Below are 115,343 nucleotides of genomic sequence, written 5' to 3' on the forward strand. Positions count from 1 at the left end.
ATGTATTGCGGCAATTGTCCTGCCATGAAATGAATTTTTCACACACAAAATTCTATTTTTTTGAGGCTTTCCAATTGAATAGAAATATCTTCTAGCGCATTTTATAGCTGCTTCTGTGGCTTCCGCTCCTGAGTTTTGAAACATTACATAATCAGCAAATGTTTTTTTAGCTAATTTTTTTGCCAATAACTCTCCTTCAGGAATTATAAATGCATTAGAAACATGCCAAACTTTTTTGGCTTGATTATTTAATGTTTGTATTAATTTTGAATTCGCATGACCTAAAGAGTTAACTGCAATACCCTGAACAAAATCTAAATACTTTTTTCCATCTTTAGAAAACAAGTAAGAACCTTTTCCTTTAATAAATGAAATTTTTTTTCTGTTATAATTTTTTACTAAATTGCTCATAAATTAATTTTAAAATTATCTTATATACAATTTTTGATTGTATTTAATATTGTTAATAACTTTAACAAATACCTTGTTCATTTTTATTATATGTCTTTATATGGTGTGTATATATAAATTTTATACCATATATAGAACATGAGCTGGACGACAGAAAAAGTTGAAAAATTAAAAGAATTGTGGGGAAAAGGTAATACTGCAAGTCAAATTGCTGAAATCATTGGTGGCGTAAGTCGTAATGCAGTAATTGGTAAAGCTCATAGACTAAATCTTTCAGCAAAAATTAAAACAAAAAACTCTGTTAACTCGTCATTTAAAAATAATTTAATTCCCGATAATGCGGGCCAAAAAAGAAACAGAAGAAGCAAATTCAAAAGCTTAATAATTGAAAAAGACTTTGAACCAGAAAACCCAAAACACTTAGAAGAACTCACAGAAACTTCATGTAAATGGCCAATTGGTCATCCTGATGAAAAAGATTTTTATTTTTGCGGCAGGACTTCTTTAAAAGATTTTTCTTATTGTAAACTTCATCTTTTATATGCTTACCAACCTAAAGGTAAAAAAGAAGAATTTATTAATAAAGAAGAAGAAGTACCAGAATTTATAGAGAAAAAAGTTCAAAATAGTTAAAACTTTTATTCACTGCTCTCATATTTTTCTGTAGAAAATTGACCACCATCTCTCCACATATAGCAGTATTTTTTAACTTCTTCTGAAAACAATTTTTTACTTGGCACTCCAATACTTGAGTTAGTGTCATAACTTCCTGAACTTATATTATCAAAATTTAATAAGTTAAGTTGATCTCTAGTTAGTAATGGCTTTGGTAAAATTTCCATCGCACTTGCAATAATTTTTGCAAAGAAAAGAGGCATTGGTATCAATAATCTTTTTTTATCAATTAAGTTCATTAAAGTTTGAACTAATTCTTTAAATGTCAATGTTTCTGGACCAACACATTGGACTATTTTAGAATTTATTTCTTTTTCTATAGAATGCTGAATTATATCGGTTAAGTCCGAACAGTGAATTGGCATGAATTTTGTCGCCCCATTGTAATAAATTGGAAAAATAGGCAGTCTATTTATTAGTGTCATAAATAGAGTAGTAAAATTATCATCAACTGAATAAACTATCGAAGGCCTTAGTATTAAAGCTCTTGGAAAATTTTCTTTAATTTTTTTTTCTCCTTCAACTTTACTTTTTGCATATACAGATGTTTCTGCCTCATCAATACCAAGAGCAGAAACATGAATAAATTGTTCAAGATTATGTAAGTTTGCTAGCTTTGATAAAACAGCTGGAAAATTTGTATGAATATTTTTAAAAGTATTATTCTTTCCTGACTCGTAAAGAATGCCTACAAGGTTTATACAAATATCTGCTTTTTGAAAAAGTTTATTTAAAACCTCTTCGTCAAAAGGATTAGCTTCCACAATATCAATATATCCAGCATTAGCTTGGGTTTTAACAAAATTTCCTTTTTGATGTAAATTACGAGTAACAACAGTTACTTTATAATTATTTTTAACTAATTTTCTGATTAAACTAGTTCCAATTTGGCCTGTACCGCCAAAAATTAGACAATTTTTTGCTTTCATATATATATCTGACTATGAATATTGATATTAAACTTCACAAGAACGATTTACCAGATGATTTAGATTTAAGCAATGCATTAGGAAATTCTATCTCAATTGATGGTGAGTTTATGGGTTTAGATGTCAGAAGAGATCCTTTATGTTTGTTGCAAATATCGACTGGAAATATGGATGCGCATATTGTCCAGCTAGATAGAAAGACTTATCACGCACCAAATCTTTCAAAAATCCTCTCAAATAATGATATCAAAAAAATTTTTCACTATGGTCGAGCAGATTTGGCTCACATTAAATACTATTTAAAACTAGATATTAAAAATATTTTAGACACTAAAATTGCTTCACGATTAGCTAGATCCTATTCAGATAATCATTCATTAAAAACTCTTATTAAAGAATTTTGTAATGTTGATGTAAGTAAACAGTTCCAAAGTTCAGATTTTGGCGGAGAGTTAAGTTCAGCACAATTAAAGTATTGTGCAAATGATGTAATTTATCTTCACAAAATACATAATGATTTGGAAACAATTTTAAAAAGAGAAAATAGAATTGACCTATACGAAAAATGTTTAAATTTTTTGAATACTAGAGTTGAATTAGATTTAGCAAATTTTAAGGATGATATATGGTCTCATTAAAAAACAAGCAGAATATATATGTTGCTAAAAAAGTTATTGATTTAGAGATAGAGGCTTTAAAAAGATTAAAAAATAAAATTAATTCATCTTTCAATGATGCAGTTGAAGCAATAGTAAATTGTAAATCTAAAGTAGTATTATCAGGGGTGGGTAAAAGTGGCTTAATTGCCTCAAAAATTGCAGCAACTTTATCATCAGTTGGTACTCCTTCATTTTATCTATCTGCAAGCGACTCCTCTCATGGGGATCTAGGAAGTTTATCAAAAAAAGATGTTCTAATACTTATAAGTTACTCAGGAAAGACTAACGAATTAAAAAATATAATTCAGTACGCAAATAGAAATAAGATCTTGCTCATTGGAATTATGTCAAAAAAAGATTCACTTTTATACAAAGCGTCAGATATAAAATTACTTACACCAGAAGTTAATGAGGCTGGCGGAATTGTTCCAACCTCTAGTACAACAACACAGCTTGCACTTGGTGATGCTCTTGCTATTTCATCAATGAAAATTAAAAAATTTAGTAATTTAGATTTTAAGAAAGTACATCCTGCAGGCAATCTTGGTGCTCAATTGAAGACTGTAGAGGATTTAATGGTAACAGGATCTAAAATTCCTTTTGTTAACGAAAAAACAAGAATGTCTGTTGCACTAAAAATTTTATCCCAAAAAAAACTTGGATTTCTTGTGGTCAGAAATAATAAAAACAAAACATTAGGAATAATTACTGATGGTCAAATCAGGAGAATTAATCAATCTAGTAAAGATATAAAATTTCTTATGACAAAGGAAGTAATGACAAAAAATCCTCTAGGGGTTGATAAAGACTCTTTAGCCGCTAAAGCTCTTTCTATAATGAATAATAAAAAGATCACATCATTATGTGTTTATGATAAAAAAAATAAAACTAAAACTATTGGGGTTATTCATATTCATATGATTTTAAACTCTAATATAACTTGATGAATAAAAAAGTATATTTAGTTTTTTTCATAATTTTTCTAATCTCATCATTTTTTTATTTTCAAAATAAACAAACTAAAGAAAATGAACTAACTACTGAACAAGATAATAGTGAGGAATATGTACCTAATTTAATTCAAGGTGTAAGTTATGAATCTACTGATGAAAAAGGTAATGTATATCAAATTAATGCTGAAACAGGCGAGATAGATACGGAAGAAAGCAATATAATTTTTTTAAAAAAAGTAAAAGCTGTTGTTCAATTAGAAAATTCTGAAAAAATCAAAATTACTTCTGATTTTGGTAAATATAACATTGATAATTTCGATACAATTTTTAGCAAAAATGTGAAAATAGAGTATTTAGACAACATCATTAATGGACAATACGTTGACTTTTCTATTGTACAAAATTATATGCAAATCTCAAAAAATGTTACATATACTAGCAAAGAAAATAAATTAAATGCTGACGTTGTTGAGATAGAATTAGATACAAAAAATACGAAGATATTTATGTATGAAGACAAAGATCAGGTTAATTTAAAAAAGATAAATTAAATGGCAGTAATAAAAAAATTTAGAATAAAATCCTACAAAAAATCTAACAGTATTATTGAATTTCAAAACATCTCTTTATCCTATGGAAATAGATTAATTTTAGATGAAATAAATTTTAAAATAAACCAAGGACAAATTTTTGGAATGTTAGGTCCCAACGGAGTTGGAAAATCTACAATATTTAATTTAATTACTGGTCTCGTAAGTCCTAGCCACGGTAAAATTTTAATTAATAAAGAAGATGTAACTAAATATCCAATCTATCTTAGAACTAAAAAATTTAAAGTTGGGTATGTGCCGCAATATGGAGGTTATTTTGGAGACTTAACTCTTCATGATAACCTTAAAGCAATAGCTGAAATAGTCATTGATGATAAAAGAAAAATCAATGACAAAGTGAATTATCTTATAAGCAGATTTGAATTACAAAATATTAAAGACGTAAAAGCAAAGTTTTTGTCAGGTGGTCAGAAAAAGAAACTTGTTATAGCTTTATCTTTATTAAGTGATCCAAAAGTACTTTTATTGGATGAATGTTTTGCTGCTCTCGATGTAATGACAATAAAAATGCTTCAAGAAATAATTGTGAGTTTACAACGAGAGGAACAAATAACTATTTGTATATGTGATCACCAAGCAAGAGATCTTTTAGCATGTGTAGACGTTGCTATAATTTTAAGTAATTGTAAAATTGTAGCTCAGAATACACCATCAAATTTAATAAAAGATATAAATGCTAAAAATGCTTATTTTGGAGAGTCTTTCAAAATAAACTAATCAAAGAAATAATTTTGATAATGTCTAATTACTTATTTTTTAAAAAGAAAATAAAACCATTTAATAAAACGATATCAATAAGTGGTGACAAAAGTTTAAGTATAAGATGGGTTCTTTTTTCATCTTTAGCAAATGGTGTATCGACTGCAAAAAACTTATTACTTTCTGAAGATGTAAAAGCTGCGTTAAAAGCGATTAAAGGATTAGGAATAAAATACAAACAACAAAATGGTTTGTATAAAATTTTTGGTGAAGGGCTTAACGGATATAATACTAAAAAAAAAATTACCATTAATGCTTTTAATTCAGGGACACTTGGAAGATTAATAATGGGTTTATTAATCGATGCAGAAAAAGAAATTAAAATAATTGGAGACAAAAGTTTATCTAAAAGAGATTTTAAAAGAATATCAGATCCACTTTCAAAATTTGGTTCATCATTCAATCTTAAAAATAAAAAAAATTTACCTTTAATTATTAGAGGTTCTAAAATTCTTAAACCAATAAATTATAATGAAACTAGAGGTTCAGCTCAGTGCAAGAGTGCTGTCATATTTGCTGGTTTAAAAACAAATGGCATCACTAAAATTAAAGCTAAAAAATCTCGAAATCATACTGAGCTACTTTGCAAACACCTAAAGCTTCCCGTAAAGGTAACTGAAAAAAATAATTTCGATTATATTGAGGTAAAAAAAGCGAAACAAATAAAACCATTAAATTATAATATTCCTTCAGATATAAGTTCTGCAGCTTTCTTCATTACCTTAACAGTTTTATCCGAAAATTCTAAGTTGATCATAAAGAATGTAAATATTAACCCAACGAGAACGGGAATTATTAAAATATTAAAAATGATGGGAGTAAAAATTATTTTTAAAAATGTCAAAAATTATAAAGGTGAAAAAATTGCAGATATAGTAGTAAAAAGTTGTAAAAATCTTAAAGCAATCAATTGCCCATCCTCATTAAATAGTGGAGCAATTGATGAGTTTTTATTAATTTTCTTAATTGCTGCGAGAGCTAAAGGCGTTTCTTATTTTAAAGATCTTTCTGAACTAAACCAAAAAGAAAGTCCACGATTAGACTGGGGAAATAAAATTTTAAATTTAATGGGGGTTAAAACAATACTAAAAAACAATTCAATTAAGATTTTTGGTAATCCAAACCTAAATGTTAATAAAAATATTATAATTAAAGATTACCTGAAAGATCATAGAATATTCATGAGTTCAGTAATTGCTTCTCTTACTTTTGGAGGAAATTGGAAAATTTATGATCCAGACTCTATTAAAACTTCATTTCCTCAATTTAATAAAATAATTAAAAGCTTAAACTAAATATGAAAAGAAAAAATATAATCAAAATTGCTATAGACTCCCCTGCTGCAGCTGGTGCGGGCACTGTAGCAAAAACAATTTCAAAACATTATAATTTATTATATTTGGATACAGGAAAAATTTACCGTCTTATCGCTTTATATAAAACAAAAAATCCTAAGAAGTTTTCTTTAAGTTTTTTAAAAACAAAAATAAAAAAATTAAGTTTAAAAGATTTGGGTAGCAAATTTCTTTTATCTGATAAGATTGGAACAGAGGCCTCTATTGTGGCTAAAGATAAAAGAATTAGAAAACTGGTACATAATTTTCAAAAAGAAATAGCTTATAACCCACCGAAAAAGTTTGATGGATCATGTTTGGATGGAAGAGATATTACTTACAATATTGTTCCAGATGCAGAATTTAAGTTTTTCATAACTGCAAATGTTAAAACTAGAGCTTTACGAAGATTCAAAGAATTAAAAGGTTTAAAAAGCAATATTACTTTTAATGAAGTACTTAAAAGTATCCAAAAACGTGATAAAAACGACTATAATCGTAAAGTTTCACCTCTTAAGAAAACTAAAGATTCAGTATTGATAAACACCACAAATTTATCTAAAAGGTCGTGTTTTTTAAAAATTAAAAAAATTATAGACAAGGAACTTAAAAATTAATGGAAATATATAAAGACCTATCAAGCACAGCCTCACAAGAATTCGAAAAATTATTAAATACCCAGCTTTCAAAAAACAAAATAGAAGAAGGAAAAATTGTAGAAGGTAAGATTAACAAAATTACTGAAAAGTTTGTTTTCTTATTTATTGATGGATTAAAAAGTGAGCCAGTACTAGACATTAATGAGCTAAAAAGTTTAGGTCTTGCAGATAAAATTAAAATTGATGAAACTATCCCAGTATTACTTGAAAAATTAGAAGATAAAAATGGTGAAGTTATCGTTTCAGCAAGCAAAGCAAGAAAAATTAAAGGATGGGATATTTTAGTTAAAGCTTATGAGAACAATGAACCTATCATGGGCAAAATTACATCTAAGTGCAAAGGTGGATGTATAGTTGAACATATAGATACTGGTTCCTTAATGTTTTTACCAGGCTCTCAAATTTCAGATAAACCATTAAAAGATATTTCTCATTTAATGAACGAGCCTCAGAAATTTGCACTGATTAAATTAGATAAAACAAGAGGTAATGCTTGTGTATCTAGAAGAGAAATTATTTCTTCATTCAAAAAAGAAGATAAAGCAAAAATCATTGAAAAATTTAATGTGGGTGACATTATCAAAGGTGCAGAAGTAAAAGGCTATAGCTCGTTTGGATGTTTCTTTAATGTTAATAATGAAATTGATGTATTAGTTCACTTACAAGAAATCTCATATTCAAGAATTAACCATCCTGATGAAATTTTTAATATTGGTGAAAAACATGACCTTAAAGTTATTTCGATTGATAAAGAAAAATTACAAATTGGATGTTCTGTAAAACAATTATTACCAGATCCATTTGAAAATATTGAAAACTACAAGATTGGTAGTCAGTACAAAGTTAAAGTGGTTAAGCTTATGGACTTTGGTGCTTTCTGTGAATTACAACCAGGTTTAACAACTTTACTTCATACAAGTGAATTAAGCTGGACTAAAAAAAATGTCTCTGCCAAAAAAATGTTCAAAATTGGTGATGAGATAAATTGTGTAATTACTGAAATAGATTTAGAGAAAAGAAGAATTGCTATTTCTCATAGACTTACAACTGACAATCCCTACGAACAATTTGAGAAAAATCACCCAGTTGGTTCTGAAGTAGAAGGAACAGTAAGTTCTAAAAACGAATATTCTATATTTGTAAAAATTAAAGATTTAGATATTGATGCTTTTTTACACTGTAATGATTTAACTTACTTAAATAATGGTGAAGAAGAATTAGCAAAATATAAAAAAGAAGACCCAATTAAAGTAAAAGTTTTAGAAATAAAACCTGCTGAACAAAAAATTAGAGTTGGATTAAAACAAACACAAGCAGACCCATTTGATTGGTTCAATGATAAAAAAGAGAACGATATCATCACTGTAAAAATTATTTCAACAGACAACAAAGGTTTAACAGTAAGACCAGATGGTTGTGAGATGGATTTCATTATCAAAAAATCACAAATTGCAATTAATGCAGCTGATGCAAGAACATCTAGATTTACTGGTGGTGAAAAAGTTGATGTAGCTATTCAAGAACTAGATATGAAAAAAAGAAAAGCTACTTTAAGCATGAGATTATTAGAAGAAATTGAGAGAAAAGAAGCTTTAGATAAATATGGATCAGAAGGTTCTGGTAAGAACTTACCTTTCTCATCTTTATCTGAAGATTTAAAGAAAAAAGAAAAAGAATAAATTTAAATAGTAACTTTGGCTATTGTAAAATCTAAACTTGTAAAAGATCTAGCAAAAAATTATCCAAACTTTCCTAAAAAAGATTTAGAAAAATTAGTTAACATTCTTCTTAATGAAATTAAAAATTCGTTAAAAAAAGGCGAAAGAGTAGAATTAAGAGGATTTGGGGTTTTTTATACAAATACCCAAAAACAATCTATCAGACGTAATCCTAAAACTGGAGAAAAGGTTTCTGTGCCAGAAAAAAAAACTATTCAATGGAAAATGTCTAAAGAAATGTTTAAAAAACTTAATGATGAATAAGAAAATATTTGTGGCTTGTGATACAACAAGCACAGTAAAAGCTAAAGAAATAATCAGAAAAACAAAAACTTCAAAATTAAAAATTGGCTATAAATTTGGATTAGAGTTTTTAAATTCAAAAAATGGAAGAAATTTTATAAGCAAAATTAAAAATCAAACTATTTTCATAGATACTAAACTACATGATATTCCAAATACATGTGCATCAGCAGTAAAAGCTTTAAAAGATTTAAATATAAACTATCTAACAATGCACATAAGTTCTGGTTTAGAGGCACTTAAGGCAACAAAAAAAGTTACAGGAAAAATAAAACTTATTGGAGTAACTATTTTAACTTCATTGGATAATAAATCTTTAAAAGAAATTGGCTTTAATAAGGATGTTAAAAATTTAGTTTTACAACAAGCAAAACTTGCACAAAGAGCTAAATTAGATGCCCTAGTTTGTTCTGCTCAAGAAGTAAAAATTGTTAAAAAAGTTTTTAAAAAAGAAATCATAACACCAGGAATAAGATTTAACACAAATAGCAATGACCAGAAAAGAACATTAACTCCAAAACAAGCATATAAAAATGGAAGTAACTGGCTGGTGATTGGGCGACCTATCACCAAAGGTAATATAAAAAAGAATATTCAAAACCTCATCGATCATTTAGAAAAATGATACAAAATTGTAAAATTTGTGGAGTTAAAGACTCGCAAACTCTAAAGTATATCACTAATCATAAGTACCCTCCTAAGATGATTGGTTTTATTTGTAATTGGCCAAAATCAAAAAGATTTGTCTCTGATGATCAATTAAAAGAATTGTTAAAAATTGATAAAAGGGGAACATCATATGTGGCTGTTTTAGTTAACCCTAATGATGACACATTAGAAAAAGTTAAAGACCTGCCCTTTGACTATTATCAGCTCTATGATTGTGAGCCTCAAAAAATTAGAGCAATTAAAGAAAAATATAATAAAAAAATTATATCTGTTGTGACGGTTGAGGAAGAAAAAGATGTTTTAAAATATAAAGATTTTGAAGATATTTCAGACGTAATACTTTTTGACTCAAAAGGCTATCATAATTCAGTATCTTTTGATCACAACTATCTAGATAAGGTAAATACAAAACTATCTTTAATGATTGCAGGTAATATAAAAATAGAAGATGTGCCAAATTTAAAAGATAAAAACTTTTGTATAGATATGAGTGGAGGACTTGAGACAGAGGGTATCAAAGATACAAATAAAATTGATAAGTTTCTAAATTCAGTACATAATCTAAATTCTTAAAAAAATAATATGAGCAAAAATTCTTTAAAAACGGGTCCAGACGAACTTGGTTATTATGGTGAAGGTGAAAATGCTATGGGAGGTATTGCAGTTGGAGAAACTTTAATGCCTGCTCTTCATGAATTAAGCCAAGGATTTGAAGAAGCTATAAAAGATCAAGATTTTTTAGATGAATATGCCTACCATTGTAAACATTATATTGGTAGACCCTCGCCTCTTTATTATGCTGAAAACCTAACAAAACATATTGGTGGTGCAAAAATATTATTTAAACAAGAACATTTAAATCATACTGGAAGTCACAAAATTAATAACTCTCTATTTCAAGTTTTATTAGCAAAAAGAATGGGTAAAAAATATTTGTTATGTGAAAGTGGAGCTGGCCAACACTTTTCTGCTACAGCTGCTGTTGCTGCTAAATTTGGATTACCTTTAGTTGGAATTATGGGAGATGTGGATGTTCAAAGAGTTAATCAAAATATTATCAAAGCAAAACACTACGGTGCGAAGTTAAAGGCTGTGCCAGGCACTTTAAAAGAAGCAATTACTGAAGCTATTAAAACTTGGACAACTGATCCAGACAGTGCTTATATTTGTGGCTCAGTTGTATCAGCTCATCCTTTTCCAAAAATAGTTGCTTTCGCACAGAGTATAATTGGTAGAGAAATAAGAGAACAATCAATGGAGCAAGAAAAGAAAATTCCAGATATGATAATTGGTTGTGTAGGAGGTGGATCTAATTTTGCTGGGGCAATTTATGAATTTTTAGATGATAAAAATGTAGAAAAAGTTGGAGTAGAAGCTGCTGAAACTGCTGCCCTATCACATGGAACACCAGGAATTATGCAAGGTATGAAGACATATTTATTACAGTCTAATGATGGTGCAAAATCTCTAGGTGGAAATAGTTTAGGTGCAGGTATTCAATATTTTGGTGTTGGACCTTTACATAGTTATTTACATGATCAAAAAGCCGTAACCTATACATCAGCAACAGATGAAGAAATTTTAAATGCATATAAAACAATTGCAAAATATGAAGGAATATCTTCAGCATTAGAACCTATGGCAGGTGCTGCTTACTTACTTAAAATTGCAAAAGATAAACCAAAAGATTACCTAATTTGTCTATCTTTATGTGGTAGAGGTGAGAAAGATTTAGATACTATTGAAAAACACGTAGGAAAAGACTTTGAGTAAGAGATTAGAAAATATTTTTCAATCATCTTCACCAAAAACTAAATTGGTTAGTTATTTTGTTGGCTGCTATCCTGATCCAGATACAAGTTTTGAATTAATTAAACAAGCAATAGATAATGGTGTTTCAATTCTAGAAATTGGTTACTGTACATCAGAGGCATCTGCTGAAGGACCTATTATAAAAAAAGCTCATGATCATGTTTTAGAAAATAATTTTACCTTAAAAGATACAATTAAACTTGTAAAAAAAATTAGAGATTATAATTCTGAAGTGGGTATAGTTTTAATGGGCTATATTGCAAATTTATATAAATACCCTATTCCAACTTTTGTAGATGATATTAAAAAAGCTGGTGCAGATGCAGTGCTAGTAGTTGATGCGCCTCATGAATTAAAAGAAGAAAATATTTTAAGAGAAAACTTAAATAAAAATGAATTGTCTTTAATCAAACTTGTAGCACCCACTACAGATGAACAAAGGCTTAAAGATATAATAAAAATCTCATCAGGATTTCTATATCAAGTAACAGTCACTGGAACAACTGGTCAAAAATCTGCTGATGAAAGTACTGTAAAAAACTTTATTGATAAAATTAAAGCAATTTCAAATATTCCTGTTTGTACTGGTTTTGGGATTAAAACTCCTGGAGATGCAAAAAAAATGGCTAACACCGGGCCATCTGGGGTTATTGTGGGATCTGCCTTTGTGAAATATATTCAAGATAATTTGGAAGACAAAAATTTACCACAAAATTTAGGTAAATTAATAAACAGTTTTGTAAAGGAATTATAACTTGGTTAATTGGATAAATAAAATAATAGAGGCGGGAAAAAATATTAAAAAATCCCTCCACAAAAGAGCTTCTAAAGAAGATATCGCTAATAGTGATTGGATGTCTTGTTGTAAGGGACCAAGACTTAAAGTTGATTTTGAAAATAATATGTGGGTTTGTCCTGATTGCAATAGACATCATAGAATAAAACCTAAACAAAGATTTGATTATTTATTCGGAAAAGATAATTATAAAATTTTTAAAACACCCATTCCTAACGATGATCCACTAAACTGGACAGATTCTAAGTCTTATAAAGATAGATTAAAAAGTGCTAGAAAAAAGACTGGTATGGATTGTGGAATGATGGTGGTAACTGGCACAATAAATGATATTAAAATTACAGCCGTAGCTTCTGATTTTGATTTTTTAGGAGCATCAATGGCAGCTGCTGAAGGTGAAGCTTTTTTATACGGTATTCAGCACGCAATAGAAAATAGAACACCTTTTTTATGTATAAGTGCTGGTGGTGGAATGAGAATGATGGAGAGTTTAATTTCACTTTCTCAAATGACAAGAACCACACTTGCAATCAATGAATTAAAGAAAAACAGTTTGCCTTATCTAGTATGTATCACAGATCCAACTGCAGGGGGTATTACAGCTTCATATGCAATGTTAGGTGATTTACATATTGCAGAACCAGGAGCATTAATTGCTTTTGCAGGTGCAAGGGTAATTCAAGGAACTGTTAAAGAACAATTACCTGAAGGATTTCAAAAAAGTGAATATGTACAAAAAACTGGTTTCGTTGATTTAATTGTAGATAGAAAAGATTTAAAAGAAAAATTAGGAATTTTATTATCAATATTATTAAAAAAGAATTCTGATATAAGTTCTGAAGAAAATGAAACTTCAGAAGATAGTCAATCGCTTACAAAAGCTGCATCCTAAAGAAATAGATCTAAGTTTAGATCGAATAAAAAATCTTTGTAAAAAATTAGACAATCCTCAAGATAAAATTAAAGCTATTTCAGTAGTTGGAACTAATGGTAAAAATTCTACTATTCAAGCCTGTTTTGCAATTTTAAAGGCCGCAAATATTAATTGTAATGTCTACACCAGTCCTCATATTCAAAAAATTAATGAACGATTTGTTTATAATAATAAAGAATTAACTGACGATGAATTAGCCTCATTGTTTGAAATTGTTGAAGAAGCAAATTCTAATGAGCCTATTACTTTTTTTGAAATACTAACTGCTTGTTATTTTTATCAAGCAGCAAAATATCCTGATAATATTAATTTAATAGAAACAGGATTATTTCACAGATTTGATGCTACAAATATTTTGAGTAATAATTTAGCAAGCATTGTTACTTCTATCTCGCTTGATCATCTTGATTGGCTTCCAAAAGATCAGCAAAATATAGGGAAGATAATATTTGAAAAAACTTCAGCTCTCTTAAATTCTAATATTATTGTTGCAAAACAAAGAGATATTAAAACAACGGAATGTATCAAAAATACTATCGCTAAAAATCAATCAAATAAGTATTTTTTCAATGAAGATTTTAGTTTTTCAGAAGGAGAAAATGGATTTTTTTATTATGAAGATAAATTTGGTGCTTTAAAACTACCAGCTCCTAATGTACTTGGTCAGTTTCAATTAGAAAATATTTCATCTGCAATAGCAACTTTAAGAGTATTAGATTTTGAAATTAAAGATGAGCAGATAAAACAAGGTATCACTGACATCAAAAGCATTGCAAGACTACAAGAAATTAAATCAGGAAAACTCAAAGATTTGGTTAAAAATAATACACTTTTAGTGGATGGTAGTCACAATGAAGATGGTTCAATTGTGCTTAACAATTATCTAAATAGTCTTAATTGTAGAAAGCATTTGATAATTGGAATGATGGCCAATAAAGAGCACGAAAAATATATCAGTTACTTCAAAGATATTACTTCTTTAACTACAATTGATATTCCTAATCAACCTAATTCTATAAAAGGTGCAGAGCTTAAAGAAAAATTCAAAAGCATAAAAAATACTAACTATTCAGATAGTATTGAAAACGCCCTAAAAAGTATAAGCCCTGAACAAGGTGATCTTATATTGATAACAGGATCTTTGTATTTAGCAGGTGAAGTTTTAAATCAAAATTAAATATTTTTATCTAAAAATTCTTTCATAGCACCTTCAGGCACACCACCAACTTTTCTATCAACTTCTACACCTTTTTTGTAGACGATAACAGTTGGAACTCCTCTAATACCCGCTGCACTTCCTGTGTTGATACCACCATCTTCGATATCGGCATAATAAAAACCAGCTTTATCTTTATACTCATCAGCTAGTTTATCCATCACAGGCTTTAATGCCTTACATGGTCCACACCATGCAGCACTAAACTGAATTACAGATACATCTTCATTTTTAATTTTATTTTCAAAATCTTCGTCTTTAAAATCTATAAGCATAATTGAGATATAGTTAATTGAATTAATTATTCAACCATCAAAAAAATTTAATTTTATTTAATTAACACTCTTAGTTTCTTCACTATCGTTTATTTCTGTAATTCTATCATCCACAGGTGTAGTTTTTTCGATAGTTTTTGTGGCATTAAGACCATGGTCTTGCTTAAGTTTTTCGATTCTTTTCTCTAAACTAGATTTTCCAGCCCAAGCATTATTAATAACTTGCTGTAAATTTGTACCATGCGAATTGTAAGTACTTATCGTCTTCTTTAAATGACCTTTGAGAACTGCAAATTTATCATAAAGGTTTTTAGCAGTTTCAGTAATTTCTTTAACACCCTCAATTTGTTTTTCTTTAGCCTTAATAGTTTCAATAATACTAATAACAGCCAATATATTTCCAGGGCCAACTAATAGAACGTTTTTCATATAAGCGTATTCGTATAAATCTGTATAACACTCTAAAGCTGAAAGGTAAGCTGCCTCATGACACATGAACATTACAACTTTTGGAAAAACATTTTTCTTTAAGTTTTTGATGTAATCTTTTTTAGATAATTTATCGATATGAGATTTAACTGCATCTGCATGTTTCTTTAACTGTCGATCTCTTTCTTGAGGATCATTTTTTTCAGTTACAAACTTTTTCCAATTATCTAATGAAACTTTAGAGTCACAAATTAAGTAACTGTTATCTGTTAAATTAATCATTATATCTGGATTAGTTGAAGCTGAACTATCACTATCTAAATCATACACTTCTTCTTTTTTTTGCTTGGTATAATTAATGCCATCTTTAAACCCGTGCATTTGTAATAATTGCTCTAAAAACTTTTCACCAAAGTTTCCTTGGAATTTAGAGTTACCTGTAAGTTTATCTATAAATTCTTGTTGATCTTTTAAAAACTTTTTATATTCACCAACATCTCCGGTAACAGCTGTTTTAAATTGATCTACTTGTTTTAAAGTTGAAAGTTGTTCTTTACTTCTATCTTTTTCACTCTCAAGACTATCTTTTACTGTGTCATAATTAGATTTTACGCTCTCTAATTCTTTTTCTAACAATGCTTTTTGATGATGAGCTTCTACGATCTCTTTATCTTTTGCATCTAATTCTTGTTGTTTATCATCATTATTTATTGATGGTTTTAAAACCTTAAAATAATAAACGATTGCTCCTACTAAAGTGATTAAAGCACCTAAAGATATGTAAGCTATTTGTTCAATCATAACTGATTCTAATTCATTAATTTTATACTTTAAGAGATATTTATCAAATTATGCATCAGAATATTTTTGCTCTAAATTCATTACATAATCATTAATTCCATCTAAGAATTTCAGTTTTTCATCAACTGTTTTAAAAGCAAACATTTTATCTTCATTTTCTCTTATCTCATCACACTCTGAGTAAAATGCAGAAACCGTCCACCATTTCTCTTTGTTGGTACTTAAAATTCTAGATGCTATTTTTCTCTTAATTTTTCTATGTATATCTTTAGGTAAAATTTCAGGTGCTTCGTTATAAATTAAAGTATGACCAAAAGTAACTAATCTATCATCAGTAAATTTATCTAACATTGCAAACTTTCCTTTCCAATCAGACTCGTGAAACTTTTGAAAAAGTTTTGCATCATTATTTAATTTATCAAATCCTCCTGAATAAATTGTTTCTTCAGGCTCAAGATCTACTTGTGATGAAGTTTCTGCTTTCTCATCAGCTGCTTCTTTTAAAACACGACAGATATCTTGAGAAAACTTTTCATTAGTCTTCATTAATTCTGCCCTTTTATTTAATAAATTGGGATCGATCTTTTTGTATGGATCAACTTTCATTGCATAACTTTTATCTAAAATTATTGGTGCTTTGTTGGCTTTAATAGTTTTGTAAAATCTTGGAGATTTTTTCATCGCCTTTTTTAAATCTTGATAATTTAACTTTTGAAGCTCCTCTATATTTTCAGATAAATTTACTGCCTGGCACCATTTATATGATGGGTGCATAAACGAATTTGGATGCAAAGGCGCAACTAAAAACAAATAGTTTTTACCAAAATAATTCTCATTAATTGAAAACATTTTTTCTTGTTGCATCATGTTTTCAACAACTACTTTTGTGCTGGTATTTAAATATTCTCTCCAAAGCTCTGGTTGTTTTTCTTTAATTAATCCAAGCACTTTTACAGTAAGCTCTGTATCGAATAATGCTGAGTGAGCTCCAGATGATTCAAATCCATTTAGTCTAGCTAAAGACTCTAATTTCATCGATTTATTACCTTTATCGTTAAGTTCTGTTTTTAGAATATTTTCATCAATTGCAAATGCCGCTTTAACTATATTTAAAGCATCATGTCTTGAATTACCGTCTTGGTTTGTAAGATATGGTTTTTTTAAACATTTAAAAAATTCTTTTCTTAAAACTTCATCATCAAAGTTAATACTTGAGTATCCAAGAAAAGTGGCTGGAGACCATTCTCTAAATTTTTTATCAACTTGAACCAACATTTCATAATGGCTCAAATTACCTTTAGTAATTAAATCTACATTTGATTTATTAATACATAGAGCTGTAGCAGAAGGAACCCTATCTTGAGGCATTCTACATCGAACAGAAAATCTATCTTTTTCTTTAAAGTCATCATCTAATAAAATTGCACCAAGCTCGATGATTGTTGCCCAATCAGTTTGTGCTGAATCTGTTTCAATATCCCAAATTACGTAACTCAGCTTGCTCTCCTTTGAGCATAATATTGCTCAACTTTTTGTAAAAACTTATCTTGATACATTTTTAATTTATCTCCATCGACAATGAACCTCTGAAATACAATATCTTTAGTACAAAGCAATATCACAGCTTGATTTATATTCGTGTTATAAACAACATTGTGAGCTAAAGAATAAGCTGCACATTGCAAATAATAATCTTCAATCCATTCTTCTTTCTTAGGCTTGTTACTTTGTTTGAAATCTATAATGGTTTCTTTTTTCTCATACACACCAATGCAATCGGCTGCTCCTGCAAATTTACCAGGATAATATAAAGTTGCTTCACATCCCCAAATTTCATCTAATTTGTTTCTCAAACCGTTTTCAATAATTTGATCAGCCATTAATCTTTCCCTGGTATTATCTCCTAATAAATCTAGATTTAATTTACCAAGTAAAAACTTTTCTAAATAGTCATGCATAGAGCTTCCTCTATTAGTTGCTTCTTTAGATATTAATTCTGCTTGTTTGTGCCCAACTCTATCTTTCCAAGCTTGTAGAGATGCTTTTTTCTCTTCACTTTGAGTTTCGTTTAAAATTGTTGTGACACTTGGAAGTTTCTCATTATTTACATCATAAAGTCTCATTCCATTATAAAGAGCACGAACAGAGCTTGGGTAATTAAATTTTGCGTTAAACTTCATATCTTTTGATTATTTCATATATCTTATATTTTCAATCATAATACCGATATTTTTTCTCTTTTCTCCAAACCTGTGAAGAACCAAGTCTATTTCTATTTATAGGTTCATTAGGATCAACCCACCGTATATATTTTCTCTCACGTTCATAAGTTTCACGGTTGTATCTAATACGCTCTTGTTCTTTTCTCTCCTTTTCTTTTTTAATTCTAAGAGCTTCTTCTTTTTCTTGTCTCTCCTTTGCTTCCTCCTCCATCTGTTTCTCTAATTCCTCTTTACTTAATTTTGATTGAGGAGGCACATAAGCATTTACAGGTGCAATAGGATAATTGGTTTTCTGATATTTCTTAGGAAGAGGTCTATTAATCATTGAATAATAAACCTCTGGATTTTCAGATTTAATTTTATGTCCCCACTTTGCTAAAAAACTATCTGTTTCCTGCTTTATTAGGGAATTAAAATTTGGGTTCGTTTTGCCAAAACTCCTTTTTCTAGAATTTGACCTTTTAGACTGGGATCCTATAACTTTTTTCATTATAGAACCTCCTGATTTTGCTCTCTTTTAAGTTCATAAAGAAGCTTAAAATATTTAGATAACAATTTGTCCTCTATGGTGTTTAGTTTCAATAAAGAGCTACCTTGACCACAGTCTCTTGCAAAACCTAAACCGTATTTCCGTACGATTGTATTAGAAGATAAAACTACATCTTTAGTATCTGATCCTTCAACTGATGATGCAATTTTTTCTTTATATTCATCAGCTTCATATTCCAACATTTCATGATTTAAAATACCTGCTTCAATGACTGGAATACGTCTTAATCTAATTGCTATATCAATTAACTTAGAGACAATTATCTCCTGATGCATACCACAAGGTTTTAATTCATCAGTTAATCTTGTTTTAATCACATTCAGATCATTAATATTCTCACCAATTACAACAAACTTTTCAGCATTAAGCCCATGTTTGATTGCATTTTGACTAGATTTAATTTTACCTAAATTAGTTTTAGGTCCAGTTGATTTCTTAGCATTAGCTCTGTTAGCTAATATTTTCTTAATAGATGCCATATTGGGGCTCCTTCAATTTTAAGCACAGAAAAACTCTATGCAGGGTTTAGTATTTAGTGATTTAAAGGCTCACCTTTTGAAGGCTTTATTTAAGGCCGCATAGCATTTGCTAAGAACTTTTTATTAACATAAAAATAAAATAAAAAAACTGAACATTTATAGAACAAGACAATATTCTTAAATTTTTTGTTAAAAGTATTAACAACCAAATTGTTTGCATGCTCCACAATTAGAGCAAATGATCCAACCACAAGCACTGCATTCAAAATCATATTTATTATCAACTGTATCATGACAAGACCAACAAACACTTTCTCTTCTTTTTATTGCTTTAATTATTGTACTGGGTTTTGACCCTTTTTGTTTTAAAAAATTGTTATGAATTGTTTCTATATATTTCTTATGAAAATCATGTCTTTTTTTATTAAGAAATTCTTTAAGAAATTTAGTTCCTTCTTCTTCACTTGTTTTTCTTTTGTCATTATCTAAATTTTCTAAATAATTTATAACAAATATATAATTTGGTTCCCCCCAATTAGATTTTTTTTCTTTATATATAGTCCAGTCGATACATCTTACAAAATAAAAATTGTCTCCAGATTTATGGTTTGCTTTATTGGGGTGAAGCAATCTATCAAGTATTACCCAACCACGTGTTTGATGATAACCAATCCATAAAAATTTTTCACGATTGGATTCATGAAAAATTTCCATTATTTTTTATGTATTCTTGTTTGGTTATTTATTTGTTCTCCATAATTTTTAATTTTTTGAAGCTCTTCTTCTTGTTCTCTCTTTTTTTTTTGTAATGAATAAAAAATTGGCATTGCAACCGAAAGGCTTACAATAATAATTGTTAATATAATTTGCCAAGTATCCATTGATTAAATTGCACCCATCATCATTGCTCCACCAGCAACTCCTCCCATTGCTGCTAAAGTTTTTCCGTGTTCTTTAATTTGTTTTCTAAACCAATTATATATTTCTGATACTTCTATTTTATTTAATTGCTTCTTTACAACTATTAAAACTACTAAACCGATAATAATTCCTAATAATGGGCTGGCAAATAAACTTGCTGTCATTATAAATGAACCCATTCCCAAGAGACCTTTAATTGTTCCTTCTTTAAATGCTTTTTTGTTTTTATTTTTTGTAAATGATTTAGCCCAAGAAACTATAGACACTATTAATAAAATCGGATTTGCTCCAACGGCACCTGCAAGTATCAAAGATGATGCTAGATTTGCAAATTCTTCTTTCTCGTTTTTTTTCCAACCAAAAATTAAAGCAACCACACCCAAGGTTGCACCAAAGATTTCTGATAAATTCACACTTTGAATATCTAGAAGCCAACTTTTTTTAACAGCAAATTTTTCGCTCATATGTGCTGCAAATTTATCAAAAGCTTCTTTGTTATCTATATTATACAATGGAATTCCCATTGGGGTTTGAAGATCTTTAAATAAAGATAAAAAGTAGTTTTTAAATTCTTCTAAATCAGTATCATTAGGTAATGTTTCTTTAACTTTTTCCCACATTTGAATTGGCGTGTGGCTGCCATCAAAATGACGGTGAGTGAAGCCACCAATATTTGTCTCATTATAAAACTTATCAATTTGTTCATCATAGACAGTTGCTTTATCATCAATTATTTTTGATAAAGATTTCTCAACTTTTTTTCCAAATGGAACCGAAAATAAGCCAGCTATACCTAATGCAGCTTTTCTTAATCTCTTTATAAAATACATCACAAAAATATACCACCACACCCACACTGTGTACAGATTTGAAATAATTACTTATTCTTATGATCGTTATATAGTTTTTTAGATATTGATTTAAATAATAATTCTTTAAGTGATTTATTTATTTCTGGTTGTTGTATTTTTTCATAAAAATCATGATCATCATTTACTATTTTAGTAATTTCACTATCAAAAAATTTATCAAACATGTATTTTTTATCATCAGATGAGTTGTTAGCAAAAAAATAATTTTTAAATTTTTCATTGCTACTCAATTTTTTTGATATCATTTTCATTTTTACAATATGTTCATCACTAAAATCTGTAGTAAATCTCTCATTAATTATAGGTATAATTTCTGATAATAAATTTTCTTCATTTTCAACTATTAAAGTTTTATCTTTAGGTTTAATTGGATCAATTTCAGCATCTTCATTGTTTAATTTGATTTCTCCACTAGAAATTTTTGATATTCTAAAATAATCAAGATCAACAAATTCAGATAAGTCTGGAAGTGCTTCTTTTCTATTAATTGGAAATTTCTTAATTAAATATATTAAAAAAATATAAAGTTTATGTAAATTTATATCTTTAAATGAAATTATCTCATTTAGAAAACTGTAAAAATCAACATATGATTTTGACTTTGTTTTAAAATCTTCTTGTTCTTCTTTGGATAGATTGTTCAAGCTCTCAATAAAAAAATCTAATTTACTGCTTATTAATTCTTGTGGTTTTTTTTCATCATAAACGATGTCTAAAAAGTCATCTATATTCTCTTGACTGAATAGATTAAATCCTTGAATATTTGATCTTAAATCATAAAGTACATTTGGATCTATATCTCCTGTTAACTTGGTTTGTTTGAAATATTTTTGAAAAGCAACCTTCACATCATCTTCCTCATTTTTAAAGTCTAAAACAAAAGTATCTATTTTTCCTTGAATGGTCCTATTTAGACGAGAAAGAGTTTGTACCATTTGAAGATCATGCATTTTTTTATCTACATACATAGTTTGAAGTAATGGTTCATCAAAACCAGTTTGAAATTTATTATTAACTATTAAAATTTTATTATCTGGTGCTTTAAATTTTTCTTCAGTATAGCTATCAGAGAAACCATTTAATGAAGACTCGGTATAAATTGTGTTTGTATCTTTATCGGTTATTTTTCCTGTAAAGGCTACTAATGTTTTAAATTTTAGATTATTAGATTTTATTTGTTTATCAAATTCTATCTTATATTTTACACAATGTTCTCTTGAAGAAGCAACAACCATTGCCTTTGCATATCCATTTATTTTATTAATTGTATGATTATTAAAATGATCTAACATTCTTTCGGTTTTATCTTTAATTGAGTAAGAGTGGAGATCAACGTAACTTATTAACTTTTTAATTATTCTTGATTTTTCAAATCTTACATCATTTGAAACATTCTCATTAAGTTTAAAATACCTTTTATAAGTTGTATAATTTTTTAACACATTCAAAGTGAATTTTTCTTTAATACTCTGATCCATTGAATATAAATCAAAAACTTCTGGTATATTATCAATATTAGATCTACCAAATTTTTGGATTGTTCTAGCTGTAGGTGTTCCAGAAAATCCAAAAAAAGAAATATTTCCTCTTTTTTGGATTGAATTGATATGATCTAAAATTTTACTTTCTAAATCAAAATCATCAGCCTCTTGAGTTTTATTTTCTGATAAACTAATTCTTAAGTCTGTATGACTTTTACCAAATTGTGAAGAATGTATTTCATCAATGATTACAGCAAATTTTTTATTTTTTAAATCCTTATTAATTTGTTTTGAAAAATTTTTAAGTAGATGGGGAAATTTTTGAACTGTAGTTACAATAATATCTTTACCTCCAGATAAATATTCATATAGTTTTTTATTATCGGTGCTTTTATTCACAACGCCTGGTCTAGAGTCTATTTGCTGAAGAGTGCTGTTTATCTGTTTGTCTAAAATTTTTCTATCAGTAACAACTATTACGGAATCGAAAATTCTAGCAGTTGCATTATTGTCTTGGAATAAAGTTATCAGTAAATGTGACAACCAACCAATTGATAATGATTTTCCACTTCCCGTAGAATGTTGGATCAAATAATCATGGCCCACACCTTCTTTTAAAATTGCCTCTTTAAGCTTTCTTACAGCTCTTAGTTGATGATATCTAGGGAATATCAGAGAAGTTGTTGTTTTTTTTACTAATTTATTTTTTTTGAAATCTATTAAATTTTTTTCTTCAGTATTGAGATGAATAAAGTTGTTTATCAAATCTAAAATAGAGTCTTTCGTTAAAATATCTTCCCAGAGATATGAAGTTTTATGTCCATTTTTATTTACTGGATTTTCGAAATCTTTATTAAATGGTATAAAATAAGAATCCTTGCCTTTTAGATTTGTGCACATTGAAACTTTTTCAGTACCAACAGCAAAATGAACTAAACACCTTTTAAATTGAAGGAGTGGTTCGTTTAAATTTCTTTTTGAATACTGTATTTCAGCATCAATGTTATCCTGACCTGTAATTTTATTCTTAAGTTCAATTGTTAAAATTGGAATACCATTAATAAACAAAACTAAATCTATTGATAAATCTGAATTAAATGGTGAAAAATATAGTTGTCTAATTAACTTGAAAGAATTTTTAAGATATTTCTGTTTATGGGTTTCATTCATGCCACTATTAGGTTTGAAATATAAAAGTTTAAAATCACAACCCTTATCACTAAACCCATTCTTTAAAACATCAATTAAACCTCTTCTGATAATTTGATTATTTAACCTCTCACAAATTCTTTCTTCAGGATTTATTGAATACTGATTACAATAATCATCCCAGCTATCTTTTTGAGTTTTTTGAATAAAATGAACAAATTCATTCAATAAAATACATCTTTCAGTATCATAAATTGATTTGTCAGCTTTGTATGCTTTAGATAATGAAATCATAGAATTATTATCTTTCAAATAATCTTCTATGTGTGACTCTAAATCAGTTTCTGTATAATTTCTCAATTTAAAATACTTTTTCCTGTTAAATAATTTACTGCATAGTTTTCAATTAACTTATCAATTTTTTTTCTTTTAACGATCTCTTTCTCCAGTAAAGAATCAATCTGATTTAATTTTATTTCGATTTTATTTGAGATTTTTAATTGAGTTTCTAAAGAAATATTAGGAATAAAATAATTCTTAATCTTTTCAGCACTTAAAGCTTCTTTACCAGCACTCTCCATAAAAAATTTAGTTTGTTCTTTACCCCAATGAGACATAAGAAAATAATTTAAAAATTTTGAATTTAAATTTTTTTTTGGTCTAAGTAATGCTATGTGTTGATTAATATTAAATTCTTCGTTATCAGTAATTTCACAACATCTTCCAATAGAAGCTCCAGTCATGTTCAATAGGACATCTCCTAATAAAACTTTTGAATTTTTCATTTTTTGATGTGTTTCTTGATTTATATGAACTACATCTTTTAACTTTAAATATCCATCAAACACATTTTGTTCTCTTAAAAATTTAACACCTTCATTCACATATATATTTCCACCTCCTTTTGGTGTTTGACCACCATTAACTTTACTCACTAAATATTTTATTTTTGTTATATTTTTTTGTAATGCAATTTCATTAATAAATTCTATTCCATAAGAAGTTTTGGGCATTGGGTACTCTTTAAAAATTTCATTATTGATAATTGTATTTTTTAATGAACTTAAATAACTAATTTTTTTTTTAGATAAATTAATTAACTTATTAAACTCATTTAATTTGGATTTTAAAAATTTAGATATTTTGGTTTGTTCATCATAGGGTGGAACAAGTACCTTAAAATTTTTAATTTCTGTTTCATATATATGACAAATAGTAGTACATTTTGCGAATTTTGAGAACTCTGTCCTGCTCACATAAGTAATGAATAAAGAAAAATAGTCTAAATCAATATTATTAATTTCATTTCTTGGTGTATATATTATTACGTCACCGCCAATGACAACTCCTTCTCTTTTTAAGCTTTTACAATTAGATAAGTCTTCACCTATTGTAGTTGTTGATGATGGAGATATAAGATGTCCTTTACCAGACAGAGCACTTCCATTCTGATTTGTTTTAGATAAATTTTCAACAATATCTACTTGATACTTATACTTTGTATAAATTTCACCGTAATGAACACAATCATATAATCCGTCCTTAATTAATAGAGATTTTGATAAACCATTTCCCTTTGAAAATTTAAATATTTCCCTAATTTTTTTGATTGACCAACTTTTAGGTTTTTTTTTTATCCAAAATGAATTGTTATAATCGTTATCCAAGTATTTTTCTTGTTGTTTCATTTATTTCCTTGTCAATTTTCATTATGTCATTGAGCACTTCTTTTGATTCTTGTGGTTCTACGTAATTATAAAAATATTTATTAAAAGTTATTTCACAGCCTATTTTCATTTTTTTTTTATCTAAAGAACCTGTTGGAATATATTTTTTTATTTCTCTCTCAAAATAATCGTCAACATTTACACCGTATGGAATTCGCTCATATTCACTTGTTATCTTTTGTTTACCATTTTTGTCTAATATTGGTTTACCATTTTCTATTAATGGATAATCAACTTTGATCCTGGTATATAAAAAATCACTTTTATTTATAATCTTTGAAAAGTCATTTTCTTTTTGTGTCAGATAAATATTTAAAATTTCATTCTTATTTTTTTCAGAAATTAAATTTGTTTTTTTATTTAATGATCTTCCTAATTTTTCGTAAAAATTTGTTGCATTGATTAATTGAACTTTATTTATTCTATCTTTTTCTTTTTTATTGTTTAAGATCCAAATATATGTATGAATATTTGTATCAAAAAACATATCAGGAGGTAGTTTAATAACTGCTTCTAGGAGATCCTTATCAATTAAGGATTTTCTAAAATCAGAGATATTTTTACTACTTTCACTAGGTTCATCTGTAAATAAAGGAGATCCATTAGTTATCACTCCAATTCTGCTTCCTTTAGGTTCCATTTTTGAAATAAGTTTCATTATAAATAATGTTTGTGAGTCTCTCACAGGAGGCAGTCCATTTTGATATGGTCCGTCAATATCATTTAAATCATTTTGAAATTCTATTTTGTTTTTTTCAGTGCCCCAGTGTTTTCCAAAAGGTGGATTTGATATCATGTAATAAAATTTTGAGTCTTTAAATCCATCATTAGAAAGGGTTGAGCCTTGAATTATTTCATCAGGATCCTCATCTAGAATTAAAAAATCTGACTGGCAAATTGAGTGAGTTTCTTTTGTTATTTCTTGTCCTGACAATCTAAGCTTCATATTTTTTGGTAAATTTTTTTTTGCCCAATCTCTACTGATTGTTAGCATCCCTCCTGTTCCACAACATGGATCGTATATGCTTCTAACTAAATTATTTTTATTAAGTTTATCTTTTTCTGGCTCTAGTATTAATTCTACCAATAACTTAATTACGTCTCTTGGTGTGTAATATTCACCACTTGAAGTATTGGTGTCTTCTGAAAATTTGTTTAAAATTTCCTCATAAACTAGACCCATAGAATGATTGTCAATATTATCAGGAGATAAGTTTATATCTTTTTTAGTAAACTCTTGAATAAATTCCAAAAGAACATTTTCTTGATCCAAATGTTCAACCAATTCATTTACTTTAAAGTTTTCAAATATTTTCTGTACATTTTCACTATAACCCAAAAGATAATCATTAAAATTATCCTTAAGCATTTTTGAATCTTGGGATAATTTTTTTAGGTCAAATTTAGATACGTTAAAAAACTTTCTTGGACTAATTTCTATTAAAATAACTTTTGATGGATCTTTTACTCCTTTTTTTTTTAAGTTATTCCATTTCTCGATAATTTCCTCTTTGTCTTTCTCTAAAACAAAATCAAATCTCCTCATAACAATGAAGGGAAGTATATATTTTCCTACTTCATTTTTTTTAACAATATCTCTAATAACTCTATCTACGCTATTCCAGACTAAACTTGATATTTGATTGTAAAAATCGCTCATTTAATTCTAGATTTTCTATTTTCTTTCCATTCTATTGCTTCCTTTGAAGAAAGTTTTTTTGTTGATGCTGTTTGTCTTATGTAAACTGTTTCATCTAGAAATGCTGTTTTTTGGTTAGGTAATTGATCACATGTAATTATTGCAATATTTTTGTTATCTTTTGTAATAAATCTTGGATGTATAAAATTTTCTAAAAGACCATCACCAATTTTATTATTTATTTGATCTTTTAAAAATCTTTGCCATTCATCTATATTTTTAAATTTATCCTCTTCGAGTCCAACAATTTTTTTATCATCAGAAATACCAATTAACAAATTTCCACCTTTCGTATTTAAAAAACCAACAATTGTCTTTAACACATCGTGAACCATTCGATCATCTTTCTGTTTTGTTGCTAAATTCATCCTCAATGTTGATTTAAATTCATGAGTTATAGACTCATCTTTTTTAATTAATTCTTCATCAACAACATGATGATTTAAACTATTCTCAAGATATTTTAATATTATAGAAGCAGTATTAAAGCCTGCATCATAAATTTGTTGATATCTTATCTTTTCATCATTTTCGTCCTCAGCTCCTTCATAAACATAAGTAAAATTATTACCAATTCCCATGTATGCATTAGTGTACTCACTAAGAGTAATGTTTTTAGATACTAATAAAATTGGAACAATGACTGACATATTTCCAAGCGAAGCACGTAAAGCGCTAACAGCGCCTTTTTCTTCATTGGAAAAATTTTGGAATATACTGGTTAATTCTTTTTTAATCTCAGACTTTTTATAATCTTCGTCTGGAATTAATTCTCCTACTCCATGATCAAGACCTTCGCTCATATTACTATAATATGCACCCCAAGCATAACTAGACATTTTTAGAAAATTTTCTTTTCCAACAATTTCGATAATTTTATTTTGAACAGGTGTGAGCAATCCTAATTGTTGAGTTTCAAAAGGTGGGCCGTTTGATGTCGTAATTAAACATTGATCATATTTAAATAGAAGATTAGATAGATCATCTAGATAATTTTTACTATTCTCACCTTCTATTAAATATTTTTGATCTGAATAAATTGCATAAGCACAAAATTTACCGTTAAAATCTATTGTATTATCCTCTTTAACTGAAAATTCAGCGCATCTTTCAAAATCTTTAAATATATACTCAACAAAAGATTTAAATTTACTTTTAACTTCAATTTTTCCTTGAGCTATAAATATTGGATTATCACCATAAAAAAGCACATATTCATCATTAATTTTTTTAATATCAAAGCTCGACATAATTCTATTCTGTTATGTTTTTTAATTTATTTTTAAATGTATGATAAAATTTTTCTAAATGCTCAATTGACCATTCTATGTAAAAGTTCCATTCAGACTCATTTTCTAAAACTGAATCATTTCTATCTAATTTGATTCTTGATGCTGACCTTCCGGGTAATGGCTGCCAGCTTAGTTTTTTACCAATTTCTTTTTCTATATCATCTTTATCTTTTTCTAGACCTTCAAAAATACTTTGGTCTTTAATTATATAAACCTCAATACCCAAAACGTCTTCTTTTGAGTTAAAGGTCATTGATAAATGAACTCCTGATTTACCAATAGAGAAAGTGTGCCAATGTTTCGGAGAAGGTTTTTGCACTCTTAAAGGACTATCTTGTTTTGATTTAATCGCTTCATTTAAAGCTGACCAAAACTTTAATTGAAGAACTTTTGTTTCACCCACTTCATCATGTGCTAATTTAGAGGCAGCTGATGAAATACTTCTAGACCAATTATTTGGTTTACTTACAACATTGAATACTGGTGCAACTTTTGAGTCGCCAATTTTGAATAATTCAACTTTAATTCCAAAAAAATTATATTGAGTATCAGTGATTTTATTTAGCCAGTCTAAAGTAGCTCTATGCTCCTCAGTAAATTCAGAAGCAACCCAAATAATTGTTACTGCGTCAAGACCTGTTGCATAAGTTAATAGCTGGCCAAGATGTTTATGATCTGTTCTTTCAAGTTGATTTTCAACTAAAACCCAATTATTTGTAGCTATATCTTTGCACAAAATATCTGCTCTAAAAGGGCCAACATCTTTTTCTTCAGCTTCAACAACAAGATCCATATCAATTGCTGAACCAAGTAGTTCGATATTTTCCTCTCTCGCTAACCATGGAGTAAAATGAGTATCTTCTTTTTCCCAAATCTCTCTAAGATCTACTTTTTCAAGTTTTCCTAATTTGTCTTTTGACATAAATAAAGTTTAACAAATCCTAAACGTTGACTCAATTATTCAATTTTTATCTATTTTTCAAAAGTTTCACCATTTTAGATTTGTTTTCTTTGAATTGAATATTTTTTCTAGCGTTTGCACCTGATGGATGAGGAAAGCCTTTCAAAAAGCATTTTAAATTCAGATTATATTTTTTTTCTAAATAGTCGATTGTTGATGAAACTGTATTTCCCAAGGGAATAATGATTGTATTTTTAAATTGCTTAAGTTCTTTGAGAAAATTTTTTTCTATAAAGCTCATTAATAATTCTTTTTTTTGAATATTGGCACCAGGATAATTCTTGCCTTTGTCAAAAACAGGGTATTTCACTAAAGATGTTGTGTGTAAATATTCATTATCTTTGTCAAATAAGCTTTTTGATGATTTAATTTTCAAAATCTTATTTATCTTTAATTCGTCTAAATATTTTATTAACCCAATTCTCATACTTCCTTTGAAACTTGAGTAATCTTTAACTTTTTTGAGAGATCCACCTTTATTAATTATTTCAAAGCTTTGTAACATTTGTTGAAAACCAGGTGTTATACCAACAATCATTATTTTTGCTTTTTGATTAACATAATCAAAAGGAGCATAATAAATTTCAATATTCTTATCCTTTTCAATAAGAAAATCTTTATTGACTATTGTTTTATGATTTATTTTGTTAAGTGAAATTATTTTTTTAATAAAATTATTCATACAAATTTTTTGCTCTTCATATTATTAAATTATATTGAATAATAATATTACTTAGATAAATTAATTTCATGGATATAATTTTATTATTTAAGATTACAGTTGTAATAGGTCTGCTTGTGGGTGCTTATGCGGTACTGAGAAATCTTGATATTGTTAAAATTATCTTAGTCTATTTTAAAGACTTAATACTTCGTAAGTAATTTAGCTAATCTATTAATATCTTTGTTTTTATTTGATGATTTCGAAACCATCATGCAAAGCTCAGATTTTAAAATATAACCATCATTTATAATTCTAAGATTATTAGCCTTAAGAGTGGCACCAGTACTTGTTATGTCAGTAATGATCTCAGATGAATCTGTAAATGGAGCAACTTCTGTACTTCCATGAGATTTTACTAATGAAAATTGAGTAACACCTTTATTGTAGAAAAACTCTCTTGTTAGTCTTGGATACTTTGTTGATACTCTTAATCTTTTTTTTTTCTTTTCTTTAAATTCAAAAGCAATTTCTTCTAAATCAGCCATTGAAAATACATCTAACCAATTTTGAGGAACAGCAACTACTAATGTTGCTTGTCCAAATGGATATTTCTTTTCAACCTTGATTTTATTTTGAACAGTTATTTCACTTTCTTTCAATAAATCAAAACCTGAAAAACCAAGATCTAATGACTTATCAGCAAGTCTTTCAATTATTTCTCTAGCATGTAAGTAAATGATTTGAATATTTTTTTTACCTTTAACAGAACCAAATAAATCCCTATCACCTCTTTCTGAGATTAATCTTAATTTATTTTTTTTAAAGATATGTAAAACATCTTTTCTCAATCTTCCTTTGCTTGGGATTCCTATTTTAATTATCTGGCTCATAGATTAATAGCTGCTCCCACTGCATTAACTTTTTTGCTTGAACCAAGATCTGAAATTAAACTGTCGTATCTGCCACCTGAGATTAATTGAACTTGTTTTGAATTAATCTTTACATCAATTCTAAAAACCATTCCTGTGTAGTACTCAAGTTGTCTGCCAAACGATGATGAAAATACTACATTTAATTTTGAAATTTTATTTGATGAAAGAGGAAAATATCTTTGGTCAACTGCAAGATTAATTCTATTTTTTTTAAAAAATTTATTTAATTGATCAGCTGCTTTATTAATTGGGCATTTAATCTTTAAAAATTCCTTAATTATTTTTGATACCTTTTTGCCTTCACTAGCTTTTCTAGGATTTTTAATTTTTTCATCAAATCTTTTTAGAATTTCTCCATATGATCTTCCTGCAACTAAAGCATTTGGATCCTTTTTTAGTAAGTTCAAATAAAGTTTTTTATCTAGATCAACTACAGTTGGATCTATATCGGCATTAGTCTCTAATCTTTTTAATAGATCATTAAAATAATCCTCTCTCCAAAAGTGTCTAATTAATCTTAATTTCCAACGTGATGGAATTTCAAGTTTATCTATAAGTAATTTAAATATTTCAACATTACCAATGGTTAAAGTTCCAGATGAAAATTTAATATTTTTTAATGATTTAAGAGATGTATTAATGATCTCTTTATCATCATTTTTTTCATCCTTTGATCCTAATATTTCAAATCCTATTTGATCTCTAATAATAGATTTTTTCTTATCGTCATTTTTTCTATAAGCCTGACCACTGTAGAAAATTTTTTGTTTACCTTTTAAATTATTGTCTAAATACCTTAAGCAAGATGCAATAGTTAGATCTGGTCTTAAACAAAGTTCAGTGCCATCTTGATCATGAAATGAGAAAATAAACTTTCTAAAATTTTCACCAGATCTTTGCACAATATGATCTGCTTCAATTACCGAAGGTAAATTGATATATTTATATCCTTTAGACTTTACTGATCTAAGGATATTTTCAGATAAATTTTTTGACTTCATCGATTAGTTCTTTTCTTGAAATAGTTTTGTTATTTTCGCCTTTAGTGCCTTGAAGATCTTTAATAGTTACAGTGTTATCTTTAAATTCATTTTCACCACAAATAATTGCTAGCAATAGTTCTCTTTTATTTGCATAAGTAAGCTGTTTGCCTAAGTTCTTTTTGGTATCTAAAAACACTTCAGCATTAATGTTATTAGTTCTTAATTCATCTACTAATTCATAATAATTTTTCAAATATTTTTGATCCATAACACATACAAGGACAGGTTTTTGCTCTTTAATTTTAATCTGATCTAGTTGCGTTAAGGCAAACAACAATCTATCTACACCAAAGCTAATACCGGTACCCGGTATATCTACACCTTTAAATCTTGAGATAAGTTTTGCATATGCTCCACCTGAGCAAATACTTCCAATATCTACTTCTTTGCCCTTATTGTTTGTTACTTTGAAATTTAAATTAGTTTCAACAATAAACCCATCATAATAAGCAAGGCCTCGAACAATTGTAAAATTGGTCTGAACTTGATCTTTGGCATTACCAAAGCCAATTACTTCAAAGAAATCTTCTAATTCTTTAATTCCTTCTTGAGATAATTCATTTGTTAATTTTTGCTTTAATTCTTTTAAATCTTTGATTTTTAAAAAATCTAATATTTGTTTAACTTGATCATCATTTAAATCAGCGCCTTTAGTAATTGCTCCTGATATATCTTTTCTTTCTTTTTTTAATAATGCTTCAACACCCGTTAAACCAAATCCTGGTTTATCTAATTTATCAATGGCTCTGATAACTTTTAATTGTTTTTCCTCAGATATATTAAGTTCATTTATTAAGCCTTGAACTATCTTTCTATTACTTACATTGATTGTAAATTGCTCTTTATTTAATCCGCAGTCTAGTAAAGTATTAGTAATTAGATTGCAAAGTTCTGCATTTGCTTGAGCAGGATTTATGTTTCCAATAATATCAAAATCTGCCTGCATAAATTCTCGGTATCTACCATTACCTGGTTTTTCATTTCTAAAGACATTTTGAATTGCATATCTTTTATACACAGATGGAAGTTCTTGATTATTTTGTGCTACAAATCTAGCTAATGGGCTTGATAGGTCGTACCTTAGAGTAATACTTTTATCACCATCTTTAAAACTAAATACATCAGACATAGGATTAGCCTCGTCTTCTGCTAAAAACGATCCGATATTTTCACTGATTTCAAAAGAGGGTGTCTCTAATGGTTCAGCGCCAAATTTAATAAAATTATTCTCAATCTCTTTTAAAAGTTGTTTTTTTAAGACTAACTTTTTATCCCAACGATCTTCAAATCCAGACGGTAGCGAAGGATTGAGTTTTTTTTCTTTTTCCATTTTAGTGGTACTTTGGGTAGGTTACGCTCCTACGACTTCGGATCCACAAACCGACGTGATACTATTTCACCACCAAAGCTTATGTTTATAGTTTTATATTATTTTTTAGTGAATTTAAAATTATTTTATGTTTGAAAATAGCTAGCCTTAGCCAGCATGATTGATATGTCTATGCGTAGCTCTGTTAGTTTCAATTACTAAAGCTAGTTTAATCATGGACAACTTCTAGAATAAATTAGGATTATTACAAGTAAAAAAAAAGGGAGTTTGCTTTCGCAAACCCCCTTTATAAATTTTGTAAAATTTATTAGCCTTCTTGTTTTACCAAGTTAACTGCGCTTGGGCCTTTTGGACCATCTTCTAAAGTAAACTCAAGTGAGTCTCCTTCATTTAAAAATCTCAAACCAGCATCTTTTACTGCACTAGCATGAACAAAGGCATCTTTTTCACCATCTTCTCTTTCGATGAAACCATAACCTTTTTTACCGTTAAACCACTTAACTTTACCTTTTAATGTACTCATTTTATTTCTTAGTCCTATTGTTATTTATAAAGGCGTGAAATTAGTTTTTTTAATAGGAATAGCAAGTAGAAATTAAAAAACTTTTGGTGGTGGCTGAGGAAGGATTCGCACCTCCGACACAAGCCTTTTCAGGGCTCTGCTCTACTCCTGAGCTACTCAGCCTTAAGTTATCCTCTAAAGATTATTCTACCTTTAGTAAGATCGTAAGGTGTCATTTCAACCGTAACATTATCGCCTTGTAAAACTCTAATTCTATTCTTTCTAAGTTTTCCAGCTGTATGTGCAGTTACGATATGTCCATTTTCTAATTGAACTCTGAACATGGCGTTTGGTAACAAATCGGTTACCTTACCTTTGAATTCAAGTAGATCTTGTTTTGACAAATTTATTTTCTCCTAATTCTTTTTATGATTGATTGAGCGTGTCCTTCCAATCTCTCATAATTTGCAAGTGTTATAGCTGATGGCCCAAGACTTTCAATACCCTTTTTTGATAAGTTTATATAAGAGATTTTTTTAACAAACTCTGAAACACTTAAGCCACTTGAGTATTTACTAGTCATGTTAGTAGGTAAAACATGATTTGTACCTGGCACACCATAATCAGTCATTGCCATAACAGCATATTTTCCAAGACAAATTGAACCTGCATTTTTAATTTTTGGAACAAGCGATTTATAATTTTTAGTATTTAATTCTAAGTGCTCTGGTCCAATTTTATTAATTATTTCAACTACTTTTGTATCTGAGTTTACGTACATGAATATTCCATTTGCCATTAAGCTTTTGTTGGCAATTGAAGATCTAGGAATTTCTTTTAATTGTTTTTGTAATTCCTCTTTTGTTTGTTTTAATACATTTAGATCTTTAGAAATTAGAATGCATTGAGCTAATGGATCGTGTTCTGCTTGACCTAACAGATCACTTGCAAGCCATTCTGGATTAGAACTTTTATCTGCAACTACTAAAACTTCTGAAGGTCCCGCGGTCATAGCTTCAATACCAATATCACCAAATACTTCTTTTTTAGCTGCAGCTACGTAAGAATTACCGGGTCCAACAATTTTATTCACTGGTTTAATTTTTTTTGTTCCATAAGCAGCTGCTGCAATTGCTGATGGGCCACCGATTGAATAGATTTCTTTAATTTTACATTTTTTAGCAGCATACAAAACTGCAGGGTTTTGTTTGCCTTTGTACCCTGGATTAATCATTACAATTCTTTTAACACCAGCAACTATTGCAGGAATAGCATTCATAAGCACACTTGATGGATAAGAAGCTGTTGATCCTGGGACATATATTGCAACAGATTCTAAAGGAACATATTTATAATCAACTTTGTTTTTGTATTTATCTGTGTAGGAAATATTTTTAAATTTTTGTAATGAGTGAAATTTATAAATTCTATTATAAGCAGCGTCTATTGCTTGTTTTACTTTTTTTTCTAAAGATTTAATTGAATTATTTATTTGCTTAGGTGTTGGAACTATTACTGTATTTTTATTAAATCTCTTCTCATATTTAAGAAGGGCTTTATCACCATTTCTTTTAACATCTTTGATAATGTTAGTTACAGATACAGTACTAGACTGAAGTTTTTTACGTCTTTGACTTAGTAAATTTTCTAATGCTTTGTCAAAGTTTTTGCTTTTAATTGATAACTCTTTCATTACTAAATTTCGTTTTGATCTTCTAATCTTACTTCTATTGTTTCAGCAGAAAGAGATATATGAGCATTATTCTTAAATATCAAATCAATCTCATATTCTTCTTTATTTTTAAGATAATTTATAGCGATTAATTCTAAAGGTAACTCTGGATTTTTTTGATCAATATTTTTTGATTTTACGCTACTTACAAAATCAAATTTGCAAATACTATTTACTTTTTTACTATCTTCTCCTGCTTCAACTTTATTTCTCTCAATTGATAAAAGAAAAACCTTATTTTCTTTAAGGTATTTAATATTATCAACATTTGTTGTAGCTCCCATACAGCACGCAGAAATCATCTGCAAACCTTCGTTATCTACAGCTATTATTTTGGCTAAATATTTTTTATCGCTCATTTTACTCTTTTAATTTTAACTCCAATTTTTTTCAATTTATTCTCAATATTTTCATATCCTCTATCTAAATGATAAATTCTATTAATTATAGATTTACCATTTGCAACGATTGCAGCTAATACAAGTGCAACTGAAGCTCTTAGATCACTCGACATTAATTCCGCACCAATAAAATTAGTTTTACCCTCAATAATTGCTTTATTATTTTTGATATTAATTTTAGCACCTAATCTTTGTAATTCTGCAACGTGCATAAATCTATTTTCAAAGATACTTTCTGTAATTGAACTCACGCCATTAGCTCTACATAACAGAACCATAAATTGCGCCTGTAAATCTGTCGGAAAACTTGGGTACTCTTTAGTTTTAATATTTTTTATAGGTTTAATTTTTTCTGGTCCTTTAATAAAAATTTTATTTTCAGTCGTTCTGATTTTAGCACCAGTTTTTTTTAATAAATTTAGTTCAGTACTAATAATTTTTGGATTTAAATTTTGAATTTCTAAATCTCCTTTAGATATGGCAGCAGCAACACAAAATGTGCCTGTTTCTATTCTGTCAGCCATAACTGAATATTCAGTTTGATTAAGAGATTTTACTCCTACTATTTCACAAGTTCTCCCCTTCCACTTTATATTAGCACCAGCTGATTTTAAAAAATCAGTTAGATCTTTTATTTCAGGTTCTATTGCACAATTTTTTAATATAGTTTTGCCATTAGCTAAGCATGCAGCAATAATTGAATTTTCAGTTGCACCAACGCTTATGTTAGAAAAGTTTATTGTCGTCCCTTTTAATTTACCTTTAGATTTTGCATGAATATAACCTTTTTTTATTTCATAATTCATTCCTAATTTTTTTAATGCTGCTAGATGATAATTAACAGGACGTGCTCCTATCAAACATCCGCCTGGAAGCGATGTAATAGAATTTTGAAACTTTGATACTAATGGTCCTAATACTAAAATTGAACCTCTCATTGTCTTAACTAAAGAGTAACTAGCAAAAGTTTTCATATTATTTTTGTTTTGAATTTTTGCTGTCTTTTTATCTTTTGATAAGCTTATTTTTGAACCTAAAGATTTTAAGAGATTTAACATAGTATCTATGTCTCTTACTCTTGGTAAATTTTTTATAATAACTGTTTTATCAAATAAAAGTGTTGCAGCTAAAATTGGTAATGAAGCATTTTTTGATCCGGAAATTGAGACCTTGCCCTTGAGTTTACAAGGACCTTCTATCAAAAATTTATCCATGAGTTATTTTATTTTTGCAACTTGAATAGTTGTCTGTCCCTGATATTTGCCGTTCTTTGATTTATAAGTTGTCTCTGGTTGTGTTTCAGATTTAAAAAATAAAAACTGAGCAATTCCTTCATTAGAATAAATCTTAGCAGGATTAGGTGTTGTATTTGATAACTCAATTACAATATTGCCTTCAAATTCATTTTCGATTGGGGTTACGTTACAAATAATACCTGTTCTAGCATAAGTGCTTTTACCAACACATATACACAAAACATCTTTTGGAATTCTAAAATACTCAACTGTTTTTGCTAAAACAAATGAGTTGGGAGGAATAATGCAATGTGGTCCTTTTCTCTCAATAAAATTGTCATCAGAAAAGTTTTTTGGATCAACTAATGAGTTATTTACGTTAGTAAAAATTCTATACTCATCAGAAATTCTTACATCATATCCCATACTACTTAAACCATAAGAGATTTTACCTTCTGACACTTGATGATCTAAAAAAGGCTCTATCATGTTGTGTTCTTTACACATTTTTTTGATCCAAGAATCAGGTTGAATAGACATTATTTTGATTTCTTCTTAGTTTTTTTTTGAAATAGTTTTCTTTTTTTTAAATTTTTTTTTAGAGCTAAACTTAAACGCTCATTTTTATCTTTAGTGTTCATTCCTTGTCAGGATTTGTTAAAAAGTCTAAAGATATTGGTTTGTTAGGATCTAACGCTTTTGCTTTTGGTTCTTCTGTTGTTTTCGGGCCCTCTTTAGCAAGTCTTTTGGCTTTTTTTTCAGCAAGCTTTCTTTCACGCTTAGCTTGCTTTTCCATTAACTTGTTTCCTTTAGTAGATTTATAATCGTAATGAATGCCCATAAAAATTTCCTCCGGTAGATATAAAACAATTTTCAAAAAAAATTAAGGCAATAATTTGTAAAAAATGCTTTATATACAGCGAATTACAAAAACTTTTTAACGCCCCTATAGTTAAATGGCATAACGTGTCCATGGTAAGGATAAATTTCAAGTTCGATTCTTGGTGGGGGCACCACTATTTCTTGTAGAAAATTTTTCTAATTATAATTGTAATTATTACTAAAATAAAAAATCCAATTAATGGCATGTAAATATCAGGAGAGAAAATCAAATCTATTAAACTTGGTGCCTCTTCATTTTGATCAATGATTTTTTCTAGTCCACTACCAAGTGATACCCATATAAAAACTTGAGGAATTAAACCAATAAAAGTTGCTATAAAAAAATTAGAAGTTTTGACGTTAAAAATGCAAGGTAAAACATTTGATATAGCAAAAGGAATTCCACCCACAAACCTATAAATAAGTAAAAAATTGAATTCAGATTTTTTAAATTTTTCCTCTAAATTTTGAAATTTATTTAAAAATTTTTCTTTAATTGTTTCTTTAAAAAAATAATTAGCAAACAAATAAAGGCCAGTAGCTCCTATAGTCATGCCTATCACAACCAATATGCTACCTAACCATTTACCAAATATAAATCCAGCTAATAAAGTTATTGGAGAGCCAAATCCGCCAGCTAAAACCCAAATAATTGTAAAAATTAAAAATAATAGTCCTAAAATAAATAGATTTGTTTGTCTTAATTCAAAAAAATAATCTCTATTATTTTTTAAAAAATCATAACTGGTAATTTCTTGAAGTGTAAATTTTGAAAATATAAAATACAGAAATAACAAAACTGCTGAAACATAGAATAAAGCTATAAAAATTTTGATTTTTTTTGTTTTTTCCATGAATATTAATAATAAATTTTAAATCTTCTAATTGCTATTTATATATTTAGTTAATATAAAGGGCCAAATTTTAAGAAAAATTTAACCTATTTATTCATATGAAAAGAACTTGGCAGCCAAAGAAAAAGAAAAGACTAAAGAAACATGGTTTTCGTTCAAAGATGAAAACTAAAGGTGGTCAAAAACTTTTAAAGAGAAGAAGAGCTAGAGGAAGAAAGAATCTTACAGTTTCTTCAACAGTTAAAAGAAAAAAGAAATAAATCTAATTAATGAAAAGCAAAATTCTTGCTCTTTCTAAAAATGAAGATTTCAAATCACTTTTAAAGAAAAGAAAAGTATCCAATAAATTTGTAACTATTTTTTTTGGAAAACTTTTAGGAAAAAATCCAAAAAATTTGAACATCAGCTTTGTTACTAAAAGAAAAATTGGTAACGCAGTAAAAAGGAATAAAATTAAGAGAAGACTTAGAAATATTACTAATGAGGCAGTCAAAAAAGTATCAATAAACTTTGATTATTCATTTCTTGTTATTGCTAAGCCAACTATGCTAAATAACGACTACTTAAATATAAAAGAAACTCTATTTAAAGATTTTGAAAGAATTAAATAATGAATGTTTTTACTAAAGGTTTAGTTGGTTTAATTAAAGGCTATAAATATTTAGTAAGCCCTTTATTAGGTCCTTCTTGTAGATATTTGCCAACTTGCTCTGAATACAGCATTGAAGCTTTAAAAACTTATGGTTTTTTTAAAGGTTCATTTTTAAGTTTAAAGAGAATTTTGTCATGCCATCCAATTAAATTTTTAGGTGGTGGTGAAGGATTTGATCCAGTTAATAAAAAATTAAAGGTTAAAAAATAATGGACCAAAAAAACGTCGTAGCAGCTATTTCTTTATCCGCAGCAGTAATAATTCTTTATTCATTATTTTTTGCACCAGAACCTCCTCAAAGAAATCAAAATTTAGCTGAAAAAAATAAATTAGAACAAAATTCAGATGCACCAAGTTTAGATCAAGAAGAAAAAGTAGTTGAAGTTTCAAGAACTGAAGCGATTGAGCAAAATGAAAGAATTAAATTTGAAAATGAAAATATCATTGGATCTATTTCACTTAAAGGTGCAACTATCGATGATTTAACATTCAAAAATTACGATACCACTCTAAAAAGTAACATAAATGTTACATTGTTAAATCCTAGAAATATTAAAGATGGATACTTTGTAGAAAGCGGATTTGTAACTACTGACAAAAATATTGATATTCCAAATTCAGATTCTATTTGGGAAGTAAAAGGAAATAAGCAATTAACTGAACAAAGTCCTGTTAGATTAACTTGGACAAATGATCAGGGAATTACTTTTGAAAAAGAAATATCTATAGACGATAAGTTTCTATTTACAATTAATCAAAAAGTAATCAATTCTACTGATAAAAAATACGATTTTTATTCTTACGGGCAAATCATAAGAAATAAAATTCCTGAAGGGTTAACAGATTTTTATATTCTTCACGAAGGTTTGCTAGCATCTCTAGATGGTGAATTAATTGAAGAGGACTATGACGACATTGAAGAAGAAAAATTTTCAATGAATGCCACAAAAGGCTGGTTTGGAATTGGTGATAAATATTGGATTAGTTCAATAGTGCCACCAAGAAATAAAGAGTTTAAAACTACTTTTGATTATAAAAACAAATTCAGAGCCAACTATATATCTACTGAACCAATAGAACTTGGAAGCAACTCTTCTATAAGTGAACAAATGCAAGTAATTGTTGCAGCAAAAAGAGTTGATACAATAGACGGATATGCTGCTGACTTAAACATTGATAAATTTGATTTAGTAATCGATTGGGGTTTTCTTTATTTCATAACTAAACCTTTATTTTATGCAATTGATTATTTTTTTGATTTAATGGGTAATTATGGATTAGCTATTATAGCTGTTACTTTCTGTATTCGTTTAGCATTCTTCCCGTTAGCTAATTTCTCTTTCAGAAGTATGGCAAAAATGAAAGCCTTAACTCCTGAAATGACACGTCTTAAAGAGTTACACAAAGATGACAAAATGAAATTACAACAAGAGATGATGGCACTTTATAAAAAAGAAAAAGTAAATCCTATGTCTGGTTGTTTGCCAATCATGATACAAATTCCAGTATTCTTTGCCTTATATAAAGTTTTATTTGTAACTATTGAAATGCGTCAAATGCCATTTTATGGATGGATCCAAGATTTATCGGAAAGAGATCCAACATCGTTGTTTAATTTGTTTGGATTATTACCTTATGACGTTCCGTCATTCCTAGTGATTGGTGCATGGCCTGTTGCTATGGGTGTTTCAATGTGGGTACAGCAAAAACTAAATCCTGCACCAACAGATCCAATGCAGGCAAAAATATTCGCATTCTTTCCACTTTTTCTAACGGTAATTTTAGCACCATTCCCAGCTGGACTAGTAATCTATTGGACAGTTAATAACGTACTGACAATGGCTCAACAACTTTTCATAATGAAGAGAACTACAGTAAAAACTACTACTTAGATGCTCTCATTAAGCGACGCTGAATTAAATTCAATAATACCAAAATCTGGACCTTCTTCTGAGCAAGTTAGAAAATATCTAGAAAAATATAATGATGAATATATCGTCATTAAGTGTGGTGGCAGTGTCTTAACAGATAGTAAATTATATGACATTTTAATTAATGATATATCAACTTTAAGAAAGCTAGGCTTTTATCCAGTTATTGTTCATGGTGGTGGAAAAAAAATTACTGCAAAACTTAATGAGAATAATATTGAATCTAAATTTATTAATGGACTTAGAGTTACTGATTTAGATACTATTAAAATTGTTGAAGAAGTGTTGTCTGAATTTAACCATGAGATAGTTCAATCTTTAATTAAAACTGGAATTGATGCGCAACAGTTTACCTCAAAGGAAAATTCAATAATTGAAGCGACAAAAGAAAATGAAGAACTTGGTTATGTAGGTTTACCGTCTAAAATTACCACTTCTTCTATAGAGGCTTCAATTAAATCTGACAAAATACCAGTTATTGCACCTCTTGGTAAAGGTAATGACGGTAATGTCTATAACATTAATGCCGATACAGCCGCTGGTTCAATTGCAAAATCTTTAAATGCAAGAAGATTATTAATACTAAGTGATGTCGAAGGTGTTTTGGATAATGAAAAAAAACTAATCAGTGAAATAAACTCAACTGTATCTGAGGAACTGATAAAAAAAGAAATTATAACTGGTGGCATGATACCAAAGATAAAAAATTGCTTAGATGTTGCTTCAAATGGTGTAAAAGGAGTGTGTATTATTGATGGAAGAAAACCGCATTCAATTTTATTTGAACTTTTATCTGACCAAGGATCTGGAACATTAATTAGAAAATGAAAGAATTAAAAAACATAAAGAATATCCTTTTTGACTGCGATGGTGTTTTATATCAAGACCTTGAAGCAGTGTTTGGTCAAGTTAGTAAAAAAATGACTGAATATATATCTAATAAACTTAATGTTGATTTGATAAAGGCAAAAGAATTGCAGACTAATTATTTTCATAAATACAACACAAGTTTAAATGGCTTAATGATACATCATGATATTGATCCTAAAGAATTTTTAGATTTTGTTCATGATATTGATTTATCTTTTTTAGAAAAAGATACAGCTTTAAGATATGAGCTAGAAAACCTTAATTTAAGAAAATTTGTTTTTACAAATGGAAGTCATGACCACGTAAAACATATTACTACAACATTAGGTATAGAAGATCAGTTTGAAGGCGTATTTGATATTGTAGATGCAGAATACCACCCAAAACCTGAAGCAAAAGCATTTGATCTTATGGTTGAAAAATTCAAAATAGATCCAAAAGAAACTTTATATATCGAAGATATCGCAAAAAACTTATCGATTGGAAAAGAAAGAGGAACTATTACTGCTTGGTTAATTAACGATGAAGAATGGGGGAAAAAAGAATCCAATAAAGAATACATTGATTATAAAATTGAAAATCTTACTTTATTTTTAAAAGAAATAAGGTTATTAAAAAACTCATAAATTATGTCTTTAGAAAAAATTATAAATGATGCTTGGGAAAATAAAGATCAGGTAAATCAAAACTCTGATCAGAGTTTAAAAGATGCAATAAATCAAGTAATTAAAGATCTAGATAGTGGTAAATCAAGAGTTGCCGAAAAAATCAATGGTGAGTGGGTAACTCATCAGCATCTAAAAAAAGCAATAATGTTAAGTTTTAGAATCCATGGTATGGAAACTTTAGATGGTCCTTACTCTGCTTGGAGAGATAAAGCACACTTGTTAAAAGGTAAAACTGCAGGGTGGTCTAATGATGATTTTGAAAAAGCAGGATTTAGAATGGTGCCAAATACAGCAATGAGAAAAGGATCTTACGTTGCTAAGAACGTAGTATTAATGCCAAGTTACGTTAACATTGGCGCTTATATTGATGAAGGAACAATGATGGACACTTTCAGTAGAGCTGGAAGCTGTTGTCAGATTGGAAAAAATTGTCATATCTCAGCTGGAACAGGTGTTGGAGGAGTACTAGAACCTGCACAAGCTTTACCAACAATTATTGAGGATAATGTTTTTTTAGGAGCAATGTCTGAAGTTGTGGAAGGTGTTATTGTAGGTGAAGGGTCTGTTTTAAGTATGGGAATGTACATAGGACAATCAACAAAAATTGTTAACAGAAAAACTGGTGAGATAACTTATGGTAAAATACCTCCATACTCTGTTGTTGTCCCTGGTTCATTACCAGACAAAAATAATCCAGCTGCACCCTCTTTATATTGTGCGGTAATCATCAAACAAGTTGATGAAAAAACTAGATCAAAGACTTCAGTAAACGATCTTCTAAGAGAATAGTAATGAAAACAATTAATGAACTTCAGTTAGCTAAAGAGCTAATTAAGTTCCCGTCTATAACTCCGACTGATGCGGGTGTAATGGGTCATTTGGAAAAAAAGCTTAAGTCATTGGGCTTTAAAACTAAAGTTTTAACATTTGCAGAAAAAAATACAAAACCTGTAAAAAACTTGTACGCAAGATTAGGAACGAAAGGTCCTAACTTATGTTTTGCTGGTCATTTAGATGTTGTGCCTCCAGGAAATATTAAGGATTGGACAATCAAACCTTTTAAACCTGCAATTAAAAAAGGTCATTTGATTGGAAGAGGTGCAAACGATATGAAAAGTTCGATTGCAGCTTTTGTTTCTGCTGTCAGCAAATATATATCTGAAAATAAACCTAATGGTTCAATTAGCTTATTAATCACAGGTGATGAGGAAGGTGTTGCAATTAACGGTACAAAAAAAGTTGTTGAGTATTTAAAGAAGAAAAAAGAAAAAATTGATTTTTGTATCGTTGGTGAGCCAACTAATCCAAGTAAATTAGGTGAGATGATTAAAATCGGAAGACGTGGCAGTATGAATGGTAAGCTGACGATTAATGGTGTTCAAGGTCATGTTGCATATCCACATAGAGCAAAAAATCCGGTAACAACACTAATTAAAATTTTCAATGAATTTAAAAAAATTAAATTAGACAAAGGAACTAAAGATTTTCAACCTTCAAATTTAGAAATAACTAGAATTAATATCGATAACAATGCTGATAATGTAATTCCTGCATTAGCTTCAGGAACTTTTAATGTAAGATTTAATAATAAGCATTCATCAAATTCAATTAAGACTAAATTAAATAAAATCATCAAAAAAGTTACCTCAAAGGATAAAGTAAAGTTTGAAATGAATTATAGAGTTTCAGGTGAAGCTTTTTTATCTAAACCAAATTCTACTACCTATATGGTTAGGGATGTAATTAAAAAAATTACAAAAATTAATCCAAAACTATCAACAACCGGTGGTACTTCTGATGCTAGATTTATTAGAAAAATTAGTCCTTGTTTAGAATTTGGATTAGTAGGAAAAACTATGCACAAAATTGATGAAGCTGTTTCACTCACTGACTTAAAAAAGCTTACACAAATTTATCAAAATATACTTAAGAAGTATTTCAATTGAAAACTGGGCTAATAACGACAAATACTTATCAAGATCATGATACTGGCAATGGTCATCCTGAAAAAGTAGATAGAGTTTCTATTGTCATAGAAAACTTTAAAAAAATAAATGATAAAAATCTAATTTGGCAAACGCCTCAAAAATTTGATCATCAGCTTTTAAAGACAACTCATTCCTCAAATTATATTGATTTCGTTAACAATTCTTTTCCAGCAAAAGGTTTGGATTTTTTAGATGGGGATACAATTGTTTCACCAGGAAGTAAGGATGCAACAGTTGATGCAGTTGGTTCAATTATAACAGCCATAGATGGTGTAATTGAAAAAAAATACAAAAATGCTTTTTGCGCAGTAAGACCTCCTGGACATCATGCAGAGAAAGAAAAAGCAATGGGTTTTTGTATTTACAACAACGTGGCTGTAGGAGCTACTTATTTGATAGAAAAATTTAAGTATAAAAAAATAGCAATAATTGACTTTGATGTTCATCATGGAAATGGAACTCAAGATATATTTTATGATAATGAAAAAGTTCTATATATATCTACTCATCAATTTCCATATTATCCAGGATCAGGTTCTGAAATAGAAAAAGGCAAACATAACAATATTTTTAATGTCCCTTTAGAGGCCGGGACAACTTCTGAGCAATACTTAAATGCATACGAACATGTTTTGAAAAAACTCAAAGAATTTAAACCAGATTTTATACTTTGCTCAGCTGGTTTTGATGCCCACAAAGATGATCCCCTCGCACAATTAAAATTGGAAACAGAAGATTTTTATAAAATTACTCAAAGAACCTTACAACTTGCAAAAGAATATTGTGATGGAAAAGTAGTTTCAATTTTAGAGGGTGGTTACGATCTTAATGCCTTAAAAGATTCCACTAAAAGACATGTTGATGCTTTGATAGAATTTAATTGATAAATTTGAATTTCATAATAAAGAAGCTTTAAAATGAAACTTTATAAAATTAAAAAATCAGACATTGATAAAAAAGGTAGAGGTCTTTATGCAACTAGAGATATTAAGGCTGGAACTAAGATAATTAATTATAACGGTAAACTAATCACAAAAAAACAAACTGAAGAGTCTGATAAATACGACAATAGTAAACCAATATACTTATTCACTATTAATAAAAAATATGACTTAGATGGAGATTTCCCGTGGAACACTGCAAGATTGATTAATCACTCGTGTGATAATAATTGTGACTATGATGGTAAGGGTCTCAAAATTTGGGTTAAATCAATAAGAGATATTAAAAAGGGTGAAGAATTTACATGTGATTATGGATTTGGCTATGATGAAAATTACAAACAATTTCCATGTAAGTGTAAATCTAAAAACTGTTGTGGTTACATATTAAGAGCAGAGTCTAGATGGAGAGTAAATAAAAAATTTGCAATGAGTAATAAAAAAAATCTAATAAAAAACTCTCTCAAGAAATAATCCAGCTGCGGGCGCAGGTGGAGCACACATTCTTCTATTCTTAGATTTTATAACTTTGGCAAATTGATCTAACGACCACTTTTTTTCACCAAGATATTTTAAGCAACCTACCATTGATCTTACTTGTTGCTGTAAAAAAGATTGTGATTGAAATTTAATAATTATTCTATCTTTTTTTGAGGTAACCGTAGCTTTTTCCATTGTTCTAATTGGACTTTTTGCATTGCAACTTGATGCTCTGAAAGTTGAAAAATCTCTTTTACCTAATAATTTAACAGCACCTTTCTTCATCAATTTAATATCTAATTCTTTTCTTACATACCAAGATCTATTTTTTTCAATCATAGGCATTCCTGGTCTATTGATTATGATATACTTATAAAGCCTCTTTTTAGCAGAAAATCTTGCATGGAATTTTTGTGGTTTTTTTATGCATTTAAGCAATGTCACCCCATAGGGATTTACAAAAAAATTAATAGAATTTACAAATTTTCTAATATCTTTTATTTCGGTATGACAATCAAAATGAGCAGATTGTTCAATAGCATGTACACCAGAGTCTGTTCGACCTGATCCATAAACTTTTATCTTTTCTTTTAAAATTTTAGATAATTCTTTTTGAATTAATCCTTGAACGGTATTCCCTTTTTTTTGAATTTGCCAACCTTTGAAACTTGTACCTACATATTCGATTAGAATTTGGTATCTAATCATTCGACAGAATTATTCCTTTTTTAATTCTAGATCCGAGCATAAATTCATTTATGGATTGCACTCTTTTACCCTGTCTTTGAATTTCTAGGATTTTTAAAGATTTATTATCACCACAAATTACCTCTAATTCATCAGATGTAACTTCACCTACTTTACCAACAGCGCTGCCAATCTTTGCTTTTAAAATTTTATAACGCTCACCAGCATAATTGAACCAAGCACCTGGAACAGGGTATAAACCATTAACTTTTCCAATTATTTGATCAGAACTATCATTCCAATTAATTCGACCTTCTGATTTTTCAATCTTTGGAGCATAAGTTGCACCACTATGATTTTGTTCTACAAAATTAGCCTTATCATCAAGAACGTCATCTATTTCATCTAATATCTTTTCCGCAGCTAAAAAGGATAATTTTTCAGATACCTCCTCAGTGTTTTCTCCATTGAGCTCTATCTTATACTGATTAGAAACTCCTCCCGCGTCTAGTTCTTCACTGATTTTCATCATGCTAATTCCTGTTTCTTTTTCTAAATTCATTATTGATCTTTGTATGGGGGCTGCTCCTCGCCATTTTGGTAATAAAGATGCATGTATATTTATGAACCCTTTTTTTGTTAAATCTAAAATTCTCTTAGGAATAATTTGGCCATAGGCAACAACAACTGCCAAATCAGCTTGTAAATTTTTTATATATTCAAATTCTTCATCATTATCTTTTAAAGTTTCGGGCGCCCTGTATTCAATATTAAGAGTTTCTGCGATTCCTTGAACAGGAGATTTGTTTACCTTTTGCCCTCTTTTAGATCTTTGTGGTGGTTGAGTGTAAACACAAGTTACAGGATATCCATTTTGATAAAGAGATTTTAATATGGGGACAGCAAACATTGGTGTTCCCATGAAAATTATTCTTTTTGGCATTTAATTATAAAACAGCAGCGTTTGATTTTAATTTAGATAATTTTTTTAAAATCATTGATTTTTTTAATTTAGATAAATAATCAATAAAAAGCACTCCCTCTAAGTGATCCATCTCATGTTGAATGCAAGTTGCTAACAAACCTTCAGCACTAATAATTTTCTTTTCGCCATTATAATCTAAAAATTCTATATCACATTTACTTGGTCTTTCTATTTCGGCAAATTGATTTGGTACTGACAGACATCCCTCTTCGTAAATTGATTTAATTGGATTTTTATTTTTTATTATTGGATTGACAAAATATCTTGGTTCTTTTTTGTTTTCATCTTTACTGATGTCCATAACTATAATTCTTTTTGGAACTCCTATTTGAATAGCAGCCAGACCTATACCATTTGCTGCATACATTGTTTCCAACATATCATCCATAAGTGTTTGTTCATCTTTACCAACACTATCTACTGGTTGCGATATTTGTCGTAAAATCTTATTTGGCTCTGTCAAAATTGTTCTTACAGTCATAAAATTATTTTAGTCTAATTTTTAAACTTTTAAAGGTAGAACTTTAAGAAGTATTTTATTTCTAATTGGATCAATATCTAATTTATTTAAAGTGCTTATTATGAAGTAGATAGTATCATCATCTATCTCTTCTAAATTATCTTGACCAATAACTTGAGCTAATCTCAATAATGCGCCACCTATATCTTCTTTGATGATCATATTTTGAATATCTGTGGGTATTTCCTTATCATCATTTATTTCATACAAATTGTCATATTTTTCTGAAACTTTTATTCCATCAGATTTCAATGCTTCTAAGAAAATTATATCTTTTTTTGAAAAGAAGTATTTTTTGTTTTTTTTGATTTTTTTAAGGAAATTCTCAACATCTTTTTCAATTTCATTAGTTTTATACTCGTTCTCAAAATAATTTATTAATTTTGATTGATGTAAAACTTTATTATTTATTTTAACACTTAGGTCCTCAATTTTTACGTTTTTGTTAGTGTTAGCACTATAAAAAGTAGTGAAATTAGAAGGCACTTCATCTTCATCAATTTGAGCTAAAAATTTATCTAGCTCCTTATCAAACGCATTAGCAATGTTTTCTTCTGTTAAAGAATCTTTTAAGAGTTTCAAAAGTTCTAATTTTTTTTCCACATCAGTTGTTAACAATATTCCTTGATAAACAAGTGCTCTACCTTCTTGTTTTGGTAAAAGTTTATAAGAATCTTTAATTGTTAATAGTTGGTTAATGTTAAATTGAAATTTTTTATATATCTCAAATAATTCTGTCTCTAAATAATTTTGATTATGAGTAGCATTTTCAATGACTGAAATTTTTTCTAAATCAGCAATATCAATTTTATCAGCATTTACTAAAAGATTAGCCGCAGATAAATAACTCCAAATCATTCTTGGTGTAGTTTCGTTAGGCTCGAACTCAAAATTTGGATTAGTTCTATGTGCTAAATGAAAATCTAAGATTGTATTCTCTGATACGGTTTCTTGACCCTCTTCAGATAAGCCTAACAAAAAATTTATTTTTGTTTCAAAATAATCATCTTTAAAACCAAGCTCTTTTCTTAAATCATAAATAAGTTGAGCCTGCTCTGATTGACCTGAATTTATTAGACAATATAGTTTAAATTTAAATAAATAATCATCTTCTGGAGCAGCTTGTGTCTTTTCAAAAATTTCACATGCTTTTTCTAAATCAGTTTTTGAAAGATGTGCATTTATTAAGTGAGTTACTAATTCTGGATTTTCATTAAGTAATTCATTTCTAATTAAATAATTTTCAATTAAATCTAAATTAGAATTTTTGATCAACCAGTTTGATTTTAATTTTGCAAATTCTTCAGATGAAATATTTTTATTTGGGTAATTTGCATTAGTTAACAATGAAATTTCAATTAAGTTATTTGCATCTTTCGATAAGTTAATTTTATCTAAACTTGCAAATATTTCTTTTAACTCTTTACCATTAGAGTTACGCCACATTTGCATAGTAAGACCATTTTCTGCTGGATCATATAAACCGATTATCTTTATCTCATTAGATTTTAAATCCTGTTCTTCTAAGATCTCGCTTTCAATCTTGAGACTATCTGTACTAAGTATTTGCTGCTCAGTAATTTGCTCCTCTTGTTCTACAATCTCATTGTTACTTTCTAAGTTTTCTTGAGACACATCATTTTGAGATTTATCGATATTCCATATATCAACTGGTTCGTCTTGAGAATTGGCATTAAGTGAAATTAAAAAAAATAGTATTAAAAAAATACCACTTTTCTTATTTAACAATTTTGAAATTTTCATTAGGAATTATTTTTTCAATTGTTTTTTTTGGTGATGGAAAATCTATTTCACTCAACAAGTAAACAGCACCCAGAATGATTAGTATAACTATAGATAACTTTATTAAGATGCTTACAATATTAAAGTTAGCTGATCTTGTTTTTTTTTGTAATAACATATATCCTAAGAATTATTTTCAAAATAAGACATATTTGTGTTTTTTCAATAAATAAACTTAATGAAATCTTATAAAAATATTGTTTTTTTAGGCATGATGGGATCAGGAAAATCAACCATAGGTAAATTGGTTTCAAAAAAATTAAACTTAAATTTTTTTGATATAGACAATGAAATTGAAAACAAAACGAAAATGAAAATTAAAGATATCTTTGAAAAAAAAGGGGAAACTTTTTTTAGAAAGTTAGAGGAAAAAATGTCAATATCAATTTTGTCAAAAAATAAGGGCGTTGTTTCACTTGGTGGCGGTGCATTTCTGAATAAAAACATCCAAAAAGAAATTTTGGAAAATCATTTATCTGTCTGGTTAAAGTGGGATGATACAACTTTGATAAAAAGGATAAAAAATAGCAAAAAAAGACCAATTGCATCAAAACTTAATGATGAAGAGTTAAAAAAACTTATTAAAGATAGGTCAAAAGATTACTCTAAGGCAGATTTGAAAATTAAATGTGATAATTTAACTAAAGATGAAATTTTACACAAACTGATTAAACTTAATGAAAAAATTTAGATTATTAATAAAAACCCCTACAAAAAACTACCCTATTCTTATAGGTAATAATATTACAAATAATTTAAAAGCAACTTTAAATCAAAACAAAATTACTATTAATAAGTGTCTTTTTTTTATTGATAAAAACTTAAACAAACAAAAATTAAAAGAAATTATTCAGCCATTTAAAAATAACTCAAAAATTATTTATTTTAATCCAAGCGAGAAAAGTAAAAATTTTAAAACTGTAATTCAAACTTTAGATATTTTACAAAAAACAGACTTTAATAGAAATGATTATTTAATAGCAATTGGCGGTGGAATAACAGGTGATACAGGTGGATTTGTTGCAAGTTTATTCAAACGAGGAATGAAGTTTATAAATATTCCAACAACATTACTTGCCCAAGTAGATTCATCAGTTGGAGGAAAAACTGGTGTTAATACAGCTTACGGGAAAAACTTAGTAGGTAGTTTTTATCAGCCAGAAATAGTAATTAGTGATACTAGTTTTTTAAGATCATTACCGAAAAGAGAATTAATTTGTGGATATGGTGAAATATTGAAACATTCAATTATTCAAAACAAATCATTTTTTAAATTTCTCGACAGTAAAGCTAACTTAATATTTAGGTTAAAATCACCATTTATTGAAAAAGCAATATTAGAAAGTTGTAAAATAAAACAAAATGTCGTGCAGAAAGATGAGAGAGAAAATGGTGTAAGAAAAATTTTAAATTTTGGGCATACTTTTGCGCATGCATATGAAGCTTCTCTAAATTACTCAAAAAAACTTAATCATGGAGAGGCCGTTTTACTTGGCATGATTTCAGCATTGAATTTTAGCAAGCAATTAAAAATTCTTAAAAAAAATGATTATGATTTAATTCTTAACCATTACTCTAAGATGAATTTACCTAGCAATATAAAACAATATTTTAAAAAAAGAGATATAAATAAATTAATTAGATTTATGCAAAATGACAAAAAAAATATGTCTAAAGATATTAATTTAATTTTGTTAAACTCAATTGGTAAAGTAAATCATAAAAATAAATTTAAAGTCGATAAATTAAAAAATTTTTTTAATAAAGAATTAAATAATTAAAATTTGAAGAGAATGAATAAACTTTTTCATTTCTTCATCTAAAGTTTTATAAATTAATTTATTGCTCTCAATTTTTGAATACTGCTTAAGTTGCTCAGACTTTATTGTAAGCTTAATATGAAATTTGGAGCCATCATTGCCTTTATGATTTTTGTGTAAGAAGCTTTTATCTTCAATTTTTAAATCTTCACATTGTATTTCAACTAAAATTTTTTCTTTTATTATTGAAATTAAATTATTTATATCCATAACATTACTTATATCATGAAAAACATTTGTGACTGGAATAATTGTAAAGAAATTGGAGCCTACAAAGCTCCTGTAGAAAAAGACAATAGCAGAAAATATCGTTTGCTTTGTCTAGAGCATGTAAAAGAGTTTAATAAAAATTGGAATTATTTTTCAGGTATGAATGATGATCAGATAATGGATTTTTTAAAATCAGATATGACATGGCATAAACCTACTCAAAATTTCAGTTCGTCAGATAATTTCTTCAAAGTTTTATGGAATGACACTCTCAAAGATGAAATGGATAAAGATAAATTTAAAAGTGATTATAATCATATGAGTAAGTTCAAATTTGATCATAAAGACATAAAAGCTTTTAGCGTCCTAGGTGTTTCGGTGGGATTAAAATGGCAGAAAATACAGGAAAAATTCAAATCACTTGTCAAAAAATTTCACCCTGATATTAATGCGGGCAATAAAAAGTACGAGGAAAAACTTAAATTAATAACGTTAGCTTATACTCAGCTAAAAAACACTTATAAGGAAAAAATTGACACCTAATTTGAACATAAAACCTGACATCAAATTATCATTAAAAAATACGTTTGGTATCGACTCTGATATGGAGGTTGATGCTTTTTCAGAAAAAACTGAATACGTTCCAGAAATAGATAAAAGTTATAAGTTTGATAAAGACACTACTTTAGCTTTAATTTCAGGTTTTGCTTTTAATAAACGGGTTTTAGTTCAAGGATATCATGGCACAGGTAAATCAACTCACATAGAACAAATTGCAGCCAGATTAAATTGGCCTTGTGTTAGAGTTAACCTTGATAGTCATGTTAGTAGAATAGATTTAATCGGAAAAGATGCGATTGTGTTAAAAGATGGTAAACAAGTTACTCAATTTAACGAGGGTATATTACCTTGGTCTATACAAAACCCTGTTGCTTTAGTCTTTGATGAATATGATGCTGGAAGACCTGACGTTATGTTTGTAATTCAAAGAGTTCTAGAGGCAGAGGGAAATTTCACACTATTAGATAAAAACAAAGTTATTAAACAAAACAAATTCTTTAGATTATTTGCAACTTCTAACACCGTAGGTCTTGGTGATACAACAGGATTATATCACGGTACACAGCAAATAAATCAAGGGCAAATGGATAGATGGAATATTGTAACAACTTTAAACTATTTAAGTTTAGAACGTGAGCTGGATATCGTTCTTGCTAAGAATAAAAATTTAAATAACGCTAAAGGAAAAGAAAAAGTTTCTAATATGATTAAAGTTGCATCATTAACTAGAAAAGGATTTATCGCTGGAGATATTTCAACAGTAATGAGCCCAAGAACAGTATTGCATTGGGCTGAAAATGCAGAAATTTTTAAAGATACAGGTTATGCATTTAGAGTTACTTTTTTAAATAAATGTGATGAGTTAGAAAAGAATACTATTGCTGAATATTATCAAAGATGCTTTGGAGAAGAGTTGCCTGAGTCTTTGTTAAATATTCAAATTTAAATGAGCAATAAAGAAAATTCTCTTAAAGAAAAACTTAAACAAGCTCTTTCATCAACTGTAAGGGTTATTTCGGATGATTTAGAGTTAAATAATAAATTTGATAAAAATAAAAGTTCAAAGAAATTTGATTTTTTTGAAATTGATAATCTTTCTGGACCAAGAGATTTTGTTAGATTAAGAGCAGAATCAGATTCAACCGCACTTAAAAAGAAATTTTCAGACGATATAGTTTTTAAAAAAAATTTACCATCTAACTCCTCGTGCAAATCACTTTATACAATTGCTGAAAAAATAAGATATGAACAGCTTGGGTATAAAATGCTTAAAGGTATAGAAAAAAACCTCAATCAAAATTATGAACAAGTAATAAATCTTAAAAGAAAAGATCAGCTAAAAACTAAAGAAGATGTTTCTGTGGCAGAAGCATTTGAGCTTTATATGCTCAAACACTTTCATAATATTAAGCTTAACTCTTTAACAAGTAGAATGTTGGATTTTTGGGAAAAAGATTTTGATGAATCTGTAAAAGACCACTTACATTTTCTAAAAGAAAACCTTGAAGATCAGAATGTTTATTCGTCTAAATTTTCAGAAATTTTACAGAACATGGACATATTTGATACAGAAGAAAATGAAGAACAAAAAGAGGAAAATAATGATGATGGACAAGATAATCCATCAAACGAAAATGAGGAATCTGACAGTGAAGACAAACAAGAACAAAGTAAAGATGAAGAAACTGAAACAAGTTTAGATTCAGATTATGATATCGATGAATATAAGATGGATGAACAACTTGTTGATACTGATTCTGATAAAGAAAGCTCTGAACAAGTAATTCAAAAATCAAATTTAAAGAATTTAAATTTAGAATACAAAGTTTTTACAAATCAATTCGATGAAGTAGTTAAAGCTGAAAACTTGGAAAATGCTGAAGAATCTGCAAAACTAAGACGAACACTTGATCAGCAGTTAATAGGCTTTCAGGATGTCATAACCAAGCTTGCAAACAAATTACAAAGACAACTTTTGGCTAAACAAAATCGAGCTTGGGATTTCGATTTAGAAGAAGGACTTTTAGATAGTTCAAAATTACCAAGGATAATAATGGATCCTTACAACTCTTTATCTTTTAAAAAGGAAAAAGATCAAGAATTTAAGGATACGATAGTAACTTTATTAATTGATAACTCTGGTTCAATGAGAGGAAGACCTATAACTATTGCAGCAATATGTGCAGATATATTGTCAAGAACTCTGGAAAGATGTTCTGTAAAAGTTGAGATACTAGGTTTTACCACAAAAAATTGGAAAGGTGGAAAGAGTAGAGAGCTTTGGAACAAACAAGAAAAACCAAAAACACCAGGAAGATTAAATGATTTAAGACATATCATTTATAAAGGTGGCGATACACATTGGCGACAAGCAAAAAATAATCTTGGGTTAATGCTTAAAGAAGGCTTGCTTAAAGAAAATATTGATGGGGAAGCTATTCAATGGGCATTTAATAGAATAAGAAAAAGAAAAGAAGAACGTAAAATTTTAATGGTTATTTCAGATGGTGCGCCAGTTGATGATTCTACTTTGTCAGTTAACTCAGGTGACTTTCTGGAAAAACATTTAAAGAAAATGGTAAAATTCATTGAAGAAAAATCCGATATTGAAATATTAGCAATAGGAATAGGGCATGATGTTTCTAGATATTATAACAAAGCAATTAAAATTACTGATGTTAATGAGTTGGGAGATGTGATGGTTTCTCAGCTAAGTACATTATTTGAAACCAAAAAAAAATTTCATTAAATATTAAATAGTTCTCTATTTTTCCATTTAATTAAAACTTCAGCTCCAGGTCGAGTTTTAGAATTTCTACAAATAATTTTTGCAAAATTTTTTTCTAAAAGCGTTTTTCCAATAAATATTCCTAAGCCCAATCCTGCTTTATCTTTGTTTTCTACATTTGATGTTTTTAAATATGGCTCTCCAATTTTTGGCAAAACATCTTTTGGATACCCATTACCGTCATCCTCAATTGTTATTTCAGTCATTCGACTATCACTTTTTAAATTTATAAATACTGTATCTTTAGAAAATTTATACGCATTACCAATAAAATTTTTCAATCCATAAACTATTTCAATAGATTTTGAAATTTTTTTAGGATCAGAATCTTGATCAAAATTAAATACAAATTTTCTATCTCCAACTTCCTCAAAGCTTTTGGTAATATCTGACAAATAATCTCTCATACTCAAGTCATCATCAATAAATTCTACTTCTTCTGATGGATTAATACTTAGTTTTTTAAGAATCTCTTCACATCGTTGTATTTGGCTTGAGAGTAATTCAATATCTTTACTTATTTCTTTATCATTTTTTAATTGTTTAGATAATTCTTGTGAAATTAGCTTTATCGTAGATAAAGGTGTTCCTAATGAATGGGCAGCGGCAGCGGCTTGACCCCCTAAAGATAATAGTTCATGCTCTTTAGCCATAACTTCCTCCATACGATTAAGAGCTTCCTTTCTAATTCTTGAGTCTTTTACAAATGAAAGTGCAAAATAATTAAGAAAAACTAATGCAATAATTAGCGCCATAGGTATTGCAAAATATACATATTGGTTGAGATTATTATCGTAATTTAATGGCGAGGGTAAAGGCTGATAATTAAAAGTTAAAAAAACAATTATTATTGATGTAATTACAACAATACTTAAATTTATTCTAAATCCTAAATTGGCAGCAGAAAAAACACTTGGTATTAGCAAAAAAATTATAAAAGGATTTGTAATACCGCCTGTTAAATAAACAAGTGTGCTTAACTGAATTGTATCAATCATTAGAAAAACAAATGAGCTTTGTTCTGATATTTGAACTTTTTTATATATGAGCTCTAGGTATAAATTGCTTAAAATTCCAATAAAAATTATTGAAAAACAAGCAAAATAATTAAATTCAAATTCTAAGACAAAATAAACTAAACTAATTGAAATTAACTGACCAATAATACCTATCCATCTTAAAAAAACATAAGTGGATTTTTTTAATGTAAAGTACTTTGAAGTTTCAAAAAAATTATTCACTAAATATCAAGATTTTTCACATTAATCGCATTTGATGTGATAAAATCTTTTCTTAGAGCAACATCATTACCCATTAGCGTATGGATCAAACTCTGATCTTTTTTGGTGTCTTTAGAGTATTGGACTTGTAATAAATTTCTTGTTTCTGGGTTTAAAGTAGTATTCCAAAGTTCTTCTGGATTCATTTCTCCTAGTCCTTTGAATCTTTGGATGCTCATTTTTGATTTTTCCTCATCAATAGCTTTAAGAAAATCTTTTGAACCTTTTTTTAATTTTTTAAGCTCTTTGCTATTATTTATAATGTAATTTTCTAACTCATTTTCATCTTTAATGTATATTCCTTTAGTCCCTTTATTTATTTTAAATAAAGGAGGTTGAGCTAAATATATATTTCCATTTTCAATTAACTTATTGAATGGTTTGTTATTAAAAAAAGTTAGTAGAAGTGCTCTAATGTGAGATCCATCAACATCAGCATCGGTCATAATAATTATTTTTCCATATCTCAAATCTTTAATATCTATCTCTTGAGATTTTGGATCTAATCCCAGAGCATTTATCAAAGTTAAAATTTCATTTGAGGAAATCATTTTTGATAAAGCTTTAGTTCTCTGATCAGTTCCATTGCCATTTTTTTTTGAATTTACTTCTTCTACATATGTATTTAAAATTTTTCCTCTTAAAGGTAGCACTGCTTGATTTGATCTGTTTCTACCTTGCTTTGCTGAGCCACCGGCTGAGTCTCCCTCAACTATAAAAAGTTCTGTTCCATCTTGTTTTCCTATTTGGCAATCTGCTAACTTTCCTGGTAAGCCACTCAATTCAAGAGCACCTTTTCGTCTTACATTCTCTCTGGCTTTTCTAGCTACATCTCTAGCTAGTGCCGCTTGAATTACTTTTGCTAAAATAATTTTAGCTACTGACGGATTTTGATCAAACCAAATTGATAGTTTTTCATTAACAATTGTCTCTACAATCATTCTTACTTCTGAAGAGACAAGTTTATCTTTTGTTTGTGAAGAAAACTTTGGATCTGGAATTTTTGCTGACAAAACACATGTCAAACCTTCTTTGATATCATCGCCTGAAATTGCTAATTTATTCTTTTTTAATAAGTTATGTTCATTTGCATACTTATTAACAACTCTTGTTAATGCGCTTCTAAATCCTAATAAGTGTGTTCCACCATCTTTTTGAAAAATATTGTTGGTATAAGGGTATACATCTTCAGAATAACTAGCATTCCATTTGAGAGAACATTCAATCTCTATATTTCCCTTTTTTCCTTCGATATATATGGGTTTTTTGAATAGTTCGTTACCATTTTTGTTTTCAAGTTTTTCTCTTTTTTCATCAAGAAAATCTACGAATTCTAAAACTCCACCATCAAATTTAAAATCGTTCTTCTTCTCTTTTTTTTGAGTAGCATCAGTAAAAATGATTTTTATTCCTTTATTTAAAAAGGCAAGTTCTCTCATTCTTTTGATTAAAATATTTCCACTAAATTTAATTGATGAAAATATATCCTTTGATGGAAGAAAAGTAATTTGTGTTCCTGTGTCTTTCGATTTACCTGTTGTTTTTAAAGGTGCTTCAGCTTCACCATTTTTAAATTTTATAAAGTGTTTTTTCCCATCTCTATGAATTTCTAATTCTAATTTTTCTGACAAAGCATTTACTACTGACACCCCAACACCATGCAATCCACCTGAAACTTTATAAGAATCGTGATCAAATTTACCTCCAGCATGTAGTTGTGTCATAATAACTTCTGCGGCTGATTTTTTTTCACCTCTGTGCATATCAACTGGAATTCCTCTACCATCATCTTTAACCGTAACAGTTCCATTTGAATTAAGTGTCACCTCAATCTTTTTACAATGTCCGGCTAAAGCTTCATCAATTGAGTTGTCAACAACCTCATAGACCATATGATGCAAACCAGTGCCATCATCGGTGTCACCAATATACATCCCGGGTCTTTTTCTTACAGCTTCAAGACCTTTTAGAACTTTAATAGAGTCTGCTTGATAGTTATTTTTGTTTGTCATTTTTTTTTATGGAAAACAAATTTATATCATTTTTATTTAAAATATGTTTTTTATTTCAAATTTATTTAAAGATTTAACGTTAAATTATTGTTGTATATCAATAGTTATTTAATGGCGGAGAGAGCGGGATTCGAACCCGCGAAAGGGTTGCCCCTTTACACGCTTTCCAAGCGTGCGCCTTCAACCACTCGGCCACCTCTCCAAATTATTTTTCTTTATTAATTTTTAAAACACCTATGAATGCTTCTTGAGGAATTTCTACTCTTCCAAATTGTTTAGATCTGGCCTTACCTTTTTTCTGTTTTTCTAATAACTTTCTTTTTCTGTCTGTTGCGCCACCACCATGAATTTTTGTCAAAACATCCTTTTTAAATCCTTTTATTGTTTCTCTAGCAATTATTTTTCCACCAATTGCTGCTTGTACTGGTATCATAAAATTGTGTCTTGGAATTAAGTCTTTAAGTTTTTCACAAACTTCTCTTCCTGTTCTTTGCGCAAAATCCTTGTGGATCATCATTGCTAAAGCATCTACTGGTTCTCCATTTACCAGAATACCTAATTTTACAAGATCACCTTCTCTGTGTCCTATAATTTCGTAATCAAAACTTGCATAACCGCTTGTCATTGATTTAATTCTGTCATTAAAATCAAAAACGACTTCATTTAAAGGAAGTTCGTAAGATAATACCGCTCTATTTCCTGAATAACTAAGATTAGTTTGAATTCCTCTTTTATCTTGGCAAAGTTTAATTATTGATCCTAAATATTCATCTGGTGTAATTACTGTGGCTTTTATCCAAGGTTCCTCTATTGATTTTATAAGTGTTGGATCAGGTAAGCTCGATGGATTTTGTAAATCAATAACATCTCCACTATTTAAATAAACTTTATAAACAACTCCAGGGGTAGTAGTTAATAAATTTACGTCAAATTCTCTTTCTAATCTCTCGGTTATTATTTCAAGGTGTAATAATCCTAGAAAACCACACCTAAAACCTAATCCTAACGCTGACGAAGATTCTGCTTCAAATGAAAAACTAGCGTCATTTAATTGTAGCTTAGCTAAACCATCTTTTAACTTTTGATATTCAGAACTGTCCACTGGAAATAGACCACAAAATACTACGGGTTTACTTGGTTTAAATCCTGGTAAAGGCTCAACATCAGGTTTTGAGGAATCGCATATTGTATCTCCTACTTTGGTTTCAGATAAAACTTTTATACCTGTAATTATAAAACCTATTTCTCCAGCTTGGAGCTCATCTAAATCTTTTGGTTTTGGAGTAAACACTCCAACTTTTTCAACTATATACTCTCTATTTGTTGAAACCATTTTAATCTTCATATTTTTTTTTATTCTTCCATTGATTACTCTTATAAGAATTACTACTCCTAAATAAGTATCGTACCAACTATCAACTAGTAGACATTTGAGATCTTCATTAAGATCACCTTTTGGACAGGGCAATTTATTTACTATTTGTTCTAAAATTAACTCTACACCTTCGCCTGTCTTCCCTGAACAAGGAACAGCATCGTCTGTTTCGATACCAATCACATCTTCAATTTGTTTTTTTGATCGATCTAAGTCTGATGCGGGCAAATCAATTTTGTTTAAAACTGGAATAATTTCGTGATCTATATCTAATGCTTGATATACATTAGCTAAAGTTTGTGCTTCTACTCCCTGCGTGCTATCAACAATTAGAATTGATCCCTCACATGCATAAAGTGATCTACTTACTTCATAACTGAAATCAACATGGCCTGGAGTATCAATAATATTTAAAATATAATTTTTTCCATCTTTTGCTTTATAATTTAATTTTACAGTTTGAGCTTTAATTGTAATTCCTCTTTCTCTCTCTATATCCATAGAGTCAAGAACTTGCGCTTTCATCTCTCTTTCTGTTAATCCTCCGCAGATATGGATTATTCTATCTGCAATAGTTGATTTACCGTGATCTATATGTGCAATTATTGCGAAATTTCTTATATGATCGATTGTGCTCATTAAAATTAGGATCTTATTTTAGCACCAGTTTTTTCTTCAACAGATTTGATGATTAAATTATTTAAATCCTCAAGATCTTTATCTTTTAAAGTTTTTTCATCTGACTGAATTGTAACATTTAGCGCTATGGATTTTTTATCTTGTGGAATGTTATCGCCTTCGTAGAGATCAAAAATTTTTACTGCTTGGATTAATTTTTTATCTACATTAGAAATTACTTTGATCAAATCTTGAGCATCTACTTTTTTATCAATAATGAATGCAAAATCTCTTTCCGATTTCTGAAAATCAGAAACAGAATATTTTGATTTTTGATCATTTAATGTCTTTTTAGGTTGTTTTAGATTCTCTAAGAAAATCTCAAAACCAACCAAAACATTGGTTTTCATATCGATACTTTTAATAATACTAGGATGTAGTTCACCAAAGTACGCTGCTACATTTTCTTTACCAGCATTTAAGAATAGTCTTCCAGATTTACCTGGATGATAATAATTAGGAGTCTTATCATCTATTGCAAACTTTTCTGGATTGTACCCTGCCTCAGATAAGGTTTGTATAACATCTCTTTTAATATCAAAAACGTCAATATCTCTCTCTTTTTCTATCCAAGATAATCTAGATTTTTTTCCTGTACTAATTCCACAAACTACAGTGATCTGATCACCTGGATTTTTTCCTGTAAATACCGGTCCTATTTCAAATAAAGAAATATCTTTATGACCTCTGTCTATATTCTTATTTAAATACATTGTTAAATTAGAATAAATAGAATTTCTCAAGACACCTAAATCTGAACTAATAGGGTTTACAATTTTGATCTCTTCATTTTCACCTTTGAATAAATTGTTAAATTTAGCGTCAGTAAAAGACCATGTAACAACCTCATAATATCCTTTTGACGCCACAGCTCTTTGGATAAAGTGAAATAACTTTTGGGTTTTATTTAGTGTTGGTTTTAATCTAGCTTTTTCAGGTTCAATTGTTTTTATTTTATCATAGCCTTTAATTCTTGCTAATTCTTCAACAACATCAATTGGCTGTAAAATATCTGGTCGCCATGATGGTACTTGTAGTTTTAATAATTTTTTATTTTTTCTAATTTTAAATCCAAGATTTTTCAAAATACTGGCTACTTCAGAGCTTGATATTTTCAGTCCCATAATTTTCTCAAATATCTTTTGATCAAAATTAATTTCAGTTGTTTTAAAATTTTGATTTTTTTGAATTTCTACTTTGCCAATCTCACCACCACAAATTTCTTGAATAAGATTTGCAGATCTAATCAATCCTTCTTCTATTGATAAGGGATCAATGCCTCTTTCAAATCGAAACTTAGCATCAGAGTCTATATTTAATTTTTTTGCAGTTTTTCTTGTAACTGTTGGATTAAAATAAGCAGACTCTATCAAAACATTTTTAGTATCCATCTGTGTTCCAGATCTTATTCCACCCATAATACCACCTAGTGCCAATGGACCCTTGCTATCACTAATAACACACATATTTTCGTCTAACTCATAAATCTTATTATCTAAAGCATCAAACTTTTCGCCTTTTTTAGAATTTCTGACTATTAGTTCTTTTTCAATTTTATCAGCATCAAAAACATGAAGTGGTCTATTATTATCAAACATCATATAATTTGTAATATCTACAATTGCTGATATTGGTTTTTGGCCGATTGAAATTAATTTTTGTTTTAACCACTCAGGACTTTCAGTATTTTTCACGTTTGTTATTAGGCAACTTCCAAAGACTGAGCATGCTTGATTTTTTTCTTTTTTTAAAGTGATCTTAATTTTTCGTTTACTTGTAGATTTTAATTTTTTAAATTTTGTATCTTTGAGTTTTCCAAAACCTGATGCAGCCAAATCTCTTGCTATACCTCTAACACCCAAACAATCTGGTCTATTAGGTGTAATTGATAAATCAATTAAGTTTGAGCTTGGTTTCTCAAAGTAATTTTTTCCAATTTTTTTTTTATATTTTGATGCTGGTAATTCAGTAATTCCTTCACTTTCATCAGATAAATTCAATTCTGACTCTGAGCAAAGCATACCATAAGATATGACACCTCTTATCTTAGCAACTACCAATTTTAATCCACTTTTGGGTATTACCGCACCAGGAGGTGCATAAATTGTCAACAAACCTTCTCTTGCATTTGGAGCTCCACAAACAACTTTTTTAATCTCTTTCTCTCCAACATCTACATCACACACTTTTAGCCTGTCAGCATCAGGGTGTTTTTCTGTTTTTAGTATTTTGGCAACTTTAAATAAATCTTGTCCTTCCGATATACTTTCAACACTTTCTACTTCTAAACCAACGTTAGTTAATTGTTCTAATAATTTTTCTTCGGTATGACTTGTCTTTAAATGATCTTTTAACCAATCATAAGTTATTTTCATCGACTCAATCCCCTGTAATTTGTTGGAACATCTAATGGATCAAAACCAAAATGATTGAGCCATCTGTAATCACATTCAAAGAACGCTCTTAGGTCATTTATTCCGTATTTAAGCATTGCAAGTCTGTCAATTCCTATCCCAAAAGCATACCCTTGGTATTTATCTGGATCCACTTTGACATTTTTTAAAACGTTTGGATGAACCATTCCACAGCCTAGAATTTCTAACCATTGATCTCCTTCCCCAATAATTATCTTACCTTCTTTAATTTCGTAACCTATATCCACCTCAGCAGATGGTTCTGTAAATGGAAAGTGGCTTGGTCTAAATCTCATCTTAATTTTATCTACTTCAAAAAACTCTTTAATAAAATAATTTAGACATCCCTTTAAGTGTCCCATATTAATATCTTTATCTATGTGTAAACCTTCAACTTGATGAAACATTGGTGCATGTGTCTGATCACTATCAGATCTATACGTTCTACCCGGTGCAATTATTTTAAACGGTGGTTTGTCTTTAAGCATTGTTCTGATTTGTACAGGGGAAGTGTGAGTTCTTAATAATATTTCTTTTTTCTCATCAAGATAAAATGTATCATGCATATCTCTTGCTGGATGATAATCAGGTGTATTAAGTGCTGTAAAATTATTATATTCATTCTCAATATCAGGACCTTCCTCAACGCTAAATCCTATTTCAGAAAATATAGATGATATTTCATCTATTGTTTGTGATACTGGGTGTATCTTGCCTTTGGTAATTGGTCTCTCTGGTAAAGTAATATCTACTTTTTCATTTTCTAATTTCTCATTAATTTTTTTTAATTCTAATTCTTGAAGTTTTTCAGAAATAGTTTTTTGTAGCTCATCTTTAATTTTGTTCAGTTCAGACGCAAATTGTTTTCTTTCGTTTTCGTTAAGTGAACCTAAAGTTTTAAACTGAGATGAGATAAGCCCATTTTTTCCAAACAAATCTGATTTTATTTGATTAATCTGATCTGAGCTTAAATTTTCTTTTAGCTTAGATTTATATTCAGCATGAATATTTTTTAAGTCTGACATAATCTTAGATTATTTCCTTAAGAAATAAAAACAATAGAGAAGATTAATTTAAAGCTGATTGTGCTTTATGAACGATAGTTTTAAATGCTTCTGGACTGTCATAAGCAATCTCTGCAAGAATTTTTCTATCTATTGTAATTCCACACTTACTAAGGCCATTAATAAATTTAGAGTAAGTTAAACCTTCAGCTCTCACACCAGCATTAATTCTTTGTATCCATAAAGATTTGAAATCTCTTTTCTTATTTCTTCTATCTCTGTATGCATACTGCATAGCTTTTTCCATTGCTTGTTTAGCAACTCTAATAGTATTTTTTCTTCTGCCCCATTGACCTTTGACAGCTTTTAAAACTTTTTTGTGTTTTGCTTTACTAGTTACACCTCTTTTTACTCTGGCCATTTTATCCTCTTAAACTGTAAGGCATATACGATTTAACTATTTTACCATCTTGTTTTGATAGTGTTGTAGTGCCTCTTAATTTTCTAATTTGCGAATTTGTTCTTTTAATCATGCCATGTCGTTTTCCTGCTTGAGCTGAAATTACTTTGCCTTTCGCAGAAATTTTAAATCTTTTTTTAGCTGAGCTTTTTGTCTTTAATTTTGGCATAATTTTGCGGTGTTATACAAAGAATGATAAATTTTTACAACAAGAATATACCCCTAATTATAAGGGTTGAATTACCATAATCATTTGTTTTCCGTCAAACTTAGGGTTTAATTCTACCTTGCCTATCTCTTTCATATCTTCTTTGATTTTATTCATTAACTCATTTCCTAAGTGAGAGTGTTGCAATTCTCTACCTTTAAATCTAATTGTAAATTTTACCTTATCTCCTTTAGCAATAAATTTTTTTGCGTTTTTAACTTTAAATTCATAGTCGTGCGTTTCTGTAACTGGTCTCATCTTAATTTCTTTAAGAGATATTATTTTTTGTTTCTTTTTTGCCAGGTTAGCTTTTTTTTGAGCATCATATTTAAATTTACCCATATCCATTATTTTACATACTGGTGGAGTTGCTTTTGCAGCTATTTCAATTAAGTCTAATCCTTGATTTCTAGCCATTGAGATGGCTTCACTAGTATTTAACACACCTAAATTTTCACCATCGCTGTTAATGACCTGTACCTCAGGAGAAGATATTCTGTTATTTGATCTTGGACCTCGGTCTTTAGTTCTTCTTTGAAAATAGTTTTGTTTGAAATCTGCCACTTAGTTTGATGATGCTTTATTTAAAGCAGAATAAGTTTTTATAAAAGAATTTAATTCCATATTTTCTTGTTTATTAGTATCCAATCTTCTAATCGTTACTGAATTAGAGTCAACTTCTTTTTTCCCACAAATTAATAAAAGAGGTATTTTTGCTAATGAATGATCTCTAACTTTATAATTCAAATTATGTTTCTTAAGATCTGTAGCAGAAGATATTCCAGCTTTCTTTAACTGTTCTGAAACTTTAATTGCGTAGTCATCAAATTCTTCTGAAATTGGAATAACAACTGTTTGTAATGGAGAGATCCAAAAAGGAAACTTTCCAGCGTAATGTTCAATAAGAATTCCGATAAATCTTTCAAGTGAACCAAATAATGCTCTGTGCAACATAACTGGAACTTTTTTTGCTCCATCTTTATCAACATAAGATGCTCCTAATCTGTCAGGTAAATTTAAATCGACCTGTAGAGTTCCACATTGCCAGTCTCTACCAATGGCATCTCGCAGAACAAATTCAATTTTTGGACCATAAAAAGCACCTTCACCTTTATTAATGCTATATTCAAGTTTTGAAGCTTTGACAGCATCTAACAGAGATGCTTCTGCTTTATCCCAAACATCATCACTGCCAACTCTTACTTCAGGTCTATCTGCATATTTTAATATTACATTTTCAAAACCTAACTCTTTATAAATATCTAATATAAGGTTTGTTACTGTTAGACATTCACTTGCAATCTGATCTTCTGAACAAAAAATATGCGCATCATCTTGTGTGAAAGCTCTTACTCTTAACAATCCATGTAATGCACCTGAAGGTTCGTATCTATGAACTTTTCCAAACTCACTTATTCTTAAAGGTAAGTCTCTATAACTTTTTAAACCTTGGTTAAATACTTGAATATGACCAGGACAATTCATGGGTTTTATTGCAAATACTTTTTCATCAGGAGTTTCTGATGTGTACATATTCTCACCGTATTTTTCCCAGTGACCAGATTTTTCCCATAATAATCTGTCTAAAATTTCAGGTGTATTTACTTCCTTATATCCTGCTTCTTCCTGTCTTCTTCTCATATAATTAATAAGTTTTTGAAATAAAGCCCAACCTTTTTCATGCCAAAAAACTGAACCCGGGCTCTCTTCCCTGAAATGAAATAAATCCATCTCTTTTCCAAGTTTTCTATGGTCTCTTTTCTCTGCCTCTTCTAATCTTTTTAAATAATTATCTAAATCTTTCTGACTTGCCCAGCTAGTACCATAAATTCTTTGTAACATTTCATTATTAGAGTCACCTCTCCAATAAGCTCCTGAGACTTTCATTAGCTTAAAATATTTTCCAATTTTACCTGTAGAAGATAAATGAGGCCCTCTACATAAATCATGCCAATCACCATGAAAATAAATTGAAACTTCTTCGCCTTCAGGAATGCTTTCTATCAATTCAGCCTTATAAATTTCACCTTTTTCTTTAAAATGCTTAATAGCTTTATTTCTATCCCATACTTCTCTTTTAGTAATTTCATCTCTATCAACAATTTCTTTCATCTTGCTTTCAATTTTTACAAGATCATCTTCTGTAAAAGGTTCTTTTCTTGCAAAGTCATAATAAAAACCATTTTCAATAACAGGTCCTATTGTAACTTGTGTGCCTGGAAACAATTCTTGAACAGCCATTGCTGCTATGTGTGCTGTATCATGTCTTATAGTTTCTAATCCTTCTTCATCTTTTGAAGTATGGATTTTTACTGAACAATCTTTATCAATAGGAAAATCTAAATCTTTTAATTCTCCATCAACGCTAATTATCATTGCTTGTTTAGCTAAAGATTTACTAATTTTTTCAGCAATTTCTAAACCTGTTACATTGTCTGGAAAACTTAAGCTATTTCCATCTGGTAGAGTTATATTGGGCATTTAGTAAAATAATTTTTTGTATTCTGAATAAGTAGAAAAACACATTTTTTCAACATTAAATTTGTTTATAACGTTTTTTCTACCCTCAATGCCAATTGATTTCAATGTAGTTTCGTCAGTATTTAAAATTTTCATAATCTTTTGACTTAAAGAATTTACATCACCTGAGTTAAATAAAAATCCAGTTTTCTCATCAATAACTGTTTCATTGGATCCGCCAATATTGCTAGCTATTACAATTTTTTCCATAGATTGTGCTTCAACAGCCACTCTACCAAAAGCTTCTGGTTCAATGGAGGATGAAATTACTATGTCAGATACTTTGTAAGCTAAAGCCATATCATCACAATGTTTGATAAATTTAATTTGATCAGTAAGGTTATAATTCTCACATAGTTTTAATAATTTTTTTTTATATTGATCCCGTCCTTGATCGCTACCTAAAATGATTGCATAGAACGCTTGATAACCTAGTTCGATATTTATTTTATTAATAGCTTCTATAAATAACTCTTGGCCTTTCCAAGAAGTTAATCTTCCAGGTAATAGAATTATTTTTTTTTCTTTTTTTATAATACCCCATGATTTAATCAGCTGATCTTCCTCTGATTCTAATTTTGTAGTTGGATCAAAATAGTCAACATTAATGCCTCTAAAAATTACTAATAATCTATTTTTCAAATTTAAATATTTTGAATAATTATCTTGAATATGTTTAAAAATAAAATTTGAACCTGCAATTGTAAGATCTGATCTTAACATTATTGAATTGTAAAATTTTTTAATATCACTTTTAAAATTATAAGTTCCGTGAAAAGTTGTTACATACTTACGATTTGTAATTTTTGTAGCCAACAAGCATGACCATGCTGGTGCTCTACTTCTAGCATGTACAACTGAAATCTTAAAAAAAACAATTAAAAAAATTAAAATTATAGAATTAAATAATATGATTAATGGATTTTTACTATGAACTGGAAGTTTAATTAATTTTACTTTCTTTTTATCAATGAACTTTGTTAAGGGGCCACCACTTGTAACAATAAATGATCCACAATTTTTTTCAGGAAGATAGTGAGCAATATCATAGCATCCAGTTTCAGCACCGCCATAACCTAATTTGGGTATCACTTGTAAAACATTAATTTTTGATGTCATTTTAATTATTATAATATAAGACCATTATCATACAAATAATTATGACTACATTTAGTTTTTGCAAAACTTCAAGAAACATAAAAATTAGATATATAAAAAATTATTCAAAGAATGATTTGTATATTGTTTTTTTGCATGGCTTCATGTCTGATTTAGAGGGAAAAAAACCAAAGGTATTTTTAAATTTTGCTAAAAAACATAAATTGGGTTTTTTAGCCTTAGAATATTCAGGTCATGGTAAATCAAGTGGTAAATTTGTTGAAGGAAATATTTCTAAATGGAGTTCTCAAACAAAATTATTAATTCAAAAAATTGTAAAGAAAAAAAAGGTAATTTTAATTGGGTCAAGCATGGGTGCCTGGATTTCTTTGAACCAGTTTAAATATTTTAAAAGTCAAATCCAAGGCTTTATAGGCATAGGCTCTGCTCCTGAATTTTTAGAAAATTTAATGTGGAAAAAATTTACTAAAAAAATTAAAGATGAAATCATAACTAAAAAAATTAGTTTCATTAAACATGGAAAATATGAATATCCAATAACACTTCAATTAATTAAAGATGGAAAAAAAAATAAAGTTTTAAATAAAAAAATTAATTCGAATATCAAAGTTACAATGATACACGGCAGTAAAGATGAATCAGTTCCTGTTGTTTATTCAAAAAAAGTTTTAAAGATCTTCCAAAAAGCACAGAAAAAATTAATTGTTGTAAAAAGTGGTGATCACAGTTTGTCTAGTCCAAAAAATCTGAAAATAATAAAGAATGAAATCAGTTTAATGATTTAACTTACTGCTTTGGTCGATGGTTTAAGTGTAATAGTGTTTTTCAGCTTATCTAACATCTCTTTTGGACAAACTTGGATAAAGTTATTTATTTCTTCATTAAAGTTGTCTAAAATTTTTTTCGATAAATTTGAATTTGTTTCTAAATAATGCTTTTGAACTAGAGACTTTAAAAATTCTTTCCAATAATCAGTTTCTACATTTTGCCAAATTATACTCTCTGGATTAGCTTTATTCTCAAATTGTTTATCAATATCGTAAATAAATGCCATACCCCCTGTCATCCCAGCACCAAAATTATCTCCAACATTTCCTAAAATAACAACTGTTCCACCAGTCATATATTCACATCCATTGGAGTCACAGCCTTCAATCACAGCTGTTGCACCTGAGTTTCTAACTGCAAATCTTTCTCCTGCTTGACCTGCTGCAAATAATTTTCCGGATGTTGCGCCATACAAAACTGTGTTTCCAATTATTGTATTTTCATTAGAAATCAAATTACTCTCCTCTGGAAGTTTTATTGAAACAGTTGCTCCTGATAAGCCTTTACCAACATAATCATTTGCATCTCCTTCCAATACCAACTTTAATCCTTTTGAAGAAAAGGCGCCAAAAGATTGACCAGCAGACCCTTTAAAATTTAAAGTTAAAAATTCTTCATCAAGATTTTCATATCCAAACTTAGAATATAAATGATGAGAAATTCTTGTTCCAACAGCTCTGTTTGTATTTTTAATTGTAAAGACTTGATCTACTTTTTCTTTAGCATCTAATTTTTTTTCTATCAGAGGCCATATTACTTGATCTAAAGTATCTGGAACTTCATTTATTTCTTGAGACTCACAATATCTTTTATTTTCACCAGAATCTGCCTGAACAAATAAAGGATTCAAATCTAAGTCATCAAGATTTGGTGAGGCTTTACTTACCTGCATTAACAAATCAGTTCTTCCAATTATTTCATTTAAAGATTTAAAACCAAGTTCAGCCAAAATTTCTCTTACTTCTGTTGCTATAAAAGTAAATAGGTTAACAACTTTGTCTGGTGTACCAGTAAATTTTTCTCTTAATTTTTCATCTTGAGTACAAACACCTACAGGACACGTATTTGAATGACATTGTCTTACCATAATACAACCCATTGCAACTAATGCTGTCGTGGCAACACCGTATTCTTCTGCACCCATCATTGCAGCCATAACAACATCTCTACCTGTTTTTATTCCTCCGTCTGTTCTCAAAGTAACTTTGTGTCTTAAATTATTTAATGTCAGCACTTGGTTTGCTTCTGTTAAACCCATTTCCCATGGTATACCCACATACTTTACGCTTGTTTGTGGAGTAGCTCCTGTGCCACCATTATGACCAGATATTAAAATAATATCTGCTTTTGCTTTAGCTACACCTGCTGCAATTGTGCCAACTCCTGATGAAGCAACTAGCTTAACACCAATTCTTGCTTTTGGATTAATTTGTTTCAAATCATAAATAAGCTGAGCCAAATCCTCTATTGAATAAATGTCATGATGTGGGGGTGGGGAAATTAATGTAACACCTGGTGTTGAGTGTCTTAATTTTGCTATTTCATCTGTAACTTTAAAACCAGGTAATTGACCTCCTTCTCCTGGCTTTGCGCCTTGTGCAATCTTAATTTCTATTTCATTACAGTTGTTAAGATAATTGACTGTAACTCCAAATCTGGCTGATGCTATTTGTTTAACTCTTGAGTTTGCACTATCACCATTTTCAAGTACTTTAAATCTTTCCGCATCTTCACCACCTTCACCACTGCATGAAGCACCTTTAATCCTGTTCATGCCCATAGCTAAAGTTTCATGAGCTTCTTTTGATAAAGCGCCATGAGACATGCTTCCACTACCAAATCTTTTCAAAATATTTTCTATTGGTTCAACCTCTGATATTTCAATCTTGGGACCTAATTTCTTTTTTCTAAAATCAATCAAATCTCTTAAATTAATAGGAGGTAAATTATAAATCCCCTCTGCATATCTTTTATAAGCTTCGTATGATTTTGTACCCACAGCACTCTGCAACAAGTGTATCAATTTTCCTTGATATTGGTGTATTTCACCATTCTTACGATATCTGTAAATACCTCCAATGGGTAAAATATTTTCTGAGCTCTCAAAAGCTTCCTTATGAATATGTCTTACTTTTTTCTCAATACCAGTTAACCCAATTCCTGAAATTTTAGAAACTACGCCTGGAAAATAATCTGAAACTATCGTTCTACTTAATCCTACTGTTTCAAAATTACACCCACCCCTGTAAGAGCTTAAAACTGAAATCCCCATCTTCGACATTATTTTTAAAAGACCGGCATTAACTGACTTAATGTATCTTTCTATGCATTCATCAAAGCTGAACTGGCCAAATAGTTTTTTTTCATGTCTTTGAAACAAACTATCGAAAGCTAAATAAGGGTTTATTGTTGTCGCTCCTACACCAATTAATGTTGCAAAAGAATGTGTGTCTAGCGCTTCTCCAGTCTGCACATTAATAGATACATATCCTCTTAACTTTTTACCAATTAAAAAACTATTAATTGCACCAACACTTAATAACATTGGCATAGGAAGTCTTGTTTTAGACATTTCTTTATCACTCAAAATTAATTGAGTAACACCTCGTCGTACTGCTATTTCTGACTCTTTTTGAATTCTAATTATAGCATCTGATAAATTTTCATTTTCAGCAAAAGTACAATCAATGACTTTTGAATTTTTACCAAAAAAATTTATGAACTTTTCTAATTGAGAATTAGATAATATTGGTGAGTTTAAAACATAAATATTTTCTTTGGTTAAAGTGTCAAAATCTAGAATATTACCCAAATTTCCAAAACGAGTTTTTAAACTCATTACTTTATTTTCTCTTAATGAATCAATTGGTGGGTTGGTTACTTGACTAAAATTTTGTCTAAAAAAATGATACAACGGTCTATAATTGTCAGATAAAACTGCAAGTGGAGTATCATCACCCATTGAGCCAGTTGCTTCTTTTGCATCTTCAGCCATTGGATGTAAAATAAGCTCTATGTCCTCCAATGTGATACCAAAAGCATGCTGTCTCTTTCTTAATTCTTGACCACTAAAATAATTTTTTTCATTTGCGATAGTCAACTTGTCATCTAAATCAACTATTTGAGAATTAAAATGTTTATATTCTTTTGCTAAATAATCTTTGATTTGTTCATTTGAAAATACTTTACCTTTTTCAATTCTTACTCCAATAATTTCTCCAGGTCCTAATCTTCCTTTTTCTAAAATTCTTTTTTCATTTAGCTCAATCATCCCAGTTTCTGAACCTGCAAATAAAAGTTTATCTTTAGTGATTGCATATCTAAGAGGTCTTAATCCATTTCTATCATTAGCAGCAATGACCCATTCATTATCTGTAGCAGCAATTGCTGCAGGACCATCCCAAGGCTCCATTGTACTGTTTAAAAAATTAAATAATTGTTGATGATTTTTTGGAAGTGTCTTACTTTTTTTTGACCAAGCATCTGGAACTAACATTAGTTTTGCTAGCGGTGCAGGTTGTCCTGATATATTCAATAATTCGAATACATTGTCTAAAGCAGCTGAGTCAGATGTACCTTGTTGTATTACAGGTTTTAAGTTTTCAATATCCTCAAAAAGTGGACTGTTCATTTCTTGTTCATGAACTTTCATCCAGTTCTTGTTGCCTCTAAATGTATTAATCTCACCATTGTGGGCAACAGCTCTAAAAGGTTGAGCTAAATTCCAGCTTGGTGCAGTATTTGTTGAAAACCTCTGATGGAATATTGCATAACGAGATATAAATCTTTTGTCTTTTAAGTCTAAATAAAAGTCAGATATTGCTTCAGCTAAAAACATGCCCTTATAAATGATTGATTTTGAGCTTAAAGAACAAATATAAAAATTATTTAAAGATTGTTTAATAGCCTCATTTTCAATTTTTCTTCTTGTTTCATAAATTTTTCTCTCAAGCTCTTTATTAAGAAGGCTCTCATCGTTTGATCTAAATAATACCTGAATTATTTCAGGCATAGTCATTAATGCTTTTTCCCCTAAAACCTTAGGATTTACTGGAACTTGTCGCCAACCATAAATGCTAAAATTATTTTTAGTTAGTTCACTTTCAACAATTGTTTTGCAAGCTTCTTGTGAACCATAATCATTTCTAGGTAGGAAAATCATACCTACACCAATTTCTGAATTTTCATACTCGTGGCCTGTAACTTCAATCTTTTCTATAAAAAAATCTTTTGGTATTTCCACATGAATTCCTGCACCATCACCTGTTTTTCCATCTGCATCCACTGCACCTCGATGCCATACTGCTTTTAAAGCCTCAATACCATATTCGACTACTTGTCTCGACTTCTTTCCCTCTGTTGAAGCAATTACACCAACACCACATGCATCGTGCTCCATGTCATCAGAGTAAACATTATTTTCTTTTAATAATCTTTTATTTTTTAAATACTGGTCCATTAAGCAACTTTGCTATTTTTGATTATTTTTGATTGTAAATATTTCTTTATAGATAAAGAAGCATCTCTGCCGTCTTTGATAGCCCAAACAACTAATGATGCACCTCTTACAATATCTCCAGCTGCAAAAACTCCATCTAAGTTTGTTTGTAATGTATCAAAGTCAGCTTTTATTGTTCCCCATTGTGTAACTTTCAAATTTGGGTTTCCAAATAAATTTGGTAAATCTTCTGGGTCAAACCCCAAAGATTTTATCACCATGTCTGCATTAATTTCGTATTGTGAGCCATCTTTGATTTTTGGTTTCCTCCTACCTGTTTCATCAGGTTCACCTAATTCGATTTTATCTACTAAGATTTTTTCAACTTTATTTTTCCCTTTAAATTCTTTTGGCGAGGAAAGCCAAACAAACTCAACTCCTTCTTCCTCAGCATTTGCAACTTCTCTAGCTGATCCAGGCATGTTTTCTTTGTCTCTTCTATAGAGGCATTTTACAGATTTAGCTTTTTGACGAATAGATGTTCTTACACAATCCATAGCAGTGTCTCCACCCCCAATTACAACAATATCTTTTCCTTCAGCATTAAGTATTCCTTTATCAAATAACTCTACTTTATCGCCAAGTCCTTTTTTATTTGAAGCAGTCAAAAATTCCATTGCTGGAAAAATATTATCTAAATCACTCCCTGGTATATTTATTTCTCTAGCTTTGTATACGCCTGTTGCAATTAATAATGCATCGTGTTTTTTTCTAAGCTGATCAAGAGTCTGGTCTTTACCAACCTCAAAATTAAGTTTAAATTTAATGCCACTTTCCTTGAGGAGATTTGTTCTTCTCTCAACAACAAACTTTTCTAATTTGAAATTGGGTATACCGTAAATTAATAATCCACCTGGTCTGTCGTATCTGTCATATATTGTAATTTGATATCCATCTTTTCTTAATTGTTCTGCTGCTGCTAATCCTGCAGGTCCTGCTCCGATAATACCTACACTTTGTTTTTTTTCATTTACCACTTCAATTGGTTTAACCCATCCCTGTTCCCATGCGTTGTCTGTGATGTATTTTTCCATTGAACCAATCGTAACAGTGCCATGACCAGATTGTTCTATAACGCAATTTCCTTCACATAATCTGTCTTGTGGACAAATTCTTCCACAAACTTCAGGCATATTATTTGTGCTTTGAGATAATTGATATGCCTCTTGCAATCTTCCTTCTGCAGTTAATTTTAGCCAATCTGGAATATTATTACTTAAGGGGCAGTGAACTTGACAAAAAGGAACTCCACATTGTGAACATCTGCTAGATTGTAATTTTGCTTTTTCAAATATGAATTCGTCATAAATTTCATTAAAATCTTTTTTTCGAGTGTCTACTTCTCTTTTAGGTGGTGTTTGTTGACCTATTTTTGTGAATTTTAACATTTTTTCTGACATAAATATTTCCTAAATGGCGCAACATATACATATGTTTTGTAATATAAAGCATAATATAGGACAATAATACTGTCTTAATTACACCAAATATTTAAGCATATAAACAAAAATTTAATTTATGCATATCTCTTATGCTTAAATTGAATTGTTTATTTTTAATTTTTATAAGGTACGGAAACAATTCTAATGTTGGAAAATATAATTGAAATATTTATTCTCTCAGTAATTCAAGGAGTTTCGGAATTTTTACCAATAAGTTCATCTTCTCATTTAATTATAATCTCTACTTTATTTGAGTTTAAATCCAGTTCGTTATTAATTGATATTAGTCTTCATTTAGGATCTTTGTTTGCAATTATTTTTTTTTATAGAACAGACATATTTAACTTTCAAAATAGTAAAAAATTTATTTCATTGATAGTTTTGGGATCATTACCGTTAATAATAGTTGGATTTATTTTATACATCACCGACTTAATTAATATTTTTCGTGATGTAAAAATTATTGCTTGGTCGACAATTATATTTGCTATCTTATTATTTTTTGCTGATAGAGCTAAATTTGAGTTATCAATTGAAAAAAATCTTTCTTTGAAATCTATTTGCATCATTGGATTATTCCAAATACTTTCTTTAATACCTGGAGTAAGTAGAGCAGGTATAGTTATAACGGGAGCTAGATTTTTGAAGTTTAATAGAACAGACTCCGCTAAGATATCATTCTTATTATCTATACCTGCATTATGTGGCGCTAGTGTTTTAGGTTTAAATGATATATTAAAACAAGATACTGAGCTTAACTATCTGGCTATACTAGCCATAATATTTTCTTTTCTGTTTTCTTTTATTACAGTTAAATTTTTTTTAGAATTTATAAAAAAATTTACTATGAATATTTTTGTTATTTATAGAATTCTCTTAGGTCTTTTTCTCTTGTTTTTGGTTTATTAATGGAACCAATTGTGAAATTAAAACTCCACAAAGAATAAAAGCACATCCTAAGATGTTATTTATTTCTAAAACTTGACTTAACAATATCCATGCTGCAATTGTTGCAAAAACTCCTTCTAAAGAAAAAATTATTGCAGCAGGGGCTGGAGAAATATTTCTTTGTGCATATATTTGTAAAACAAACGCAAATCCTCCTGATAAAACTCCCGCATATAAAATTGGTATAATTTCCTTTAAAATGTTTTCTAAGATAAACTCTTCATACACAGCCCCAACTATAAAGGATAATATTGCTACTATTAATGTTTGAGCCGCTCCTAATGTTAATGGCAGGTTAAACTTTTTTATAAATATATCTGTATAAATTATATGGAAACTCCAAAATAGAGCTCCCAAAATAACTAAACTATCTCCTAATCTCACAGTTGCATCAAAAAAATTGGTAAGTAAATATCCACCTAATAAACAAAGACATACAGATGGCCAAACACTCCAATGTATCTTTTTTTTTCTAAACAAAAAAACAATAATTGGAACTAACGGAACATAAAAAATTGTAAAAAAGGCTGCATTTGCAACGTCTGTATATAAAAGAGCAACTTGCTGTAAAGCTGAACCAAAAAATAATGAAAACCCGATTATTATTGTTAATCTTGAAAACAACCTGTTATCTTTTTTAAATTCTAAACTATATTTTTTAACCTCAAATAAAAAAACTAAAGGTAATATCGCTAAAAAACCTACAAAGAATCTAACCGCATTAAAGGTAAATGGACCGATATCATCCATACCAGTATCTTGTGCAATAAATGTAGTGCCCCAAATAAAAGTACAAAGCAAAGCGCTTAGCAAAGAAATAGTTTTTGACATCTAAACAGCTAGTTTATAAGCAAAATTCCTGCCAAGATTTTCTTTTAATTTGTTATTAAATCTTGCTGCTTCAGCTCCATCTATAATTCTATGATCGTAAGATAAAGATATAGGCAAAATTGTTCTTATTTGAAATTTGCCATTGAGATATCTTTGTTTTTTTTCTGCTTTACCTACTCCTAAAATAGCCACTTCTGGATAATTGATTATTGGTGTAAAAAAAGTTCCACCTATTCCGCCAAGACTTGTAATTGTCATTGATCCCCCAAATAATTCTTTTTTATCTATTTTTAAATTTTTACATAAATCACTTAATTCTTTAAGTTCTTTCGCTATTCGACTTATATTTTTAATATCTGCATTTCTTAATTTAGGGACCATCAATCCATGCTTAGTATCAACTGCAATTCCTATATGATAATAATTTTTTAAAGTCATTTTCCCACTTTCAATTTCATCAATAGAAGAATTAAAACTTGGAAATTTTTTCAGAGTAGCCGTGAGTGCTTTAACTATAAAAGCTAAAGGAGTAATTTTCTTTTTTTCTCCTGTATAAATGTCTGTCAATGAACTTCTAAAGTTTTCTAGTTCAGTGATATCTGCTTCATCATGATTTGTTACGTGAGGAATATTAGACCATGAATTCATCAAATAAGTTGAAGCTAATTTTTTTACTCTTGGAATATCCTTTTTTTCTACTGATCCAAATTCACGATGTTCAAATTCCAATTCTATTTTTTTATGAGCTGGTTTTTCTTGAACAAGATTCTTTCCACCAAGTGATACAAATTTTTTTATATCTGCTTCATCAACACGTCCTTTTAATTGACTGCCTTTTACAGAGTTAATATCGACACCTAACTCTCTTGCAAACTTTCTAGTCTTTGGAGATGCTAAAACAACTCCTTCATTATAGTTAATTTCTATTCTTTGATTTTCTGGATTTTCTTTATTAATTTTTTTAACTTCCTTTTTGTTTTCATTATTATCTATCAAGTTTTTATTTTCTTCATTTTTAGTTGAACTAACAGTTTCGATTTCTAAGATTTTATCTCCCTCAGAAACTTTATCTCCAACTTTAATAAAAAGTTTTAAAATTTTTCCATTTTCAGTGCTTGGTATTTCAACACTTGATTTATCACTTTCAATTGTAATTAGAGGATCATTTTTTTTTATACTTTCACCTTCTTTAATTAACACTTCTATGACCTCGACATCTTTAAAATCTCCAATGTTAGGAACTTTTAGATCAATTTTTGACATATATTATAATTTAGTTGGAATTTTTTTATCTGGATTAATATTATATTTTTTAATTGCTTCTGAAGCATACTTTGATGCAATCAATTGTTCTTTGGCTAAAACACTTAAACCATAAGCAACTATATGTTCTTTGTCTACTTCAAAAAAATTTCTTAAATTTTTCCTTGTGTCACTTCTTCCAAACCCATCTGTACCTAAAGAATAAAAACTTTTATTTACATAAGGTCTTATTTGATCTGTATTAGCTCTCATATAATCAGATGCAGCTAATATAGGACCTTCTGTTTTTCCTAAACATTTTTCAACATAAGATTTTTTTGGAGTTTTGTCTGGGTTAAGTAAATTATATCTCTCTACTTCCATACCATCTTTTCTAAGCTCATTAAAACTAGTTACACTCCATATCTCGCTATCTATTTTATATTCTTTTTGCAAAATCTCTGCACCTGCAATCATTTCTCTTAATATTGAGCCAGACCCAAGGAGCTGAAGCTTAGTTTTTTTATTTTTGCTAAATTCTTTTATTTTATACATTCCTTTAAGAATTCCATCTTCACAGTTTTTATCGTTTGGCATAGCTGGATGAGGATAGTTTTCATTCATTGTTGTTATGTAATAGAAAACATTTTCTTTATTCTCATGCATTCTTCTTAAACCTTCTCTGAAAATTACTGCTAGTTCATAATGAAATGTAGGATCGTATGATATACAATTTGGTATTGTTGATGCCATTAAATGACTATGACCATCTTGGTGTTGTAAACCTTCGCCAGCTAATGTTGTTCTACCAGCAGTAGCTCCAATTAAAAATCCTCTAGATTGACTATCTGCACCAGCCCAAGCTAGATCTCCAATTCTTTGAAAGCCAAACATAGAATAAAATAGATATATAGGTATCATTTCAATATCATGATTGGTGTAAGATGTGCCTGCTGCAATCCAAGACGACATTGCTCCAGCTTCATTAATTCCTTCCTCTAAAACTTGACCACTTTTATCTTCTCTATAAGAACTTAATTGTGCTGAATCCTCAGGTTCATATTTTTGTCCTTCATGTGCATAAATTCCAATTTTCTGAAAAAATCCTTCCATACCAAATGTTCTTGCCTCATCTGGTATTATTGGAACTAATCTTGGAGCCACATTTTTATCTCTTAATAAATTTGTGAACATTCTTACAAGAGCCATTGTTGTAGACATTTCTTTTTCACCTGTAGAGCTCTTCATATTGTCAAATATATTTTTTGGTGGTGCTTTTATGAGTTTAGCAAAACTTGTTCTCTCAGGTATATAGCCACCTAATTGTTTTCTTCTTTCTTTAATATATTTGATTTCTGGAGAACTTTCTGAAGGTTTGTAATATTCAATATTTCTTACTTGTTCATCCGTTAAAGGTACGTCAAAACGATCTCTGTAATACATTAAATCATCGATATCTAATTTTTTGGTTTGGTGTGTGGTGTTTACACTTTCACCAGATTTACCCATCCCATAACCTTTAATGGTTTTTGTAATAATAACTGTTGGTTTACCGTTACTCTTCATGGCTTTTTCATAAGCGGCATATACTTTATGAGGATCATGTCCTCCTCTATTTAACCTCCAAATGTCTTTATCTGACATGCTAGATACTAGATCTAAAGTTTCAGGATATTTTCCAAAAAATTTCTCTCTAACATAAGCCCCATCTCTAGCTTTCATTGCTTGATACTCGCCATCAACGGTTTCATTCATTGCTTTAACTAGATGACCTGTCTTGTCATTGTTTAACAATTGATCCCAATAAGAACCCCAGATAACTTTAATTACGTTCCATCCAGCCCCTCTAAAGATTCCTTCTAATTCTTGAATAATTTTACCATTTCCTCTAACAGGACCATCCAATCTTTGAAGATTGCAATTTACAACAAAAATCAAATTATCTAAATTTTCCCTCGAAGCAAGACCAATAGCACCTAGAGACTCTGGTTCATCCATTTCACCATCTCCTAAAAACGCCCAAACTTTTCTTCCTTCATCTTTAATCAATCCACGATTTATTAAATATTTCATAAATCGTGCTTGATAAATTGCCATCATAGGACCTAAACCCATTGAAACAGTTGGGAACTGCCAAAAGTTAGGCATTAACCATGGATGAGGATATGAAGACAATCCTCCAGGTTTTACTTCTTGTCTGAAAGAGTCCAATTGTTTTTCATTTAATCTACCTTCTAAAAAAGCTCTAGCATACATACCTGGTGCGCTATGTCCTTGAAAATAAACTAGATCACCACCAAAATTTTCATTTTTTGCTCTCCAAAAATGATTCATTCCAACATCATACAATGTTGCAGCTGAAGCAAACGTACCGATATGCCCACCTAACTCAGGGAATTTTTTATTCGCCCTTACAACCATTGCGGCTGCATTCCACCTAATAAAAGATCTAATTCTTCTTTCTATATTTTGATCTCCATTGGATTTAACTTCTTCATCTGCAGGTATCGTGTTTATATATGGAGTATTCTGAGTATATGGAATATTAGCGCCTTCCATATAAGCTTTATTGATTAATTCTTTAATTAGGTAATGAGCTCTTTGATTGCCTTGATTTTGAATTACTGCTGATAGAGATTCTATCCAATCTTGAGTTTCTAATGGGTCAGTATCGTTATCACTAAAAATTTGTACAATTTCTCTTTTATTATTTTTGATCTCACTAATTTTTTCATCGTTAAAATTTTTTTCTTGCGTGATTACTTTTTCAGCCTCAGCAATTAAACTTTCTGTGTTTTTTGGAATATCATCTTTCTTTGTTTTTTTATTTTCTGAAGAAGTAATTGTTAACAATAAATCGCCTTTAGAAACTTTATCACCTACCTTCACTTCAATTGTCTCTATTTTGCCATTTAATGTGGATGGGATTTCAACACTAGATTTATCACTCTCTATCGTCACGATAGGATCATTTTCTTTAATTTGATCTCCTTCATTCACAAGAAGCTCTATAACTTCTACATTTTCAAAATCGCCTATATCTGGGACTAATAATTTTTCACTCATTTAGAAAATCTTATACACTGTAAATTTTAATTATGGCTAAATATAACATAATATGTTCATTTTTATGACATTCTTTACACTGATATTAAAAGTAATGATAAAAAAAATTATAAAAATGTTTACAAGCTCTAATTTAAATAATTTAGATGCAAATAAATGGATTCAGCGGATTTTATTGTCACAGAAATTTAAGTATAAGTATTAAAATTCTTAGTTTTTATCTGTTCTTTCAATACACATTGCAATACCCATTCCACCTCCAATACAAAGTGAGGCACATCCTTTTTTTAAATTTCTTCTACTCATTTCATAAAGTAAGGTTACAACTATTCTGGCCCCTGAAGCACCAATAGGATGTCCTAACGCGATTGCACCTCCATTTACATTGACTTTATTATAGTCAATTTTTAACTCTTTAATTACTGCTAAACTTTGTGCAGCAAAAGCCTCATTAATTTCAAATAAATCTACATCATGAATATTCCAATTTGCTTTTTTCACTGCTTTATTTATCGCTTCGATAGGTCCGACTCCCATAATTGAAGGATCAACACCTACAGAACTCCAAGAAATAATTTTTCCTAATATTTCTAGATTTTTTAATTTAGCAATTTCTTTAGTTGTCAATATGACTGCAGCAGCGCCATCATTTATACCAGACGAATTTCCAGGTGTAACACTTCCATCTTCCTTGAATACAGTTTTTAGTTTTTTTAGATCTTCGATGTTAAGGTTTGGTCTTGGATGTTCGTCTTTGTTAAGAATAACTTTACCTTTTTTATCAATCACACTAACTATTTGATCATCAAATTTTCCTGTTTCAATTGCTTCTTTAGTTTTATGTTGGGATTTTAACGCAAATTCATCTTGTTGTTCTCTTGAGATATTAAATTTTTCTGCAACATTTTCTGCGGTAATGCCCATATGGTAGTTATGAAATGCATCCATTAATCCATCATTAATCATTGTGTCACTTAATTTTGTTTCATCAAATATTTTATCATCCCTATAAAAAATTGAATGTGGCGCTCTAGACATATTTTCTTGTCCACCAGCAATTACAATTTTAGAATCATTTAACATAATTGACTGATATCCAGATACTATTGCTCTTAAACCCGAACCACAGACCTGATTAATGATATGGGCAGGTTTTGAAATTGGTATACCTGCATTCACTGACGCTTGTCTTGCAGAATTTTGACCCTGACCAGCTGTTAAAACTTGACCCATAATTACTTCATCAATTTCTTCAACATTTAGATTAGATTGATTAATTAAATTCTTAATCACTACTGTTCCAAGTTTATCTGCACTTAGATTCTTTAATGATCCTTTATATGTTCCAATTGGGGTACGTAATGCTTTAACAATTACAATTTCATGCATCAATTTGAACTTATTTTCTAATAGTTTTAATATTAAATTACATTATAAACAAAATATATTAATTAAAAGAAGGAATTTAAAAGCGCCTGTAGCTCAATTGGATAGAGCGCTTGGCTACGGACCAGGAGGTTCTGGGTTCGACTCCTAGCAGGCGCACCAAAAACATTATGTTTGATTGGTTGTTAAAGTCATCACTACAAAACTCAGTGATATATTTTTTTGCAATTATTTTTTTAATTTTATTGTTACTAACTTTTATACTTTAAAAATATGTCAAAAGATTTTGAACAAATCAGCACTAAGCCTGGGTTTATGAAACATAATGGCGGTGTTTTATTTCGTAATATTTCTGAAAATAAATATGAATTTAAATCAATCATAAACGAAAATCATTTAAATATAGCAGGAATAACACATGGTGGGTATATAGCGGCTTTAATTGATGCTGGAGCTGGTACGGCTGCTCACAGAGTTTCAGGTAATGCTCCTTGTGTAACAATTTCTTTAGAATTAAAATACATTGGTGCATCAAAAGTAGGTGATGAAATTATAGGTACAGTTAATATTTTAAAAAAAACTAAAACTCTAGTTTTTTTAAACTGTGAAATAAAGTCAGCAGAAAATACTATCGCTTCAGCAAGTGGTGTTTGGAAAATATTAAAAATAAAACCTTCTGACTTAGGTCCTGGTGGCTAATTTCTTTTAAAATACTGATAAATCAAAATTGGAAAAGATATAATTGATCCAATAATCATAGTTTTAAGACCTGGCGCTACAAAAAATAATGAACCAAATCCTATAATCCATTTTTCATATGAGTTGAGGTTTTTTAAGAAATATCCAGTAAAAGCTATACCTAATAAAGCTATACCTAATAATACTCCCACCAAAGTAATGATAAGTTCATTTATCTCAAAATCATTTGAAATTAATAACAAAGAAGGTGAATAAACAAAAACAAATGGAACTAAAGCTTTAGCAATTCCTAGTCTAAAAGCTGTGTTACCTGTTTGAAAAGGATTTGATTTTGCAATTCCAGATGCAGCGTATGCAGCTAATGCAACAGGTGGTGTAATATCAGCTAAAACTCCATAATAAAATACAAAGAAATGTGCAACAAGTGGTTCAATATTAAGTTGAGATAAAGCAGGAGCAGCTACTGCAACCAGAATAATATAAGTTGCTGTGGTTGGTATACCAGCACCCATAATGATACATGAAATTGCAATTAATAATAATGAAAAAAAAAGTTTTAATTGTTCAAAAGTGAAATATGAAATTGGCCAAATATTAGAAAAAAAATTACCAATGTCACCTGCTGTTTGAAGAACTACAAAACCCAATCTAAACCCAACACCAGTCAATGTAACTACACCAACAATTATTCCAACACAAGTTGCGGCTGCACCAACAGCTAAAGTATTTTTAGCACCAGCTGATAAGCAATTCCATAAATCATTGAGATTTAATTTATTATTAGGTTTAATAAATCCAATTACCACACAAGAAATAATTCCATAAATTGCTGCAAAGTCTGGAGTCCTTCCAACTAAAATAAAATAAACTAAAATTATTAATGGAATTATTGATAACCAATTATCTTTTAAAACTTTTAAAAAATTTGGAAGTTCATCATTATTGAGCCCTCTTAATCCTAATTTTTTTGCTTCTAAATGAACCATAATAAAAATACCAAAATAATGTAATAAAGCAGGTATTAAAGCGGCAGCTAAAATATCTTTCAGCGGTATCTCTAAATATTCAACCATTATAAATGCTGCTGCACCCAAAATTGGTGGAGTGATCTGTCCACCTGTGGATGATGCTGCTTCAACAGCACCTGAAAAGTGAGATGGATATCCAACTTTTTTCATCGCAGGAATAGTTAGCGATCCTGTAGTAACAGTGTTTGCAATTGATGAACCTGAAATTGTTCCCATAAATGCAGAAGAAAAAATTGCAACTTTTGCGGGGCCACCTGAGAATTTTCCAGCAATCAACATTGCTAAATCAATAAATAATTTCCCTAAACCAACTCTAGTTGCAAGGACCCCAAATAAAATAAAAAGAAAAACATATTGAGCCATTACACCTACAGCAATCCCATATACACCTTGATTAGTAATATAAATGTGATTAACAAAACCCAACCAACTGGTACCACCATGTTTTAAAGCGCCAGGAGCATAAGGACCAAAGATTGCGAACAGTATAAAGATTATTGCTATTAGAGGTAATGTAAATCCTACGGATCTTCTTGTGGCTTCCAAAGTGAGAACAATAAGTACAGTTCCCATAAGAACATCTATTTGTTCAGGATTTCCAACTCTTTGAGCTAAAATTTCTGATGGCAGCAATGGTAAATATAAAGCAGATGCAACTGCTAAAATTGCAAAAACAATATCTAATATTGGGATATTTTGAATTTGAAAAAATTTTTTTTTATTTAAACTTTTTTTCCAACTAAAAAGTAGGAAAACTAAACCAATTACAAAAGAAATATGAATGCCTCTATGCAATACTTCCCGAACTAGTCCAAAACCAGATGCCCAAAAATGATAAATGGACATAGAAACAAGTAATGAAATAATTATTAAGTTAAACTTTGGGCCTATTTCTCTAAATGATAGTTGAGGATCGTATTTTTTTTCAATTTCCTCTAATTCTTTTAAAGTTGAAATTTTGTTTTCCATATAAAAAACCCTGAGTTTTTTCAAACTCAGGGTTTAATATTAATTAACTTATTTTAATAAGCCAGCTTCCTTATAGAACTTTTCAGCTCCTGGGTGTAATGGTACTCCAACGCCAGATAAAGCAGTGTCTGGTGTAATTGTTTTTCCTTTTGCATGACCTACATCCATTAGTTTTCTTGACTCTTTATTCCAAAGAGCTTTTGTAATGTTATAAATCAAAGTTTCATCTTCTTTAGCAGATGTAAACCACTGTGCCCCTACGGCAACAGTGCTTGTTGTATTAACATTTTCATATGTACCTGCTGGAATATCACTTTGTGAAAAGAAACCATATTTATCAGTTAATTTTTTTGCACCAGCACCATCAATTGGAACTAATTTAATTGCTACAGATGATGCTAACTCAACAATTGCTCCTGTTGGAAATCCTGCAACAACAAATATTGCGTCAACTTTTTTGTTTCTTAAAGCATCAGTAGCTGCGTTACCTTTTAAAGCCTCGGCTTTAACGTCTTTTTCGGACATTCCATTAGCTTCTAAAATAAGTAAGGCATCAACATATGTTCCTGATCCCGGTTCATCTAAAGAAACTCTTTTACCTTTTAGATCTTTTACAGAATTTATTCCACTATCTTTCAAAGTAACTAAATGAATATGTTCTTCAAATAAAGCTGCGATTGTTCTTAAATCTTTGGCAGGTTCTTTTCCTTCCATTGTTCCAGTGCCTGTATAAGCCCAATAAGCTACATCTGATTGAGCAAAACCAGAATTTCTCAATCCAGATATAATGGCATTTACGTTATCTACTGAACCTCTTGAAGAAACGGCTGAAGCAATCAATCCATCAACTCCACAACTTCCGCCTTTGCCACATTCTCTTGATCCAGGAGGTTTAGAAATTGCATTTGCAATCATTCCTCCAACTGGATAGTACGTGTATGCAGTTCCCCCAGTTCCAATTGTAAAGAAAGTTAAATCATTCGATATAGCTTTTCCAACAAAAGATCCTGATAGCAATAAAACTACTGCAAATGTTTTAAATAAATTTTTAAACATAAATCTCCTTATTAGTTATTTATTTTTTTAATTATTCTACAGTTTCAAAAAAGTTAATGTAAAAAAATATCAAATGAGAACATTTAACACAATGATTCGGCCATGTTTTAGTCTATTTTTGTTCTTTTGGACTAACTATATCTAGTACCCAAAAAAATTAGTATACCAAAGATAGAAAATGAAAAAAAATAAAATCACTGCTGTTTTAGGTCCCACCAATACTGGCAAAACCCATTTGGCCATTGAAACAATGCTATCTTTTGAGAGTGGTATGATTGGATTTCCTCTTAGACTACTAGCGAGAGAAGTTTATGAAAAAGTAATTAAGAAAACTAGCTTAGATAAAGTTGCTTTAATAACTGGTGAAGAAAAAATAATTCCTCCAGATGCAAAATATTTTTTATGTACTGTGGAATCTATGCCCATTGATAAACAGCTTGATTTTGTTGGTGTTGATGAAATTCAAACGTGTGCTGACCACGAAAGAGGTCACATATTTACAGATCGTTTGTTGAATATGAGGGGTGAAAAACTCACAATGCTAATGGGTTCAAACACAATTAAAAGTATTATTGCAAAATTAGATGATGATATAGAGTTTATTAATAGAGAAAGATTATCAAAATTAACCTACGCCGGTCATAAGAAAATTTCAAGAATCAATAGAAAAACTGCGATTATAGCATTCTCTGCAGAAGAAGTTTATGCCATAGCTGAGCTTATTAGAAGACAAAAGGGTGGGGCTGCAATTGTAATGGGTTCGTTAAGTCCAAAAACAAGAAATGCTCAAGTCGAGTTATACCAATCAGGAGACGTAGACTTTCTTGTTGCAACTGATGCAATAGGCATGGGTATTAATATGGATTTAGATTATGTGTATTTTTCTAATTTAAAAAAGTTTGATGGAAGAAAATTAAGGAAACTTAATCTTTCTGAAATAGGTCAAATAGCAGGAAGAGCAGGTAGATACTTAAATAATGGAAGCTTTGGTATAACTGGAGATTGTAAAGAAATAGGTGCTGAAGAAGTAGATTTAATTGAAAATCATAAATTTGAAGAAATTAAGATGTTATTTTGGAGAAATTCTAACTTAAATTTTAATAGTCCTTATTCATTATTAAAATCATTAGAACAAAAACCTTATCATGATTGGTTAAAAAAAATTCATGAATGTGAAGATGAAAAAGCATTAAAGTTTTTTTTAAAAGATAAAAATCTTGAAAATATAAACATGAACCAAAATACTTTAAGTTTATTGTGGGAGTGTTGCCAAATACCTGATTTTGTAAAAAAAACATATGGGAACCACTACGAAGTTATCAGTAAAGTTTTTGGTTTTCTGAGTGGGAAAAATGGAAAAATTCCTGACGATTATATGAGGATTCAGCTAATGAAATTGGATAAATTAGAAGGAAATGTAGATTCTTTATCAAATAGAATTGCAAATGTAAGAACTTGGTCTTATGTTTCGAATAAAAATAATTGGATAGATAATCAAGATTATTGGATTGAAAAAACTAAAAATTTAGAAGACAAGTTATCAGATAGATTGCATGAGGAACTTACAAAAACATTTATTGATAAAAGAGCTAGTGTTTTAGCAAGAGGTTTAAGGCAAGATATGGAATTCAAAACAGAAATATTACAAAACAATGATGTAAAAATTGATGATCATTATATCGGTAAAATTAATGGTTTAAAACTTGAGCTTGATCTAAAACAAGGAGCTTTAGAAACAGATATAAAATCATTAAAAAAAGCAGCAAGACAATCAGTTGGCCCAGAGCTTGAAAAAAGAATCGACACGATAATTGAAACAAAACTAATTGAACTTAATGATGATTTTAAAATTTATTGGAATAAGTTTCCTATTGCTAAAATCAACACGGGCAAAGACTATCTTAGTCCAAATTTGGATGTCATTGCAGATGAAATATTAGAACAAAAACAAAAACAAAAGCTAAGTGATTTTCTAAAAAAATGGTTAGATGAAAAAATTAATTTCGAGCTTAAAAGTTTAATAGATCTAAAAAGTATAAATCAAAAAAACTCATCTGTTAAAGCGCTAGCATATCAATTGTATGAAAATAACGGTGTATTAAAAAGAGATCAGGTATCGGAATATTTAAAATCTTTAGGCCAAGAAGAAAGAAAAATATTAAGAGAGATAGGTGTAAAATTTGGAAGATATCACGTGTATCTTTTTAGATTAATTAAACCTGAGGCAGTTAAATTAAGAACATTGCTATGGAAAAACTATCATCAAAAATATTTTAATCTTAAACCACCTACTTTTGGATTAAATTTTATTGAAGATAAAAATAAAAGAAATCAAAATTTTATGTTGTTATGTGGATTTGAAAAGTTTGATAACTCCTATGTCAGAATAGATATTTTAGAACGGCTATTCATGCTAATTATAAATACTGATACAGATCAAGATAAAGAAATTAAATTGGTTCCTGAAATGTTGAATTTGTTAGGTTGTAATAAAGAAAACTTTGTTAATCTTATAAAAAAAATGAATTATAAAATTATAGAAAAAGAAAATGATACTTATTTTAAATATAATCCAATGAAAAAAAGAAAGAATATTAATAAAAAAGTTATAACAAAAGAAAATCCATTTAATATTCTTAAAAATTTGAATTTAAATAACTAATGTTTTTTAAAAAAGAAGATAAAAAAGAAGACTTTCCTTTAAGTAAAATTGGCTCTTTATTGATTCATGCTGCAAAAATTGATGAAAATTATTCAAGTGAAGAAGAGGAAATTATAAAAAAAACACTAATTTCATTGGGTGCAGAACCTAAGAGCATAGAGCAATTAATTAAAATCAGTATAGAGAATGAAGAAAAATCAAATCAAATATTAGAGTTTACGAAAGAAGTTAAAAATTTATCTGATGATTATAAAACTAAAATAATAGAAGCTTTATGGAGAATAATTTACTCAAATAAAAATGCTGACATTTATGAAACTAATTTAATGAGAAGACTTACTGGACTTTTATATATTGACAGTAAGATCATGGGCGATATTAAAGAAAAAATTAAAAAGGAATATTCATAAATGACCTACATCGTTAATGACAAATGTATCAAATGTAAGCTAATGGATTGTGTAGAAGTTTGCCCAGTTGACTGTTTTTACGAAGGCAAGAATATGCTTGTAATTAAGCCTGATGAGTGTATAGATTGTGGCGTTTGCGAACCAGAATGTCCGGTTGATGCGATAACAGCAGATACTGAACCAGGTAGCGAAAAATGGTTAGAAATTAATAAACAGTATTCTGAAATCTGGCCTAATATTAGTGAAAAAAAAGATCCACCATCGGATCACGAAAAATTTAAAGATGTAAAAGACAAATATGAAAAATATTTTAAAGAAAATCTTGAATAAAAAAAAAGCTAAAAAAGTAGTAAAAAAAGCAAAACCAAAACCTAAAACTAAAGCAAAAAAAGTTGTAACAAAAAAAGTAACAAAAGCAAAAAAAGTAGCTAAGGTAAGTCCTAAAAAATCCTCTAAAAAGACAGAAGAAAAAATTGAAAACAAATCTTCAGATGGTTTAAGAATTTCTAAATCTAATGAGATTAAACCTGAGATTAAAAAAGTAAAAAAACAAGAAACTGAAAAAAGAGAATATAAAGTTAAAGATTATGTTGTTTATCCAAAACATGGTGTTGGTCAAATCACAGAATTCAAAAAAATAAGTATAGGTGGAATTGACGTTGAAACTTATGTAATAAAGTTTGAGAAAGATAAAGCAAATGGAATGGTGCCAGTAAATAAGCAGTTTCATCTAAGACCATTAGCGACAATTAACCAAGTAAATAAATGTATTTCTATTTTAAAAAGTAAGCCAAAAATTAAAAGATCTATGTGGAGTAGAAGAGCTCAAGAATATGAAGCAAAAATTTCCTCTGGAAAAATCTACGAGCTTGCTGAAGTTGTGAGAGATTTAAATAAAGGTGATGATTTAATGGTTGATCAATCTTATTCGGAAAGACAATTATTTGAAAAAGCTTACGAAAGAATGCAATCAGAGTTTCAAATAATTTTAAACTTATCTGTAGAAGATACTCAAAAAAAATTAGATAAAGCCCTTAAGAGAAACACTGGTGTTCAACCAAAACCAGAGACATCAACAGAAAATAAAAGTTCTACGGTAAAAATGCCAATAGAAGAACCTATTGGTGATGAAGACGACCCAATAGAAGACTAAAAAAAAACGCCTCTCACACGTAAATCGTTATGAGAAGCGTTTTTGTTTAAGAATACTAAGAGACTATCTTCTTCTTTTTTTAGCCTTCTTCTTAGCTTTTTTCTTAGCTTTTTTCTTAGTTTTCTTTGCCGCTTTTTTTCTTTTCTTAGGCATCTTTAGCTCCCTTTTTTAATTAACGAATCATAATGATTCGCTCTTAACTTATTTTTATTTTTTTATAACACCTATGTCAATTGTTTAATTAAAACCAAAATTTTAAAAAAATTTTTTTTATTTTATAAAATTTTTTTTATTTTTTTTTTTTTTAAAAAAGTAAGTGTTTATGCGATTAATAACTAATTTTTTAATAAAGTTTTTCTAATTCTTCTTTATATTTTTTTATTATTTTGAATCTTTTTAATTTTAATGTTGGTGTCATCGTTTCATTTTCAATTGTAAATTGTTCTTTAATTATTAAAAATTTTTTAATCATTTCAACTTTAGATAAATTTTTATTTATAATTTCAATTTCTTTTTGGACTAGCTCATTGTTTATTTGATCATCAAATTCTTTATTTATTACAAGTAATGCAACCAGATATGGTTTTCCATCTCCATAAACTAATGCTTGCTCTATAAAATTAATTTTTATTAAATCGTTTTCGATTTTTATTGGAGAAATGTTGTCACCTCCTGGTGAAATTAAGATATCTTTTTTTCTATCTGTAATTTTTAAAAATCCGTTTTCAATAACTCCAATATCTCCTGTGTATAACCATCCATCTTTTAAGACTTCTTTGGTCTCTACATCTTTATTCCAATATCCTTGCATTACATTTTCCCCTTTAACAAGAATTTCTCCATCATCTTCAATTTTTACCTCATTTCCTGGAAATGGTGGACCTACTGTTTCAATTCTAATATCATTTATTGGGTTACAGCTTACAACAGGTGAGGTTTCAGTAAGACCATAACCCTGTAAAGTTGGTAATCCTATAGAATTTAAAAATAAACCGACTTCTTTATCTAAAGCACCACCTCCAGATATAAATGCCTTGAGAGAACCACCAAATTGTTTTTTTATTTTTTTTCTTACTAATATATCACAAAAAAAATTTTGTATTTTTTCTATAAAATTCAAATTTTTCTCTACTAATTTTTTCCTACCAAGATCAATGGTTAGATTAATTATATTTTTTTTAAAACCTTCTGCTTTATTGAAAGTTGAGTTAATTTTTTGATATAGATTTTGATAAAATCTTGGAACAGCTGTCATTATTTCAGGACTACAGTCTCCCATATTTTTTATTAATTTATCAATACTCTCCGCATAAAATACTTTTGCACTAACAGCCATTTGAACAAATTGAACTGTATGCTCATATGAATGCGATAATGGTAACCAAGTTAAAAAATGAGGTTTGTTGGAAACAAATTCTTTTAGTAAAATATAGGCTCCCTCACAATTATTTAATATTCCACCATGACTTAGCATTACTCCTTTGGGATCACCTTGTGTTCCAGAAGTATAGATTATACATGCAGTATCTCCTCTTTTTATATCTAAATTAAAAAAATTATGCTCAGATACTTTATTATCCGAAAGTATCGAATTAATATTTTCTATTTTAATTTCTTCATCATTAACTTCATCAAATGAAATTACTTTTTTAATAAAATTTTTATTTTTAATTACATTCCTTATTTTCTTAAATAGTTCATTGTTGGAAATTAAAATTACTGATGGTTGGCAGTCTTGAATAATATATTCATAATCTCTTTCTGTATATGTTGTATAGGATGGCACTGTTACCCCTTTGGACAGCATTATAGACAAATCAGATATCATCCATTCTGGTCTATTTTCAGAAATTAATAAGCACCTGTCTCCAGGTTTTACTATTGATGAGATATTCGATGAAAGTTTAATTACTGATTGAAAAGTTTGTTCCCATGTAAAAGTTTCATTTCGTTTAAGAGATGTTAGAAAAATATCTTGCTTATTGCTTAACTGATATTGTGTATAAAATAATTCTAAAAGATTATTTAATTTATTAATATTCATAATTTATGGTGGGCGAAGAGAGAATCGAACTCTCACTTCTTGCGAAACACGATTTTGAGTCGTGCGCGTCTACCAGTTCCGCCATTCGCCCTTTAAAAGTAAATTAAAATGTTTAAATAGTATAAGAACTAAACTTAATTTAAAACAAAAAAACAATGCTTAATGCTTTATATAAAAAATGCTTAGAACTAGCTGCACACAAAAGTTCTAAGTTTTTTTTAGGTATTGTTTCTTTTGTTGAGAGTTCTTTTTTTCCTATACCGCCAGACGTTATGATTATTCCTATGGTATTTGCTAAAAAGAAAGAATTTATAAAAATTTTTCTAATAGCAACAATTTTTTCAGTACTTGGTGGAATATTTGGTTATTTTTTAGGCTCTTTCTTTTTTGATTTTGCTTCTGAAATTATAAGTATTTATGGCTATGAAGATAAAATTCTTAAAATTAAAAATGATTTAAATGAAGGAACTGGTTTTTATGCTTGGTTTGGAATTTTATTTTTAGCTGGTTTTACACCATTACCCTACAAGGTATTCACTATTGCAAGTGGACTTGTTGGATTTAATTTATTAATATTTATTATTGTTAGTATCATTTCTAGAGGTTTAAGATTTTTTATAATTTCCTTTCTATCCTATAAGTTTGGTTATTTATTCACCGAATTTATGAATAAACACGGTTCCAAATGGTTTACTATTATAGGTGTTGTTTTGGTTTTTATATTCGCAGTTGTAATATACATTTTAAAACATACATCTTAGGCAAATGAACCAAAAAATTTATAATGCTATTTTAGCTATTTCATTAATAGCCTTAAGTTCGGCCTTTTTTATTGAATATATTTTAGGTCATCAGCCTTGTAATTTGTGTATCTTAGAGAGAGTCCCTTATGCTTTAAGTGCTTTAATTATATTGAGTTATTACAAATTAAACTTTAAAGAAGCTAATCTCATTAAGATTCTAATAATTATTTTTGTCTCTGGTAGTATTTTATCTATTTATCATTTTGGGATAGAGCAAGGGCTTATTGAAGAGTCATTTGTATGTAGTGCTTCAGATAATGTATCACTTAATAAAGAACAATTACTAAAAGAATTACAAAAAATGACTATTAGCTGTAAAAATGTTACTTTTCGTATACTAGGTCTGTCATTAACTACGTATAATATATTATTATCTGTAATTATTTCTGCTATTTTATTAAGAATTTATGTCAAACAAAAATAAAACTGATCAAAAAAAACTGACTGAATTTATAAGAGTAGATCATGCTGGCGAAAGAGGAGCTGTTAAAATTTATGAAGGTCAATTATTAGCTCTTAACACTATTATCAAAAACGAAAGTTTAAAAAAAACAATAGAAGAAATGAGAGTTCATGAAAAAGAGCACTGTGAATTTTTTGAAAAAGAAATTAAAAAAAGAAACATTAAACCTACAAAATTATTACCCTTATGGGATCTATTGGGTGTAGGGTTGGGTTTTGGTTCTACAATAATTGGTAAAAAAGCTGCTATGTTATGCACTGCCTCAGTTGAAGAAGTTATAGATAAACACTATTTAGATCAAATTAATCAATTAGGGTCTGATGAAAAAGAACTTAAAAATAAAATAAAAAAATTTAGAGATGATGAATTACATCATAAAGATATAGCTTATGAAAAAGGAGCTACAAAAAAAGGACTGTATTCTCTTATGGATAAAATAATTAAAACTGGATCAAAAATAGCAATTAATATTTCAGAAAAAATTTAATTTTCTAATTCAACGTCCCAATATAAATAGTCCATCCAGCTTTTATGAAGAAAGTTTGGTGGAAAGTTTTTTCCATTTTTATGAAGATCTTCTGTTGAGGGCCTATAAGGATGTTGGTTTAATTTCATACCAGAAAATTTTAAGAGTTTACCACCTTTTTTTACATTACATGATGAGCATGCTGTAACAACGTTATCCCAATTTGTTTCTCCACCTTTCGATCTTGGAAGTAAGTGGTCGAATGTTAATTCATCTTTGCTCCCGCAATATTGGCAAGAAAATTTATCTCTTAAAAAAACATTGAATCTTGTAAAACTTGGCTTTGCTTGAGGGACTATATAATCTTTCAAAGCAATAACGCTTGGCAACTGCATACTAAAAGAAGGGCTTCTAATTTCTCTATCATACTTACTCACAATAATTACTCTATCTAAAAAGACTGATTTTACTGTATCTTGCCAAGACCATAATGATAAAGGGTAGTAACTTAAAGGTCTATAATCTGCATTTAGAACTAAAGCAGGACATTTTTCTAAAGAAACATCTTGTTCTATAAAATTCATACTAAAAGCATAACTTAATTAAAAATTATTTTCAATATGACTTAAATATTAAATTTTTTTTAAAATATAATTTAGTGCTAAACTTGAGGCTTCAATTGGGATATGATGTCCACAATTTTTTACTAAATGCGATTCAATATTAATTTTTTCCCTCATTAAAAAATCTTTTGCTTCCAATAAAAATGTTGGAGAAACAATATCATCAAGTTCACCATGAATTAGAAAAACTTCTGTTGGATTTTTTAATCTTTCTTTCAAATCTATTTGATTGATTATTTTTCCTGAGAAACCCACTATTGAATTGAATTTTTCTTCTGAAGTAAGTCCTACATTTAATGACATCATGCAACCTTGACTAAAGCCTGATAGACATATCTTATCTGTTGCCAGATTAAACTCCTCCTTAACTTCTGAGATAAATTTCTTTAGAACATCTTCTGCTTTTTTTGACTCTTGCAAAATATATTTTGGATCATCTTTAGTTAAGTCAAACCACTGAAAGCCTACTGGATTTATTTCACATTTTTCATGACCATCTGGACAAATAAAAACTGTATTTGGAAGATGTCGCTTCCAATTTAAAGTAAGCATACTTATATCGTTTCCATCGCCTCCATAACCATGTAACAATATTATTGCGTTTTTTATTTCTTCTTCAGGTTTAATAATCTTCGTATTTAGGCAAAATGTCATATTAGTAATTTCTTGTTTTATATTTCATAAAACAATCTAAAATATAAGTAAATGATTTCTAGTGTATTAGTAAAAATATTATCAATAGTTCTACTTATTGCTGTAGGGATAGTTTTGATACTTGGAATTGGAACCCTTTTCAAAGGTGGTAGTACCAGCAAAAAATATTCTAATAAATTAATGCAGTTAAGAGTTTTGCTTCAATTTATTGCTATTGTTGTCTTGGTTGGATTTGCCTATTTCTTTAAAAACTAATTATATTTAGACAACCAATTAATTATCTCTGGATCTTCGAAATCTACTATGCCTATAATTCTTGCAAATTCTTTTCCTTGTTTATTTATTAAAACTGAGGTTGGCACACCTCTTAATGCTAAAGTTCTTGCTAAACTTATTTTTGGATCAAAATATATTTGCAAATTTTTAATGCTTAGCTCTTTAAAAAAATCTTTAGATTTTTCAACACTATCATTTCCAACATTAACCGAAAATATTTCTAAATTATCTAAATCTTTATTGATTTGAAGTTTATCTAATGAGGGCATTTCTTCTTTGCAAGGTGCACACCATACTGCCCAAAAATTCAATAAAATTAATTTCCCTTTAAATTCGTTGATATTAATTTCTCTATCATTTTCGTCCAAAAAAGAGATTTTATCGTATGTTTTTAATTCACTGTTTAATACAATGTTTTTTGAGGGAACTTTTTCTGATGCCACAGCATTTGCAACCAAAAATATATATAGTATTAAAATTCTCATAATTAAAAGATATAATTTAATAACATGACTAACAAAAAAAACAATAAAGCAGTTTGGAATACCAGAATTAAAAAAAAGACTTCCTCTTTATTTCAAAGAATAGGAAGCTCTCTTGCGATTGATAAACAACTTTATAAAGAAGATATTGTTGGATCAAAAGCTCATGTGGAAATGCTGTTTAAGCAGAAAATTATTTCTTTCAAAATAAAAAATAAAATAATTTATGGTTTAGACAAAATCGAAAAAGAAATAAAAAATAATAAGTTTATTTTTAAAAATGAATATGAAGATATTCATATGAGTATAGAAAAAAGACTTCATGAAATTATAGGTGAGGAAGCGGGATATTTGCATATTGCTAGATCTAGAAACGATCAAGTTATTACAGATTTCAAACTTTGGATGAAGGTCTCTACAATAAAAATTAATGATGAAATAGATAAGCTCATTAAGTCAATAATTAAATTGGCTGAAAAAAATATTGATACAATTATGCCAGGTTTCACACATTTAAAAAATGCTCAAGCTGTATCTTTTGCACATTATCTTATGGCTTATATCGAAATGTTTAATCGAGATAAAATTAGATATAACAACAATTTAGATTTTTTAAATGAAAATCCCTTAGGTGTTGGAGCTCTTACTGGTACGTCTTTCAATATCGATAGAGAATTTACTACAAAGAAACTGAAATTTAAAAAACCAACAAATAATTCTATAGATACAGTTTCCGATAGAGATTTTGTGTTAGATTTTCTCTACTCATCCTCTGTCTGCTCTATGCATATATCTAGAATTGCTGAAGAGTTAATCATTTGGAATTCAGATGGCTTCAATCTAATAAATCTTTCAGATCAAGTTGTAACCGGATCATCAATTATGCCTCAAAAAAAGAATCCTGATCTTTTAGAATTTTTACGTGGCAAAACTGGTCAGTCCTATGGAGATTTATTTTCCATGCTTACAATTTTAAAAGGATTGCCTATGTCTTATTTTAAAGATTTACAGGATGATAAAAAATTGGTTTTTAGCTCTTACGATAACATCATCAATAGCCTTAAGATACTTAATGAAGTGATTACTAATTTATCGCCAAATAAAAAAAATATGCTTACGTTAGCTGAAAAAGGATATATTTTAGCAACTGATTTAGCTGATTATTTAACAAAAAATCATTCAATATCATTTAGAGAAGCATATGATTTAACAGCAACAATTGTTAATTATGCAGAAAAAAATCAAAAAAATTTAAATGAGTTAACACTTGATGAATTAAAAAAATTTGACTCAAATTTTAATAAAGAAGTTCTTAAAATCTTTAACTTAAAAAACTCAATAAATTCAAAAAAATCTTTTGGAGGAACCGCTTTTAGTAATATAAAAAAGATGATAGTGAAATATAAGAAAATTTTATGATACAAAAATTAACCTTGCTAATTTTAATTTGCATTATTACTTCTTCATGCGGGAAAAAGGCAGATCCTGTTTATAAAGAAAGTAATCTTAATAACGACACTAAAATTATTAGTGTAGTATGAAATATTCAAAAGAAAATTTTTTAATTGAAAATGTTAGAGCAGAAGAAATTGCTAAAAAATTTGGCACACCCTGTTATTGTTATTCATTCAACAAATTAAAAGATAACATAAATAAATTTAAAAAAAATTTTTCATCTATTAATCCCTTAATCTGCTTTGCAGTAAAATCTAATACTAATTCAAAACTTCTAAATGAAATAAAAAAGTTTGGCTTAGGTGCCGATGTAGTCTCTGTAGGTGAATTAATGAAAGCTTTAAAAGCTGGAATATCTTCAAAAAAAATAGTTTTTTCTGGAGTTGGAAAAACATCTGAAGAAATAAAATATGCCATAAGTAAAGATATTCTTTTAATAAATACAGAGTCACAAAGTGAAATTTTTGAAATAGAAAGAATTGCAAAATCTCTTAAAAAAAAAGTTAATATTGGAATTCGTTTAAACCCAAATACAGATGCAAAAACTTTAAGCCAAATTTCAACAGGTAAAAAAGAGAATAAATTTGGAGTAGATGAAAAGAAACTTATTGATTTAGTTGCTTATGTAAAATCTTCAAGAAATTTAGGATTGAAATGTTTGAGTGTCCATATTGGTAGTCAAATACTTAATCACAAACCTTATGAAAAAATGCTCAAAGTTTTAGATCGTGTTATAAAAAAATGTGATCATAATTTTGATTATATAGACTTAGGTGGTGGCATGGGTATTGATTATGAAGGAGTAAATAAAAAACTTAACCTAAAAAAATATGCTCAAGCTATACAAAAATTTGTAAAAAAATATAATTCAAAAATTATTTTTGAACCTGGTAGATCAATAATTGGCAACACAGCTGTTTTATTGTCTAAAGTTATATATATAAAAAAGAACTCACAAAAAGATTTTATAATTTTAGATGCTGCAATGAATGATCTTATGAGGCCAGCCTTATATGGAGCAAAACATAGAATATTGCCCATTAAAAAATTAAAACAAAAGGCTAATAAAAGTTATGAGTTTGTTGGACCTATTTGTGAAAGTACAGACAAGTTTTTAAATGTTAATAATTTTCAAAAATTAAATGAAAAAGATTTTGTAATCATTTGCGATGTTGGTGCTTACGGTATGTCTCTCAGCTCAAATTATAATATGAGACCTAAAGCCCCAGAAATTCTAATTCAAGGTTCAAAATTCAAAGTTATAAACAAGAGACAAAAGCTCAAAGACTTAATATAGTTTTTGAAATGATAAGAAATTTTTTATTCTCATTTTTTTTCTTTTTAGGTGTAATATTAATTTCTCTAATATTTTTACCATCATTTTTTTTACCACAGAAAATAGTACTAATAGGTGGAAAATTGATGGGTCATTGGGCAGGAATATGTCTTAGAGTATTCTTATCTGTTAAAATAAAAATCGAAGGAAAAGAAAATATCATTTCAAACGAAAAATTTTTTATAGCAGCATCCCATCAATCAATGTTTGAAACGTTTTATCTCCAAAAAATTTTTAACTCTCCAGTCTTTATATTAAAAAATGAGCTACTTATGATCCCAATCTTTGGATGGTACCTCAGAAAAATTGGCTCAATAGCAATAAAAAGAAATAAAATAACAAAAGATAATCTTGGATTTTTAGATGATATTTTAAAGACGATTAACAATACAGATAGGCCTCTAGTAATATTTCCGCAAGGCACAAGAGCTTTACCTGAGGATAGAACACCATTTAAAAAAGGTGCTGGCAGAATTTACGAGAAAGTAAATATTTCTTGTCAACCGATAGCAATTAACTCTGGATATGTTTGGCCAAAAAGAGGAAGAAAAAATCCAAATAAAATAATAACAATTTCTATTCTTAAAAAAATTGAACAGGGTTTAAATAAAGACGAATTTGTGAATAAACTTCAGAATGTAATATTTTCTGAACTAGACAGAATTAACCCTTCATAGGCATTACGACATAAATACTATCAAAATCTCCTGGATCTTTAATTAAAGCTGGAGAACCTGTATCGTTGAAATATATTTCAATTTTTTCACCATCTAATTGGGACGCAACATCAATCAAGTATCTGGAATTAAAACTGATTTCTAATTCATGTTCAAAATTTACATTCATACTCTCTTTTCCATCTCCACTATTGGTATTATTAACTGATAAATTAAGCATATCTTTTGAAAGATTAAATTTTACTCCATCTTTTTTATCTAATGAAACAGATGCAACTCTATCTACAGAGTCTAGAAATAATTTTAAATCAATTTCTAATTTTTTTTGATTATTTTTAGGTATAACTTGAATATAATTAGGGAATTTGCCATCAATTAATTTTGATATTAAAATGCTATTATCTAATTCAAATTTTATTTTAGATTTAGCATTTGAAACCTTAACGTCTCCATCATAATTATCTAATAAAGAACAAAGTTGAAAAATTGTTTTTTTTGGTAGAATTATTGGCTCAAACTCAATTTTATTTTCTAATCTAACTTTAGAAATCGACATTCTATGGCTGTCTGTAGCAGCTGCTGTTAAATAATTTTTATCCTCTACCTCTGTTTGGTGTAAGAAAATTCCACTCAAATAATGTCTTGTTTCATCATTAGACACTGAAAATTTACATTTATTTAGTAATTTCAAAAGTTGTTTTGATTTAATTAAGAATTCGTTTTGAGTAAAATTTTCATCTGTTAACGGAAACTCTGAGGCATTAATACAATTAAGGTTAAATACTGATTTATCAGACTCAACCTGTAATTTACTTTCATCCTTCAGAAATACATTAATTTTTTTTCCAGATGTAAATTTCCTAATTATATCATACATGATAGATGAAGTTGTTGTAGTTTTTCCCTGTTCGAGAATCTCTACGTTTTTAATTTGATGTATGAAGATTAAATCAAGATCTGTTGCTGTTATTGTTAAGTTTGAACTATTTGCATCAACTAAAATATTAGACAAAATTGGTAATGTACTTCTTTTCTCAATTACACCTTGGCAGTAATTTAAAGCTTGCTGCAGGTCTTGTTGATTAATATTAAATTTCATTTTCTTGGTTTTTATATAAAATTTGATTTTTTAATTTATTAATATTCTCAACCATCTCAGGATCATTTTCTTTAAGTTTTTCTACAGTTTTAACTGAATGTATTATGGTTGTATGATCTCTATTTGAAAATTCACGACCAATCTCAGGCAGAGATTTTGAAGTTAAAATCTTGGTTAAATATATTGCTACTTGTCTAGGTCTAACTAAATATCTTGATCTCCTTGCAGATAGCATTTCATTTTTGCTGATCTTGAAAAACTTACATACAATTGTTTGGATTAGATCAATCGTCACTTTATTTTCAGAGATATTAAGCAAATCTTTTAAAACAACTTTTGTTTCACTAAGATTTGGCATTTTGTTATAAATTCTAGAAAAAGATACCAGTCTATTAACTGCTCCCACTAACTCTCTAATACTGCCAGTAATTTCATTACTTATAAAATCTTGTATATCTTGTGATATTTTTTTTTGATCAGAATATAAAGAAGTCATTTCTTCTGTCTTTTTTGCTACAATTTCTTTTCTTAGCTGATAATCAGGTTTTTGAATATCTACAACTAAACCTCCTGAGAACCTTGATTTAATTCTCTCTTGTATTCTTGAGAGCTTATTTGGTGATCTATCAGCAGAAACAATTATCTGAGATCCTTTATCTAATAATGCATTAAAAGTATGAAAAAACTCTTCCTGCATTGCTTCTTTTCCGTTCATAAACTGAATATCATCAATTAAAAGAATGTCTGTATTCCTAAAATATTCTTTAAACTTCACCATATCATTAGATTTTATAGATTTAACAAATTGATACATAAATCTTTCAGCTGAAATAAACATGACTTTGTTGTTTTTTTTAAGCTCTAATCCAATAGCATTTAATAAATGTGTTTTTCCCATGCCAACACCTCCATAAATATATAGAGGATTATAATGCGCTATACTTTCAGATACTTTTAGAGAAGCTTCATAAGCAAGTTTATTGCTTGAACCAGTAATAAAATTATCAAATCTCTTATTAGGATCTATTCTGTTATATTGAAGGTATGAATCTTTAATAAAAGATACATTTTCATCATTTATAGGTTTTGATTTTATTTCATCAACTTCACCATTTATTATATTCTTTTCAACTATTTTAAATTCTATTCTATGAATTTCTTTTTTATAATTTCTTACAATTTGTAAAATTTGATCTAAATATCTTGAGGTAATCCAATCTCTTATAAATCTTGTCGGGACTGATAATAAAATGTAATTATTTATTTCATCTACAAACTCAATTTTTTTTAACCAACTTTCGTAAATATCGCTTCCTAATTTGTTTTTCATTTCTGATTGAATAAGTTCCCAATCTAACTTTTCAGAATTGATTTGGTTTAAATTGTTTGGTGTAAACATTTTATTCATAATTTTTTTTTGGAAAAAAATCATTTAGAACCAAAAAAATATAACTGCAAGAAATTATTAAAGATAAAATAAAATAAATAAAATCTTAGATTGTAAAAATTCTTGTCACATAAAAAATTTTTTTTTGACAAAAATTTTTTTTATGCATTAAAAAAATATAAGTTTTTTTAGTGAAATTTCTAAAATATAATTATAGTTTCTGTACTAAATCTAAATGTAGTTTTTAAAAAATTTAATTTATCAGATATTGTAGGATTAATAGTTGTAACAACTGGGGGTATAATTTTTTAAAGAGCCGAGATTTTTTTTGTAATTCTAGAAACATTTCTAGATGCATTTTGCTTTTTAATAATACCTGTTTTAGCAATTTTCATAAGCTCAGAATTCAACTTAGGTAAGAATTTTAAAGCTTCATCTTTTTTCTTATCTACAATTAGAACGTTCATTTTTTTCAGAGCATTTTTATATCTACTCTTTCGTGCTCTATTTACAGCTGTTTGTTTAGCTATTCTTCTTATTCTTTTAATTGCAGATTTAGTATTTGCCATAATTTTGCAGGGGTATAACTGCTTATATTGTCCCGGTCAATATAATATTTTTTATTTTTGGCATATTTTACAAAGAAAAGTAGATCTATTTGCCTGAACAATTTTAACAATTATACCACTACAATTAGACCTTCTACATTTAAGTTTTTCTCGACCGTAAACTTTAAATTCTTTTTGAAACTTGCCTGAAATACCTAAGGTATTTTTAAAATCTCTAATAGTTGAACCTCCTTTTTTTATTGCATTCAATAAAATTTTTTTGGAATTGATTATTAACTTTTTAAGTTGTGATTTACTCAAATCATTGACTGAGGTTAAAGGGTTTATCTTTGATAAATATAATATTTCGCTTGCATAAATATTTCCAATTCCTGAAACGAATTTCTGATCTAATAAATAATTTTTGATATCTTTTTTTTTATCTTTAAAATAGTCAGTTACATATTTTAAATTGAAATTTTTATCAAAAGGTTCTGGTCCATAAAGTTTAAAACGATCTATTAATTTTTTTTGATTCTTAATTATTTGAAAGAAGCCAAACCTTCTAGGATCATTATAAATTAGTTTTAAATCACTAAACTCAAATTCTACATGGTTATGTTTTTTTGGTAAATTAGGTGAATTATAGAAACTTGTGTTAGTAAAAAGTTCCTCTTTATTTTTAATGATGTGAATTGTACCTGACATACCTAAATGAACAATACAAAATTTTTTGTTGTTTAATTCGATTATTAAATATTTTGAAAATCTACTAATTTTGTTAACTAATTTGTTCTTTAATTCTTTTTCAAATGAAGAATCTAAAAAAAATCTTAATTTTCTATTTCTGACTAAAATTTTCTTAATTTTTTTTCCGGTGACATTTTTAGCTAATGATTGTCTTACAACTTCTACTTCTGGTAATTCTGGCATTTAATATTATATTAATGGAATAATTAATTTAAAATGCAACAAAATCTTCAAAATAAAAAAGGTTTAGTCCAAGGTGTATTTGATCAGGTTTTTGATAAATACGATTTAATGAATGACTTCATGTCATTGGGTATCCATAGATCTTGGAAAAAGAATTTAATCAATATGATGAATCCATCAAAAAAAAATAACCTAATAGATGTTGCTTGCGGTACTGGTGATATTGGAAAACTTTTTTTAGATAATACAGACAAAAAAAACTCTATAACTTGTATAGACCCAAACAAAGGAATGATCTCTATAGGAAAAGAAAAGCTTAAAGATTATCAAAATATTAACTGGGTTATTTCTAGTGCTGAAAAACTCCCTATTAAAGAAAATTCATTTGATTTTTATACAATAAGTTTTGGGCTAAGAAATACAAAAAATTTAGATGAGTCGCTATCAGAGGCTTTTAGAGTTTTAAAACCTGGTGGTAGATTTTTTTGTTTAGAATTTTCTAAAATACAAAATGAAAATCTAGATTTTATTTACAAACAATATTCAAAATTAATTCCTATTATAGGAAAATATGTTGTTGGTGAAAAAGAACCCTATGAATATTTAATTGAAAGTATTGATAAATTTTTAAACCAAGAAGAATTACTGGAATTAATGAAAAAAAATAAATTTGAAAAATGTAGTTATAGAAATTTATCTGGAGGAATTGTCTCAATACATAGCGGTTGGAAAATTTAATGATAAAAAAACTTTTCACATTGTTTAAATTGGGTAGAAAAGTTGCAAAATCTGACATTCTTGATATCGCATCGAAATTTCAAAAACCACCCCTTGCTATTACCATTATTTTTAAATTATTAGCTTTTTCTTTATCAGACAAAAAAAATTCTGACATAAATAAAGATGCTGGTGAAAGACTATCAGATTCATTAGAAAATTTAGGGACAACATTTATTAAACTTGGTCAATTTTTAGCAACTAGACCAGACATAATAGGTGAGCAACTCTCTAAAAAATTAGAAAGTCTTCAAGATAGACTTCCTCCATTCTCGATAGATGATGCAAAACAAATTATAAAAAGAGATCTGGGAGATGATACTTATAATTCTATAATTGATATTAGTGATCCAGTTGCAGCTGCTTCTATTGCCCAAGTTCATAAAGCCAAGATAAATGACAATGGAACAATTAAAGATGTAGCAATTAAAATTTTAAGACCAAACATAAAAAAAGTATTTAATGAAGAAATTGATGCAATGATGCTATTCGCTTTTTTAATCGAGTCAGTAATTAAAAAAACAAAAAGGTTAAAATTAGTAGATGTAGTTTTTTTATTAAAAGAAATTACTAATCTAGAAATGGATTTGAGATTTGAAGCAGCTGCCGCTAATGAGTATGCTGAAAACACTAAAAATGATGCTGGTTTTAGAGTGCCAAAGATATATTGGAACTATACTAGTGAAAATGTAATGACTTTAGATTGGGTAGATGGCGTTTCTATAAGAGAAACAGAAGATCTAAAAAGACAAAATATAGATACAAATAAAATTGCTGAGGACATTATTCAACATTTTCTAAGACATGCTGTTAGAGATGGTTTTTTTCATGCTGACATGCATCAAGGAAATGTTTTCATTGATACCTCGGGCCAAATTGTTCCTATAGATTTTGGTATCATGGGAAGATTAGACAAAATGAGCAAAAGATTTTTAGCTGAAATCTTATTTGGTTTTATACAAAGAGATTATAAAAAAGTTGCTGAAGTACACCTTTTAGCAGGACTTGTACCACCAGACGTTCCTATTGATGATTTAGCTCAAGCATTAAGATCAATTGGTGAACCAATTTTTGGACAAGAAGTTAAAGATATTTCAGGTGGAAAACTTTTGAAACAATTATTTGATGTAACTGAAAAATTTAATATGCAAACACAACCTCAACTACTAATGCTTCAAAAAACTATGGTAGTAGTCGAAGGTGTTGCAAGAAAATTAAATCCAAATACAAACATATGGACAACATCTAAGCCCGTTTTAGAAAGTTGGCTTAGAGAAACTAAAGATCCAATAAAGACACTTAATGAAACTTTAGATACCACTTCTGAAGTTATTAAGAGATTGCCAGAATTTCCTGAAATAATGGATAAGGCTAATCAAGCATTAACGTTTCTTGCTAATGGTCAAATACCACAGAACTCAAATTCGTATAATGCATTAAATGATAAAAAATCTGAAATGTTAGCTTTTAGAAACCAAACAGTTATTGGGTTTTTACTCCTTGTAATTTTAGGTCTATTAGTATTTTAATTCGCACAATGAAAAGTTTGATAAATAAAAAAGTATTGTTAATCATTTGTGGGGGTATAGCTGCTTACAAAAGTCTTGAATTAATAAGACTTCTTAAAAAGAATGGAGTTAATATTAAGACAATTTTAACAAAGAGTGGAAGTGAATTTGTCACTCCTTTGTCGATTACATCTTTGTCTCAATCAAAAGTTTATCAAGATCTATTTAGTTTAGAAGATGAGGCTGAGATGGATCATATAAGTTTATCTAGATGGTCAGATCTAATATTAATTGCTCCAGCAACCGCTAATACAATTTCAAAATTAGCTAATGGTATTTCTGATGATTTAGCTTCTACAGTTGCGCTTGCTTCTAATAAAAAAATTTTTATATCACCTGCAATGAATGTTAGAATGTGGGAACACAAATCTACCAAAGATAATATTAAAAAACTTAAATCTTATAATTACAAATTGATAGGACCTGAAATAGGAGATATGGCTTGCGGTGAGTACGGTGAAGGAAAAATGTCAGAACCTACATCAATTTTAAAAGAGTTAAATAATTACTTTGATACTTTAAATTCAAACAGTAAGTACAAAGCAATAGTTACTGCTGGACCTACTCACGAGTATATTGATCCTGTGAGATACATCACAAATAAATCAAGCGGTAAACAAGGTTATGAAATTGCAAAATCCTTATCTAATAAAGGGTTTGAAACTACCTTAATTTCAGGTCCAACTAATTTAGAGGTAGATGATAATGTGAATTTAATAAAAGTTGAAACAGCAGAAGAAATGTTTAAAGCAACTCAGAATAGCTTACCTGCTGATGTTGCTGTTTTCTCTGCGGCTGTCGGAGACTATAAAGTAAAAGATATACAAAAAGTTAAAATTAAGAAGCAAGATAATTTAAGTCTGAAATTAGAAAAAAATATGGATATTCTTAACTATGTTTCTAATCATAATTCTTTAAGACCTAAACTCGTGATTGGTTTTGCGGCAGAAACTAACAATTTAGAAGATTATTCAATAAAAAAACTTAATGATAAAAATTGTGATTGGATAGTTGCAAATGATGTATCTAATAAAAACATTGGGTTTAACTCAGATTTCAATGAAGTTTCAATTTTTTTTAAAAAGGGAAATAAAGAAAAATTATCTTATAAACATAAATCTGAAATTTCAGATGAAATTGTTGAAAAAATTATTAATCATTTAAACTAATGGTTAGAGTTTTAATTAAAAGATTAAGTCCATCTGTACAATTGCCGTCTTATAAAACAAATGGTGCGTCTGGTATGGATTTAATGGCATTCATTGAACAACCAATAGAATTAGAACCTGGCAAATCTTGTTTGGTACCAACTGGTTTATCTCTAGCTTTTCCAGAAGAATATGAAATACAAATACGTCCTAGATCAGGTTTAGCTGCTAAAAATAATATTACTGTTTTAAATACGCCTGGAACTATCGATAGTGATTACAGAGGAGAGCTCAAAATAATTTTATTTAATCACGGCAATGAAAATTTCCAAATAAATAATAGTGATAGAATTGCTCAAATGATATTAACACCAATTATTAAGATGGAATTACAAGAAACTGATGAACTGCCAGATACAGTAAGAGGTGAGGGAGGTTTTGGCTCTACTGGAAAATGAAAAAAAAACTAAAAAAATCTCAAATTGAGAGATATTCGCGGCAATTAGTTTTAAAAAACATAGGAGCAAAAGGACAAGAAAAAATTCTATCTGCTCACATTTTAATTGTAGGTGTTGGTGGATTGGGTTGTCCTGCAGCAGAAAATCTTGTGAGATCTGGTGTAGGTAATATTGGACTAATTGATGATGATATTGTTAATCTTTCTAACATTCATAGACAAAGTTTATTCAATACAAATGACACTAACAAATCTAAAGTAATCGTTGCTGCAAAAAAATTAAAAGCAATTAATCCTAATGTAAAAATAACAACGTACAAAAAAAGATTAAATAAAAAAAATATTGGAAAAATAATCAAAAACTATGATCTAATTATTGATGGATCTGATAATTTTGAGACTAAATTTTTAGTAAATGATAATTGTTTGAAATATAAAAAGAAATTAATAACTGGTGCCATTAGTAAATTTGATGGTCACGTTTTTACTTTTAATTTTAAAATAAAAAAAACTGCATCTTTAAGAGATTTTTACCAAGAAGAAGAAATAAATGATGATATTCTCAATTGTGAGTTTGAAGGAGTACTAGGGACTACTGCAACAATAATTGGCGCTATACAAGCAAATGAAGCAATAAAGATGATAATTGAAATAGGTCAAAATTTAAAAAATGAAATATTAATTATAGATTTATTAAATTTAAATTTCCGAAAAGTAAAATTTAAAAAAATATAAGTTTATTTAATTATGATAAAATTGGTCTTATTTATCCTATTTTTTCCTTCGGTTGTTTTTTCACAAGAAACGTTTCTTTCATTAAAAAAAAATAAAGTAAATGTTAGATACGGACCAGGTTTTAATTTTCAGGTAAAATATGTTTATAACAAAATTAACCTACCTATAAAACAAATTGACCAAAAAGAAAATTTTAGAAGAATTATTGATTTAAAAAATAATAGTGGCTGGATACATGTCTCTCAACTTAAGAAAGCTAATTCAATAATAATTTTAGAGGACAAAGTTTTGTTTTCAGAACCAACATTATTTTCTCAACCAATTGCGAAAATTATATCTGGACGATTATTAGTAATCAATAAATGTGTAAACAATTGGTGTAAAGTTAAAACAGAAAATTATTCTGGTTGGATCAAAACCAATAATATTTGGGGATCAATTAATTAAAGTCAGCAGATAAAGAGCTCACTGTTGCTTCAGTAAGTCTCGTTGTGTGCGAATACTCGCTGTGATCAATACCTAATTCTATTAAAGACGATTTAGATTTAAATTTATTTATTTGTTCTTCACTCAATTGAAAATGAATAAATTGAACTGATGATGCCTTACCGTCTGCTGATGTTCTGTCTACATCTTCCTCTGGCACTGCTTTAACTATATCGCCATCTATTTTCATAAATACTTTTTCCTCTATTCCGCCTACTTTGCCTAAAAAAGCAGCTCTTGAGATTGGATTATCTATTTCAAACATTAATGTTGCGGTTAGCTCTTTACCATTAGGAACTAGAGGATTGTAAGCTGCTAACTCATCTTTTAATTGTTCGTCGCCTCCTTTTTCAATGTAAAGCATTTCTTGAATTTGAGCTAACATCGTTTCGTAACTTTCAAAATAAAAAGTTGCGTAAGGTCCTAGTGGAACTCTTCTATCTTTTTTAAAATCAACAATATTCTTTCTAAGTTCACCTCTATTTTTAGTATAGGTGTCCAAAGGCATTATATCTTCTTTGGTTATTTCTCTTTTATCTTTGGGCATAATTATAATTTATAACTTTTAGCCATTAATTCGATAGGATGTAGTGCCTCATCGTTGGCTATATTTGTATCAGCTTCTAATTGTTTTAAATGCTTGCCAGCTAATGGACAATCAGATGCCATGTATTTGTTATTTTTAGTTTTAATTTGTCGTGCTGTTGGTCTTCCAACTTTTTTTGCTAAATCATGAGTTTCTTTCATCACACCAAATGTTCCTCCATGGCCAGCACACCTTTCAACTACATCAATTTTTACATTTGGAATTAGTTTAAGCATATCTCTCGCTTTAATACCCATATTTTGAGCTCTTGCGTGGCAAGCATGATGAACTGTTACCCCACCATCAATTTCTTGTAAACCCTCAGCTAAACCCTCGTTATTAGCTATATCAACTACGTACTCATCAATATCCATTACATTTTCAGATAATTTTTTTACGGTTTCATCACTTGGTAATAATAAAGGCCATTCAAATTTAAGCATTAAGCCACAGCTAGCTGTTAATGTTACAACTTTGTACCCTTTGTTAATCCATTCTACTAAGTCTGCAGAAACTTTTTTTGCCTGCTCTACAACTTTTGGTAAATCCGCTTGTTCTAAAAGTGGCATTCCGCAACAACCTGGATATGCCTCTTGAACTTCAACGCCATTTTTCTTTAACACCTTAAGAGCGGCTACACCTGTATTCTTTTTATTAAAGTTAACAAAACAAGTAGAGTAGATTACCACTTTCCTATCATTATTTTTGTCATCAAATTTTATTTGATGATTATTTTTCTTAAAGAAATTTGAAAATGTTTCGGAATTATATTTGGGTAATTGAACTCTAACGTCAATTCCTGCAATAATTTCTAATATTTTTCTAAAAAACTTATTTTTAATATCAGAGGCCCAATTTATTAATCCTGAAAGTAATACTCCTATTTTTGAGTTTCTATCTATCTCTGCTAATTGTCTAGGAATAGCTGGCAATTTTCCTAATTTTTTTTGCGCCGTTCTATATCTCAACATCAAATGTGGAAAATCTAAATCAAAATCGTGTGGTGGCACATATGGACACTTGGTCATAAAACACATATCACATAAAGTACAAGCGTCTACGACAGGTGCAAACTGATCGCTTGATAAGCTTTCTACATCTTCATCTTTAGACTCATCAATCATGTCAAATAACTTTGGAAATGAGTCACATAAATTAAAGCATCTTCTACATCCATGACAAATATCAAAAACTCTTCTCATTTCTGCATCCAGCTTCTCAGGATTAGTGAAATCTGGATGTTTAAAATCTATTGGATGTCTAATAGGCGCTTCTGTACTACCTTCTTTGCTCATATAATTAAATTTGTAATTAATATTAATGATAAAGACACAATTAATGCCGGCTCATTAAACCAATCTTTAAACAGTTGTATAATTTGCTCTATCATTTTTGTAAAAATTTTTATTTAAGATTTAGTGGGCATATTTAATGCCCACTAAGAAAATTTATTAGCTAATAGATTCTAAAGTTTTTTGGAATTTACCAGCGTGTGATTTTTCAGCTTTTGCTAAAGTTTCAAACCAGTCTGCAATTTCTTCGAAACCTTCTTCTCTTGCAGTTTTAGCCATACCTGGGTACATGTCAGTGTATTCATGTGTTTCACCTTCGATAGCTGAAGCAAGATTTGCTTTCGTTTCACCAATTGGTTTGCCAGTAGCAGGATCGCCGACTTGCTCTAGGTACTCTAAATGACCATGTGCATGTCCAGTTTCACCTTCTGCTGTAGATCTGAAAACTGTAGCTACATCATTGTAACCTTCGATATCTGCTTTTTGAGCGAAATAAAGGTATCTTCTGTTAGCTTGACTTTCACCAGCAAATGCTGCTTTTAAGTTTTCTTCTGTTTTACTTCCTTTTAAAGACATTATTTTCTCCTTAAATTAAATTTGAACAACATATAATCATTCTAAATTGTATGTCAACAGTTTAGAATGATTTTAATGTATTTTTTAAATAATTGAAATTATTGGACTATTTTTGAGTTTGATAATCACTCGCAACTTTAATTAGAACTTCAACTGAATTTATTTTTTTTCCAGTAATGTTTTTTTTAATTTTTACTTGTTCCAGATCACTCTCATCACAATCAATAAGCTCATTCGTATCCTCGTCAAAAAAATGATGGTGTACAGTGGTGTTCGTATCAAAATAACTCTTATCACTGTTAATTGAAATCTCTTTTAAATAGCCTTTGTTTTTAAAGGCATGTACTGTGTTATACACAGTAGCAAGTGAAATTTTTTCACTTAGTTTTTCGCTAATAATTTTGGTTAAGTCGTTAATAGTAAAATGAAAAGTGTTTTCTCTATCAAACAAAACCTCACAAATTTTAAGTCTTTGTCTTGTCGGTCTTAAACCAGATTTTCTTAATTTATCAATAAAATCAACGTTTTTAGTCATGTTAATTATAATTATTCTAAACTATTTCTATATTATATTACAAATAAATCAAGTATTAAGGGAGTTCAAATTTTATGAAAAAAAACTCTTTCAGCTATGACGACCTTATAAAATGTGGAAATGGGGAGTTATTTGGCCCTGGAAATGCAAAACTACCACTTCCTCCAATGCTTATGTTTGACAGAATAACAAAAATAAATGACGCTGACGGGCAATTCAGCAAAGGTTCATTGTCTGCGGAACTTGATGTGAAGAAAGATCTATGGTTTTTTGAATGTCATTTTAAAGAGGATCCTGTTATGCCAGGTTGTCTAGGTCTTGACGCTATGTGGCAACTAGTTGGATTCTTTCTAGGATGGTTAGGTAATCCTGGCAAAGGAAGAGCTTTAGGAGTTGGAACGGTAAAATTTACAGGAGAAGTATTACAAAATATAAAACTGGTAAATTATGAGATTGATATGAAAAAAATTATGTCACCAGGTGGAACTACTGTTGGTTTGGCTAATGGTATTGTTTTAGCAGATGGTAAAAAAATATATTCAGCTGAAAATTTAAAAGTGGGGTTATTTAAATCATGAGAAGAGTAGTAATAACAGGTCTAGGAATTGTTTCTTGCTTAGGAAACAATCAAGATGAAGTACATCAATCTTTATTAAATTCAAAATCCGGAATTTCATTCGCGGAAGAATATAAAGAGCATAACTTAAAAAGTAATATTCACGGAAAACCTAATATCAAACTTGAAGATCATGTAGATAGAAAAACTATTAGATTTATGGGGTCTGGTTCTGCTTATAATTATATAGCTATGAAGGAAGCAGTAAAAGATTCTGGATTAGAAGATAATCAAGTAAGTAATTTTAAAACTGGAATAGTTATGGGGTCTGGCGGACCTTCAATTGAAAATGTTGTTTTATCCGTTGATAAAACAAGAGCAAAAACTCCAAAGTTGATGGGGCCATTTATTGTTCCAAGAACAATGGCTAGTACAGCCTCTGCAACTCTAGCTGTACCTTTTAAGATAAAAGGTGTTAACTACACAATGAGCTCTGCTTGTGCAACTAGTGGTCACTGTATAGGACATGCTAGCGAATTAATTCAAATGGGAAAGCAAGATATTGTTTTTGCTGGGGGAAGCGAAGAACTTCATTGGGCCATGACAGCCATGTTTGATGCAATGACAGCATTGTCATCAAAATATAATGACACGCCTGAAAAAGCATCAAGAGCTTACGATAAAACAAGAGATGGTTTTGTAATTGCTGGTGGTGCTGGTGTTTTAGTTTTAGAAGAATATGAACATGCAAAAGCTAGAGGTGCAAAAATCTATGCTGAGCTTACTGGATATGGAGCTACATCAGATGGTTATGATATGGTCGCTCCATCAGGCGAGGGTGCTGTTAGATGTATGAAAATGGCTCTTGCAACAACAAAAAATAAAATTGATTATATAAACACTCATGGAACATCAACTCCAGTTGGTGATATTACTGAACTTAATGCAGTTAAAGAAGTCTTTGGAACAGAAATTCCAAAAATTAGTTCAACCAAATCTCTATCAGGTCATCCACTAGGAGCTGCATCAGTTCATGAAGCGATTTATTGTTTGATCATGATGAAAAATAATTTCATTACGGGATCAGCTAATGTCAATGAAATGGATGATGAAGCTAAAAAATTTCCTATAATTACAAAAACTGAAACTGGTGCAACATTAAATACTGTAATGTCAAATAGCTTTGGATTTGGTGGCACTAATGCAGCATTAATATTTGAAAAGGTAGAATAATGAGTTTGATGAAGGGAAAAAAAGGATTAATCATGGGAGTAGCGAATGAACGTTCAATCGCTTGGGGTATATCACAAAAACTAGCTGAGGCTGGAGCTGAACTAGCATTTACATACCTTGGAGATGCTTTAAAAAAAAGAGTTGTTCCATTAGCTGAAAAATTAAATTCAAATGTCACATTTAGCTGTGATGTAGAAAAACAAGAAGAAGTTATAAAACTTTTTGAAGATATAAAATCATCTTGGGGTGAAATAGATTTTGTGGTTCATGCTGTTGCATTTTCTGATAAGTCTGAATTATCTGGAGAGTATTTAAATACCACAAGAGATAATTTTTTAAGAAGTATGTTAATTTCATGTTTCTCATTTACTGAAGTAGCAAGAGAGGCTCAAAAAATCATGAAACCAAATGGAAGTATGATTACTCTTACATACGAATCAACTAAGGCAATCCCAAATTATAATGTAATGGGTGTTTGTAAGTCAGCATTAGAAGCAAGCGTTAAATATCTTGCTAGAGACTTGGGAGCTAAAGGGATTAGAGTGAATGCAATAAGTGCTGGGCCTATTAAAACACTGGCGGCTTCTGCAATTGGTGATGCTAAATTTTTGTATAAATGGAATGAAGATCATTCTTTCTTAAAAAGAAATGTAGATATTCATGATGTAGGAAATTCAGCTCTTTATCTCTTAAGTGATCTTGCTAATGGTGTCACAGGTGAAATTCATTATGTTGATGCAGGATATAACAAGGTAGGAATGCCAGATCCAAAAAATATTTCTTAAAATTTAAAAAAAACTTATATATAAAACACTTATGAACAGAAGAGATTTTTGCAAGACAGTAACAACTGCTCTTATAGCTTGGGGACTTAACCCTGTATTAGTATTGGCTGATAATGGAAATAAAATTCTTAATGGAGAATTTTTTATAGACTCAAAATCTGCAAGCAATGGATTTAATGATTTAAATGACAATATTATCGAAACAAAAAGTGAGAAATCAATAATTAAGGTCAAAGATGATTTTTATCTCGTAAGACCAGAAACAAAGCTAAAATTTATTTCAAATAAACTTACTGAAGT

118 protein-coding genes and 5 tRNA genes (2 of these 123 cut by a window edge) are annotated in these 115,343 nt (G+C 29.0%); 56 read left to right on the plus strand and 67 right to left on the minus strand.

The genetic code is table 11. From position 1 onward, the window contains the following. Positions 1-411, minus strand: the beginning of a protein-coding gene (locus ACTT9P_RS00280) for an aspartate aminotransferase family protein (RefSeq protein ID WP_440908697.1). 753 nt of this gene lie to the left of the window's left edge; 411 of the gene's 1,164 nt are visible here — the first part of the coding sequence; it begins with the start codon at positions 409-411; its stop codon lies beyond the left edge, outside the window. A gap of 138 nt (positions 412-549) precedes the next feature. Between ACTT9P_RS00280 and ACTT9P_RS00285 the strand changes: the two genes are divergently transcribed. Then, positions 550-1,044 (plus strand): GcrA family cell cycle regulator, encoded by a 495-nt coding sequence (locus ACTT9P_RS00285; RefSeq protein WP_440908698.1) that lies wholly within the window; start codon positions 550-552, stop codon positions 1,042-1,044. 5 nt (positions 1,045-1,049) lie between these two features. Here the strand turns inward: ACTT9P_RS00285 and ACTT9P_RS00290 are convergent, their stop codons facing one another. Next, complete coding sequence (locus ACTT9P_RS00290) at positions 1,050-2,015, minus strand: complex I NDUFA9 subunit family protein (protein WP_440908699.1); 966 nt, start codon at positions 2,013-2,015, stop codon at positions 1,050-1,052. A 14-nt stretch (positions 2,016-2,029) separates the two neighbouring features. Here ACTT9P_RS00290 and ACTT9P_RS00295 point away from each other — a divergent pair, with 14 nt between their 5' ends. From ACTT9P_RS00295 to ACTT9P_RS00360, 14 genes are read left to right on the plus strand one after another with little or no spacing between them, the layout of a single operon-like run. Further along, a complete protein-coding gene (locus ACTT9P_RS00295; RefSeq protein ID WP_440908700.1) occupies positions 2,030-2,653 on the plus strand; it encodes a ribonuclease D in 624 nt (207 codons plus the stop codon). Further along, positions 2,641-3,618 carry a KpsF/GutQ family sugar-phosphate isomerase gene (locus tag ACTT9P_RS00300; RefSeq protein ID WP_440908701.1) on the plus strand — a complete coding sequence of 326 codons (978 nt, stop codon included), beginning with the start codon at positions 2,641-2,643 and terminating at the stop codon, positions 3,616-3,618. Before ACTT9P_RS00295 ends, ACTT9P_RS00300 begins: the two co-directional genes overlap by 13 nt. Further along, positions 3,618-4,178, plus strand: coding sequence for an LPS export ABC transporter periplasmic protein LptC (gene lptC / locus ACTT9P_RS00305; RefSeq protein WP_440908702.1), 561 nt, complete (start codon positions 3,618-3,620; stop codon positions 4,176-4,178). The genes ACTT9P_RS00300 and lptC overlap by 1 nt, the downstream gene beginning before the upstream one ends. Beyond that, positions 4,179-4,955: an ATP-binding cassette domain-containing protein gene (locus ACTT9P_RS00310; RefSeq protein WP_440908703.1), complete on the plus strand. Its 777-nt coding sequence runs from the start codon at positions 4,179-4,181 to the stop codon at positions 4,953-4,955. A 20-nt stretch (positions 4,956-4,975) separates the two neighbouring features. After that, a complete protein-coding gene (gene aroA, locus ACTT9P_RS00315; RefSeq protein WP_440908704.1) occupies positions 4,976-6,292 on the plus strand; it encodes a 3-phosphoshikimate 1-carboxyvinyltransferase in 1,317 nt (438 codons plus the stop codon). Positions 6,293-6,294: 2 nt separating this feature from the next. Next, positions 6,295-6,948, plus strand: a complete 654-nt coding sequence (cmk, locus tag ACTT9P_RS00320; RefSeq protein WP_440908705.1) for a (d)CMP kinase — start codon at positions 6,295-6,297, stop codon at positions 6,946-6,948. Then, a complete protein-coding gene (locus ACTT9P_RS00325; protein ID WP_440908706.1) occupies positions 6,948-8,669 on the plus strand; it encodes a S1 RNA-binding domain-containing protein in 1,722 nt (573 codons plus the stop codon). The genes cmk and ACTT9P_RS00325 overlap by 1 nt, the downstream gene beginning before the upstream one ends. 15 nt (positions 8,670-8,684) lie before the next feature. Then, complete coding sequence (locus tag ACTT9P_RS00330; protein ID WP_440908707.1) at positions 8,685-8,972, plus strand: HU family DNA-binding protein; 288 nt, start codon at positions 8,685-8,687, stop codon at positions 8,970-8,972. Beyond that, positions 8,965-9,636, plus strand: a complete 672-nt coding sequence (gene pyrF, locus ACTT9P_RS00335; protein ID WP_440908708.1) for an orotidine-5'-phosphate decarboxylase — start codon at positions 8,965-8,967, stop codon at positions 9,634-9,636. Before ACTT9P_RS00330 ends, pyrF begins: the two co-directional genes overlap by 8 nt. Further along, the gene (locus tag ACTT9P_RS00340) at positions 9,633-10,253 is read left to right on the plus strand and encodes a phosphoribosylanthranilate isomerase (RefSeq protein WP_440908709.1); all 621 of its coding nucleotides are present in this window, start codon (positions 9,633-9,635) and stop codon (positions 10,251-10,253) included. Before pyrF ends, ACTT9P_RS00340 begins: the two co-directional genes overlap by 4 nt. A gap of 9 nt (positions 10,254-10,262) precedes the next feature. Beyond that, positions 10,263-11,453, plus strand: a complete 1,191-nt coding sequence (trpB, locus tag ACTT9P_RS00345; protein WP_440908710.1) for a tryptophan synthase subunit beta — start codon at positions 10,263-10,265, stop codon at positions 11,451-11,453. Further along, positions 11,446-12,246 carry a tryptophan synthase subunit alpha gene (trpA, locus tag ACTT9P_RS00350; protein WP_440908711.1) on the plus strand — a complete coding sequence of 267 codons (801 nt, stop codon included), beginning with the start codon at positions 11,446-11,448 and terminating at the stop codon, positions 12,244-12,246. The genes trpB and trpA overlap by 8 nt, the downstream gene beginning before the upstream one ends. Before the next feature lies 1 nt (position 12,247). Further along, positions 12,248-13,180: an acetyl-CoA carboxylase carboxyltransferase subunit beta gene (locus tag ACTT9P_RS00355; protein WP_440908712.1), complete on the plus strand. Its 933-nt coding sequence runs from the start codon at positions 12,248-12,250 to the stop codon at positions 13,178-13,180. Beyond that, the gene (locus ACTT9P_RS00360) at positions 13,134-14,399 is read left to right on the plus strand and encodes a bifunctional folylpolyglutamate synthase/dihydrofolate synthase (protein WP_440908713.1); all 1,266 of its coding nucleotides are present in this window, start codon (positions 13,134-13,136) and stop codon (positions 14,397-14,399) included. Before ACTT9P_RS00355 ends, ACTT9P_RS00360 begins: the two co-directional genes overlap by 47 nt. Here the strand turns inward: ACTT9P_RS00360 and ACTT9P_RS00365 are convergent. From ACTT9P_RS00365 to ACTT9P_RS00490, 26 genes are all read right to left on the minus strand, one after another. Next, the gene (locus ACTT9P_RS00365) at positions 14,396-14,713 is read right to left on the minus strand and encodes a thioredoxin family protein (RefSeq protein WP_440908714.1); all 318 of its coding nucleotides are present in this window, start codon (positions 14,711-14,713) and stop codon (positions 14,396-14,398) included. The two genes, ACTT9P_RS00360 and ACTT9P_RS00365, sit on opposite strands and share 4 nt — an antisense overlap. A gap of 57 nt (positions 14,714-14,770) precedes the next feature. Next, positions 14,771-15,943 carry a DNA recombination protein RmuC gene (locus ACTT9P_RS00370; protein WP_440908715.1) on the minus strand — a complete coding sequence of 391 codons (1,173 nt, stop codon included), beginning with the start codon at positions 15,941-15,943 and terminating at the stop codon, positions 14,771-14,773. Between the two features lie 48 nt (positions 15,944-15,991). Then, the gene (locus ACTT9P_RS00375; RefSeq protein ID WP_440909957.1) at positions 15,992-17,464 is read right to left on the minus strand and encodes an exonuclease domain-containing protein; all 1,473 of its coding nucleotides are present in this window, start codon (positions 17,462-17,464) and stop codon (positions 15,992-15,994) included. Further along, positions 17,437-18,123, minus strand: a complete 687-nt coding sequence (locus tag ACTT9P_RS00380; RefSeq protein ID WP_440908716.1) for a hypothetical protein — start codon at positions 18,121-18,123, stop codon at positions 17,437-17,439. Before ACTT9P_RS00380 ends, ACTT9P_RS00375 begins: the two co-directional genes overlap by 28 nt. 31 nt (positions 18,124-18,154) lie before the next feature. Next, positions 18,155-18,655 (minus strand): hypothetical protein, encoded by a 501-nt coding sequence (locus ACTT9P_RS00385; protein WP_440908717.1) that lies wholly within the window; start codon positions 18,653-18,655, stop codon positions 18,155-18,157. Beyond that, positions 18,655-19,194 carry a hypothetical protein gene (locus tag ACTT9P_RS00390; RefSeq protein ID WP_440908718.1) on the minus strand — a complete coding sequence of 180 codons (540 nt, stop codon included), beginning with the start codon at positions 19,192-19,194 and terminating at the stop codon, positions 18,655-18,657. The genes ACTT9P_RS00385 and ACTT9P_RS00390 overlap by 1 nt, the downstream gene beginning before the upstream one ends. A 198-nt stretch (positions 19,195-19,392) precedes the next feature. Beyond that, a complete protein-coding gene (locus tag ACTT9P_RS00395) occupies positions 19,393-19,908 on the minus strand; it encodes a hypothetical protein (protein WP_440908719.1) in 516 nt (171 codons plus the stop codon). Then, the gene (locus tag ACTT9P_RS00400; protein WP_440908720.1) at positions 19,908-20,075 is read right to left on the minus strand and encodes a hypothetical protein; all 168 of its coding nucleotides are present in this window, start codon (positions 20,073-20,075) and stop codon (positions 19,908-19,910) included. Before ACTT9P_RS00400 ends, ACTT9P_RS00395 begins: the two co-directional genes overlap by 1 nt. Positions 20,076-20,078: 3 nt before the next feature. Then, the gene (locus ACTT9P_RS00405) at positions 20,079-20,945 is read right to left on the minus strand and encodes a hypothetical protein (RefSeq protein WP_440908721.1); all 867 of its coding nucleotides are present in this window, start codon (positions 20,943-20,945) and stop codon (positions 20,079-20,081) included. Between the two features lie 47 nt (positions 20,946-20,992). Next, a complete protein-coding gene (locus ACTT9P_RS00410; protein WP_440908722.1) occupies positions 20,993-23,977 on the minus strand; it encodes a type I restriction endonuclease subunit R in 2,985 nt (994 codons plus the stop codon). Continuing rightward, positions 23,974-25,305 carry a restriction endonuclease subunit S gene (locus tag ACTT9P_RS00415; RefSeq protein ID WP_440908723.1) on the minus strand — a complete coding sequence of 444 codons (1,332 nt, stop codon included), beginning with the start codon at positions 25,303-25,305 and terminating at the stop codon, positions 23,974-23,976. Before ACTT9P_RS00415 ends, ACTT9P_RS00410 begins: the two co-directional genes overlap by 4 nt. After that, positions 25,277-27,004 (minus strand): type I restriction-modification system subunit M, encoded by a 1,728-nt coding sequence (locus tag ACTT9P_RS00420; protein WP_440908724.1) that lies wholly within the window; start codon positions 27,002-27,004, stop codon positions 25,277-25,279. Before ACTT9P_RS00420 ends, ACTT9P_RS00415 begins: the two co-directional genes overlap by 29 nt. Further along, complete coding sequence (locus tag ACTT9P_RS00425; RefSeq protein ID WP_440908725.1) at positions 27,001-28,293, minus strand: AlbA family DNA-binding domain-containing protein; 1,293 nt, start codon at positions 28,291-28,293, stop codon at positions 27,001-27,003. The genes ACTT9P_RS00420 and ACTT9P_RS00425 overlap by 4 nt, the downstream gene beginning before the upstream one ends. Positions 28,294-28,297: 4 nt before the next feature. Further along, positions 28,298-29,257, minus strand: a complete 960-nt coding sequence (locus tag ACTT9P_RS00430; RefSeq protein WP_440908726.1) for a DUF4268 domain-containing protein — start codon at positions 29,255-29,257, stop codon at positions 28,298-28,300. Between the two features lie 46 nt (positions 29,258-29,303). Then, positions 29,304-29,978 carry a uracil-DNA glycosylase family protein gene (locus ACTT9P_RS00435; protein ID WP_440908727.1) on the minus strand — a complete coding sequence of 225 codons (675 nt, stop codon included), beginning with the start codon at positions 29,976-29,978 and terminating at the stop codon, positions 29,304-29,306. Between the two features lie 182 nt (positions 29,979-30,160). After that, the gene (hisG, locus tag ACTT9P_RS00440) at positions 30,161-30,850 is read right to left on the minus strand and encodes an ATP phosphoribosyltransferase (protein ID WP_440908728.1); all 690 of its coding nucleotides are present in this window, start codon (positions 30,848-30,850) and stop codon (positions 30,161-30,163) included. Continuing rightward, positions 30,847-31,893 (minus strand): ATP phosphoribosyltransferase regulatory subunit, encoded by a 1,047-nt coding sequence (locus ACTT9P_RS00445; protein WP_440908729.1) that lies wholly within the window; start codon positions 31,891-31,893, stop codon positions 30,847-30,849. Before ACTT9P_RS00445 ends, hisG begins: the two co-directional genes overlap by 4 nt. Continuing rightward, on the minus strand, positions 31,871-33,265 hold the full coding sequence (gene hisS, locus ACTT9P_RS00450) for a histidine--tRNA ligase (protein WP_440908730.1): 1,395 nt from the start codon (positions 33,263-33,265) through the stop codon (positions 31,871-31,873). The genes ACTT9P_RS00445 and hisS overlap by 23 nt, the downstream gene beginning before the upstream one ends. Before the next feature lie 307 nt (positions 33,266-33,572). Beyond that, positions 33,573-33,788 (minus strand): cold-shock protein, encoded by a 216-nt coding sequence (locus ACTT9P_RS00455; protein ID WP_014953801.1) that lies wholly within the window; start codon positions 33,786-33,788, stop codon positions 33,573-33,575. Positions 33,789-33,875: 87 nt separating this feature from the next. Beyond that, positions 33,876-33,950: transfer RNA gene (locus ACTT9P_RS00460), tRNA-Phe, on the minus strand. A 5-nt stretch (positions 33,951-33,955) separates the two neighbouring features. Continuing rightward, a complete protein-coding gene (gene infA / locus ACTT9P_RS00465) occupies positions 33,956-34,171 on the minus strand; it encodes a translation initiation factor IF-1 (RefSeq protein ID WP_075519823.1) in 216 nt (71 codons plus the stop codon). Positions 34,172-34,173: 2 nt separating this feature from the next. Continuing rightward, a complete protein-coding gene (gene hisD / locus ACTT9P_RS00470; RefSeq protein ID WP_440908731.1) occupies positions 34,174-35,460 on the minus strand; it encodes a histidinol dehydrogenase in 1,287 nt (428 codons plus the stop codon). Positions 35,461-35,462: 2 nt separating this feature from the next. Then, the gene (locus tag ACTT9P_RS00475) at positions 35,463-35,858 is read right to left on the minus strand and encodes a DUF2948 family protein (protein ID WP_440908732.1); all 396 of its coding nucleotides are present in this window, start codon (positions 35,856-35,858) and stop codon (positions 35,463-35,465) included. Continuing rightward, positions 35,855-37,114, minus strand: coding sequence for a UDP-N-acetylglucosamine 1-carboxyvinyltransferase (gene murA / locus ACTT9P_RS00480; RefSeq protein ID WP_440908733.1), 1,260 nt, complete (start codon positions 37,112-37,114; stop codon positions 35,855-35,857). Before murA ends, ACTT9P_RS00475 begins: the two co-directional genes overlap by 4 nt. Before the next feature lie 3 nt (positions 37,115-37,117). After that, positions 37,118-37,675, minus strand: coding sequence for a dCTP deaminase (gene dcd / locus ACTT9P_RS00485; RefSeq protein ID WP_014953806.1), 558 nt, complete (start codon positions 37,673-37,675; stop codon positions 37,118-37,120). Positions 37,676-37,772: 97 nt separating this feature from the next. After that, on the minus strand, positions 37,773-37,976 hold the full coding sequence (locus tag ACTT9P_RS00490; RefSeq protein ID WP_440908734.1) for a hypothetical protein: 204 nt from the start codon (positions 37,974-37,976) through the stop codon (positions 37,773-37,775). 101 nt (positions 37,977-38,077) lie between these two features. Between ACTT9P_RS00490 and ACTT9P_RS00495 the strand changes: the two genes are divergently transcribed. After that, positions 38,078-38,151 (plus strand) — tRNA-Thr (locus ACTT9P_RS00495). Here ACTT9P_RS00495 and ACTT9P_RS00500 read toward each other — a convergent pair. After that, entirely contained in the window at positions 38,152-38,871 is a 720-nt protein-coding gene (locus ACTT9P_RS00500; protein ID WP_440908735.1) for a TVP38/TMEM64 family protein, read from the minus strand. It abuts the tRNA gene before it with no gap. Between the two features lie 98 nt (positions 38,872-38,969). Between ACTT9P_RS00500 and rpmH the strand changes: the two genes are divergently transcribed. From rpmH to ACTT9P_RS00550, 10 genes are read left to right on the plus strand one after another with little or no spacing between them, the layout of a single operon-like run. Continuing rightward, positions 38,970-39,131 (plus strand): 50S ribosomal protein L34, encoded by a 162-nt coding sequence (gene rpmH / locus ACTT9P_RS00505; RefSeq protein ID WP_440908736.1) that lies wholly within the window; start codon positions 38,970-38,972, stop codon positions 39,129-39,131. 9 nt (positions 39,132-39,140) lie between these two features. Next, a complete protein-coding gene (rnpA, locus tag ACTT9P_RS00510) occupies positions 39,141-39,482 on the plus strand; it encodes a ribonuclease P protein component (RefSeq protein WP_440908737.1) in 342 nt (113 codons plus the stop codon). Further along, the gene (gene yidD, locus ACTT9P_RS00515) at positions 39,482-39,733 is read left to right on the plus strand and encodes a membrane protein insertion efficiency factor YidD (RefSeq protein ID WP_440908738.1); all 252 of its coding nucleotides are present in this window, start codon (positions 39,482-39,484) and stop codon (positions 39,731-39,733) included. Before rnpA ends, yidD begins: the two co-directional genes overlap by 1 nt. Continuing rightward, positions 39,733-41,415: a membrane protein insertase YidC gene (gene yidC / locus ACTT9P_RS00520; RefSeq protein ID WP_440908739.1), complete on the plus strand. Its 1,683-nt coding sequence runs from the start codon at positions 39,733-39,735 to the stop codon at positions 41,413-41,415. The genes yidD and yidC overlap by 1 nt, the downstream gene beginning before the upstream one ends. After that, positions 41,416-42,282, plus strand: coding sequence for an acetylglutamate kinase (gene argB, locus ACTT9P_RS00525; RefSeq protein ID WP_440908740.1), 867 nt, complete (start codon positions 41,416-41,418; stop codon positions 42,280-42,282). After that, positions 42,279-42,950 (plus strand): pyrimidine 5'-nucleotidase, encoded by a 672-nt coding sequence (locus tag ACTT9P_RS00530; protein WP_440908741.1) that lies wholly within the window; start codon positions 42,279-42,281, stop codon positions 42,948-42,950. The genes argB and ACTT9P_RS00530 overlap by 4 nt, the downstream gene beginning before the upstream one ends. After that, positions 42,951-43,781, plus strand: coding sequence for a 2,3,4,5-tetrahydropyridine-2,6-dicarboxylate N-succinyltransferase (gene dapD, locus ACTT9P_RS00535; protein ID WP_440909958.1), 831 nt, complete (start codon positions 42,951-42,953; stop codon positions 43,779-43,781). Between the two features lie 2 nt (positions 43,782-43,783). Beyond that, the gene (gene dapE, locus ACTT9P_RS00540) at positions 43,784-44,938 is read left to right on the plus strand and encodes a succinyl-diaminopimelate desuccinylase (protein ID WP_440908742.1); all 1,155 of its coding nucleotides are present in this window, start codon (positions 43,784-43,786) and stop codon (positions 44,936-44,938) included. Further along, entirely contained in the window at positions 44,935-45,864 is a 930-nt protein-coding gene (locus ACTT9P_RS00545) for a histone deacetylase family protein (protein ID WP_440908743.1), read from the plus strand. The genes dapE and ACTT9P_RS00545 overlap by 4 nt, the downstream gene beginning before the upstream one ends. Before the next feature lie 33 nt (positions 45,865-45,897). After that, the gene (locus ACTT9P_RS00550; protein ID WP_440908744.1) at positions 45,898-46,395 is read left to right on the plus strand and encodes an SET domain-containing protein; all 498 of its coding nucleotides are present in this window, start codon (positions 45,898-45,900) and stop codon (positions 46,393-46,395) included. Here the strand turns inward: ACTT9P_RS00550 and truA are convergent. The 5 genes from truA to ACTT9P_RS00575 are packed head-to-tail and all read right to left on the minus strand — an operon-like array spanning position 46,369 to position 50,514. After that, positions 46,369-47,109 (minus strand): tRNA pseudouridine(38-40) synthase TruA, encoded by a 741-nt coding sequence (gene truA, locus ACTT9P_RS00555; protein ID WP_440908745.1) that lies wholly within the window; start codon positions 47,107-47,109, stop codon positions 46,369-46,371. The genes ACTT9P_RS00550 and truA overlap by 27 nt on opposite strands. Then, positions 47,102-48,031 (minus strand): methionyl-tRNA formyltransferase, encoded by a 930-nt coding sequence (gene fmt, locus ACTT9P_RS00560; protein ID WP_440908746.1) that lies wholly within the window; start codon positions 48,029-48,031, stop codon positions 47,102-47,104. Before fmt ends, truA begins: the two co-directional genes overlap by 8 nt. Positions 48,032-48,035: 4 nt before the next feature. Next, entirely contained in the window at positions 48,036-48,554 is a 519-nt protein-coding gene (gene def / locus ACTT9P_RS00565; RefSeq protein ID WP_440908747.1) for a peptide deformylase, read from the minus strand. Positions 48,555-48,575: 21 nt separating this feature from the next. After that, positions 48,576-50,357: a hypothetical protein gene (locus ACTT9P_RS00570; protein WP_440908748.1), complete on the minus strand. Its 1,782-nt coding sequence runs from the start codon at positions 50,355-50,357 to the stop codon at positions 48,576-48,578. Continuing rightward, positions 50,332-50,514, minus strand: coding sequence for a hypothetical protein (locus ACTT9P_RS00575; protein WP_440908749.1), 183 nt, complete (start codon positions 50,512-50,514; stop codon positions 50,332-50,334). Before ACTT9P_RS00575 ends, ACTT9P_RS00570 begins: the two co-directional genes overlap by 26 nt. 60 nt (positions 50,515-50,574) lie before the next feature. Between ACTT9P_RS00575 and ACTT9P_RS00580 the strand changes: the two genes are divergently transcribed. Both ACTT9P_RS00580 and aroB read left to right on the plus strand, forming a co-directional pair. Further along, positions 50,575-51,087, plus strand: a complete 513-nt coding sequence (locus ACTT9P_RS00580; protein ID WP_440908750.1) for a shikimate kinase — start codon at positions 50,575-50,577, stop codon at positions 51,085-51,087. After that, a complete protein-coding gene (gene aroB / locus ACTT9P_RS00585) occupies positions 51,074-52,177 on the plus strand; it encodes a 3-dehydroquinate synthase (protein ID WP_440908751.1) in 1,104 nt (367 codons plus the stop codon). Before ACTT9P_RS00580 ends, aroB begins: the two co-directional genes overlap by 14 nt. Here the strand turns inward: aroB and ACTT9P_RS00590 are convergent. Continuing rightward, positions 52,166-52,426: a BolA/IbaG family iron-sulfur metabolism protein gene (locus ACTT9P_RS00590; RefSeq protein ID WP_440908752.1), complete on the minus strand. Its 261-nt coding sequence runs from the start codon at positions 52,424-52,426 to the stop codon at positions 52,166-52,168. The two genes, aroB and ACTT9P_RS00590, sit on opposite strands and share 12 nt — an antisense overlap. 15 nt (positions 52,427-52,441) lie before the next feature. Here ACTT9P_RS00590 and ACTT9P_RS00595 point away from each other — a divergent pair, with 15 nt between their 5' ends. The 3 genes from ACTT9P_RS00595 to ACTT9P_RS00605 are packed head-to-tail and all read left to right on the plus strand — an operon-like array spanning position 52,442 to position 55,736. Continuing rightward, on the plus strand, positions 52,442-52,969 hold the full coding sequence (locus ACTT9P_RS00595; RefSeq protein WP_440908753.1) for a J domain-containing protein: 528 nt from the start codon (positions 52,442-52,444) through the stop codon (positions 52,967-52,969). Continuing rightward, the gene (cobS, locus tag ACTT9P_RS00600; RefSeq protein WP_440908754.1) at positions 52,959-53,933 is read left to right on the plus strand and encodes a cobaltochelatase subunit CobS; all 975 of its coding nucleotides are present in this window, start codon (positions 52,959-52,961) and stop codon (positions 53,931-53,933) included. The genes ACTT9P_RS00595 and cobS overlap by 11 nt, the downstream gene beginning before the upstream one ends. Beyond that, positions 53,934-55,736 (plus strand): cobaltochelatase CobT-related protein, encoded by a 1,803-nt coding sequence (locus ACTT9P_RS00605; protein WP_440908755.1) that lies wholly within the window; start codon positions 53,934-53,936, stop codon positions 55,734-55,736. It abuts the gene before it with no gap. On the opposite strand, the gene ACTT9P_RS00610 is transcribed toward ACTT9P_RS00605, so the two are convergent. The 11 genes from ACTT9P_RS00610 to ACTT9P_RS00660 all read right to left on the minus strand — a co-directional run bounded on the left by ACTT9P_RS00610 (position 55,733) and on the right by ACTT9P_RS00660 (position 68,845). Continuing rightward, positions 55,733-57,016, minus strand: coding sequence for an ActS/PrrB/RegB family redox-sensitive histidine kinase (locus ACTT9P_RS00610; RefSeq protein WP_440908756.1), 1,284 nt, complete (start codon positions 57,014-57,016; stop codon positions 55,733-55,735). The two genes, ACTT9P_RS00605 and ACTT9P_RS00610, sit on opposite strands and share 4 nt — an antisense overlap. Further along, positions 57,016-59,067 (minus strand): DNA gyrase subunit B, encoded by a 2,052-nt coding sequence (locus ACTT9P_RS00615; protein ID WP_440908757.1) that lies wholly within the window; start codon positions 59,065-59,067, stop codon positions 57,016-57,018. Before ACTT9P_RS00615 ends, ACTT9P_RS00610 begins: the two co-directional genes overlap by 1 nt. Before the next feature lie 112 nt (positions 59,068-59,179). After that, positions 59,180-59,269, minus strand: a tRNA-Ser gene (locus ACTT9P_RS00620). Positions 59,270-59,272: 3 nt separating this feature from the next. Next, positions 59,273-61,081, minus strand: coding sequence for a translation elongation factor 4 (lepA, locus tag ACTT9P_RS00625; RefSeq protein WP_440908758.1), 1,809 nt, complete (start codon positions 61,079-61,081; stop codon positions 59,273-59,275). A 5-nt stretch (positions 61,082-61,086) separates the two neighbouring features. Beyond that, positions 61,087-63,495: a phenylalanine--tRNA ligase subunit beta gene (gene pheT, locus ACTT9P_RS00630; protein WP_440908759.1), complete on the minus strand. Its 2,409-nt coding sequence runs from the start codon at positions 63,493-63,495 to the stop codon at positions 61,087-61,089. After that, a complete protein-coding gene (gene pheS, locus ACTT9P_RS00635; RefSeq protein ID WP_440908760.1) occupies positions 63,492-64,559 on the minus strand; it encodes a phenylalanine--tRNA ligase subunit alpha in 1,068 nt (355 codons plus the stop codon). The genes pheT and pheS overlap by 4 nt, the downstream gene beginning before the upstream one ends. 43 nt (positions 64,560-64,602) lie before the next feature. Beyond that, positions 64,603-64,959 (minus strand): 50S ribosomal protein L20, encoded by a 357-nt coding sequence (gene rplT / locus ACTT9P_RS00640; RefSeq protein WP_440908761.1) that lies wholly within the window; start codon positions 64,957-64,959, stop codon positions 64,603-64,605. Between the two features lies 1 nt (position 64,960). Further along, positions 64,961-65,167, minus strand: coding sequence for a 50S ribosomal protein L35 (gene rpmI, locus ACTT9P_RS00645; RefSeq protein WP_023854436.1), 207 nt, complete (start codon positions 65,165-65,167; stop codon positions 64,961-64,963). Positions 65,168-65,224: 57 nt separating this feature from the next. After that, positions 65,225-65,770, minus strand: coding sequence for a translation initiation factor IF-3 (gene infC, locus ACTT9P_RS00650; protein ID WP_440908762.1), 546 nt, complete (start codon positions 65,768-65,770; stop codon positions 65,225-65,227). After that, positions 65,771-67,687 (minus strand): threonine--tRNA ligase, encoded by a 1,917-nt coding sequence (gene thrS / locus ACTT9P_RS00655; protein WP_440908763.1) that lies wholly within the window; start codon positions 67,685-67,687, stop codon positions 65,771-65,773. Then, positions 67,688-68,845: a glycosyltransferase family 4 protein gene (locus ACTT9P_RS00660; protein ID WP_440908764.1), complete on the minus strand. Its 1,158-nt coding sequence runs from the start codon at positions 68,843-68,845 to the stop codon at positions 67,688-67,690. A gap of 41 nt (positions 68,846-68,886) precedes the next feature. Between ACTT9P_RS00660 and ACTT9P_RS00665 the strand changes: the two genes are divergently transcribed. Beyond that, positions 68,887-69,630 carry a serine aminopeptidase domain-containing protein gene (locus ACTT9P_RS00665; protein WP_440908765.1) on the plus strand — a complete coding sequence of 248 codons (744 nt, stop codon included), beginning with the start codon at positions 68,887-68,889 and terminating at the stop codon, positions 69,628-69,630. On the opposite strand, the gene gltB is transcribed toward ACTT9P_RS00665, so the two are convergent. Both gltB and ACTT9P_RS00675 read right to left on the minus strand, forming a co-directional pair. Next, complete coding sequence (gene gltB, locus ACTT9P_RS00670; RefSeq protein ID WP_440908766.1) at positions 69,627-74,132, minus strand: glutamate synthase large subunit; 4,506 nt, start codon at positions 74,130-74,132, stop codon at positions 69,627-69,629. The genes ACTT9P_RS00665 and gltB overlap by 4 nt on opposite strands. Beyond that, entirely contained in the window at positions 74,132-75,571 is a 1,440-nt protein-coding gene (locus ACTT9P_RS00675; protein WP_440908767.1) for an NAD(P)-dependent oxidoreductase, read from the minus strand. The genes gltB and ACTT9P_RS00675 overlap by 1 nt, the downstream gene beginning before the upstream one ends. A gap of 186 nt (positions 75,572-75,757) precedes the next feature. Here ACTT9P_RS00675 and ACTT9P_RS00680 point away from each other — a divergent pair, with 186 nt between their 5' ends. Beyond that, positions 75,758-76,522, plus strand: a complete 765-nt coding sequence (locus ACTT9P_RS00680; RefSeq protein ID WP_440908768.1) for an undecaprenyl-diphosphate phosphatase — start codon at positions 75,758-75,760, stop codon at positions 76,520-76,522. Here the strand turns inward: ACTT9P_RS00680 and ACTT9P_RS00685 are convergent. From ACTT9P_RS00685 to ACTT9P_RS00700, 4 genes are all read right to left on the minus strand, one after another. Beyond that, positions 76,490-77,392: a DMT family transporter gene (locus ACTT9P_RS00685; protein WP_440908769.1), complete on the minus strand. Its 903-nt coding sequence runs from the start codon at positions 77,390-77,392 to the stop codon at positions 76,490-76,492. The two genes, ACTT9P_RS00680 and ACTT9P_RS00685, sit on opposite strands and share 33 nt — an antisense overlap. After that, positions 77,393-78,655 carry a 2-oxo acid dehydrogenase subunit E2 gene (locus tag ACTT9P_RS00690; RefSeq protein WP_440908770.1) on the minus strand — a complete coding sequence of 421 codons (1,263 nt, stop codon included), beginning with the start codon at positions 78,653-78,655 and terminating at the stop codon, positions 77,393-77,395. Positions 78,656-78,658: 3 nt separating this feature from the next. Next, on the minus strand, positions 78,659-81,700 hold the full coding sequence (aceE, locus tag ACTT9P_RS00695; protein ID WP_440908771.1) for a pyruvate dehydrogenase (acetyl-transferring), homodimeric type: 3,042 nt from the start codon (positions 81,698-81,700) through the stop codon (positions 78,659-78,661). A gap of 210 nt (positions 81,701-81,910) precedes the next feature. Further along, positions 81,911-83,089 carry an acetyl-CoA C-acetyltransferase gene (locus tag ACTT9P_RS00700; protein WP_440908772.1) on the minus strand — a complete coding sequence of 393 codons (1,179 nt, stop codon included), beginning with the start codon at positions 83,087-83,089 and terminating at the stop codon, positions 81,911-81,913. 82 nt (positions 83,090-83,171) lie between these two features. Between ACTT9P_RS00700 and ACTT9P_RS00705 the strand changes: the two genes are divergently transcribed. Beyond that, positions 83,172-83,248 (plus strand) — tRNA-Arg (locus tag ACTT9P_RS00705). A gap of 111 nt (positions 83,249-83,359) precedes the next feature. Further along, entirely contained in the window at positions 83,360-83,785 is a 426-nt protein-coding gene (locus ACTT9P_RS00710; RefSeq protein WP_440908773.1) for a PaaI family thioesterase, read from the plus strand. On the opposite strand, the gene ACTT9P_RS00715 is transcribed toward ACTT9P_RS00710, so the two are convergent. Both ACTT9P_RS00715 and ACTT9P_RS00720 read right to left on the minus strand, forming a co-directional pair. Further along, positions 83,782-85,782, minus strand: a complete 2,001-nt coding sequence (locus ACTT9P_RS00715; RefSeq protein ID WP_440908774.1) for a TRAP transporter permease — start codon at positions 85,780-85,782, stop codon at positions 83,782-83,784. The two genes, ACTT9P_RS00710 and ACTT9P_RS00715, sit on opposite strands and share 4 nt — an antisense overlap. Before the next feature lie 48 nt (positions 85,783-85,830). Then, on the minus strand, positions 85,831-86,838 hold the full coding sequence (locus tag ACTT9P_RS00720; protein ID WP_440908775.1) for a TAXI family TRAP transporter solute-binding subunit: 1,008 nt from the start codon (positions 86,836-86,838) through the stop codon (positions 85,831-85,833). Positions 86,839-87,016: 178 nt separating this feature from the next. Here ACTT9P_RS00720 and ACTT9P_RS00725 point away from each other — a divergent pair, with 178 nt between their 5' ends. Genes ACTT9P_RS00725 through ACTT9P_RS00740 form a run of 4 tightly spaced genes read left to right on the plus strand, consistent with a single transcriptional unit; the run spans position 87,017 to position 91,063 of the window. Further along, on the plus strand, positions 87,017-89,500 hold the full coding sequence (locus tag ACTT9P_RS00725) for a helicase-related protein (RefSeq protein ID WP_440908776.1): 2,484 nt from the start codon (positions 87,017-87,019) through the stop codon (positions 89,498-89,500). Further along, the gene (locus ACTT9P_RS00730) at positions 89,500-89,910 is read left to right on the plus strand and encodes a TerB family tellurite resistance protein (RefSeq protein ID WP_440908777.1); all 411 of its coding nucleotides are present in this window, start codon (positions 89,500-89,502) and stop codon (positions 89,908-89,910) included. Before ACTT9P_RS00725 ends, ACTT9P_RS00730 begins: the two co-directional genes overlap by 1 nt. Then, complete coding sequence (fdxA, locus tag ACTT9P_RS00735; protein WP_440908778.1) at positions 89,911-90,240, plus strand: ferredoxin FdxA; 330 nt, start codon at positions 89,911-89,913, stop codon at positions 90,238-90,240. Continuing rightward, a complete protein-coding gene (locus ACTT9P_RS00740) occupies positions 90,209-91,063 on the plus strand; it encodes a CarD family transcriptional regulator (protein WP_440908779.1) in 855 nt (284 codons plus the stop codon). Before fdxA ends, ACTT9P_RS00740 begins: the two co-directional genes overlap by 32 nt. Before the next feature lie 343 nt (positions 91,064-91,406). On the opposite strand, the gene ACTT9P_RS00745 is transcribed toward ACTT9P_RS00740, so the two are convergent. Beyond that, the gene (locus ACTT9P_RS00745; RefSeq protein ID WP_440908780.1) at positions 91,407-93,107 is read right to left on the minus strand and encodes an AMP-dependent synthetase/ligase; all 1,701 of its coding nucleotides are present in this window, start codon (positions 93,105-93,107) and stop codon (positions 91,407-91,409) included. 6 nt (positions 93,108-93,113) lie between these two features. After that, a tRNA-Leu gene (locus ACTT9P_RS00750) sits at positions 93,114-93,198 on the minus strand. 64 nt (positions 93,199-93,262) lie between these two features. On the opposite strand from ACTT9P_RS00750, the gene ACTT9P_RS00755 reads away from it, so the two are divergent. Genes ACTT9P_RS00755 through ACTT9P_RS00765 form a run of 3 tightly spaced genes read left to right on the plus strand, consistent with a single transcriptional unit; the run spans position 93,263 to position 94,860 of the window. After that, the gene (locus tag ACTT9P_RS00755) at positions 93,263-93,868 is read left to right on the plus strand and encodes a YqaA family protein (protein WP_440908781.1); all 606 of its coding nucleotides are present in this window, start codon (positions 93,263-93,265) and stop codon (positions 93,866-93,868) included. Between the two features lie 4 nt (positions 93,869-93,872). Beyond that, complete coding sequence (locus tag ACTT9P_RS00760) at positions 93,873-94,334, plus strand: disulfide bond formation protein B (RefSeq protein WP_440908782.1); 462 nt, start codon at positions 93,873-93,875, stop codon at positions 94,332-94,334. Next, positions 94,318-94,860, plus strand: coding sequence for a demethoxyubiquinone hydroxylase family protein (locus ACTT9P_RS00765; RefSeq protein WP_440908783.1), 543 nt, complete (start codon positions 94,318-94,320; stop codon positions 94,858-94,860). Before ACTT9P_RS00760 ends, ACTT9P_RS00765 begins: the two co-directional genes overlap by 17 nt. Here ACTT9P_RS00765 and ACTT9P_RS00770 read toward each other — a convergent pair. After that, complete coding sequence (locus tag ACTT9P_RS00770; protein ID WP_440908784.1) at positions 94,857-95,423, minus strand: HNH endonuclease; 567 nt, start codon at positions 95,421-95,423, stop codon at positions 94,857-94,859. The genes ACTT9P_RS00765 and ACTT9P_RS00770 overlap by 4 nt on opposite strands. Positions 95,424-95,471: 48 nt before the next feature. Further along, positions 95,472-96,116, minus strand: a complete 645-nt coding sequence (locus ACTT9P_RS00775) for an alpha/beta hydrolase (RefSeq protein WP_440908785.1) — start codon at positions 96,114-96,116, stop codon at positions 95,472-95,474. Between the two features lie 51 nt (positions 96,117-96,167). Here ACTT9P_RS00775 and ACTT9P_RS00780 point away from each other — a divergent pair, with 51 nt between their 5' ends. Then, complete coding sequence (locus tag ACTT9P_RS00780) at positions 96,168-96,371, plus strand: twin transmembrane helix small protein (protein ID WP_440908786.1); 204 nt, start codon at positions 96,168-96,170, stop codon at positions 96,369-96,371. Here the strand turns inward: ACTT9P_RS00780 and ACTT9P_RS00785 are convergent. Continuing rightward, positions 96,368-96,877 carry a TlpA family protein disulfide reductase gene (locus ACTT9P_RS00785; protein WP_440908787.1) on the minus strand — a complete coding sequence of 170 codons (510 nt, stop codon included), beginning with the start codon at positions 96,875-96,877 and terminating at the stop codon, positions 96,368-96,370. The two genes, ACTT9P_RS00780 and ACTT9P_RS00785, sit on opposite strands and share 4 nt — an antisense overlap. Before the next feature lie 24 nt (positions 96,878-96,901). On the opposite strand from ACTT9P_RS00785, the gene argH reads away from it, so the two are divergent. The 3 genes from argH to ACTT9P_RS00800 all read left to right on the plus strand — a co-directional run bounded on the left by argH (position 96,902) and on the right by ACTT9P_RS00800 (position 100,342). Next, entirely contained in the window at positions 96,902-98,293 is a 1,392-nt protein-coding gene (gene argH, locus ACTT9P_RS00790; protein ID WP_440908788.1) for an argininosuccinate lyase, read from the plus strand. Positions 98,294-98,411: 118 nt separating this feature from the next. After that, the gene (gene lysA / locus ACTT9P_RS00795; protein ID WP_440908789.1) at positions 98,412-99,626 is read left to right on the plus strand and encodes a diaminopimelate decarboxylase; all 1,215 of its coding nucleotides are present in this window, start codon (positions 98,412-98,414) and stop codon (positions 99,624-99,626) included. Positions 99,627-99,634: 8 nt separating this feature from the next. Beyond that, positions 99,635-100,342: a lysophospholipid acyltransferase family protein gene (locus ACTT9P_RS00800; RefSeq protein WP_440908790.1), complete on the plus strand. Its 708-nt coding sequence runs from the start codon at positions 99,635-99,637 to the stop codon at positions 100,340-100,342. Here ACTT9P_RS00800 and dnaN read toward each other — a convergent pair. The 4 genes from dnaN to mutM all read right to left on the minus strand — a co-directional run bounded on the left by dnaN (position 100,329) and on the right by mutM (position 104,309). Then, positions 100,329-101,441 (minus strand): DNA polymerase III subunit beta, encoded by a 1,113-nt coding sequence (gene dnaN / locus ACTT9P_RS00805; RefSeq protein WP_440908791.1) that lies wholly within the window; start codon positions 101,439-101,441, stop codon positions 100,329-100,331. The genes ACTT9P_RS00800 and dnaN overlap by 14 nt on opposite strands. Continuing rightward, positions 101,431-102,849 (minus strand): chromosomal replication initiator protein DnaA, encoded by a 1,419-nt coding sequence (dnaA, locus tag ACTT9P_RS00810; RefSeq protein WP_440908792.1) that lies wholly within the window; start codon positions 102,847-102,849, stop codon positions 101,431-101,433. Before dnaA ends, dnaN begins: the two co-directional genes overlap by 11 nt. Positions 102,850-103,136: 287 nt before the next feature. Further along, complete coding sequence (gene rpsT, locus ACTT9P_RS00815) at positions 103,137-103,397, minus strand: 30S ribosomal protein S20 (RefSeq protein ID WP_440908793.1); 261 nt, start codon at positions 103,395-103,397, stop codon at positions 103,137-103,139. 51 nt (positions 103,398-103,448) lie between these two features. After that, positions 103,449-104,309 carry a bifunctional DNA-formamidopyrimidine glycosylase/DNA-(apurinic or apyrimidinic site) lyase gene (mutM, locus tag ACTT9P_RS00820; RefSeq protein WP_440908794.1) on the minus strand — a complete coding sequence of 287 codons (861 nt, stop codon included), beginning with the start codon at positions 104,307-104,309 and terminating at the stop codon, positions 103,449-103,451. Between the two features lie 33 nt (positions 104,310-104,342). Here mutM and ubiE point away from each other — a divergent pair, with 33 nt between their 5' ends. The 6 genes from ubiE to ACTT9P_RS00850 are packed head-to-tail and all read left to right on the plus strand — an operon-like array spanning position 104,343 to position 109,441. After that, on the plus strand, positions 104,343-105,047 hold the full coding sequence (gene ubiE, locus ACTT9P_RS00825; protein WP_440908795.1) for a bifunctional demethylmenaquinone methyltransferase/2-methoxy-6-polyprenyl-1,4-benzoquinol methylase UbiE: 705 nt from the start codon (positions 104,343-104,345) through the stop codon (positions 105,045-105,047). After that, the gene (ubiB, locus tag ACTT9P_RS00830; RefSeq protein WP_440908796.1) at positions 105,047-106,615 is read left to right on the plus strand and encodes a 2-polyprenylphenol 6-hydroxylase; all 1,569 of its coding nucleotides are present in this window, start codon (positions 105,047-105,049) and stop codon (positions 106,613-106,615) included. Before ubiE ends, ubiB begins: the two co-directional genes overlap by 1 nt. A gap of 8 nt (positions 106,616-106,623) precedes the next feature. Continuing rightward, positions 106,624-107,823 carry a bifunctional phosphopantothenoylcysteine decarboxylase/phosphopantothenate--cysteine ligase CoaBC gene (coaBC, locus tag ACTT9P_RS00835; RefSeq protein WP_440908797.1) on the plus strand — a complete coding sequence of 400 codons (1,200 nt, stop codon included), beginning with the start codon at positions 106,624-106,626 and terminating at the stop codon, positions 107,821-107,823. Next, entirely contained in the window at positions 107,823-108,260 is a 438-nt protein-coding gene (gene dut / locus ACTT9P_RS00840; protein ID WP_440908798.1) for a dUTP diphosphatase, read from the plus strand. The genes coaBC and dut overlap by 1 nt, the downstream gene beginning before the upstream one ends. Next, complete coding sequence (locus ACTT9P_RS00845; protein WP_440908799.1) at positions 108,257-108,994, plus strand: HesA/MoeB/ThiF family protein; 738 nt, start codon at positions 108,257-108,259, stop codon at positions 108,992-108,994. The genes dut and ACTT9P_RS00845 overlap by 4 nt, the downstream gene beginning before the upstream one ends. A gap of 12 nt (positions 108,995-109,006) precedes the next feature. Then, the gene (locus ACTT9P_RS00850) at positions 109,007-109,441 is read left to right on the plus strand and encodes an SH3 domain-containing protein (RefSeq protein WP_440908800.1); all 435 of its coding nucleotides are present in this window, start codon (positions 109,007-109,009) and stop codon (positions 109,439-109,441) included. Here the strand turns inward: ACTT9P_RS00850 and ACTT9P_RS00855 are convergent. From ACTT9P_RS00855 to ACTT9P_RS00870, 4 genes are all read right to left on the minus strand, one after another. Next, positions 109,434-110,027 carry a DUF3501 family protein gene (locus tag ACTT9P_RS00855; RefSeq protein WP_440908801.1) on the minus strand — a complete coding sequence of 198 codons (594 nt, stop codon included), beginning with the start codon at positions 110,025-110,027 and terminating at the stop codon, positions 109,434-109,436. The genes ACTT9P_RS00850 and ACTT9P_RS00855 overlap by 8 nt on opposite strands. 2 nt (positions 110,028-110,029) lie before the next feature. Continuing rightward, positions 110,030-111,361, minus strand: coding sequence for a (Fe-S)-binding protein (locus ACTT9P_RS00860; RefSeq protein WP_440908802.1), 1,332 nt, complete (start codon positions 111,359-111,361; stop codon positions 110,030-110,032). Positions 111,362-111,517: 156 nt separating this feature from the next. Then, positions 111,518-111,934, minus strand: coding sequence for a rubrerythrin family protein (locus ACTT9P_RS00865; RefSeq protein WP_014953887.1), 417 nt, complete (start codon positions 111,932-111,934; stop codon positions 111,518-111,520). A 106-nt stretch (positions 111,935-112,040) separates the two neighbouring features. Next, complete coding sequence (locus tag ACTT9P_RS00870; RefSeq protein WP_440908803.1) at positions 112,041-112,469, minus strand: Fur family transcriptional regulator; 429 nt, start codon at positions 112,467-112,469, stop codon at positions 112,041-112,043. Between the two features lie 74 nt (positions 112,470-112,543). Between ACTT9P_RS00870 and fabA the strand changes: the two genes are divergently transcribed. The 4 genes in view from fabA to ACTT9P_RS00890 are tightly spaced (at most 31 nt apart) and all read left to right on the plus strand, a layout consistent with a single transcriptional unit that may run on beyond the window. Next, on the plus strand, positions 112,544-113,047 hold the full coding sequence (gene fabA, locus ACTT9P_RS00875) for a bifunctional 3-hydroxydecanoyl-ACP dehydratase/trans-2-decenoyl-ACP isomerase (protein WP_440908804.1): 504 nt from the start codon (positions 112,544-112,546) through the stop codon (positions 113,045-113,047). Further along, complete coding sequence (fabB, locus tag ACTT9P_RS00880) at positions 113,044-114,258, plus strand: beta-ketoacyl-ACP synthase I (RefSeq protein ID WP_440908805.1); 1,215 nt, start codon at positions 113,044-113,046, stop codon at positions 114,256-114,258. The genes fabA and fabB overlap by 4 nt, the downstream gene beginning before the upstream one ends. Further along, positions 114,258-115,043, plus strand: a complete 786-nt coding sequence (locus ACTT9P_RS00885) for an enoyl-ACP reductase FabI (protein ID WP_440908806.1) — start codon at positions 114,258-114,260, stop codon at positions 115,041-115,043. Before fabB ends, ACTT9P_RS00885 begins: the two co-directional genes overlap by 1 nt. 31 nt (positions 115,044-115,074) lie before the next feature. Beyond that, positions 115,075-115,343, plus strand: partial view of a hypothetical protein gene (locus tag ACTT9P_RS00890; RefSeq protein ID WP_440908807.1) — the start only. The gene runs 367 nt beyond the window's last position; 269 of the gene's 636 nt are visible here — the first part of the coding sequence; it begins with the start codon at positions 115,075-115,077; its stop codon lies beyond the right edge, outside the window.

The sequence above is a fragment of the Candidatus Pelagibacter sp. genome, assembly GCF_052048095.1.
GTDB lineage: Bacteria > Pseudomonadota > Alphaproteobacteria > Pelagibacterales > Pelagibacteraceae > Pelagibacter.

Bases quoted from the DNA above. Each gene is read 5' to 3' on its own strand.
- ACTT9P_RS00340 (WP_440908709.1), top strand. From the start codon at position 9,633: ATGATACAAAATTGTAAAATTTGTGGAGTTAAAGACTCGCAAACTCTA.
- aroA (WP_440908704.1), top strand. From the start codon at position 4,976: ATGTCTAATTACTTATTTTTTAAAAAGAAAATAAAACCATTTAATAAA.
- ACTT9P_RS00455 (WP_014953801.1), bottom strand. From the start codon at position 33,788: ATGAGTACATTAAAAGGTAAAGTTAAGTGGTTTAACGGTAAAAAAGGT.
- fabB (WP_440908805.1), top strand. From the start codon at position 113,044: ATGAGAAGAGTAGTAATAACAGGTCTAGGAATTGTTTCTTGCTTAGGA.
- ACTT9P_RS00675 (WP_440908767.1), bottom strand. From the start codon at position 75,571: ATGTCAGAAAAAATGTTAAAATTCACAAAAATAGGTCAACAAACACCA.
- ACTT9P_RS00775 (WP_440908785.1), bottom strand. From the start codon at position 96,116: ATGACATTTTGCCTAAATACGAAGATTATTAAACCTGAAGAAGAAATA.
- ACTT9P_RS00300 (WP_440908701.1), top strand. From the start codon at position 2,641: ATGGTCTCATTAAAAAACAAGCAGAATATATATGTTGCTAAAAAAGTT.
- ACTT9P_RS00865 (WP_014953887.1), bottom strand. From the start codon at position 111,934: ATGTCTTTAAAAGGAAGTAAAACAGAAGAAAACTTAAAAGCAGCATTT.
- yidC (WP_440908739.1), top strand. From the start codon at position 39,733: ATGGACCAAAAAAACGTCGTAGCAGCTATTTCTTTATCCGCAGCAGTA.
- ACTT9P_RS00700 (WP_440908772.1), bottom strand. From the start codon at position 83,089: ATGCATGAAATTGTAATTGTTAAAGCATTACGTACCCCAATTGGAACA.
- mutM (WP_440908794.1), bottom strand. From the start codon at position 104,309: ATGCCAGAATTACCAGAAGTAGAAGTTGTAAGACAATCATTAGCTAAA.
- dnaN (WP_440908791.1), bottom strand. From the start codon at position 101,441: ATGAAATTTAATATTAATCAACAAGACCTGCAGCAAGCTTTAAATTAC.
- ACTT9P_RS00475 (WP_440908732.1), bottom strand. From the start codon at position 35,858: ATGAGCGATAAAAAATATTTAGCCAAAATAATAGCTGTAGATAACGAA.
- ACTT9P_RS00800 (WP_440908790.1), top strand. From the start codon at position 99,635: ATGATAAGAAATTTTTTATTCTCATTTTTTTTCTTTTTAGGTGTAATA.
- ACTT9P_RS00445 (WP_440908729.1), bottom strand. From the start codon at position 31,893: ATGAAGTCAAAAAATTTATCTGAAAATATCCTTAGATCAGTAAAGTCT.
- ACTT9P_RS00770 (WP_440908784.1), bottom strand. From the start codon at position 95,423: ATGAATTTTATAGAACAAGATGTTTCTTTAGAAAAATGTCCTGCTTTA.
- ACTT9P_RS00365 (WP_440908714.1), bottom strand. From the start codon at position 14,713: ATGCTTATAGATTTTAAAGACGAAGATTTTGAAAATAAAATTAAAAAT.
- ubiE (WP_440908795.1), top strand. From the start codon at position 104,343: ATGCAACAAAATCTTCAAAATAAAAAAGGTTTAGTCCAAGGTGTATTT.
- ACTT9P_RS00685 (WP_440908769.1), bottom strand. From the start codon at position 77,392: ATGTCAAAAACTATTTCTTTGCTAAGCGCTTTGCTTTGTACTTTTATT.
- ACTT9P_RS00425 (WP_440908725.1), bottom strand. From the start codon at position 28,293: ATGTCGAGCTTTGATATTAAAAAAATTAATGATGAATATGTGCTTTTT.
- ACTT9P_RS00785 (WP_440908787.1), bottom strand. From the start codon at position 96,877: ATGAGAATTTTAATACTATATATATTTTTGGTTGCAAATGCTGTGGCA.
- hisD (WP_440908731.1), bottom strand. From the start codon at position 35,460: ATGAAAGAGTTATCAATTAAAAGCAAAAACTTTGACAAAGCATTAGAA.
- ACTT9P_RS00380 (WP_440908716.1), bottom strand. From the start codon at position 18,123: ATGAAGTTTAACGCAAAATTTAATTACCCAAGCTCTGTTCGTGCTCTT.
- ACTT9P_RS00605 (WP_440908755.1), top strand. From the start codon at position 53,934: ATGAGCAATAAAGAAAATTCTCTTAAAGAAAAACTTAAACAAGCTCTT.
- yidD (WP_440908738.1), top strand. From the start codon at position 39,482: ATGAATGTTTTTACTAAAGGTTTAGTTGGTTTAATTAAAGGCTATAAA.
- fdxA (WP_440908778.1), top strand. From the start codon at position 89,911: ATGACCTACATCGTTAATGACAAATGTATCAAATGTAAGCTAATGGAT.
- murA (WP_440908733.1), bottom strand. From the start codon at position 37,114: ATGGATAAATTTTTGATAGAAGGTCCTTGTAAACTCAAGGGCAAGGTC.
- def (WP_440908747.1), bottom strand. From the start codon at position 48,554: ATGACTGTAAGAACAATTTTGACAGAGCCAAATAAGATTTTACGACAA.
- ACTT9P_RS00290 (WP_440908699.1), bottom strand. From the start codon at position 2,015: ATGAAAGCAAAAAATTGTCTAATTTTTGGCGGTACAGGCCAAATTGGA.
- ACTT9P_RS00850 (WP_440908800.1), top strand. From the start codon at position 109,007: ATGATAAAATTGGTCTTATTTATCCTATTTTTTCCTTCGGTTGTTTTT.
- ACTT9P_RS00395 (WP_440908719.1), bottom strand. From the start codon at position 19,908: ATGGAAATTTTTCATGAATCCAATCGTGAAAAATTTTTATGGATTGGT.
- ACTT9P_RS00385 (WP_440908717.1), bottom strand. From the start codon at position 18,655: ATGAAAAAAGTTATAGGATCCCAGTCTAAAAGGTCAAATTCTAGAAAA.
- ACTT9P_RS00415 (WP_440908723.1), bottom strand. From the start codon at position 25,305: ATGAAACAACAAGAAAAATACTTGGATAACGATTATAACAATTCATTT.
- ACTT9P_RS00615 (WP_440908757.1), bottom strand. From the start codon at position 59,067: ATGACAAACAAAAATAACTATCAAGCAGACTCTATTAAAGTTCTAAAA.
- ACTT9P_RS00390 (WP_440908718.1), bottom strand. From the start codon at position 19,194: ATGGCATCTATTAAGAAAATATTAGCTAACAGAGCTAATGCTAAGAAA.
- ACTT9P_RS00595 (WP_440908753.1), top strand. From the start codon at position 52,442: ATGAAAAACATTTGTGACTGGAATAATTGTAAAGAAATTGGAGCCTAC.
- dcd (WP_014953806.1), bottom strand. From the start codon at position 37,675: ATGTCTATTCAACCTGATTCTTGGATCAAAAAAATGTGTAAAGAACAC.
- cmk (WP_440908705.1), top strand. From the start codon at position 6,295: ATGAAAAGAAAAAATATAATCAAAATTGCTATAGACTCCCCTGCTGCA.
- rpmH (WP_440908736.1), top strand. From the start codon at position 38,970: ATGAAAAGAACTTGGCAGCCAAAGAAAAAGAAAAGACTAAAGAAACAT.
- ACTT9P_RS00430 (WP_440908726.1), bottom strand. From the start codon at position 29,257: ATGTCAAAAGACAAATTAGGAAAACTTGAAAAAGTAGATCTTAGAGAG.
- trpB (WP_440908710.1), top strand. From the start codon at position 10,263: ATGAGCAAAAATTCTTTAAAAACGGGTCCAGACGAACTTGGTTATTAT.
- ACTT9P_RS00680 (WP_440908768.1), top strand. From the start codon at position 75,758: ATGTTGGAAAATATAATTGAAATATTTATTCTCTCAGTAATTCAAGGA.
- ACTT9P_RS00295 (WP_440908700.1), top strand. From the start codon at position 2,030: ATGAATATTGATATTAAACTTCACAAGAACGATTTACCAGATGATTTA.
- ACTT9P_RS00660 (WP_440908764.1), bottom strand. From the start codon at position 68,845: ATGACATCAAAAATTAATGTTTTACAAGTGATACCCAAATTAGGTTAT.
- ACTT9P_RS00730 (WP_440908777.1), top strand. From the start codon at position 89,500: ATGTTTTTTAAAAAAGAAGATAAAAAAGAAGACTTTCCTTTAAGTAAA.
- ACTT9P_RS00760 (WP_440908782.1), top strand. From the start codon at position 93,873: ATGAACCAAAAAATTTATAATGCTATTTTAGCTATTTCATTAATAGCC.
- rplT (WP_440908761.1), bottom strand. From the start codon at position 64,959: ATGGCCAGAGTAAAAAGAGGTGTAACTAGTAAAGCAAAACACAAAAAA.
- lptC (WP_440908702.1), top strand. From the start codon at position 3,618: ATGAATAAAAAAGTATATTTAGTTTTTTTCATAATTTTTCTAATCTCA.
- ACTT9P_RS00285 (WP_440908698.1), top strand. From the start codon at position 550: ATGAGCTGGACGACAGAAAAAGTTGAAAAATTAAAAGAATTGTGGGGA.
- ACTT9P_RS00690 (WP_440908770.1), bottom strand. From the start codon at position 78,655: ATGTCAAAAATTGATCTAAAAGTTCCTAACATTGGAGATTTTAAAGAT.
- ACTT9P_RS00765 (WP_440908783.1), top strand. From the start codon at position 94,318: ATGTCAAACAAAAATAAAACTGATCAAAAAAAACTGACTGAATTTATA.
- ACTT9P_RS00740 (WP_440908779.1), top strand. From the start codon at position 90,209: ATGAAAAATATTTTAAAGAAAATCTTGAATAAAAAAAAAGCTAAAAAA.
- thrS (WP_440908763.1), bottom strand. From the start codon at position 67,687: ATGCCCAATATAACTCTACCAGATGGAAATAGCTTAAGTTTTCCAGAC.
- ACTT9P_RS00710 (WP_440908773.1), top strand. From the start codon at position 83,360: ATGTCAAAAGATTTTGAACAAATCAGCACTAAGCCTGGGTTTATGAAA.
- ACTT9P_RS00370 (WP_440908715.1), bottom strand. From the start codon at position 15,943: ATGATTGAACAAATAGCTTACATATCTTTAGGTGCTTTAATCACTTTA.
- ACTT9P_RS00720 (WP_440908775.1), bottom strand. From the start codon at position 86,838: ATGTTTAAAAATTTATTTAAAACATTTGCAGTAGTTTTATTGCTATCA.
- ACTT9P_RS00590 (WP_440908752.1), bottom strand. From the start codon at position 52,426: ATGGATATAAATAATTTAATTTCAATAATAAAAGAAAAAATTTTAGTT.
- dapE (WP_440908742.1), top strand. From the start codon at position 43,784: ATGAAAACAATTAATGAACTTCAGTTAGCTAAAGAGCTAATTAAGTTC.
- ACTT9P_RS00715 (WP_440908774.1), bottom strand. From the start codon at position 85,782: ATGGAAAACAAAATTTCAACTTTAAAAGAATTAGAGGAAATTGAAAAA.
- ACTT9P_RS00725 (WP_440908776.1), top strand. From the start codon at position 87,017: ATGAAAAAAAATAAAATCACTGCTGTTTTAGGTCCCACCAATACTGGC.
- ACTT9P_RS00360 (WP_440908713.1), top strand. From the start codon at position 13,134: ATGAAACTTCAGAAGATAGTCAATCGCTTACAAAAGCTGCATCCTAAA.
- ACTT9P_RS00530 (WP_440908741.1), top strand. From the start codon at position 42,279: ATGAAAGAATTAAAAAACATAAAGAATATCCTTTTTGACTGCGATGGT.
- pheS (WP_440908760.1), bottom strand. From the start codon at position 64,559: ATGTCAGACTTAAAAAATATTCATGCTGAATATAAATCTAAGCTAAAA.
- argH (WP_440908788.1), top strand. From the start codon at position 96,902: ATGACTAACAAAAAAAACAATAAAGCAGTTTGGAATACCAGAATTAAA.
- ACTT9P_RS00325 (WP_440908706.1), top strand. From the start codon at position 6,948: ATGGAAATATATAAAGACCTATCAAGCACAGCCTCACAAGAATTCGAA.
- lysA (WP_440908789.1), top strand. From the start codon at position 98,412: ATGAAATATTCAAAAGAAAATTTTTTAATTGAAAATGTTAGAGCAGAA.
- ACTT9P_RS00490 (WP_440908734.1), bottom strand. From the start codon at position 37,976: ATGGGCATTCATTACGATTATAAATCTACTAAAGGAAACAAGTTAATG.
- gltB (WP_440908766.1), bottom strand. From the start codon at position 74,132: ATGGACCAGTATTTAAAAAATAAAAGATTATTAAAAGAAAATAATGTT.
- ACTT9P_RS00860 (WP_440908802.1), bottom strand. From the start codon at position 111,361: ATGAGCAAAGAAGGTAGTACAGAAGCGCCTATTAGACATCCAATAGAT.
- ACTT9P_RS00500 (WP_440908735.1), bottom strand. From the start codon at position 38,871: ATGGAAAAAACAAAAAAAATCAAAATTTTTATAGCTTTATTCTATGTT.
- ACTT9P_RS00580 (WP_440908750.1), top strand. From the start codon at position 50,575: ATGAAATCTTATAAAAATATTGTTTTTTTAGGCATGATGGGATCAGGA.
- aroB (WP_440908751.1), top strand. From the start codon at position 51,074: ATGAAAAAATTTAGATTATTAATAAAAACCCCTACAAAAAACTACCCT.
- ACTT9P_RS00575 (WP_440908749.1), bottom strand. From the start codon at position 50,514: ATGTTATTACAAAAAAAAACAAGATCAGCTAACTTTAATATTGTAAGC.
- fmt (WP_440908746.1), bottom strand. From the start codon at position 48,031: ATGCCAAAAAGAATAATTTTCATGGGAACACCAATGTTTGCTGTCCCC.
- ACTT9P_RS00420 (WP_440908724.1), bottom strand. From the start codon at position 27,004: ATGAGCGATTTTTACAATCAAATATCAAGTTTAGTCTGGAATAGCGTA.
- hisS (WP_440908730.1), bottom strand. From the start codon at position 33,265: ATGGAAAAAGAAAAAAAACTCAATCCTTCGCTACCGTCTGGATTTGAA.
- rpmI (WP_023854436.1), bottom strand. From the start codon at position 65,167: ATGCCAAAATTAAAGACAAAAAGCTCAGCTAAAAAAAGATTTAAAATT.
- lepA (WP_440908758.1), bottom strand. From the start codon at position 61,081: ATGAGCACAATCGATCATATAAGAAATTTCGCAATAATTGCACATATA.
- argB (WP_440908740.1), top strand. From the start codon at position 41,416: ATGCTCTCATTAAGCGACGCTGAATTAAATTCAATAATACCAAAATCT.
- ACTT9P_RS00400 (WP_440908720.1), bottom strand. From the start codon at position 20,075: ATGGATACTTGGCAAATTATATTAACAATTATTATTGTAAGCCTTTCG.
- truA (WP_440908745.1), bottom strand. From the start codon at position 47,109: ATGATTAGATACCAAATTCTAATCGAATATGTAGGTACAAGTTTCAAA.
- ACTT9P_RS00855 (WP_440908801.1), bottom strand. From the start codon at position 110,027: ATGCCCAAAGATAAAAGAGAAATAACCAAAGAAGATATAATGCCTTTG.
- rpsT (WP_440908793.1), bottom strand. From the start codon at position 103,397: ATGGCAAATACTAAATCTGCAATTAAAAGAATAAGAAGAATAGCTAAA.
- ACTT9P_RS00845 (WP_440908799.1), top strand. From the start codon at position 108,257: ATGAAAAAAAAACTAAAAAAATCTCAAATTGAGAGATATTCGCGGCAA.
- ACTT9P_RS00435 (WP_440908727.1), bottom strand. From the start codon at position 29,978: ATGAATAATTTTATTAAAAAAATAATTTCACTTAACAAAATAAATCAT.
- dnaA (WP_440908792.1), bottom strand. From the start codon at position 102,849: ATGAATAAAATGTTTACACCAAACAATTTAAACCAAATCAATTCTGAA.
- rnpA (WP_440908737.1), top strand. From the start codon at position 39,141: ATGAAAAGCAAAATTCTTGCTCTTTCTAAAAATGAAGATTTCAAATCA.
- dut (WP_440908798.1), top strand. From the start codon at position 107,823: ATGGTTAGAGTTTTAATTAAAAGATTAAGTCCATCTGTACAATTGCCG.
- pheT (WP_440908759.1), bottom strand. From the start codon at position 63,495: ATGAAAATAACTTATGATTGGTTAAAAGATCATTTAAAGACAAGTCAT.
- pyrF (WP_440908708.1), top strand. From the start codon at position 8,965: ATGAATAAGAAAATATTTGTGGCTTGTGATACAACAAGCACAGTAAAA.
- coaBC (WP_440908797.1), top strand. From the start codon at position 106,624: ATGAAAAGTTTGATAAATAAAAAAGTATTGTTAATCATTTGTGGGGGT.
- ACTT9P_RS00570 (WP_440908748.1), bottom strand. From the start codon at position 50,357: ATGAAAATTTCAAAATTGTTAAATAAGAAAAGTGGTATTTTTTTAATA.
- ACTT9P_RS00745 (WP_440908780.1), bottom strand. From the start codon at position 93,107: ATGAATATTAATAAATTAAATAATCTTTTAGAATTATTTTATACACAA.
- ubiB (WP_440908796.1), top strand. From the start codon at position 105,047: ATGATAAAAAAACTTTTCACATTGTTTAAATTGGGTAGAAAAGTTGCA.
- hisG (WP_440908728.1), bottom strand. From the start codon at position 30,850: ATGAGCCAGATAATTAAAATAGGAATCCCAAGCAAAGGAAGATTGAGA.
- ACTT9P_RS00405 (WP_440908721.1), bottom strand. From the start codon at position 20,945: ATGTATTTTATAAAGAGATTAAGAAAAGCTGCATTAGGTATAGCTGGC.
- fabA (WP_440908804.1), top strand. From the start codon at position 112,544: ATGAAAAAAAACTCTTTCAGCTATGACGACCTTATAAAATGTGGAAAT.
- ACTT9P_RS00310 (WP_440908703.1), top strand. From the start codon at position 4,179: ATGGCAGTAATAAAAAAATTTAGAATAAAATCCTACAAAAAATCTAAC.
- ACTT9P_RS00550 (WP_440908744.1), top strand. From the start codon at position 45,898: ATGAAACTTTATAAAATTAAAAAATCAGACATTGATAAAAAAGGTAGA.
- ACTT9P_RS00870 (WP_440908803.1), bottom strand. From the start codon at position 112,469: ATGACTAAAAACGTTGATTTTATTGATAAATTAAGAAAATCTGGTTTA.
- ACTT9P_RS00780 (WP_440908786.1), top strand. From the start codon at position 96,168: ATGATTTCTAGTGTATTAGTAAAAATATTATCAATAGTTCTACTTATT.
- ACTT9P_RS00665 (WP_440908765.1), top strand. From the start codon at position 68,887: ATGACTACATTTAGTTTTTGCAAAACTTCAAGAAACATAAAAATTAGA.
- aceE (WP_440908771.1), bottom strand. From the start codon at position 81,700: ATGAGTGAAAAATTATTAGTCCCAGATATAGGCGATTTTGAAAATGTA.
- ACTT9P_RS00755 (WP_440908781.1), top strand. From the start codon at position 93,263: ATGCTTAATGCTTTATATAAAAAATGCTTAGAACTAGCTGCACACAAA.
- ACTT9P_RS00885 (WP_440908806.1), top strand. From the start codon at position 114,258: ATGAGTTTGATGAAGGGAAAAAAAGGATTAATCATGGGAGTAGCGAAT.